This is a genomic window from Myxococcales bacterium, assembly GCA_016699535.1.
Classification (GTDB): domain Bacteria; phylum Myxococcota_A; class Polyangia; order Polyangiales.
Genome location: CP064980.1, coordinates 1712450 through 1827792 on the forward strand (window position 1 = coordinate 1712450; position 115343 = coordinate 1827792).

At 49.5% G+C, this 115343-nt stretch carries 101 protein-coding genes and 5 pseudogenes (2 of these 106 running past the window's edge); 52 read left to right on the forward strand and 54 right to left on the reverse strand.

All coding sequences use genetic code 11. The annotated features are described in order from the left end of the window. Positions 1–1585, forward strand: partial view of a DNA-directed RNA polymerase subunit beta' gene (gene rpoC, locus IPJ88_08175; GenBank protein QQR91671.1) — the end only. It extends 2600 nt beyond the left edge of the window; 1585 of the gene's 4185 nt are visible here — the last part of the coding sequence; the start codon falls outside the window, past its left edge; the stop codon is at positions 1583–1585. Between the two features lie 281 nt (positions 1586–1866). On the opposite strand, the gene upp is transcribed toward rpoC, so the two are convergent. Next, positions 1867–2511: a uracil phosphoribosyltransferase gene (upp, locus tag IPJ88_08180; protein ID QQR91672.1), complete on the reverse strand. Its 645-nt coding sequence runs from the start codon at positions 2509–2511 to the stop codon at positions 1867–1869. A 115-nt stretch (positions 2512–2626) separates the two neighbouring features. On the opposite strand from upp, the gene IPJ88_08185 reads away from it, so the two are divergent. From IPJ88_08185 to IPJ88_08200, 4 genes are all read left to right on the forward strand, one after another. Next, positions 2627–3073 carry a hotdog fold thioesterase gene (locus tag IPJ88_08185; GenBank protein QQR91673.1) on the forward strand — a complete coding sequence of 149 codons (447 nt, stop codon included), beginning with the start codon at positions 2627–2629 and terminating at the stop codon, positions 3071–3073. Positions 3074–3075: 2 nt separating this feature from the next. After that, positions 3076–5472 carry a UvrD-helicase domain-containing protein gene (locus IPJ88_08190; protein ID QQR91674.1) on the forward strand — a complete coding sequence of 799 codons (2397 nt, stop codon included), beginning with the start codon at positions 3076–3078 and terminating at the stop codon, positions 5470–5472. Between the two features lie 53 nt (positions 5473–5525). After that, on the forward strand, positions 5526–6137 hold the full coding sequence (locus IPJ88_08195; protein QQR91675.1) for a hypothetical protein: 612 nt from the start codon (positions 5526–5528) through the stop codon (positions 6135–6137). An 85-nt stretch (positions 6138–6222) separates the two neighbouring features. Beyond that, the gene (locus IPJ88_08200; protein QQR91676.1) at positions 6223–7224 is read left to right on the forward strand and encodes an NAD(P)-dependent alcohol dehydrogenase; all 1002 of its coding nucleotides are present in this window, start codon (positions 6223–6225) and stop codon (positions 7222–7224) included. 70 nt (positions 7225–7294) lie between these two features. Here the strand turns inward: IPJ88_08200 and IPJ88_08205 are convergent, their stop codons facing one another. Then, positions 7295–7555 (reverse strand): hypothetical protein, encoded by a 261-nt coding sequence (locus IPJ88_08205; GenBank protein ID QQR91677.1) that lies wholly within the window; start codon positions 7553–7555, stop codon positions 7295–7297. A 318-nt stretch (positions 7556–7873) separates the two neighbouring features. On the opposite strand from IPJ88_08205, the gene IPJ88_08210 reads away from it, so the two are divergent. From IPJ88_08210 to IPJ88_08225, 4 genes are read left to right on the forward strand one after another with little or no spacing between them, the layout of a single operon-like run. Next, positions 7874–8245: a helix-turn-helix transcriptional regulator gene (locus IPJ88_08210; GenBank protein ID QQR91678.1), complete on the forward strand. Its 372-nt coding sequence runs from the start codon at positions 7874–7876 to the stop codon at positions 8243–8245. Continuing rightward, positions 8242–8679 (forward strand): glyoxalase/bleomycin resistance/dioxygenase family protein, encoded by a 438-nt coding sequence (locus IPJ88_08215; GenBank protein ID QQR91679.1) that lies wholly within the window; start codon positions 8242–8244, stop codon positions 8677–8679. The genes IPJ88_08210 and IPJ88_08215 overlap by 4 nt, the downstream gene beginning before the upstream one ends. A gap of 55 nt (positions 8680–8734) precedes the next feature. Next, the gene (locus IPJ88_08220) at positions 8735–9700 is read left to right on the forward strand and encodes a permease (GenBank protein ID QQR91680.1); all 966 of its coding nucleotides are present in this window, start codon (positions 8735–8737) and stop codon (positions 9698–9700) included. A 13-nt stretch (positions 9701–9713) separates the two neighbouring features. Further along, a complete protein-coding gene (locus IPJ88_08225) occupies positions 9714–9953 on the forward strand; it encodes a thioredoxin family protein (protein QQR91681.1) in 240 nt (79 codons plus the stop codon). Positions 9954–10068: 115 nt separating this feature from the next. Here IPJ88_08225 and IPJ88_08230 read toward each other — a convergent pair whose 3' ends face one another. The 3 genes from IPJ88_08230 to IPJ88_08240 all read right to left on the reverse strand — a co-directional run bounded on the left by IPJ88_08230 (position 10069) and on the right by IPJ88_08240 (position 12849). Continuing rightward, positions 10069–10707, reverse strand: a complete 639-nt coding sequence (locus IPJ88_08230; protein ID QQR91682.1) for a peroxiredoxin — start codon at positions 10705–10707, stop codon at positions 10069–10071. 144 nt (positions 10708–10851) lie between these two features. Beyond that, positions 10852–11490 carry a hypothetical protein gene (locus tag IPJ88_08235; GenBank protein QQR91683.1) on the reverse strand — a complete coding sequence of 213 codons (639 nt, stop codon included), beginning with the start codon at positions 11488–11490 and terminating at the stop codon, positions 10852–10854. Between the two features lie 36 nt (positions 11491–11526). After that, on the reverse strand, positions 11527–12849 hold the full coding sequence (locus IPJ88_08240; protein ID QQR91997.1) for a replication-associated recombination protein A: 1323 nt from the start codon (positions 12847–12849) through the stop codon (positions 11527–11529). Positions 12850–12939: 90 nt separating this feature from the next. Here IPJ88_08240 and IPJ88_08245 point away from each other — a divergent pair, with 90 nt between their 5' ends. From IPJ88_08245 to IPJ88_08255, 3 genes are all read left to right on the forward strand, one after another. Then, positions 12940–14643, forward strand: coding sequence for a class I SAM-dependent methyltransferase (locus IPJ88_08245; protein ID QQR91684.1), 1704 nt, complete (start codon positions 12940–12942; stop codon positions 14641–14643). A gap of 264 nt (positions 14644–14907) precedes the next feature. After that, positions 14908–15861, forward strand: a complete 954-nt coding sequence (locus IPJ88_08250; protein QQR91685.1) for a hypothetical protein — start codon at positions 14908–14910, stop codon at positions 15859–15861. Positions 15862–15887: 26 nt separating this feature from the next. Further along, a complete protein-coding gene (locus tag IPJ88_08255) occupies positions 15888–18032 on the forward strand; it encodes a DEAD/DEAH box helicase family protein (protein QQR91686.1) in 2145 nt (714 codons plus the stop codon). Between the two features lie 16 nt (positions 18033–18048). Here IPJ88_08255 and IPJ88_08260 read toward each other — a convergent pair whose 3' ends face one another. Further along, entirely contained in the window at positions 18049–18363 is a 315-nt protein-coding gene (locus tag IPJ88_08260) for a YkgJ family cysteine cluster protein (protein ID QQR91687.1), read from the reverse strand. Positions 18364–18453: 90 nt separating this feature from the next. Between IPJ88_08260 and IPJ88_08265 the strand changes: the two genes are divergently transcribed. Beyond that, positions 18454–19320, forward strand: coding sequence for a hypothetical protein (locus tag IPJ88_08265; protein QQR91688.1), 867 nt, complete (start codon positions 18454–18456; stop codon positions 19318–19320). Here the strand turns inward: IPJ88_08265 and IPJ88_08270 are convergent. After that, on the reverse strand, positions 19296–20051 hold the full coding sequence (locus IPJ88_08270) for a 1-acyl-sn-glycerol-3-phosphate acyltransferase (GenBank protein QQR91689.1): 756 nt from the start codon (positions 20049–20051) through the stop codon (positions 19296–19298). The genes IPJ88_08265 and IPJ88_08270 overlap by 25 nt on opposite strands. A gap of 128 nt (positions 20052–20179) precedes the next feature. On the opposite strand from IPJ88_08270, the gene IPJ88_08275 reads away from it, so the two are divergent. Continuing rightward, the gene (locus IPJ88_08275; GenBank protein QQR91690.1) at positions 20180–21847 is read left to right on the forward strand and encodes a tetratricopeptide repeat protein; all 1668 of its coding nucleotides are present in this window, start codon (positions 20180–20182) and stop codon (positions 21845–21847) included. Between the two features lie 383 nt (positions 21848–22230). On the opposite strand, the gene IPJ88_08280 is transcribed toward IPJ88_08275, so the two are convergent. The 4 genes and pseudogenes from IPJ88_08280 to IPJ88_08295 form a co-directional block, all read right to left on the reverse strand. Next, a complete protein-coding gene (locus IPJ88_08280; protein QQR91691.1) occupies positions 22231–23529 on the reverse strand; it encodes a hypothetical protein in 1299 nt (432 codons plus the stop codon). 176 nt (positions 23530–23705) lie between these two features. Beyond that, positions 23706–24697, reverse strand: a pseudogene (floA, locus tag IPJ88_08285) (flotillin-like protein FloA). 33 nt (positions 24698–24730) lie between these two features. Next, positions 24731–25207, reverse strand: coding sequence for a hypothetical protein (locus tag IPJ88_08290; protein QQR91692.1), 477 nt, complete (start codon positions 25205–25207; stop codon positions 24731–24733). Positions 25208–25231: 24 nt separating this feature from the next. Further along, positions 25232–26716 carry a nodulation protein NfeD gene (locus IPJ88_08295; protein QQR91693.1) on the reverse strand — a complete coding sequence of 495 codons (1485 nt, stop codon included), beginning with the start codon at positions 26714–26716 and terminating at the stop codon, positions 25232–25234. Between the two features lie 220 nt (positions 26717–26936). On the opposite strand from IPJ88_08295, the gene IPJ88_08300 reads away from it, so the two are divergent. Together IPJ88_08300 and purU are read left to right on the forward strand one after the other, a co-directional pair. Next, positions 26937–27761, forward strand: coding sequence for a penicillin-insensitive murein endopeptidase (locus tag IPJ88_08300; GenBank protein QQR91694.1), 825 nt, complete (start codon positions 26937–26939; stop codon positions 27759–27761). Between the two features lie 31 nt (positions 27762–27792). Further along, complete coding sequence (purU, locus tag IPJ88_08305) at positions 27793–28653, forward strand: formyltetrahydrofolate deformylase (GenBank protein QQR91695.1); 861 nt, start codon at positions 27793–27795, stop codon at positions 28651–28653. A 262-nt stretch (positions 28654–28915) separates the two neighbouring features. On the opposite strand, the gene IPJ88_08310 is transcribed toward purU, so the two are convergent. Both IPJ88_08310 and IPJ88_08315 read right to left on the reverse strand, forming a co-directional pair. After that, a complete protein-coding gene (locus IPJ88_08310; GenBank protein ID QQR91696.1) occupies positions 28916–29359 on the reverse strand; it encodes a universal stress protein in 444 nt (147 codons plus the stop codon). An 84-nt stretch (positions 29360–29443) separates the two neighbouring features. Continuing rightward, positions 29444–30157 (reverse strand): protein-L-isoaspartate(D-aspartate) O-methyltransferase, encoded by a 714-nt coding sequence (locus tag IPJ88_08315; protein QQR91998.1) that lies wholly within the window; start codon positions 30155–30157, stop codon positions 29444–29446. Between the two features lie 205 nt (positions 30158–30362). On the opposite strand from IPJ88_08315, the gene IPJ88_08320 reads away from it, so the two are divergent. Beyond that, positions 30363–31922, forward strand: coding sequence for a dephospho-CoA kinase (locus IPJ88_08320; GenBank protein QQR91697.1), 1560 nt, complete (start codon positions 30363–30365; stop codon positions 31920–31922). Between the two features lie 96 nt (positions 31923–32018). Here IPJ88_08320 and IPJ88_08325 read toward each other — a convergent pair whose 3' ends face one another. From IPJ88_08325 to IPJ88_08340, 4 genes are all read right to left on the reverse strand, one after another. Further along, positions 32019–32957 (reverse strand): diguanylate cyclase, encoded by a 939-nt coding sequence (locus tag IPJ88_08325; protein ID QQR91698.1) that lies wholly within the window; start codon positions 32955–32957, stop codon positions 32019–32021. A gap of 181 nt (positions 32958–33138) precedes the next feature. After that, positions 33139–34599, reverse strand: coding sequence for a serine/threonine protein kinase (locus tag IPJ88_08330; protein QQR91699.1), 1461 nt, complete (start codon positions 34597–34599; stop codon positions 33139–33141). A gap of 160 nt (positions 34600–34759) precedes the next feature. Then, a complete protein-coding gene (locus IPJ88_08335; protein ID QQR91700.1) occupies positions 34760–35299 on the reverse strand; it encodes a hypothetical protein in 540 nt (179 codons plus the stop codon). Continuing rightward, positions 35296–36099, reverse strand: coding sequence for a tetratricopeptide repeat protein (locus IPJ88_08340; GenBank protein QQR91701.1), 804 nt, complete (start codon positions 36097–36099; stop codon positions 35296–35298). The genes IPJ88_08335 and IPJ88_08340 overlap by 4 nt, the downstream gene beginning before the upstream one ends. A 135-nt stretch (positions 36100–36234) precedes the next feature. On the opposite strand from IPJ88_08340, the gene IPJ88_08345 reads away from it, so the two are divergent. From IPJ88_08345 to IPJ88_08390, 10 genes are all read left to right on the forward strand, one after another. Then, positions 36235–36549, forward strand: coding sequence for a PqqD family protein (locus IPJ88_08345; protein QQR91702.1), 315 nt, complete (start codon positions 36235–36237; stop codon positions 36547–36549). Between the two features lie 18 nt (positions 36550–36567). After that, the gene (locus tag IPJ88_08350; GenBank protein ID QQR91703.1) at positions 36568–37815 is read left to right on the forward strand and encodes a radical SAM protein; all 1248 of its coding nucleotides are present in this window, start codon (positions 36568–36570) and stop codon (positions 37813–37815) included. A gap of 50 nt (positions 37816–37865) precedes the next feature. Next, positions 37866–38048, forward strand: a complete 183-nt coding sequence (locus tag IPJ88_08355; protein QQR91704.1) for a hypothetical protein — start codon at positions 37866–37868, stop codon at positions 38046–38048. A 15-nt stretch (positions 38049–38063) separates the two neighbouring features. Continuing rightward, positions 38064–38231 carry a hypothetical protein gene (locus tag IPJ88_08360; protein ID QQR91705.1) on the forward strand — a complete coding sequence of 56 codons (168 nt, stop codon included), beginning with the start codon at positions 38064–38066 and terminating at the stop codon, positions 38229–38231. 26 nt (positions 38232–38257) lie between these two features. Continuing rightward, the gene (locus tag IPJ88_08365; protein QQR91706.1) at positions 38258–38986 is read left to right on the forward strand and encodes a hypothetical protein; all 729 of its coding nucleotides are present in this window, start codon (positions 38258–38260) and stop codon (positions 38984–38986) included. After that, positions 38983–39465 (forward strand): S24/S26 family peptidase, encoded by a 483-nt coding sequence (locus IPJ88_08370; protein ID QQR91707.1) that lies wholly within the window; start codon positions 38983–38985, stop codon positions 39463–39465. Before IPJ88_08365 ends, IPJ88_08370 begins: the two co-directional genes overlap by 4 nt. A gap of 409 nt (positions 39466–39874) precedes the next feature. Then, positions 39875–41152: a hypothetical protein gene (locus tag IPJ88_08375; GenBank protein ID QQR91708.1), complete on the forward strand. Its 1278-nt coding sequence runs from the start codon at positions 39875–39877 to the stop codon at positions 41150–41152. Next, positions 41142–41543 (forward strand): prepilin-type N-terminal cleavage/methylation domain-containing protein, encoded by a 402-nt coding sequence (locus IPJ88_08380; GenBank protein QQR91709.1) that lies wholly within the window; start codon positions 41142–41144, stop codon positions 41541–41543. The genes IPJ88_08375 and IPJ88_08380 overlap by 11 nt, the downstream gene beginning before the upstream one ends. Before the next feature lie 59 nt (positions 41544–41602). Then, a complete protein-coding gene (locus tag IPJ88_08385) occupies positions 41603–42337 on the forward strand; it encodes a hypothetical protein (protein ID QQR91710.1) in 735 nt (244 codons plus the stop codon). 29 nt (positions 42338–42366) lie between these two features. Continuing rightward, positions 42367–43623, forward strand: coding sequence for a hypothetical protein (locus IPJ88_08390; GenBank protein QQR91711.1), 1257 nt, complete (start codon positions 42367–42369; stop codon positions 43621–43623). Positions 43624–43630: 7 nt separating this feature from the next. Here the strand turns inward: IPJ88_08390 and IPJ88_08395 are convergent, their stop codons facing one another. After that, positions 43631–44452 (reverse strand): DNA adenine methylase, encoded by an 822-nt coding sequence (locus tag IPJ88_08395; protein ID QQR91999.1) that lies wholly within the window; start codon positions 44450–44452, stop codon positions 43631–43633. A gap of 459 nt (positions 44453–44911) precedes the next feature. Here IPJ88_08395 and IPJ88_08400 point away from each other — a divergent pair, with 459 nt between their 5' ends. The 4 genes from IPJ88_08400 to IPJ88_08415 all read left to right on the forward strand — a co-directional run bounded on the left by IPJ88_08400 (position 44912) and on the right by IPJ88_08415 (position 49601). After that, positions 44912–45922, forward strand: coding sequence for a GGDEF domain-containing protein (locus IPJ88_08400; GenBank protein QQR91712.1), 1011 nt, complete (start codon positions 44912–44914; stop codon positions 45920–45922). A 56-nt stretch (positions 45923–45978) separates the two neighbouring features. Further along, positions 45979–46707 (forward strand): phosphoribosylformylglycinamidine synthase subunit PurQ, encoded by a 729-nt coding sequence (gene purQ / locus IPJ88_08405; protein QQR91713.1) that lies wholly within the window; start codon positions 45979–45981, stop codon positions 46705–46707. Next, complete coding sequence (gene purL / locus IPJ88_08410) at positions 46704–48989, forward strand: phosphoribosylformylglycinamidine synthase subunit PurL (protein ID QQR91714.1); 2286 nt, start codon at positions 46704–46706, stop codon at positions 48987–48989. Before purQ ends, purL begins: the two co-directional genes overlap by 4 nt. 78 nt (positions 48990–49067) lie before the next feature. Further along, a complete protein-coding gene (locus IPJ88_08415; protein ID QQR91715.1) occupies positions 49068–49601 on the forward strand; it encodes an outer membrane beta-barrel protein in 534 nt (177 codons plus the stop codon). 415 nt (positions 49602–50016) lie between these two features. Here IPJ88_08415 and IPJ88_08420 read toward each other — a convergent pair. The 5 genes and pseudogenes from IPJ88_08420 to IPJ88_08440 all read right to left on the reverse strand — a co-directional run bounded on the left by IPJ88_08420 (position 50017) and on the right by IPJ88_08440 (position 58486). Next, positions 50017–53131, reverse strand: a pseudogene (locus IPJ88_08420) (error-prone DNA polymerase). Beyond that, positions 53128–54357 (reverse strand): hypothetical protein, encoded by a 1230-nt coding sequence (locus IPJ88_08425; GenBank protein ID QQR91716.1) that lies wholly within the window; start codon positions 54355–54357, stop codon positions 53128–53130. The pseudogene IPJ88_08420 and the gene IPJ88_08425 overlap by 4 nt, the downstream one beginning before the upstream one ends. Positions 54358–54463: 106 nt before the next feature. After that, positions 54464–56557, reverse strand: coding sequence for a hypothetical protein (locus IPJ88_08430; protein QQR91717.1), 2094 nt, complete (start codon positions 56555–56557; stop codon positions 54464–54466). Between the two features lie 426 nt (positions 56558–56983). Next, positions 56984–57616: a recombinase A gene (locus IPJ88_08435; protein QQR91718.1), complete on the reverse strand. Its 633-nt coding sequence runs from the start codon at positions 57614–57616 to the stop codon at positions 56984–56986. A gap of 165 nt (positions 57617–57781) precedes the next feature. Then, the gene (locus IPJ88_08440) at positions 57782–58486 is read right to left on the reverse strand and encodes a hypothetical protein (protein QQR91719.1); all 705 of its coding nucleotides are present in this window, start codon (positions 58484–58486) and stop codon (positions 57782–57784) included. 218 nt (positions 58487–58704) lie between these two features. Here IPJ88_08440 and IPJ88_08445 point away from each other — a divergent pair, with 218 nt between their 5' ends. Together IPJ88_08445 and IPJ88_08450 are read left to right on the forward strand one after the other, a co-directional pair. After that, positions 58705–59181 carry a 1-acyl-sn-glycerol-3-phosphate acyltransferase gene (locus IPJ88_08445; protein QQR91720.1) on the forward strand — a complete coding sequence of 159 codons (477 nt, stop codon included), beginning with the start codon at positions 58705–58707 and terminating at the stop codon, positions 59179–59181. A gap of 184 nt (positions 59182–59365) precedes the next feature. Then, the gene (locus IPJ88_08450; protein ID QQR91721.1) at positions 59366–60238 is read left to right on the forward strand and encodes a CDP-alcohol phosphatidyltransferase family protein; all 873 of its coding nucleotides are present in this window, start codon (positions 59366–59368) and stop codon (positions 60236–60238) included. Between the two features lie 10 nt (positions 60239–60248). Here the strand turns inward: IPJ88_08450 and IPJ88_08455 are convergent, their stop codons facing one another. The 4 genes from IPJ88_08455 to IPJ88_08470 form a co-directional block, all read right to left on the reverse strand. Continuing rightward, positions 60249–60923: a hypothetical protein gene (locus tag IPJ88_08455; protein ID QQR91722.1), complete on the reverse strand. Its 675-nt coding sequence runs from the start codon at positions 60921–60923 to the stop codon at positions 60249–60251. A 132-nt stretch (positions 60924–61055) separates the two neighbouring features. Then, on the reverse strand, positions 61056–61859 hold the full coding sequence (locus IPJ88_08460) for an inositol monophosphatase (GenBank protein ID QQR91723.1): 804 nt from the start codon (positions 61857–61859) through the stop codon (positions 61056–61058). 73 nt (positions 61860–61932) lie between these two features. Next, positions 61933–63363 (reverse strand): hypothetical protein, encoded by a 1431-nt coding sequence (locus tag IPJ88_08465; GenBank protein QQR91724.1) that lies wholly within the window; start codon positions 63361–63363, stop codon positions 61933–61935. Between the two features lie 242 nt (positions 63364–63605). After that, entirely contained in the window at positions 63606–64235 is a 630-nt protein-coding gene (locus IPJ88_08470; protein QQR91725.1) for a hypothetical protein, read from the reverse strand. 342 nt (positions 64236–64577) lie between these two features. On the opposite strand from IPJ88_08470, the gene IPJ88_08475 reads away from it, so the two are divergent. Then, positions 64578–66857 carry a beta-propeller domain-containing protein gene (locus IPJ88_08475; GenBank protein ID QQR91726.1) on the forward strand — a complete coding sequence of 760 codons (2280 nt, stop codon included), beginning with the start codon at positions 64578–64580 and terminating at the stop codon, positions 66855–66857. A 64-nt stretch (positions 66858–66921) separates the two neighbouring features. Here the strand turns inward: IPJ88_08475 and IPJ88_08480 are convergent, their stop codons facing one another. The 4 genes from IPJ88_08480 to IPJ88_08495 are packed head-to-tail and all read right to left on the reverse strand — an operon-like array spanning position 66922 to position 69603. Next, positions 66922–68169: an MBL fold metallo-hydrolase gene (locus IPJ88_08480; GenBank protein QQR91727.1), complete on the reverse strand. Its 1248-nt coding sequence runs from the start codon at positions 68167–68169 to the stop codon at positions 66922–66924. Further along, entirely contained in the window at positions 68169–68957 is a 789-nt protein-coding gene (locus IPJ88_08485; protein QQR91728.1) for an SDR family NAD(P)-dependent oxidoreductase, read from the reverse strand. Before IPJ88_08485 ends, IPJ88_08480 begins: the two co-directional genes overlap by 1 nt. 60 nt (positions 68958–69017) lie before the next feature. Then, positions 69018–69482: a DUF3501 family protein gene (locus IPJ88_08490; protein QQR91729.1), complete on the reverse strand. Its 465-nt coding sequence runs from the start codon at positions 69480–69482 to the stop codon at positions 69018–69020. Then, complete coding sequence (locus IPJ88_08495; protein ID QQR91730.1) at positions 69403–69603, reverse strand: DUF3501 family protein; 201 nt, start codon at positions 69601–69603, stop codon at positions 69403–69405. Before IPJ88_08495 ends, IPJ88_08490 begins: the two co-directional genes overlap by 80 nt. Positions 69604–69899: 296 nt before the next feature. Between IPJ88_08495 and IPJ88_08500 the strand changes: the two genes are divergently transcribed. Beyond that, positions 69900–70124, forward strand: coding sequence for a hypothetical protein (locus IPJ88_08500; GenBank protein QQR91731.1), 225 nt, complete (start codon positions 69900–69902; stop codon positions 70122–70124). A gap of 206 nt (positions 70125–70330) precedes the next feature. On the opposite strand, the gene IPJ88_08505 is transcribed toward IPJ88_08500, so the two are convergent. From IPJ88_08505 to IPJ88_08535, 7 genes and pseudogenes are all read right to left on the reverse strand, one after another. Beyond that, positions 70331–71647, reverse strand: a complete 1317-nt coding sequence (locus IPJ88_08505) for a 4Fe-4S dicluster domain-containing protein (GenBank protein QQR91732.1) — start codon at positions 71645–71647, stop codon at positions 70331–70333. 150 nt (positions 71648–71797) lie between these two features. Continuing rightward, positions 71798–72217: a rubrerythrin gene (locus IPJ88_08510; protein QQR91733.1), complete on the reverse strand. Its 420-nt coding sequence runs from the start codon at positions 72215–72217 to the stop codon at positions 71798–71800. A gap of 193 nt (positions 72218–72410) precedes the next feature. Further along, on the reverse strand, positions 72411–73178 hold the full coding sequence (locus IPJ88_08515; protein QQR91734.1) for an ATP-binding cassette domain-containing protein: 768 nt from the start codon (positions 73176–73178) through the stop codon (positions 72411–72413). Continuing rightward, positions 73175–73951 carry an ABC transporter permease gene (locus IPJ88_08520; GenBank protein ID QQR91735.1) on the reverse strand — a complete coding sequence of 259 codons (777 nt, stop codon included), beginning with the start codon at positions 73949–73951 and terminating at the stop codon, positions 73175–73177. Before IPJ88_08520 ends, IPJ88_08515 begins: the two co-directional genes overlap by 4 nt. 125 nt (positions 73952–74076) lie before the next feature. Then, a pseudogene (locus tag IPJ88_08525) lies at positions 74077–74870 on the reverse strand (PhzF family phenazine biosynthesis protein). Between the two features lie 154 nt (positions 74871–75024). After that, positions 75025–76125 (reverse strand): alanine racemase, encoded by a 1101-nt coding sequence (gene alr, locus IPJ88_08530; GenBank protein ID QQR91736.1) that lies wholly within the window; start codon positions 76123–76125, stop codon positions 75025–75027. Beyond that, a complete protein-coding gene (locus IPJ88_08535; GenBank protein ID QQR91737.1) occupies positions 76118–76747 on the reverse strand; it encodes a PilZ domain-containing protein in 630 nt (209 codons plus the stop codon). Before IPJ88_08535 ends, alr begins: the two co-directional genes overlap by 8 nt. Positions 76748–76830: 83 nt before the next feature. On the opposite strand from IPJ88_08535, the gene IPJ88_08540 reads away from it, so the two are divergent. From IPJ88_08540 to IPJ88_08585, 10 genes and pseudogenes are all read left to right on the forward strand, one after another. Next, positions 76831–77061 (forward strand): hypothetical protein, encoded by a 231-nt coding sequence (locus IPJ88_08540; GenBank protein ID QQR91738.1) that lies wholly within the window; start codon positions 76831–76833, stop codon positions 77059–77061. Beyond that, a complete protein-coding gene (locus IPJ88_08545) occupies positions 77043–77453 on the forward strand; it encodes a hypothetical protein (GenBank protein ID QQR91739.1) in 411 nt (136 codons plus the stop codon). Before IPJ88_08540 ends, IPJ88_08545 begins: the two co-directional genes overlap by 19 nt. Before the next feature lie 588 nt (positions 77454–78041). Continuing rightward, on the forward strand, positions 78042–79184 hold the full coding sequence (locus IPJ88_08550; GenBank protein QQR92000.1) for a type IV pilus twitching motility protein PilT: 1143 nt from the start codon (positions 78042–78044) through the stop codon (positions 79182–79184). Further along, positions 79181–80215, forward strand: coding sequence for an NAD-dependent isocitrate dehydrogenase (locus IPJ88_08555; protein ID QQR91740.1), 1035 nt, complete (start codon positions 79181–79183; stop codon positions 80213–80215). The genes IPJ88_08550 and IPJ88_08555 overlap by 4 nt, the downstream gene beginning before the upstream one ends. Positions 80216–80466: 251 nt before the next feature. Continuing rightward, a complete protein-coding gene (gene glk / locus IPJ88_08560; protein QQR91741.1) occupies positions 80467–81456 on the forward strand; it encodes a glucokinase in 990 nt (329 codons plus the stop codon). A gap of 40 nt (positions 81457–81496) precedes the next feature. Then, positions 81497–83357, forward strand: a pseudogene (locus IPJ88_08565) (APC family permease). A gap of 96 nt (positions 83358–83453) precedes the next feature. Beyond that, complete coding sequence (locus tag IPJ88_08570; protein ID QQR91742.1) at positions 83454–84620, forward strand: chorismate mutase; 1167 nt, start codon at positions 83454–83456, stop codon at positions 84618–84620. Continuing rightward, positions 84617–86184 (forward strand): annotated as a pseudogene (locus IPJ88_08575) (deoxyribodipyrimidine photolyase). Before IPJ88_08570 ends, IPJ88_08575 begins: the two are co-directional and overlap by 4 nt. A 244-nt stretch (positions 86185–86428) precedes the next feature. Next, a complete protein-coding gene (gene hutU, locus IPJ88_08580; GenBank protein ID QQR92001.1) occupies positions 86429–88117 on the forward strand; it encodes a urocanate hydratase in 1689 nt (562 codons plus the stop codon). Beyond that, positions 88114–89346 carry an imidazolonepropionase gene (locus IPJ88_08585; protein ID QQR91743.1) on the forward strand — a complete coding sequence of 411 codons (1233 nt, stop codon included), beginning with the start codon at positions 88114–88116 and terminating at the stop codon, positions 89344–89346. The genes hutU and IPJ88_08585 overlap by 4 nt, the downstream gene beginning before the upstream one ends. Before the next feature lie 231 nt (positions 89347–89577). Here IPJ88_08585 and IPJ88_08590 read toward each other — a convergent pair whose 3' ends face one another. The 5 genes from IPJ88_08590 to IPJ88_08610 form a co-directional block, all read right to left on the reverse strand. After that, the gene (locus IPJ88_08590; GenBank protein QQR91744.1) at positions 89578–89889 is read right to left on the reverse strand and encodes a hypothetical protein; all 312 of its coding nucleotides are present in this window, start codon (positions 89887–89889) and stop codon (positions 89578–89580) included. Between the two features lie 8 nt (positions 89890–89897). Then, on the reverse strand, positions 89898–90830 hold the full coding sequence (locus IPJ88_08595) for a ParA family protein (protein ID QQR92002.1): 933 nt from the start codon (positions 90828–90830) through the stop codon (positions 89898–89900). Positions 90831–91251: 421 nt separating this feature from the next. Beyond that, positions 91252–92448, reverse strand: a complete 1197-nt coding sequence (locus IPJ88_08600; protein QQR91745.1) for a hypothetical protein — start codon at positions 92446–92448, stop codon at positions 91252–91254. Continuing rightward, positions 92448–93767 (reverse strand): OmpA family protein, encoded by a 1320-nt coding sequence (locus IPJ88_08605; GenBank protein ID QQR91746.1) that lies wholly within the window; start codon positions 93765–93767, stop codon positions 92448–92450. Before IPJ88_08605 ends, IPJ88_08600 begins: the two co-directional genes overlap by 1 nt. Before the next feature lie 106 nt (positions 93768–93873). Beyond that, complete coding sequence (locus IPJ88_08610; protein ID QQR91747.1) at positions 93874–94764, reverse strand: SDR family NAD(P)-dependent oxidoreductase; 891 nt, start codon at positions 94762–94764, stop codon at positions 93874–93876. A 245-nt stretch (positions 94765–95009) separates the two neighbouring features. On the opposite strand from IPJ88_08610, the gene IPJ88_08615 reads away from it, so the two are divergent. Continuing rightward, the gene (locus IPJ88_08615; GenBank protein ID QQR91748.1) at positions 95010–96527 is read left to right on the forward strand and encodes an ABC transporter permease/substrate-binding protein; all 1518 of its coding nucleotides are present in this window, start codon (positions 95010–95012) and stop codon (positions 96525–96527) included. A gap of 84 nt (positions 96528–96611) precedes the next feature. On the opposite strand, the gene IPJ88_08620 is transcribed toward IPJ88_08615, so the two are convergent. Then, positions 96612–98051, reverse strand: a complete 1440-nt coding sequence (locus IPJ88_08620) for a hypothetical protein (protein ID QQR91749.1) — start codon at positions 98049–98051, stop codon at positions 96612–96614. Beyond that, positions 98048–98860: a hypothetical protein gene (locus IPJ88_08625; protein ID QQR91750.1), complete on the reverse strand. Its 813-nt coding sequence runs from the start codon at positions 98858–98860 to the stop codon at positions 98048–98050. The genes IPJ88_08620 and IPJ88_08625 overlap by 4 nt, the downstream gene beginning before the upstream one ends. Before the next feature lie 263 nt (positions 98861–99123). Between IPJ88_08625 and IPJ88_08630 the strand changes: the two genes are divergently transcribed. Both IPJ88_08630 and IPJ88_08635 read left to right on the forward strand, forming a co-directional pair. Further along, complete coding sequence (locus IPJ88_08630) at positions 99124–100119, forward strand: hypothetical protein (protein QQR91751.1); 996 nt, start codon at positions 99124–99126, stop codon at positions 100117–100119. Positions 100120–100234: 115 nt separating this feature from the next. Beyond that, the gene (locus IPJ88_08635) at positions 100235–100891 is read left to right on the forward strand and encodes a hypothetical protein (GenBank protein ID QQR91752.1); all 657 of its coding nucleotides are present in this window, start codon (positions 100235–100237) and stop codon (positions 100889–100891) included. Between the two features lie 7 nt (positions 100892–100898). Here the strand turns inward: IPJ88_08635 and IPJ88_08640 are convergent, their stop codons facing one another. From IPJ88_08640 to IPJ88_08665, 6 genes are all read right to left on the reverse strand, one after another. After that, positions 100899–102806 carry a type IIA DNA topoisomerase subunit B gene (locus IPJ88_08640; GenBank protein ID QQR91753.1) on the reverse strand — a complete coding sequence of 636 codons (1908 nt, stop codon included), beginning with the start codon at positions 102804–102806 and terminating at the stop codon, positions 100899–100901. Then, positions 102806–105196, reverse strand: a complete 2391-nt coding sequence (locus tag IPJ88_08645; protein QQR91754.1) for a DNA topoisomerase IV subunit A — start codon at positions 105194–105196, stop codon at positions 102806–102808. Before IPJ88_08645 ends, IPJ88_08640 begins: the two co-directional genes overlap by 1 nt. 274 nt (positions 105197–105470) lie before the next feature. Then, complete coding sequence (locus IPJ88_08650; GenBank protein ID QQR91755.1) at positions 105471–105851, reverse strand: AgmX/PglI C-terminal domain-containing protein; 381 nt, start codon at positions 105849–105851, stop codon at positions 105471–105473. Further along, positions 105848–106429 (reverse strand): OmpA family protein, encoded by a 582-nt coding sequence (locus tag IPJ88_08655; GenBank protein QQR91756.1) that lies wholly within the window; start codon positions 106427–106429, stop codon positions 105848–105850. The genes IPJ88_08650 and IPJ88_08655 overlap by 4 nt, the downstream gene beginning before the upstream one ends. A gap of 111 nt (positions 106430–106540) precedes the next feature. Next, the gene (locus IPJ88_08660) at positions 106541–106795 is read right to left on the reverse strand and encodes a hypothetical protein (GenBank protein ID QQR91757.1); all 255 of its coding nucleotides are present in this window, start codon (positions 106793–106795) and stop codon (positions 106541–106543) included. A gap of 232 nt (positions 106796–107027) precedes the next feature. Further along, the gene (locus IPJ88_08665; protein ID QQR91758.1) at positions 107028–109649 is read right to left on the reverse strand and encodes a leucine--tRNA ligase; all 2622 of its coding nucleotides are present in this window, start codon (positions 109647–109649) and stop codon (positions 107028–107030) included. Between the two features lie 123 nt (positions 109650–109772). Here IPJ88_08665 and IPJ88_08670 point away from each other — a divergent pair, with 123 nt between their 5' ends. Together IPJ88_08670 and IPJ88_08675 are read left to right on the forward strand one after the other, a co-directional pair. Further along, entirely contained in the window at positions 109773–110675 is a 903-nt protein-coding gene (locus IPJ88_08670; protein QQR91759.1) for a LysM peptidoglycan-binding domain-containing protein, read from the forward strand. Further along, positions 110672–111199 (forward strand): M23 family metallopeptidase, encoded by a 528-nt coding sequence (locus IPJ88_08675; GenBank protein ID QQR91760.1) that lies wholly within the window; start codon positions 110672–110674, stop codon positions 111197–111199. Before IPJ88_08670 ends, IPJ88_08675 begins: the two co-directional genes overlap by 4 nt. Positions 111200–111227: 28 nt before the next feature. Here the strand turns inward: IPJ88_08675 and IPJ88_08680 are convergent, their stop codons facing one another. Both IPJ88_08680 and IPJ88_08685 read right to left on the reverse strand, forming a co-directional pair. Further along, the gene (locus tag IPJ88_08680; GenBank protein ID QQR91761.1) at positions 111228–111533 is read right to left on the reverse strand and encodes an EAL domain-containing protein; all 306 of its coding nucleotides are present in this window, start codon (positions 111531–111533) and stop codon (positions 111228–111230) included. Then, complete coding sequence (locus tag IPJ88_08685; protein QQR91762.1) at positions 111494–113041, reverse strand: diguanylate cyclase; 1548 nt, start codon at positions 113039–113041, stop codon at positions 111494–111496. Before IPJ88_08685 ends, IPJ88_08680 begins: the two co-directional genes overlap by 40 nt. A 283-nt stretch (positions 113042–113324) precedes the next feature. Between IPJ88_08685 and IPJ88_08690 the strand changes: the two genes are divergently transcribed. Together IPJ88_08690 and aepY are read left to right on the forward strand one after the other, a co-directional pair. Continuing rightward, on the forward strand, positions 113325–113789 hold the full coding sequence (locus tag IPJ88_08690) for a hypothetical protein (GenBank protein QQR91763.1): 465 nt from the start codon (positions 113325–113327) through the stop codon (positions 113787–113789). A gap of 9 nt (positions 113790–113798) precedes the next feature. After that, positions 113799–114929, forward strand: a complete 1131-nt coding sequence (gene aepY / locus IPJ88_08695) for a phosphonopyruvate decarboxylase (protein QQR91764.1) — start codon at positions 113799–113801, stop codon at positions 114927–114929. A gap of 80 nt (positions 114930–115009) precedes the next feature. On the opposite strand, the gene IPJ88_08700 is transcribed toward aepY, so the two are convergent. Further along, positions 115010–115343, reverse strand: partial view of a hypothetical protein gene (locus IPJ88_08700; protein QQR91765.1) — the 3' end only. 1718 nt of this gene lie beyond the right edge of the window; only the last 334 of its 2052 coding nucleotides appear in the window; the start codon falls outside the window, past its right edge; its stop codon occupies positions 115010–115012.

Sequence of the window (115343 nt, forward strand, 5' to 3'; positions counted from 1 at the left end):
GACTGTAACGCGTGTTGAAGACTCGGGTATTGATCGTGTCTTGATTCGTTCTGTGCTTACCTGTCAGTCACGTCGCGGTATCTGTGCGTTGTGTTACGGTCGTGACCTTGCGCGTGGTTACACGGTTAACATCGGTGAAGCTTGTGGTGTTATCGCTGCTCAGTCGATTGGCGAGCCTGGAACGCAGCTTACAATGCGTACCTTCCACATTGGTGGTGCTGCGGCGCGTGGTAAGATTGAGCAATCGGCAATCGAAACACGTTCTGAGGGTATCGTTCGCTTCGAGAACGCTTCTCTTGTTGAGAAGAAAGACAAGAGCGTTGTGGTCATGAACCGACACGGTATCGCTAAGGTTGTCGACGAGTCTGGTCGTGAAAGAGAGCGTTACCGCTTAACCTACGGTGCTGTTATCAAAGCCAAGGATGGCGAGAAAGTTGCCAAAGGCACCTTGCTGGCGGAGTGGGACCCTTACGCGATTCCGATTTTGACTGAAGAGGCTGGTATCATCCAGTACGGTGACATCATTGAAGGTGTGACCATGGAAGAAAAACTTGACGAAGTAACGGGGCTTTCGCGTCGTGTGGTGATCGAGTCGCGTGATGCCGCGGCCCGCCCACGCATCGTAATCCGACGTGCGGGAACCGAAGAGGACGACTCAGAGGAAAATATTCTGGCGCGTTATTTCTTGCCTGTTGGAGCAAACCTTATTCCTAGCGAAGGTGAGCAAATCGAGGCCGGTGAGATTGTGGCCAAGATTCCTCGTGAGACGACAAAGACCAAGGATATTACTGGTGGTTTGCCTCGTGTTGCTGAGTTGTTCGAAGCTCGTAAACCTAAAGATCACGCTATCGTTTCTGACATTGACGGAATGGTGAGCTTTGGTAAAGACACCAAGGGCAAGCGTAAAGTGATCATTACTACTGAGGTCGGCGACCCAGAGGAGTATTTGATTGCTAAAGGTAAGCATCTGACGGTCAAAGAAGGCGATCATGTTCAAGCTGGCGAGCCTCTTATGGATGGCCCGGCCAGTCCGCATGACATCTTGCGTGTTCAAGGCGAAAAGGCTTTGGCGGCATGGCTTGTTAACGAGATTCAGCAGGTTTACCGTCTGCAAGGCGTTACGATTAACGACAAGCACATCGAAGCGATTGTGCGTCAGATGTTGCGTCGCGTGAAAATCAAGGATGTTGGAGACACCAATTTCTTGGCGGATGAACAGGTTGAAAAGTCGGTGTTCGAAGTAGAAAACGAGCGCGTGATTGCTAAGGGTGGCAAGCCTGCTGTGGCAGAGCCTCTCCTCTTAGGAATTACCAAAGCGTCTCTGTCTACCGAATCGTTCATTAGCGCTTCATCCTTCCAGGAGACAACCAAGGTTCTTACAGAGGCAGCAGTCTCCGGTAAGATCGATGCCCTGCGGGGTCTCAAGGAAAACGTTATCATGGGTCGTTTGATTCCTGCTGGTACGGGGCTGGGAGCTTATGAGCGCATGGATGTTATGGTAGAAGACGCCATTTCAAGCGAGTTCGGTGGCTTCGGCTCTGAATCAAGCTTTGATACCCCTGCAGCGGCAGGTAGCAAGCTTTAGTGTAACCGGTCAGTCCTGGGTGTCAGCAAGGACTTTTTTCGAGGTTTTCGTATATTCGGCTTACCTCCTCGCTACTCGTCGGCAAGTACCAGTGTACGTGCCTCCTCGTCGCTGCGGGGGCGCTCGAATCTACGAAAACCTCGAAAAAAGACTTGTCTTCTAGCTTTGTCCTCGTGTTCGTGTACTTTTTTGTTAACTGCTGACTTTTGTCAACGAATGACTGGGTACGCTTTAGTCACTGCACTAGGCAGATTGCTTAGTCTTGTCGTCTCCCACCTGTACTAGTGGTTCTTGGTGCCGAAGAGGCGATCTCCGGCGTCACCTAGGCCAGGCACGATGTATCCGTGATCGTTAAGACGTTCATCCACAGCGGGTGTGTAGATGGGTACATCAGGGTGCTGCTCGTGAAAGTGACTAATGCCTTCAGGCGCTGCGAGTAAACACACGAACTTGATGGAACGCGGTTTTTCTTTCTTGATGCGGTCTACAGCGGCGACTGCTGAGTGTCCGGTGGCTAACATCGGATCAAGAAGCACAGCGTCCCGGTCTTCTAGGCTACCAGGAAGTCTAAAGTAGTATTCAACGGCTTCAAGCGTTTGAGGGTCACGGTAAAGGCCGATGTGACCGACTCGTGCCGAAGGAATAATTTGAAGCATACCGTCCAATAGACCAATACCTGCACGCATGATTGCAATGAGTACAAGCTTTTTTCCCTCGAGAACGGGTGCGTTTGTTTTGGTTAGTGGCGTGTGAACCTCGCGATCCGTCAGAGGCATATCCCGAGTGATTTCGTAACCCAAAAGCATGCTTATTTCTTGCAGCAACTGCCGAAAGGAACGCGTACTTGTTTCTCGGTCACGCATGATGGAAAGTTTATGCGTAATAAGAGGATGGTTGATCACGTGAAGTTGACGTTCTCTTGGCATCGCAAACCGCCGTTCTTTTGAGCTGGGTTTCTATTTTGGGGGAGATTGGATCAAAGGATAAGTCTGTGCAAGGGCTGGTGCAAGGCTCTTTAAAACATGGTAAAGCAAACTGCTTATGCTTAGCGTGGACCCAAAATACGAATTACTCGAAAAAGTCATGACGGAGATGATTCCTTTTAACAAAATGTTAGGCATCGAGGTTCGAAGCTTAAAAAAGGGCTATGCCGAACTAAAAATTCCTTTTCGTCCCGAGTTTGTTGGAGACTTCACCAAGCCTGCCTTGCACGGAGGTGTGCTTTCGGCTCTCATGGACGTAACCGGTGGGGCAGCAGTCTGGACCGTCTTAGGTGCAAACAGTCGGGTTGCTACCATTGATTTGCGCGTGGATTATCTAAAACCAGGCCAGTCGCTTGATGTCTTTGCGCGCGCCCAGGTCTTGCGAGTGGGTGGGCGAGTTGGGGTGGCGTCGGTCCAGGCTTTTCATGAGGAAAAACCAGAGGAAATTATCGCGGATGCACGTGGAGTGTATGTCCTTCGTCGCAATGTTGAAAATGCAAACTAGGTATGGCTGAAATCATGCAGCAACAAGGCAATAATAATACAAAGACATTTACTGTAGTCGAAGAAGAAGAGAAAGTCCTTAGGCGATTTAAAACTCATCTACAAGTACATCGCAATACTCGGCCTTCCAGTCCAATCGACTACGACAAAGAGCTAATTGACCTTCGTGATCAAATCAATAGTGCGCGTCTTGAAGACGTCCCGCCTCTTATCGAAGAGATGGAGCGTCTACAGCAAGTTGCTGCTCGTCGCGCACAGGTCACTGCGGGTCACGTCAATCCTGCATCACCATATTTTGCACGCATGATTCTAGAAGAGGACGATAAGAAGCGAGAAGTGCTTATCGGTCGGAGTACCTACCTTGATTCAAGGACAGGGATACGCATCGTCGACTGGCGCAATGCTCCGGTTAGTCGCATCTACTATCGTTATGATGAAGGAGATGATTACGAAGAAGATTTCGGTGGGCGTGTCGTGGAAGGTGATGTGCTTTTACGGCGTAGCCTTGCCATCAATAATGGTGTGCTAAGGCGCATTACGACTCCGAAGTCGACTTTTGTTAAAAGCGCTCATGGTGAGTGGCGCGAAGTTCCGCATGAATTTATTCAGCTTCACGGTGGTCAGGGCATCGCGCTCCGTCCGGAGAGTCATCATAAACCTGGTCAATTGGGTATCGGAGTTGATGGTGATGGTCGAGCCGATCGTTTCTTGCCAGAGATTACGGCACTTATTGATCCACAACAGTTCGAACTGATTACCCGCCCGGATGCAGGCGTCATTGTCATTCAAGGTGGAGCCGGTAGCGGCAAAACAACGATTGGCTTGCATCGCATGGCTTATTTGGCCTTTCAAGATCCGAACCGTTTTCGGGCGGATAAGATGCTTGTGGTCGTTTTTAACCGCGCGCTTGCGCGTTACATGTCAAAGGTTTTGCCGGCTTTGGGTATCGAAGGTGTTCCGGTCGTAACCTTTGGTTCATGGGCATCAAAACTTCGTTCAGCTCACCTTCCGTTGCTTCCCAAAGAATACAGTGATGAGACTCCCGCTGTCGTCACTCGACTAAAGAAGCATCCCATCATGCTTAGGCTTATTGACGGTTTCACCGAGCAGCTGGCTAACAATTTTGAGCGAGAGATCAATGAGCAGGTGTCAAAAGCTGCTGTCGATGAGTACGCATTGCCGATATGGCAGCGCTTCCCACGCATGCCGGTGGGTGCACGCCTAGACTATCTGCAAAAATGGCTTTTGAAGAAGGATTGTCCTTTGCAGCGTGCTGATCGACTGCATCTCAAGCAGCTTGTCGATCGTTATCGCGGTAAATCGTTCGACACACTAGAGGCCTGGTCGGATATTTTGGGCGATCAGCGGCGTATTCAATCACTTCTAGATGAAGATGATCCCCAAGCCTTTGAAAAAGGTGAGCTTAGCACTGCTCATCGATGGGTTGTTCGACACTGTGAGCTAGTCGCCCAAGAAGTAGAAGCCAAGGAACAAGAAATTAGGGACCGTAGTGATCGCGCTAATTTTTCAGATGACGATGAAAACGATCGTCAAACTGGCATTGATGGACAGATAGAGAACGACCACGCGCTGCTTGATCGTGAAGACGATGCCCTGTTTCTTCGTTTGATGCAGCGGCTGCAGGGACCGCTGCGACATCGCAAAGAAGAGCTGCGTTACGAGCATGTTCTGGTTGACGAAGCGCAGGACCTTAGTCCGGTTGAACTTGCCGTTGTGCATAACACGGTGAGCAAAAAGCAGAGCATGACCTTCGCTGGCGATGTTGCACAGCGTGTTTTCATGGACAACGGCTTTACGTCATGGAAGAAGGTTTTTTCCCAACTTGGACTCTCTCATGTCGAAGTTGAGCCTTTGAAACTTTCCTATCGTTCGACGCATGAAATTATGGAGTTCGCGCAACATGTATTGGGGCCCTTAGTCAATGAGGAGCCAGGACAAGCTACTAAAAGCGGCGCACCCGTGGAGTTGTTCAAGTTCTCCCATCCAGGAGATGCTGTTGGCTTTATCGGGGAGGCGATTCGTGAGGTTGTGCAGCGTGAGCCCTTAAGTTCTATTGCTGTCATCGCGCGTTATCCTGAGCAGGCCGATCTGTATTTTGACGGTCTGAAAAATTCGGAAGTACCAAATCTGCGTCGGGTGGCCGACCAGGACTTTTCCTTCCGACCGGGTGTCGATGTAACCGACGTTCACCAGGTGAAAGGTCTTGAGTTTGACTACGTTGTCTTACTGGAGGTTTCTGCAGCGGTTTACCCGCAAGAGGATGACGCTCGACATCTCTTGCACATCGCGGCGACACGTGCGGCTTATCAGTTGTGGGTCACCACGACCGGTGAGCCGTCCAGACTGCTTCCGGAAGCCTTGGTTGAACAGGCATTGTAGGAAATCGTCGTCGCAAAACTAGCCGCTCGTCGACAGATGGCTATAATCAAGCTGTGGTTTCCGATTTAGCTGGTCGCTGTGGTAGTTGCTCGTATTTTATACCTCTGCATACGGATGAGTCAGGTCGTAGCAGCGATAAGTGTCGTTTAACTCAAGGCGGAAAGACCCTACCGGAGACAGCCACTTGCTCGAGCTACAAGGCTTTCGGAAGCGCGTGGAACGTAAGCTCAAAGAAAAAGAGCGCCACGCACAGGCATGCAGCTATGCCAGCGGCGGTCAAACGCGTGCTGCCAAAGGAGATAGGAATTGATATGGACACGGAAGAATTTCGTGAGGTATTGCGTGATGTTTTGCGCGAAGAGCTAGGTCTTGATGATGTGGATCTTGCTGAGCGTTGGCGTGGTGGAAGTATTGTGCTCAAACCAGGCAAAGAAGGAGTGCAGGAAAAAGAAATCCCCTTGGATGCCTTGTTTCATAAAGTTGTGATGATTCGTGACAAGCTCCGGGTGCTTGAGTCCAAAATCAACGCGAACAAGAAGCTAACCGATGGTGAAAAAGTGCAGCTCCAACAATACGTCACAGGTTGTTACGGTTCGCTTACCACTTTCAATGTTCTTTTTCGCGATCGAGATTCAGGTTTTGTAGGCCAACGCACGAAAGAATAGCTTTGCGTCTTTGAAGGCCTTCTAGGCAGTATCAAGCAATCGTGCTAAATCTGCGCTTGTCCTGGATCCTTTAGGAGGCACTGTCATGATTAAGGCCTATGCAGCAAACGAAGCTAAGGGTGAGTTTAAGCCCTTTGAATATGAGCCCGGTGAACTTCGCCCTGAGCAAGTTGAAATTAAAGTGCATAGCTGTGGGCTCTGCCATTCAGATATTTCCATCGCGGATAACGAATGGGGCTTTAGTCAGTATCCTGTCGTTCCTGGGCATGAAGTTATTGGTGAAGTCATTGCACGTGGCGATCATGTCAAACACCTTGATATCGGAGCAATCGTTGGTTTGGGTTGGTTTAGTGGGAGCTGCATGCACTGTCTGCAATGCATGAGCGGTAACCACAATCTTTGCCCAAGTGCGGAAAGTACCATTTTAGGTCGACACGGGGGCTTTGCCGATCGAGTGCGTTGCAATGCCGAATGGGCTATTGAGCTTCCTACAGATCTTGACGCAGCAAAGGCAGGCCCTCTTTTTTGTGGTGGCATTACTGTGTTTAATCCGATTGTTGAGTTTGATGTTAAGCCTACCGATCGTGTTGCTGTTCTTGGCGTGGGCGGACTTGGTCATCTGGCTTTGCAGTTTTTGAATAAGTGGGGTTGCGAAGTGACTGCTTTTTCGTCTAATCCTGCCAAGGAAGCTGAAGCACTTAGCATGGGTGCTCATCACGTGATCAACAGCAAAGATAGCTCTGCTCTTGAAAAAGCTGCCGGTAGCTTCGACTTCATTCTTTCAACTGTTAACGTGGAACTTGACTGGCCTAGTTATCTTGGCACTCTTGCCCCCAAAGGACGGTTTCATACGGTGGGCGCTATCCCTACGCCGATGAGTATTCCAGCATTTTCTCTTATTGGTGCTCAGCGCAGTGTTTCAGGCTCTCCGCTTGGCGCACCTGCAACCACGACGAGAATGTTGGAGTTTTGTGCACGCCATGGCATCGCAGCGGTTACGGAACATTTTCCGATGGCGAAAATTAATGATGCTTTCGAGCATCTTAGGGCGGGCAAAGCCCGCTATCGCATCGTATTGGATGCGTAGCGAAGGCCATGACCCTAGACAGCTACCTCTTCACTTTGTGATTTTGGCTCGCTACTTTCTTAAGCGAACACTAGTTTGGCAGCTTGGCTTTTAGCGATTCAAATTTAGATTTTGCTTTAAGCATAGAAGCTTTAAGTTCGATGCGTTTATCATCAGCAATGTCTCTTACTTGTTGTTCGAGTTCGCTAGTGCGTTTTTTTAATTTTTCAAAACTATCCTGAAACTCTTTACTGCCAAGATGGGCCTTCAGCTGCAGTTCGTCTCGCATGCGTTGCAGATCGTCTTTGATCTTATCTAGTTCTACACGGGTTACAGGTCGGAAATCTTGCATAGCATTCTCCTTTATTTATGTGATTGCATTACGGCTCTGCACGGATAAGCAGTGTTTTTGCTTGTCCATACAGCTTGGTTGCTGCCTACTGCACCTAGTCGATTCGTGAGGGCCCATAGGGCCAAAGCCAACCAGGTCGAAATGGCAGTGTTACGATTAAGCCGTAACAACTTATGTATATTCTCTACCATTTATGTCTTCCAGGTTCAAATCCACGAGGCTGCTGACCAATTTGTGCGTCTCTTTTCCAGACAGTTCTTGTTAATTGGTTTTGAAATGAACGCTTGATTTTTATTTAATATCGATTATTCTGGAAATATGGATATAAATGAGTCGGTCATTGTTTTTGATGCGCTTTCGCAAGAAACACGCATGAAAGCCTTTCGTATGTTGGTCGAGGCCGGCGAGGAAGGATTGCCGGCAGGTCAGCTGAGTGAGGCATTGGGAACTCCGCAAAACACCATGTCTTTTCATCTGAGTCACATGGCCAATGCCGGTGTGATTCGTTCTCGAAGGCAGGGTCGTTCTATTATTTACTCGGCTAATTTTGCACTCATGCGCGACCTGATCTCATTTCTCGTCAAAGACTGCTGCAGTGTGAATTTTGCCAGTGTGCGTGAAGATCGAAAGAAGGGCTGCGAAGTTATTGAGCTAGCTGCGTGCTGTAATGGAAAAAAGGAGAAACGATGAAACGAATTCATATACACGTTGGGGTTGAAAACCTCGAGCAGGCCATCCAATTTTATAGCGCTCTGTTTGGCGTAAAACCAAGCAAAAGCAAAAGCGATTATGCAAAATGGATGCTAGAGGACCCAAAACTCAACTTTGCCATATCGACCCGGGCCAATGTTTTAGGCGTTGATCACTTAGGCATTCAAGCTGAAGACGCATCGGAACTTGAGGCGATGCGTGAACAGGCAGAACAGGCAGGTTTAGCGCTGCGACATGAAGGCGAGTCTGTATGCTGTTATGCTCGCTCGGAGAAAAGTTGGCTTACTGATCCGTCTGGTGTTGCATGGGAGACTTATCAGACCATGGAAGATGCAGAGCTTTTTTCTAGCGAAAGTCATGACAATAGCGCGTGTTGCATGCCGAAGACTAAAAAGCAATCGAGTTGCTGTTAGGGTTTTCGAAAAAGGCTTACGCTTCAAAGCGTAGATAGAAAGTACACTGATTTTAATGTTTAGCGTTTTTACAAAGCTCGCGGACTGGTTGGTCTACGGTTTGCTATCTCTGCCTCAGGATGTCAGCGGCACCGAATCGCTTCATTTTTTCATCGAAGACACCAGTAAGATATTCGTGATGTTGACCTTGCTTATGTTTTTTGTGGGCATCTTTCGCTCATGGATTTCTCCTGAAGCTGTACGAGGCTGGCTGCAGGGTAAGCCTAAAAGCCTGGCCTACCTTATGGCGGTGCTGCTCGGGGCCATTACGCCTTTTTGTTCCTGCTCTTCGATTCCATTGTTCATAGCCTTTGTAAGTGCGGGCATTCCGATTGGTGTGACCATGGCATTTTTAGTGACTTCACCAATGGTTAACGAAGTAGCGGTGATTCTATTTGGAGAAGCAATTGGTTGGCAGTTTACGGCGCTCTATGTGCTTTCCGGAATGGCTGTTGGCATCCTCGGCGGTGTGCTGGTTGATCTTTTCAAACTCGAGCGATGGGTAGAAGGTTTTGTTCTGCAAGTAGAAGCCCCCGATCAGAGCTTGCAAGAGAGCAAGCTAACTCTGCAGACTCGTCTTAGGCTGGCATGGCATGAAACAAGAGATATTCTCAAGCGCGTTTGGCTTTATGTTCTGCTTGGCGTTGGTCTTGGAGCTGTAATCCATGGTTATGTGCCGCAAGAGTGGTTTATCAAGCATGCAAGTGCTCAGCATATCTGGGCCGTGCCCCTTTCCGTGCTTGTTGCGATTCCCCTCTATTCCAATGTGACGGGCGCGGTGCCGGTTGCAGAGGTTCTCATTCAAAAAGGCTTGCCTGTCGGAACAACTCTGGCTTTTATCATGAGCACGGTGGCTATTTCGTTGCCTGAGCTGTTGATTTTGCGCAAAGTGCTCAAGCCGCAAATGCTGATCTTCTTTGTTGCGTATTTGAGTGTTGCTTTTATAGCCATTGGCTATCTGTTCAATGGTTTCTTTGGTTGATAGGAGAACTGCTATGAAAAAAATCGAAGTCTTCGGAACGGGTTGCAAAAAATGCGTGAGCACCGAAGAAAGTATTCGTCAAATGGCGACTAAGATGGATGTTCCTGTTGATATCCAGAAAGTAAATGACCCAGTCGCCATTGCTACTCGAGGTATTATCACAACGCCTGCCGTGATGATTGACGGTAAGCTTGTGCATAAAGGAGGCGTGCCTGAGGATAAAGACATCGCAAAATGGTTGTCTGAAGTCTAAAGCGCTTAAGAGAACACCCGACGAGCAGGCGAGAGTCGAATCAATTGAGTAGAAAGTGCGCTAAGCAAGCGGTCGCGCTGCGGATCGTGGGACCCGCAGCACGACTGTGTTTACATTAGCGATTTGGTTGAGGCGTAATTCGCAAGTAGGGTTTGATTTCAGTGTATCCTTTTGGAAACTTCTCTTTAAGAAGCTCAGGATCTTGCAACGAAGGTGCAATTACCACGTCGTCGCCATCTTTCCAGTCGACTGGGGTCGCGACCTGATAGGTGTCGGTGAGCTGCAACGAATCAATCACCCGCAACACTTCATAAAAGTTTCGCCCGGTGCTCGGCGGGTAAGTAATGATTGCGCGAATCTTCTTACTTGGGTCAATGAAGAAGACAGAACGTACGGTTAGCTTTGCGTTTGTGTCCGGGTGAATCATCCCGTACAACTTTGAGACTTCTTGCTTCTCATCGGCGATGATAGGATAGGAAAGCGTAATGTTTTGAGTCTCTTCGATGTCTTTGATCCAGCCTTTGTGTGAATCGACAGGATCGACACTTAGGGCAATGGTTTTTGTGTTGCGTTTTTTGAACTCATCTTGCAAGCGTCCTACTGAGCCAAGCTCTGTGGTGCACACAGGCGTGTAATCTGCCGGGTGCGAAAACAGGACGACCCAGTTATCGGCAGCCCAAGAATGAAAATTAATCGTGCCTTGTTGGCTTTGAGCCGAAAAGTCCGGCGCCGTATTTCCTAGTTGTAAACTCATATCGAACTCCTATTGTACATTTAAACGATGGGAAATGTGTGTTATTTGTACTACCTAATAGTGTACTTGTCCAGTCCGATATGTTCTTTCGATAAAATCCTTATGATTTCAAGCTAATAGAGTTAGAATACCGCCGCCAGGAAGTTAGTGGCGTCTGCGACGTCTGCTCTCGGCATAGCGTTTGAGCTCTCGGGGAACCCGCAGCATCCAGGTATGTACCACCGGGCGCAATACGCCGGCGATAATACCGGAGCCGAGATCGGCAAGAATCCCGTAAGAGAGTAGGCAATGCGTGGCATCGATGGGACGAAGAGTAAAATACCCAAAGCCAGCGCGCAGCACGCCTTTGATCGAGGGATCCACTTTGAAGCTTACTTCCTTTTTGCTTGAATCGTAGCTCAAGTTGGTAGCGTATCCTCCGCTGAACAAACCGTGTTCATGCTGGAAGTATAAGAGTTTTGTTTTACCACGCGTGCGCAATAGTTTTGCGCTTTTTAACGCAGGAAGCCATCTGACGTAGTGTTTGGGGTGATTGAGTATCTGCCACAGTTCATCGGCTGGGCGTGCAATGCGCTGCCAGCATGTTCCGCCAACCAGTTTGAGTTGAGCCTGCCTGCGCGTGTAGCTGCGACATACATTTTTTCCGAGTTTCAGTGCTTTGCGTTCTTTTGCGCTAAAGCCAGTCGATGGGCGTTTTGATTGCGCTTGTGCGTTTGAGGCTAGAGGTACAAAACATAGCATGGCAAAAGCGAGAGCCCATCGAAGCCGCGGCGTTAACGTCATGATCTAAGGCTAACATGCACGAGCCAAATTGCGCCCCTATTTGGGCTCTTTGTTCCTTAGCCGCTGAAGACTTTCCCGGATTTTTGCTTCGTAGCCATTCTCCGAAGGCTCGTAGAAATGCACTCCATTGAGTTTTTCTGGCAGATATTCCACTCCAGCTGCGTACCCGCCTTCATCATGTGGATAACGGTAGCCGCTGCCATAGCCAAGGTCTTTGAGCAAAGGCGTGGGCGCGTTGCGTAGATGCATTGGCACGGGCAGTGGGCCGTGTTCTTTGATGAGCTCGCGTGCGTGGCTGAAGGCTTGATAACAGCGGTTGGATTTAGGAGCGGTAGCGAGATACAAACAACATTGCGAAAGCGCAAAGATTCCTTCGGGCATGCCGACACGTTGCAGGATCGCATCCGAAGAAGTTGCCACCATCAGAGCCAAGGGATGTGCATTTCCAATATCTTCGCTGGCAAAAATAAGCATGCGTCGCATGATAAAAAGTGGGTCTTCCCCGGCTTCCAGCATGCGCATGAGCCAGTAAATCGATGCATCGGGATCGCTGCCGCGCATGCTTTTGATAAGCGCGCTTGTAAGGTTGTGATGTGATTCGCCCTGTTTGTCGTGGCCGTAGCGAATGCTTCCAAGCGTCTCGTCAATATGCGCTTCGGTGATGTCGCTTAGCTTCTTATCTTTGGCAAAGTGCGCTAAGGCTTCAAGATGTTGCAGTGCACGACGTGCATCGCCTGCAGCAGCTTTGGCAACACGCAAAAGGCAAGCTTTTGAAAAGCGCACAGCACTCTGGCTGAGGCTTAGTTTTGGATCGGAAAGCGCGCGTTCAAGAATGGCAAGTAAATCTTTCTCGCTAAGTGGATGCAAGAGGTGAACGGTGGAGCGTGATAAAAGAGCAGCGTTGATGGCAAAGGATGGGTTTTCGGTGGTTGCACCAATCAGAGAAACTGTGCCGCGTTCAACATGTGGCAGCAGTGCATCCTGCTGACCTTTGTTGAAACGGTGAATCTCGTCGATAAATAAAATCGTGCGCTTGGCGCGGTATTCCAGATCTTCTTGGGCTTTGCCAATGATTTCGCGCAGGCGTGGCACGCCTTGAGTGACGGCACTGAAATCGACAAATCCGGCATCGGTGTGGGTGGCTAAGGCGCGGGCGAGCGTGGTTTTCCCGCAACCCGGCGGGCCCCAGAGAATCACCGATCGCAGATTGCCTTTTTCGGCGGCTTGTCGAAAGGCGCGTTCTTTAGACAGCAAATGGTCCTGTCCGAGGATGTCATCAAAGGATTGCGGGCGCATGGCTTCAGCGAGGGGGATGCCCTGCTGCGTGTCCTGAGCTAGCTTTTGAAACAAAGTCGACATATCCATGGGCATAACGCTCCTTGAACTTTTTGACTATGGGGCCGAAAACGGCTTGCGAGAAGGCCCGGTTTGGGGTGAGAAGTTAGCTTTATGAATCAAGCGCAGCAGATGTGGCAGGCCTTTAGCGAAGACAAGATCGTATACCGCGATCATGACATAATTGTCATTAATAAGCCTGAAAACATGCCAATTTTGGCAGTTTCTGATGGTTTTCCTGCCGATGTTGCCACTCGCCTCAAATGGGCGTTGGCCGAACAAAGTTCAGCTGCCCTCGACGATATCTTCCTCGGGGTGCATCAACGGCTCGGTCAGGCAAGCTCGGGTCTGATGGTGTTTAGCTTGAGCAAAGAAGCGCAGACTTCGTTGAGTGAGCAGTTTGAAAAACGCACCGTTCAAGAACGCTATCGTGCTGTGGTGGCTCTAGAGGCCAACAAAAAGCCTTTCACTGGCCGTGTTGAGCAATGGCTGACTCGCGGCAAAGGGGGCGTGACGGTGGTCAAAGCGCATCGTTTTGCTTCTGCAAGAAAGGCGCTGTGCAAGATAAATTGCGTTAAACAATCGGCTCATCATGCTTTGCTCGACATCGAGATCGAGACTGAATATAGCGATCCACTTCGCGCCGTACTGGCTTCTTTGGGCATGCCGATTGTGGGCGATGCGCTTTGTGGGGCTGAAGCTGGGTGCCGACTTTTTTTGCAGGCAATGGAGCTTGCGTTTCAGCATCCGATAAGCGGCAAAGCGCTGCGTTTTGAACTAAAAGAGCCTGCCGATTTTGAAAGTTTCTTCGCCAAAAACACTGATACTCAGTTTCCGAAGACAGATGCAACAGAGCTTGTATTGCGTGCTGCAAATCGACGATGGGGGATTGTCAAATCACAGCAAAGCGAAAAAGCAACTGAGGTGTTTCGCTTGTTCAATCGCGATGGCGACGGTGATTCACGTTTTGCGCTTGATGTTTATAAAGACTGGTTGGTGGCTCACATCTACGATGTTCATGATGATAGCGAGATCAATGCGCTCCTAGATTGTTTTGATGCTCTGGGTTATCGAGGTGTTTACAAAAAGGTTCATGTTCAAAAAGCACATGAGCTTGCCGATGCGGTGAGCGCTGGCCTGACGCCCAAGCAAGCTTTGCGAGGCCACGATGCCCCGGAGCAGTTTAGTGTTTTGGAATATGGGCTGCCTTATACGGTGCGGCTTGGAGACGGCTTGGGAACGGGCCTTTATCTGGATCAACGACGTAGCCGGAAGCGCGTCTTTGAGCTTAGTAGGGACAAGCGTGTGCTCAACCTTTTTTCGCATGCCTGTGCTTTCGGGGTGGCAGCAGGTCATGGTGGCGCCACGGAGGTTTGGCACGTCGATGCTTCAAAGCGTTTGCTGGAGTGGGGCAGGGATAACGTGCGCTTGGCTGGGCTTGGCTTGGAGCAACAGCGTTTTGTCACAGACGATGTGTTCGTTTTTCTCAAGCGCCTTGTGCGTCGCAGCGAGCTGTTTGATGTCGTGATTTTAGATCCGCCTACCTATTCATCGGTGGGCAAACGTCGTTATTCGTCCAAGAAGGATTACATAAAGCTTGCTGAGCAGTGTTTTTCCGTTCTCGCTCCGGGAGGAACGCTTTTGGCATGCAGTAACTTCAGTGGTATGACTTTAAAGGAGATGTCAGCCAAATTGCGCAAAGCTGCTGGCGATGCACATCGAAAGATTAGTGGAATGAATCCTTTGCCAGACCCTTGTGATTTTCCTTGTGCTCCGCTTAAGGCTTCGCCTTATAAAGTTATTGAAGTGAGACTCTAGTGGCAGCCCTTAGTCAATTGGAACGTTGCATCATGATCCATAGAGGAAGCGGAATTCATAGACTTTTATAAGCCAGTGCGTTAAATGCTTGCGACTTAAGTTAATTTATGTAGACTAATGCGCATGCCACCCGGTGAATGTTTTTAAGGTGGCTTTCTAGACGATTCACAACACGAACCCCGCAGATTTAGACGGTTGTTAAAGATTCGAACCCGTCTATCGTGCCACAAAAGCTGGCACATCTTCCCGTGACTCAGTGCTCTTATGGTTGAAAGTCCTACAATTGATATTGATCAAGAACCCGATGACCCACAAAGCGATCCTGCTACTTTGGGTACGGTGATTGCTAAGTTTTCTGACCGTGCGATTCAGCGACAGGTCGGCGGAAACGCTTTTTTGCGTGGACGCTTGTACGCTCGGCGAGGCGGTGTAAGCGATCTTTCGTTTACCGAACAGCACGCCGAGTGCAAGGTCAAAGCGAAAGATCAACCGATTGAAGTCAGTGTGGATCTTAGTGACGAGAACCAAGTGAATTCGCGTTGCAGTTGCGCAGCCTGGAAGGGTCCGACGGGGCATTGCAAGCATGTTGCGGCACTTTTGGTTGCGTTGCGGGACAAAGTCAGGCCACCGAGACCTAAAGCTGTCGTCGCTGAACCTCAAACAAGCGAAAGCCAGTTGCGAAGTAACGGTAAGCGGCGGCGTTCTCGAAAGCGCAAACGTGGCAACGAGACAACTGCCTTGCCTGCAGGACCGATTGAACTGCTTAGTCCTGGGCAGTTGGGGCTGAGCCGGAGTCCAGGTGCGGGGGCGGATCGAGGAGGGCTTGAGACTTGGCTGCCTTCGGAGGCGATGAGCAGGCCTTGTCGTTTTGAATACCGTCTAGCGGTGAGGGCTGCTGCGATTTCGGTGACTCCAGTTCTTGAGGGGACACGCTCGGCGGTCCCGATTTCCGAGGCTTTGGCTAGTTTTAATGCGGTTTCAGCGTCGGACAGACCACTGCTTCGTTTGCTTGGGCGCCATACGTCGCGCGGTACGCCAGCGACGGCTGAATTGCGCGGCGAAGATGCCGCTGAGGTTTTCTCGGCGCTTCGGGGCCGGCGGGTGTTGCTTGAGCCAGCGTCGATGGAGCTACGTTTCGCCGACGATGTGCTTGTGCCTAAGATTGAGTTGGAGCCCAATGCGGGTCAGACCGTTTACCGCGAGTTGCGGCTTCTTTAGGAACAGAGCTGCCCGATCTTAGCCCAGTGGCCGATTTGGTTGACGCACCTGCTCGGTTTCAGCTGCGTGCCAGTGGCGACATCGTTGAAGCGGAAGTTCGCTTGCGAGTGGCTTACAATGATCTCGAGTTTGATGTGCCCGTCAATGGTTTTCCTGCGCCGTTGGCCATTCAGCACAGTGGTCGACGTCCACGTGTCTTGCGGCGTGATGTCGGTGCCGAGATGATGGCCGTGCAAAAAATACTCGATTTCGGAGCTGAACCAAACGAAGCCGATGATGCGCTCGTCCTCAAAGACGAAGATGCTATCGCGTTTTGGACCGAAGGTCTGGCTACACTTCCTGCGGACTGGGAACGTTTGGTTCCCAACGACTTGACCGATGTGACTGTGCGCAACGGCACTGTGGTACCGCAAATGCGAGTATCCAGTGGTGTCGATTGGCTTAGTCTGGACATGAGCTTTGCGGCTGATGGCGTCGCGGTAAGTGAAGCTGAGCTGCGTGCTTGTCTTGAGCATGGTCGACACTTGGTGAAGCTTGAAGACGGAAGCTATGCGCCAGTCAAAGTCGATGAAGTCGGACAGGTTCTCGAGCGCATGGCTGAAATCATTGCTTCGGATTCAGCCGGCACAAAAATTCCCCTTGCTCAGGCCGGGCGCGTTCAAGACTTGATGCGCTTGGTCAGCGAACAAAAAGTAACGCCTACAGCTAAAAAGCTTTTTGGAAAGCTGGAAGACATCGGTCAAATCGAGTCGGTACCTAAACCGCGTACAGTCAAAGCAAGCTTGCGTCCTTATCAGAAGGATGGATTCTCCTGGCTAGTGTTTCTTCATAATATGAACACGGGCGGCATTCTTGCCGATGACATGGGTCTTGGAAAAACCGTGCAAGCCATCACCTTGTTTGCTTGGCTCAAAGCTCAAGCTAAAGGTAAAATAAGCATTCTTGTGGTGGCTCCGACATCGGTCGTCCCCAACTGGAACAAGGAAATAAAAAAGTTTGCTCCGGGATTGAAATCAGTGATGTGGCAAGGTCCCGATCGTCACAAGCTTAAAAAAGAAGCCAAAGAAGCAGACATCGTAATTACCAGTTATGCTTTGCTAAGGCGTGATGAGGAGTTTTTGGAAGAACTCAAACTGGACTATGCCATTCTCGATGAGGCACAGCACATCAAAAACCCCATGAGTGCAACATCCCGTGCAGCGAAGAAGCTCCACAGTAAGCGTCGTTTGGCGATGACTGGCACCCCCATCGAAAATCGCCTTAGCGAGATTTGGTCTATCTTTGATTTTGTGTCACCTGGCTTGCTTGGTGACTTAAAAACCTTTGAAGAAAAATTCGCTAAGCCTATCGATCGCGGTGATGAAGAAGCCGCGCTGAAGCTTCGATCCGTGATTCATCCTTTTGTGATGCGTCGTACCAAGAGCGAAGTCGCCAAAGACCTTCCTGCGAAAATTGAACAGGAAATTGTGGTGCCTTTGGCTGAAGAGCAATCACGCTTGTACAAGCAAATCCTTGGCGAAATCCGCAAGAGCGTGCTTAGTGAAGTTGAAAAGAAGGGCGTAAACAAAGCTCAGATTCAGATCCTTGCAGCGCTAACGCGGTTGCGACAAGTTGCCTGTGACCCACGTTTGCTTAAACTTACGGGCGATTGGGAGCATGACGAAAGCGGCAAGTTGGCTGCGCTTCGTGAGATTGTGTCAAACGCAGTCTCGGGTGGTCATCGTGTGCTGGTCTTCAGTCAGTTTGTCGAAATGTTAAAGTTGATTCGCGCCGCACTCGATGAAGATGGTGTGAGCTACGAGTACTTGGATGGTTCAACCAAGGATCGACAAGAACGGGTTGAACGCTTCAACGAAGATGATTCGATTCCAGTGTTTTTGGTGTCTCTAAAGGCGGGTGGTACCGGTCTAAACCTGACTGGCGCCGATACGGTGGTGCATTTTGACCCCTGGTGGAATCCCGCGGTTGAAGATCAAGCCACGGATCGCGCACATCGCATTGGTCAAACTCGCGTTGTCAACGTCTATCGTCTGATTGCAAGCAACACAGTCGAAGAAAAGATTCTGGAACTTTCAGCTAAAAAACGGGAGTTGGTCTCCAACGTGCTAAGCACCGAAGGCAGTCCGATGAAGGGTCTAACGAAGGCCGATCTCGACGAGCTATTTAGCTGAAACCCATTGCCGTTGCTCAAGAGTCGATACCGAAATCGCGACGAAATTCGCGGCATTGCCAACTACCGGCTTGAAATTCTTGGCAGGTAGTGCCGCGTTTGTCATAGATCTGACAGGCGTTTTCGCAACTCGTGGTGCCTAAGTGCACGCAGCTGCCATCGGCTTTGCTTGCAAAAGCCATCAAGCCAAAGTGACCGGGCACTAAGTTTTTCAAAACATGTGTCTCGCCAGAAGCTTTCCAGCGCGCAATGTCCTGCTCGGGCACCAGAATTCGTCCATCGCTTCCGGTGCGGCAGCATGCTCCACATGTCAGACAATCGAAGGTCGTCATGGGAAAACTATAGGACCTTGCAGGAGAAAATCGAGCCTTTCGAAGAAACTTTCTCTCGTAGCGGTCGATACGGAACCAAAAAGGAAGCCCATGGATAAAAAGCTGAGTCTTTACCTCATGTTGCTTGCAGCATGTTCATATTGCAACTTGGACCGAGCCGCTTCAGCAGGCTCAATCGATGACAGCGATGCCAGTGTTTATGATGGTCCCAATTTTCAGGCTGCATTTGCAGGCGTTGATGCGGAGGTGGATGCCGCATTGCCATCTGCGCAGAGTTCCGCGCTGCTTTTGATAAATGAGGTGAACGCCAATATTTCGAGCGGTTGTGATCTTGTTGAGTTGAGAGTGATACGAAGCGGTGAGATCAAAGATTTTGTTTTTAAAGAACGAGGAAGTACCGCCTATGTTTTTGACAACCTTTTTGTAAAAAAAGGAGATTTCATTTTACTTCACTTCGATGCAAGCGATTCAAAGTGCAATCCAAACACCCTTGATTCTGAATACAATGACCCGATGCAATATCCGGAAGAACAAAATCCGATGAATCGGGATTCGGCATATGATATGTATCTCGATGATACAGGTCTGGTAGCCACAGACAATGTTCTTAGTCTCTACGATGCCTCCTTGGAGTTTATCGATGCGGTATTGATCTCCGATGCTCCAACGGGAAATGCTGCATCCGCAAGTGAAAAGCAAGCTGCTCTTGTTGCCAATGCCCATGAATGGCTCAGCGAAGATTTAGACATCCCCAATGAAGGCTTTGTTGATGAGAGTTTCAATCTGAATGCAGTGCATGACTCGAAACACAGTTCGGTAACGATGCAAGGGCCAAGCATTCAACGCAAACGTGACCTTGATGAAAATCATCGGGGAGATTGGTACGAAGCCACGGAGATGCCAGAGCAGACTTGGGGAATCGATAATCCAGGTCAAACCCCACTCACTTCTGAATGAATACTGCGTGCATGATGCACTAAGTTTTGAATTTCACCGTGCACTCGAGCTTTGATTTCTGTTGTCGGAGCAGTCATCTCAAGCGGAGTACCAACGTTGACGGTCACAGCGAGTTCTTTTTTCCTTCCAATACGCTTTAGGTAGCTCGCAAAGCTTCGATCTGTAAAAGCTATGCCTTCATCGTAGCAGATCCCTACTGGAAGAATGTGGACTCCAGAGAGTTTAGCCGCGCTGAGCGCACCTGTATGAAATGGCCGTACTTCATCTCCTTCAAAAGTGGTGCCTTCTGGAAAAATAATGACAGTGTTTCCCGCATCCAAGCGTTTCTTGATGGCTCGAATAGCTTTTGCGCCACTATGTCGATCTTCGCGGTTTACAAAAACTGTTCCCACACGTCTTGCGCAAAAACCAAAGAGGGGCCAAGCGATGACGCCATGGTGTGAAAGAAGCACTCCGCCGAAGACAGCTAAAAGTACCGGGATGTCCATCGCGGACCGGTGATTGGCTACGAGCAGAAACGAACCGCTGAGTGGTGTTTCAGGCAAAATAAAACGATAGCGAAAGGCAAACAGTTTTAGAATACCCCGTCCCCACAGGCGCAGGTACTGGTCGCGTAGGGCAAGGGTCTTTTTTGGAGAAAAAAACGCTCGAAGTTCAAAATAAAATAGACAAGCGAAGGTCCATGGTAGGGCCAGCGCAAGACGTGCTGCTAAACGAATAAAGGACCACATCCTACAAACTCTCCAATAGTGTCTATTTTCCGCTAAACTTAACTTTTTTTACCCTGAATCGAAAGAGTAAAAAGATAGTGGAAAAGGCCTGGTTTTTGCGTAGCCAACATGGCACATAGAACTCGCCCATGAAAGAACAAGAAAAACGCTTTTTGTGTGTTCATTGCGATCACTCATTTTTTAAGACTGATGATACCCAGCTTCGCTGCCCAAAGTGTATGCGCACTCACGGGATTGAGCCTCTTTCCGCGGACAAGCAGACAAAGAAGAAAGCGCCTTGGCTATGGCCTTCACTCGGACTTGTGGTGGTTGCCATAGCGACTGCAGTGTTTTTCTTTATCGCAAAGCCTTCGGATTCAAGCAACTGGGATAAGGGCAGCGTGCCTTTGGAGCCACTTGATACTGCCAAGCTTCATGCTTTTTTTGTCGACAAGGGAGTGCCTGATAAAGCATTTGTGGGCGCAATGGCGTCGAATGCTGCACTCAAAAAAGCGAGCCATGACATGCTAGGTAAAGTTTCTGAGCGGAAAGCCTTGGTGCAATCACTTCTCAAACAAGTTGGCTCATTGATTTCGGAGGGCAGGGTACGACGCTTCCCTTGGCAAGGTAGCAGAACACTAGCCATTTCTTCTGCAGCAGCCACAGCATCGCTCCTCAACGCCAACGAGAAAGAGCTTTCTCTTTATCCTTTGGAGTTAGCCGTGTTTGTTTCAGCGCTGCTTCGAGAAAAAGGACTGAGCGCCATGGTTGTTGCTTTCGCCGATGACGATCAAAAGCGCCCGCCGCTCGATCCCAGTGCAAAGGTGGGCTATTACGGGGTTGCGCTTCACTCCGATTCAAAGGATAGTGATTCGTTTAGCCTGTATGACCTCTATCTAGGCGAGCGCGTCACACGCGATAAGCAATCCTTTCATGTACTCAATGATGTTCAAGTCGAAGCGGCAATGCTTAGTCTAAAAGCTCTTCTAATTTTGCAGAACGAGGATGATCCCAAAGAGGCCTTAGTATTATCCGAAAAAGCCTTGGCTTTATATCCACGTTCGGCCTCTGTGCGCACGGTGCATGGCGTCATCGCGACTGCGGCAGGTTCGTTGGAGGGGCTTAAGGATATTCAAGCTGCACTCGAACTTGAACCATCGGCGCCTCGATACGATTTGCTTGCAGCGGTGCTGCTTGCTCACGGTCGTTTTGAAGAAGCGATGAAACAAGCAGCGCTGGCAACTGAAAAAGGTCCAAAGTTTGCTGGAGGTTTTGCAACGCTTGCAGCTTTGTATTTTCAGCAAGGTGAGAATGAGCACGGCCTAGCCAAATTGCAGGAAGCTGAGCAGATTGATCCCCAGTACCGAGCGCTACCGATGCTATGGGCGCGTTATTACATGCAACAAGGCAACATCGATGAGGCGATTTCAAAAGCTTACGAAGCCGTGCAGCACGATCCCGGCGACTGGCGTATGCGCCTGCAATATGCACAAGTCCTTAAGGCAGCGGGTCGTGAAGATGCAGCTTTAGCCCAAGCGCAGACTATTCTCGCAACGGCCAACGAAAAAACAAAAGACCTTCGCCGAGAACTTATTGAACGCATCGTGGGACCCATCACGCAGGGTGGTGCCAATTCGGATATGGATTCCGATCTTACCCTGGGTGCTAAAACGGGGCTTCAGGATCAAGTCGATAATACCGCAGGCACTTCGCTTTTAGATGACGATCTTAGTTTAGGAAGCTCATCGCCAAGCGATGAAGGTCCGTCCTTCGGGAAAAAGAGCAAGTCATCGCCTTACGGAGTGTCTTTACGCTAGAGTTGGCGTGTCCGGAGGAGTGGGCCCGGCGAAAGAGGGTTCTGATCCTGACCCTTCAAGACCATCAACTGCGGATGGATGATAACTTCTTTTCTCTCGTTATTTATTTCCATGCGCCACGTGCAGACGCTCAGGATCAGAACCCTCTTTCGCTGGGCCTTTAACTGCCGAGCAATTGCGAGCGTAGAAGGTTTGCTTTGTTAAACAAAGTATGTGGGTCTTGCGTGCGTGGAGCAGCGGAGCTGTGCCGGAGCGTCTGCACGTGGCGCATTAAGATATTTGAGGGAATAGCTAAGATGCTTGGTATCCGCAGTTTGTGGTCTTGAAGGGTCCGGCACAGCTCTGCTGCTCCACGCGGCCTTGTCAGAACAGTACAGCGCTGGCTAGCGAGAAAGTGTTTTTGTTTTGAGGGCTTCGCCTAGGATGATGCTTTGAATGAGCATTTTTTTGTTGCTAAAGGCGTGAGGAAGCTTTGCTCCGATTTGCGATCTGGGCTTTTTGAGTTTGATGTCCCAGGAAGCGTCGCGGTGATAGTGGGTGCTTAGATCGAGTAAGAGTTGCGAGCATTGTTTCTGTATCTGAGACGCGGCCGGCGGTTTTTGGCTCGCTGCGATCATGGCGCCTACCCAAAGACTGCGTGGATGATGCGTTTCTGGCTGGCGTTGGTGCATGAATGCTTTGGCAGCAAGTTTGCTTTCATGATCTTCAGCATGAAAATAAGCAAAGCCGGGGATGTCGATTAAGGCATGCCCACTGAGCGATTGCAGTCCGTTGCTTGTGCTTAGCTCAACGATGTGTGAGAGAAAATTTTCAAGATGCTCAAAAGGTATTTCAAGAAAGCCATCTTGCGATGGTAAAACGAGTGTTTCGCCATGTTTTTCGATGCATTGAGCTAGGAGTTCATTGTGCTCCTTTGTTAGCCCAAGTACTTGTAGAACTGTCAGGCTACTTCGCGCTCGAATAAGCAAGGGAGCGTGATCGAGTTTTGAGAGGTCAATTCCCCCATCATGAGTGTACCAAGCAAGTGGCACCGCCTCAGGATCTTTAGCAAGCAAACTGGCTGTGTAGACGGGCCCGAGGTACAGGGTTGCTACCGTATCTTCCACGATGTCTTCGAGCCATCCGCCAAAGAACGAGTGAACGGTGGGTCGATCAAAATGTTTGGGTGTTTTTGGTAGCTGGGCCCGGTACGGCAAGCTCAACATTCCATGTAGCTCTTGGCGCAGTCCTGGGATTCCCGAGAAAAAATCAAGCGCTGCGGCGTGGGCCACTGTCGGCCAGGTTGAGAGTTGATCGGTGGCTCTGCTTTTCGCGAGTTTTCGTTTCTGAAGCTGGCTTGAACTAGGCCAAGCCAACTCGTAGGTGACGGCGAAGGTTCTCAGAGGCTCGGTGACTGCATCATAAAGTAAATCCAAGACTGAGCCGCGCGAGGTTGCGACCTGTGTTTTCGCTGTGCTCATCGCCAATAGATTTTCGTTGATCGTCGAACTCAGAGACGGTCGCTCACTGCTAGTGGGCGGGAGATGGAGGGGCTCGTTCGAAGCTTGCTGGACTTGGGTTGCTGCGTTTTGTTCACTCTCCTCCATTTGCGCTAGGCGTCGTTTACGTGCCCAGCGTTCGATGAGTGGAAAGAAGATCAATGCTAAGAGCGTAAGAGCACGTTCGATATCCTCGAAGTGCATGGCTCATTTCTCCTGATTACTTGTACGTTTCAAAGTTCGCTTACTTGCCCCAAGTACTAAGTTCTCGCGGTTTGCGTAAGGGCGGGCGAGCGGACCTTGGCCTCGTTTGGCTAAGGCTTCCGCCATAATCAACCGCAGCAATAAAGCTTCATGGCTCATCGATGCTGAGGCGAGCTTCACGTGTTAGGCTCCTGATCACCACCGCCATCGGTAGCTTTGCCAATGGACTCCCGCATTCCGGTATCAGCTACAATGTTTTTCATCTGGTAGTAGTCCATGACCCCCAAATTGCCATTCTCAAATGCCTGTGCGATGGCTTTTGGGATTTGCGCTTCAGCTTCAACAAGACGCGCTCGCATTTCTTGAACGCGTGCTTTCATTTCTTGTTCGGCTGCCACCGCCAATGCGCGACGCGATTCAGCGTGCGCTTGAGCGATTTGCTTGTCGGCTTCTGCTTTTTCGGTCAGTAGCTTTGCACCGATATTGGCGCCCACATCGACATCAGCGATGTCAATCGACAGAATCTCAAAGGCAGTTCCGGTATCGAGGCCACGACCAAGTACGTTTTTACTAATACGATCGGGGTTTTCCATAACGACTGCATAGTTTTCCGAGGAACCAATGGTGGAGACAATGCCTTCGCCAACGCGTGCCATAACGGTTTCTTCAGTGGCACCACCGACAAGACGTTGAATGTTGGAGCGTACCGTAATACGGCTAGTGACTAGAAGTTGAATACCATCTTTGGCCACTGCTGCAATTTTGGGGTGTTGATCACGCGCGGATTGACACTCATCTGCACCGCTTCAAAAACATCTCGTCCAGCCAAATCAATGGCTGCCGCTTGTGAGAAACCAAGTTCAATCCCTGCTTTGTCGGCACTGATAAGAGCGTTGACAACGCGTCCCACGTTGCCACCCGCGAGGTAGTGCGATTCGAGCAAAGATAAATCAACATTAATGCCAGCTTTGATGGCGGTGATACGAGGATTAACAATGCCGCTCGGAGGAACGCGTCTCAGGCGCATCGCTACCAGAGTCATAAGGCCCACATAAGCGCCGCTGGACCAGGCTGCAATCCAAAGAGGAACAGGAATCAACCAAAGAAACACCAACAGTCCAACAAAACCCATCACTGCTAGAAACAAACCACCCAGTTCAAATTCCATTCTTTTGCTCCCTTACAGTACTCAGCGATGTCTTTAATCTTCGACTGCTTCTACCACGATGCGAGCACCTTGGGCAGAGATGACACGAATTTCTTGTCCTGCTTCAAGATAGACGCCATCGGTGATGATATCAAAACGCTCATCATCAAATTCGCCGCTACCAGAAGGATGTAATGGCGTTAGCGCCCGGCCCTGCTTTCCAATCAAGTACCCAAAATCCGTATTGGCCGCGGTGTTTCCTTTTTGTGGATTGTCTAAGATGAGTCTTTTCGCAGTTTTGCTCTTAGGGAAGAGCCAAAGTCCTAGGACACTTATCAGTAGACTGAGGCCGAGGCCTGCTAAGCCCCACACACTTCCCAAAGTTGTCCACGCGTACACAACACCGCCAGCCAGAACGACCAAGCCGATTGGCCCGACAATGCCGAGCCCTGGGATCAAAAAAAGCTCAACGGCCAACAATAAAAAGCCTAAACAAAAAAGTGCGATAGAAAAAATGAAATCAGAACTCATGCATCAACCTTTCGCACGGTAATCTTACTTCCTGTGACTTTGATCACTTTGATGTTGTTCAATGTCGAGAAAATCAGCTTCACTTACCACATCAAGCCGCTTGCCATCGATGGATGCCTTGCCGGCCGGCCGAAGCGTGGTGAGCGTTTTACCTTGTTTGCCGATCAAGCTTTCAGAGGCAGGAGTGGCAGCGGTAAACCCAGCACCAGCATCTTCGGTTGTGGCGAGCACCAAGCGCTTTGCAAAGCTGGTGCGTGGTAGCCAGCGAGCAATGAAAACGCCGGCAACGAGTGCGATTCCAGTCGACGTAAAAACGCGTAAGAAAGCACGAGTTAGAGTGCCTAGTCCCAAAGATACTTCAAGATCTATGCCCACCAAAGACAGCGCGAGACTTACAACGATTGCGAGAATGCCTAGGATACCGGTGATGCCAAAGCCGGGAATGACAAAAGCTTCAAGTGCTAACATTACCGTGCCGAAGGTAAAGAGAGCGAGTTCCTCCCAGCCTGCCAGGTGCACAATGAGATGACCGAAGAAGAAAAGCGATAGAGCGCCAAAGCCGATGAAAATAGGAATGCCAAAGTTCTGTGTGTACAGTGCAATGAACAAGGCAAGCATGCCAATCGACATAAGCAAGCCGCTAAGCATAGGACCAGTAAGCAGTCTTGCAATACGTTCAGCCCAGTTGATTCGCGTGCGAATGACTTTAGCTTTTTTTGCTCCGAAGATGTTGAGTGCTTTGTCGATGCTCTCGGCTTGAAGTTCGGCAATGCCTAGTTCAAGAGCGCGATCGGTATCAAGGGTAAGAAGTTTTCCTGATTGAACCACGTCTTTGATTTCGACTTCGGCATCGACCATGGCTTCTGCTAAATCGCCACGCCGGCCCTTGGCCTCAGCGGTAGCGCGCATTTCAGTGCGCATATACGAAGTCATTTTTTCTTCGACCGCTTTGGATTGCTCGGCGCCATCTCCTCGAATTGGTGTCGCAGCACCAATGGTGGCGCCTTTTGTAACCACAATGAGGTCACATGAAAGCGCAATCAGAGCGCCCGCGCTAATGGCCCGTGGGTTGATAAATGCAAGCGTCGGGACAGACGCCTTAAGCAAAGCATCGCGCATTTGTATTGCAGCATCCACCCGGCCACCTAATGTGTTGATGTCTAATATCAACAGGTCTGCGTCTTTGTGCTGTTTAAGTGCGCGCCGCAAAAAAGCGGCGATGCCAAGCTCGATGGTTTCATCGATGGGAACGACGACGACTTTGGGATGGGAGGGCAGGGTCAAGGTAAAATCTTTTTTCCCTGCTTGTTTGCTTGGCGCGGGTCGATAGATCTGTTTGGTGCTCGCTTGCTCTTGAGCCGTGGCAGATACGGTCGCGGTCAAGCATGCAATCAAGAATATGCTTCGCGCGATAGGCATGAAAAAGATGCTTCGCAGAAGCTGGGCAAAACTAACGTTCATGGCTCCGTTGTATGCGGCTGCTTCGGTAGGCGCAATTGCAAGATGCACGGCATGACAGAACTGTCATGTTTTTCTTTGAAAAACGCCAAGTTTGTCATTAAATAGAACAAAAAATCGACAGTTTTGTCTGCCAGAAAGTTGCCCCTAAAGCGATCTTTGTCGTAGGCCTAGAGAGTGAGACGGAATCCCAGAAAACAGCTCAAAAGCAATCGTTTTGTCTTGAATGCGGCGTCTGCTCCGATTGCGATATTCGACCGGTGGGGCTCCGATGTCTCCTAAGCGCCTTGCTGATTTTGGATTCTTTAGTTGCTGCGTTGCTTTGGTGAGTGTGTGCATGGCCTTTGCGAGTGTGGGCGCCTTCGCAAAGCACGACGGCGAACGCGAAAAAAGAAGTGTTTCCTTTGGCTTTCCTTGGCATGGCAAGCTTTCGCATGGCTGGAAGATTCGCCCGAGTAACTATCTGCGTTACACGGGGGAGTATGCCAAAGATGGAAACTTCTATGGCACATGGGAACTGGTTCAGCTTTTAGAACGCGCCGCCATACGGGTTGAGGCACGCGTGCCTGGAGCGAAGCTGTCGGTAGGTGAACTTTCAAAAGCATCGGGTGGACGTATTGCGGGTCATCGCTCCCATGAAAACGGCCGAGACGTTGATATCTCGTTTTATATGCAGAATGCACAGGGCGAAGTTTTTGAGCCATGGGCCTTTGCTAATTTTGGGCGCAATGGAAAAGGGCGAGGCGCCAATACAGCGTTGCGTTTTGATGATGCTCGCAACTGGGAATTGGTAGCGAAGCTCGTGGCCGATGGTGATGCGCGTGTTCAGCATATTTTTGTTTCTTCTGGAATTCAGGCACGACTGCTTGCAGAAGCGCGTCGTCGAGGAGCCCCTTCGGTGCTGATCGAGCGTGCAAAGAAAGTGATGATGCAACCTAGCCACGGTCATCCTCACCGTAATCATTTTCACGTGCGCATCTACTGCCCACCCTCCGATCGTAGTGTCTGCAAAGATAAGGCGCCGTATTGGTCTTGGTACCCTGGTAGTCCGCCTGCTGCATTTGCAAGCTCTCGCATTGCGACCTTGCATCGTTGAGTGAACTATCGCAGACTAACGAAGCAAATCGATGCAAAAAGGAACCACCGCGACTTTGTTAATTAGCTGTGCCGATCAACCCGGTTTGGTTGCTGCGGTCTCCGAGTTTGTCTTCAAACATGGTGGTAGCATCCTCTCAGCCGATCAGCACACCGATCAGCGTGAAGGGATGTTTCTGCAACGCGTGGAATGGGGCCTAGGTGGTTTTGCCCTCGATAGGGGGGCCATTGCACATGAGTTTTCCAAGGTGGCGTCTCGCTTTGGTATGCAGTGGAAGTTGCGTTTTTCAGATCAACGCTTGAAAGTTGCGGTGTTGGTTTCCAAGCAATCGCATTGTCTTTACGATTTGCTTGCGAGATGGAGGGCGGGAGAGCTTCACGCGGATATCAAAATCGTGCTTTCGAATCATCCCGATTTGGCCAATGTAGCGCGCTGTTTTGGTCTACCTTTTGAGCACTATCCGGTCGATGCAGAAAACAAAGCTGCTCAAGAGCAAAAACTGTTAGATGTGCTTAATGCGCATCAGATCGATCTGGTTGTGCTTGCACGTTACATGCAGATTTTATCGGATGATTTCGTGGCTCGCTTTCCAAAGCGAATCATCAACATTCATCACTCGTTTTTGCCAGCTTTTGCGGGAGCCAAACCTTATCATCGCGCGCATGCACGCGGGGTCAAGCTGATAGGGGCGACGGCTCACTATGTCACCGCTGATTTAGACGAAGGCCCTATCATCGCGCAAGATGTCACTCGGATTACTCATCGTGATGCGGTGGACGATTTGATCGCCAAAGGTAAAGATCTGGAAAAAATTGTTCTGTCACGTGCCGTGGGCTGGCATTTGGGTGCACGTGTTATTGTCTACGGCAACCGCACCGTTGTGTTTGCCTAGAGTGCTCTTCTTTCAGGGTCGTACAAAGCACCCAGCAGATCAAGCGCGGTAGCTCGGCTTGCAAACACAATTTTTCGCGAGATATTTCTAGGCGCGAGCGCGCCTACAGGGGTGAGAAGGATGGTACTTATGTACCTACCGAGTGGGCGCTAGCGTCGCGCGAGCCCGTTTGGCATACGAGCCCCGAAGCCGTAAGCCGCGGATAGGAAAATCTCGCGAAAAGTCCGCGCATACAAGATGCCTTGAAAGACGTATGCCGATTCTATTCGTGCGCAGAGACCGTAAGCACGGGGATATGCGAGCTGCGAATAATGCGCTCGGCGACACTACCGATAAGCAGACGTGGTAGACCGGAACGTCCTCGTGTTCCCATCACGATCAAATCTGCTTTGATCGATTGGGCCTCATCGAGGATGGCCTCGTGAGCGTTGCCCTCTTTGAGCTTTGATTTGATGGTGACTCCAGAGTCCTTATGTTTGCTTATTAAGTCGTTGACGGCCTGGTGAGACGATTCCATGACTTTGGCAACGATTTCAGGACCCAAGGTGACCGCACCTTCTGGAAGCGCGTAAACCGGCACGTTGTAAACGTGAATCACGTGCACTTCAGCGTCAAGCTCCTTTGCAAATCCGATAGCGTAGCTGAGTGCCTTGTCTGAGACTGCCGAAAAATCAACAGGACAGAGAATCGTTTTGATCTGGGTCATAATAGCCTCCTTAAAGCTGCGTTGCTTTGGCGCCCACGAAATGATTGTACCACAAAATACGTCATTCAAAGAGTATTGCTTTGTTCAGTCGCGAAGCTTTTCGGATTCTTGGATTTGGCCAGTCATCGGTACAAAACTTACGGGGATATGTTCTTTTTCGCTAAATCCCGTTTTGTCCCGTTCAATCACAACTAATTTTTGATGGCCGACGCCAACCGGGATGACGAGTCGGCCGCCTGTTTGAAGCTGTTCTTTTAATGCTGGAGGTACATAGGGCGGAGCAGCCGTTACAATGATGGCGTCAAAAGGTGCTTCTGAGGGCCACCCGGCGTAACCGTCTCCTTGAATTGCATGAACATCTGTGTAGCCTAAGACTTCCAATGTGGCTCGGGCACGCAAGGCAAGGCCTTCTACGATTTCGATCGTATAAACTTCCGCGCCCATGCTCGACAATATGGCTGCTTGATACGCAGAACCTGTGCCGACTTCCAGAACTTTATCGCCTGGTTCTATCTGCGCCAACGAAGTCATTAGCGCGACAATGTAGGGTTGGCTAATCGTTTGATCCCAGTCGATAGGAAGCGGTCCATCTGCATAGGCGAGATCTTGATAAGCTTCGGGTACAAACGCATGCCTGGGAACTTTTCGTAGTGCATCCAAGAGAGCTTTTTGGCTAATGCCGCGACTTTCGATCTGTTCTCGAACCATGGCATCGCGCTCGGCGTTGCGATCAGAAAACGCAGCAGTTGACGCGGCGGCATTGGGCCGAACAGAGGCATTGTGTTGACCACAGCTCATGCTTGCGATTGCTCCAAAGCAAAGAAAAACGAGAAACTTCACAGTACAGATAGTTTACCTTTTGCCTATCATGCAGGAAATGAAAAACGAAAGATAGGTGCCGAATTGAGGAAGCGTCGAAAAGGTCTTCCAGCGCTTCGCCTGCTGGCTTCAGCCTGGTTTTGTGGTCCATGACTTTATCCGGCTCTGGGTGTAAAGGTAGCTTGTGCAAGCACTAAGCCAGGCGCTCCAGCACTTGGGCATGAAGTTGATTGAGACCCATATTTCTTGGGTGTTTCTAGACGATTGCCTTGTCTATAAACTAAAGAAGCCGGTTTGCTTTGATTTTCTCGACTATTCAACGTTGGAAAAGCGAAAAGAAGCGTGTCTGGCGGAAATTGCACTTAACCAACGTCTAGCACCGGATGTTTACTTGGGTTTGAGTTATGTGACGAAAGAGCAGGATGGCCGGTATGTTTTCGACGGCGAGGGCGAGCTAGTTGACTATGCTGTGCGAATGAAACGTTTACCGGACACGCATCGCGCGGACATCCGGTTGACGAATGGGTCTTTGAGCATAGGCGATATTGTCAAAATCGCCAGTCACATTGCATCGTTTCATAGTCGTGCCCGTTGCGATGAGTACACGGCGCAGTTTGCAACTGTTGATGCGGTTCAAGCGAACGTTGAAGGCAATTTTGTACAAACAAAAGATACCCTTGAACGGTATCTCGACAAATCTCAAATAGATGAGCTGCACCATTGGCATAGTAGCTTTCTTCTTAGAAACTCGAGGCTTTTTCTTGAGAGAATTGCTGCAAAACGAGTTTGTGATGGCCATGGCGATCTGAGGCTCGAGCATATTTACTTAGACGCGCAAAAACACATTTCGATTCTCGACTGCATTGAGTTTAATGAACGTTTTCGTTTCGCCGATGTTTGCGCAGATATCGCCTTTGTTAGCATGGATCTGGCGTGGCATGGCCGTGTTGATCTAGCGGAGTATTTCCTTTCGGTGTACGCGCAACAAAGCAACGATTATGGTTTCTATCGTTTAATCGATTTTTACCAAAGCTATCGGGCACAGGTCCGGGGCAAAGTTGCGTCCATTGTGGCATCCGATGAGCACGCTGTTGCTCAGGCCCGGCAAAAAGCAATAGCTGAAGCGCGTCGCTACTACCTGGTGGCACTTTCCGCGACGAGGAAAGCGCTTAGTAAAAATTGCGTTGTTGCGATCGGTGGTATCATCGCAAGTGGTAAAAGTACCGTCGCTGATGCACTTAGCCAGCAAGTAGGACTTCCCGTTGTGCAAAGTGACCGGGTTAGGAAACATGTGCTTGGTGTAGCGCCAATGACGGCTGTTCCCCATGAAGCTTTCAAAGGCGCTTATGCAAAAGAGATGACGGACAACGTGTATGAGATGCTCTTTGCGCATGCCGACAAAGTGTTGCAAAGCGGTAGAGCGGTAGTTTTGGATGCTTCGTTTTCGTCTCGAAAATATCGCGCCAAAGCAAAAGTTTTGGCTGAAAAACATGGTGTGCCCTTTTACTTTTTGGAATGCAAAGCTTCGCGCGCTGTTTGCCTTGAGCGTTTGGAGCTGAGGGCTGAAGAAAAAAGTGTAAGCGACGGACGGGCGGAGATTTTCGACGCCTTTGTTAATCAGTGGGAAAGGGTTACTGAATTCGATTCTTCAGAATATTTTCCACTGGATACCACTGGTTCGCTGCAGAGTTGTGTTGATCATCTTCGAAAAGAACTGCCTCTTTGGCCAGTTGCCAAAGCCTAGAGAGTCCCGTCTAGAACGGGTCTCTTACGACCTCGTTCCGCTTTTGGGTGGACCGATCCTTGTGAGATAGCTTCCTGCTGATTGGGGCGTAGTCAATCAGCTAAGTGTTTCTCTGGTCGTACGCTCGGCGTTAAAATAAGCTACTTGGTCGCGACCATTTTCTTTGGCTTCATAAAGGGCTTGGTCTGCGGCCTCGAGCATGTCACTTGGCGCTTCAAACTCCTTTTTTGATAGCGTGGCAACTCCGATGCTTGTGGTGATCGCGATGCGTTTATCATCATGGTAGATTTCGAGATTGTGAATTTCTTCGCGCAATCGTTCTGCAAGGATACGAAGCCCTTCGGCGGGTGTGCTCCGAACAATAATCACAAATTCGTCACCGCCATAACGGGCAAGAACATCTTCGTTTCGCACGCTTGAGCGAATATGATCAACTAAGGTGCGTAGCGTATGATCTCCTGCAAGGTGACCGTAGGTATCGTTGACCTGTTTGAAATTATCCACATCGAGAATCAAAACGCTGAGGATGCTTTTGTGCCGGATAGCAAAGCCAAACTCTTTAGAAAATTGTTCCTGAAAATAGCGTTTGTTAAATGCACTGGTAAGTGGATCTTGCAGTGCAGATTCCAGCATCTTTTGTTGAAACTCTTCGTCGAGTTCATCGTGATAGGCAAAACGTAAAACGGTATCAGAGCCAAGTGCAATTTTTTCGCCCTCGTTGATTTCGAGTTGATCAACCCGATTCCCTTGGAAATACACACCATTGCGACTCTGCAAATCGATAATCTGCAGTTTGTCTTTCTCGAGTTGAACACGACAATGTTGCCTTGAGACACCCTCTCCATCAAGTCGGATGTCAGCTTTTGAGCTTCGACCAAGAACATAGCGCTTCTCTATGTCGATGCGGTACATCCGACCCACGTTGGGTCCGCTTATAACAGTAAGAAAGGCTCGGTCTCGCGAAGTTGAACCGCGAGGGGTAAAGTTACCCTTGACTGTTTTCGTTTCTTCTGCGTCGCTGGGCGTCTTGGCCATTGTTCAAATTATAAGCTTAGCACGGAAGTCAGGGAAATTTCTGCGCTTTTGTCCCAAATTTCTTCGACATTGTGCGTTCGTGTGGTGAAAAAAAGCTATTTCTTACCTAAATCTTGGTCGAACGCGTCAATGCCGAGTACGCCGTTACCGGATTTTTTGGAAGGAGACGTAGGCGTTGGGGCTACCTCTTTGCTAGCTGTTGCTCGTTTTCGTCGTCGTCGCTGGCTACTGCTTTCACTTCTAGAAGATGGTGCTGCCTTTGCTTCGTCGTTTGCCTGCTCTGCTTCAACTGCTTTTCCAGAAAGCGAATCCGTTTCGAGCATTTGAGTTTTTCGTCGAGCGGCTGCTTCGTCGTTTCCGTGTTGGCTGCGTTTGCAGCACTGTTTTCAGGTTGCGCGATTGAAGGGCTCGATGTTGGAACAGACTGTTGAGCAGGAGCAGCGCTTCCTTGGCTACCAAGACGAGCGCTTATGAAAGCAATGAAAGCAACCGCAACCATGAAGACAACCCACGGGGCATAGCGTTTGAATGGAGAGGATAAGGATATGGAGCGAGTGTGACTGGTTTCAAAATGTGTAAGCGCTGTTTCTGTGCGCTCTGGATCTCTGGTACTGTCTGGTTTGTTGGATTCTTGGCTTCGGCTTCGCTGCAAAGCGCGCCGTATGTTCTCTTGCATCAAAGAAAGGTGGACTGCACCTGCTTCTCTTACAAAATCTGAAAGACCTGAAGTTTCCGATCTTGAATAGCTGTCTCGTATAGCCTTTTCCAACGCCAATCCAAATTCGGCAGCAGTTTGCCAGCGATCTAGTTTGTCACGTTGCAAAGCTTTACTGACAACGTCGGAAATTTCTTTGGGCACATCCATCCGGAACTCGTGAAGTGGTCGAATATCTTGCCACAGAATACGCTCGAGAATGTTTAACGGATTGCTTTCCTTTTCGGTCTTGAATAGACGCTCCCCGCTTAGTGCTTCCCAAGTTACTATGCCTAAAGCAAAGATGTCGCTTCGCCGGTCAAGGTCTTCTCCCCGGGCTTGTTCTGGAGAGAAGTAGGCAAATTTTCCTTTGAACTGGCCAGTGCTGGTTTGGGTGTTGCGCATGGCAGCACGCGCTACGCCAAAGTCTGTGAGCTTAACTCTACCGTCAACTCCAACCAGAATGTTGTGAGGAGAAATATCACGATGAACGATACCTAGTGGGGTGCCTGTTGGTGTTTTTGCTTCATGCGCATCATGGAGACCTTTGGCGGCTTGCGATAAAATTTCGCAGAGCATGCCAATGGGACGTGGCCCGTTTTCAGCGCCACTAAGTGTCTTGTTGATGGAGCTTAGTGGGACACCCACGACGAGTTCCATCACAATAAAGAGTGTGCCGTCTTCAGCGCGTCCGAGGTCCAAAGTCGATACAACATGTGGACTCGAAATATCTGCCGCGATGCGAGCCTCGTCTAAAAACATGGTAACATTATCTTCGTTACCCGTCATGCCGCCGTGCATACGTTTTAGCGCGACGAGTTTTTGGAAACCTGCTTCGCCAACAATACGCGCAGCATACACCTCTGCCATGCCTCCTGATCCAATAGGAAAGAGTAACTCATAGCGACCAATTCGCTTTGGAGTTGTATTGCGTGCGGCAAGCCCCATTGTTTTAGTTTGCCAGTGCTTTGGCAATTTGGCCAGAACTTCGGTTTTTGCCTTCGCTGTCTTTCTTGCGGTGTGGGATGAGGTGAGTCTTGTCCCTGTCACCAAGTCAGGGATGCTGTGATCGAGAACAGGTCAGGGCCATTATTTAGAAAGGCCTTGGCTATTCGCAAAAATGAGTGCCAGCGTTGCGGCAGTAGCTGCTGGCTTCGCCTTCGAGGCAACCTTCAATGTCGCATTTATCCACGATCAAAGCTTCGCTGTCTTTGTCCGATGGTATTGAAGCGATGGTGGCTGACCAAAAGGTTCGTTCGCCAATATACAAAGGATTTTCAAGTACAAAGCGGCTTTCTGCCGCCAAATCGTCGCCCAAGGCAGTGCATGTGGGGTTTGCACAGAATTTAACCCTTAAGTTTACGTCGCCCTCAGGGGAGTCTGCCACCACGCTAACCTCGGAAACGGTACCGTTTGCTTCAAGTCGAACTCCTGCGGGGTCAGACCCTTCCCACTCCACACTAAAGGGGTTGTTTTCAGCCCATCTAAACTGGATTAGTGCATAAAGCTCTTCAGCGCCACTGGCCGAATATGGCGGGAGCGTAAGCTGAACTTCTAAGATAGCATTTTGCTCGGCGCTACATCCGGCCAGGGCCCATAGGGATAGCGCGATGGCGATGCTCTTGTTTAGTGCAGAGGAGAATTTCATAGCTTAACTCTCGTGTCCGACATTGGCGAGAGGCGTTCGTCAGCTGGTGAAAGCAAAAAATAGCCACCAATCGCAGCTCCAATAACAACCACCCCGATGATGGTCCAAAACAGAGGACTTTCGAGCACCGAGCTGCTTTCAGTGTCTGCATTTAGAGCTTGATCGGGTTGCAAAAAGTGGTTCTGTGCAGGTGGTATGACGTCGAGAGTAGCCTTTTCGGTTGCCAAGGGTGGGGTGTCCACGTCGACGGATTGTTGTTGCCCGTCATCGAGGTTGCCTTGCCAACGAAAAAGTTTATGGTTTTCGCGTTCGACATAAACAGCGTGCTGACCGGAATCGATCTCAAGGATGAGGGGCCGGGCTCCGGTATCAGGGATAAGCTTTCCATCAATCGTGATTTGGTACTTCACATCCGAGCTAAGTTTGTTCAAAACAAGCACTGCTATGCGTTGCTTTTCTTCCTGCAACGATCGCTCAGCACTTTGTTTCATGGCGGCAGACAAACTGCTCCCATGCTTACTAAGGAGCAAAGAGAAACTGTCTTTGGCTTCCTTGTGGCGGCCAAGTGCGCGTAAGGAAATTCCAAGATTGTAGAGAGCTGCTGGGACTTTTGAAAGCTCATAAGCTCGTTCAAAGTTTTTGACGGCATCGGCCCAGCGTCCGGATTGGACTGCGGCGTTTCCTGCTAGATACAGCGCACGGGCCTCTTCCAGATCGGCATTTGATTCGTTTTGCGCGCTTGCAAGACTGGGACAAAGTAGAAGCCCACCGACTACAAAGAATAGTATTCTCACGCTCATAGCGGCCGAGAATATCATATTTCGGCGAATAAGAAGTGCTTTGCTGCACCCATGAACGCGGTATGGGTGAGAAAGCCATATTTTGCCTTTTTTCTTTATTTCGCCAGCACGGGTAGTCTGTGATAATTTTTCTTTATGTCTTTAGACGATTCAATCTTTGTGGCTCGAAAAGAGTTTATTAGTCGAGACGTTGGTGGGGAATTGGTTGTTGTACCCATTAACGAGGCCGTGGCTGAATTGGCCTCAGTCTTTGTACTGAGTGATGTGGCGAAAGAAATCTGGAATTGTTTGCAAGAAGCAAGCTGCCCCAGCCAGATTGTCACTAAACTTGAGCGTCTTTATGATGCAAGCACTGAGCAAATTCAAACGGATGTGGAAAGCTTTTTAAAAGATGCGATGCAAGCCGGTCTTATAGAGTGTCTTGATGATGTTTATGAAGAGGACCTCTAGCAAGATGCAAAACAAAAGATGATAGGCACTCGTTCCTACAGTGACTTTAGTCGCGGCATCGGTTTGCGTGCTTTGGAAAAACGCATCCCTATCAGTGGTACGATTGAGGTAAGCCATCGTTGTCCTCTCGATTGTAAGCATTGCTACAACAACTTGCCGATGTCGGATGAAGCCCGCGCTCGGGAGCTCAGTTACGACGAGTACTGCCGCATTCTCGATGAACTCGCGGATGCTGGCTGCATGTGGCTCTTGTTTACTGGAGGCGAAGTATTCGCCCGGCGTGATTTTCTCGATATCTATACCTACGCCAAGCAAAAAGGCTTTTTTATAACGATTTTTACAAATGGCACGCTTGTGACTCAAAAGGTGGTCGACCACCTTAAGAAATGGCCGCCGTTTAGCATCGAAATTACTTTATACGGCCATAGTAAGGAGACCTATGAGGCGCTTACTTCTATTCCCGGCTCCTTTGAAAAATGCATTCGGGGCATTCACCTGCTGCAAGAAAATGCTTTGCCATTAAAACTAAAAACAGTGGCGGTGCAGAGCAATGAACATGAAGTGGAGTCGATGCAGCGCTTCGCTCGAGAGCAACTGGGCTTGGAATTTAAGCTTGATGGGATGATCAATCCACGTACCAATGGTTTCAAAGGACCCTTGCTTCAGCGTTTGGATGCTGAGCAGTTGGTAGCCGCTGAATTTGCCGATACGGCCCAAGCTCAGAAATGGAAGGATTTTAGCAAATCCATGCTCGGTCCAGCTAATCCTCCGGAAAAAGAAAAAGACATCTACAGTTGTGGCGGAGGCTTGCGAGCCTTTGCGATTGATCCCTATGGCAAACTCAGCATTTGCGTGCTTTCTCAAAAGGAGCACTTTGATTTGAGAGAGGGAAGCTTTAAAGAAGGCTGGGAGAGCTTCTTAAAGGCTGTGCGCAGCAAGCAGCAAAGTCGAACGACAAAATGCACGCATTGCCAAATTAAAGCTGTCTGTGGAATGTGCCCCGCCAATGGCGAGCTTGAGCATGATGACCCCGAAGAGCCTGTTGAATTCATGTGTAGGGTTGCTCATTTGCGAAGCTTGGTGGTCGGCCTTGAAGTTCCCTCTCATGGAAGCTGCGAATATTGTTCGGATGGAGAACATTTTCAGGACATTTTGGCTGCAGCAGGACGCATTGTTCGTGGCGAAAGCAAAAAAAGGCTGCCGTTAGCTTCAGGGGAAAGTACCATTGCTTCATGTGGTTCTGGAGCATGTGGAAGTTGTGCGTAAGGGTTGGGACGTTGTTTTGCTACCCGTGGGTGTCGGGTTAGGAGCGTGTCATGGCAGAAGAGATAGACAAAGATGAGGGGACTCGTTCTCGTAAAGCATATGAGAAACCAACTATCGAAAAAGTTCCGCTAAAACCAGAAGAAGCTGTGTTGGGGTTCTGTAAGTCCTCCGGCATTGGAGGCCCTGTAGGTTTAGATTGTCAATTGGCCGGCTGTTCCTCGTTGGGATCCTAAGCTAAACTTATGTGGATGGATGCACATACCGCTTCGCTGGATGAGCAAGGGATTCGAACCGTATTGGGGATCGGTGGATTTTCCATCGAGATTGTTGGTAGCGAGACGCTTCCGGCAACGCTCACCGGGGCAAGCGAACGATTTCGCTTGCCTGGCTTTAGCGGCAGCGTGGATCTGCACTGAAACTTAGCTGGGCCGACAATCGCTCCTTGCAGGATCAACCTGCCGTTTTTGATTCGGGCGCAACTTGGCGCCTTATTGAAAAAAACGAAAATGGACTTGTTTTTGCTTTGTACTCTCCTTTGTTTGGGGACGTGCCCTACAAAGTTGTGCGATTCGATCACGCCATGCAAAAAGGTGAAATTACCTTTCACCGTGACTTCTTTTTCAATACCCGCAGGCCTGTCGTTCCTTTGGAGTATCCTCTTGATGAGCTTATTTTGGTGCGAAAGCTTGCCATGTTGGGCGGCGTCGAGCTGCATGCTTGCGGCGTTGAAATCCAAAACAACGCTGCGCTCTTTATCGGACATTCTGGCGCAGGAAAAAGCACCATAGGCAATCTTTTAAAGACGCATACATCTGCTTCTATTTTGAGTGACGACCGGATCGTGGCACGTGAATTTGCTGGATGTCTGCAAGCATTTGGAACGCCATGGCATGGGACGGCCAAGCTTGCCCAGGCCAAGTCTTCAAAGATAGCTGCTTTGTTTCTTCTGAGACAAGCCTCATCCAATTGCATTCGAAGGCTTGGTCCTGCTCAAGCAGTGGCTCGTTTGGCGGCCTGTAGTTTTATGCCTGTTTATGATCGCTCTAGTATGGCCAACTGCCTTGGCTTTTTGGAGCACTTGAGTCTATCGCTTCCAGTGTACGAGCTTGGTTTTTATCCGGATGAAAAAGTAGTGGGTTATGTGCTGAAGCATGCTTTTCCTTCGACATGAGGAATCTGCCCGACCACAGCGGAGCGAACTCAGCGCGCTTTTGGAGTGTTGTTGAGGGAGCAGTAAAGGAAGTTTCGGCATTTCGTTTTGAAGTTGAGGGTGCAAGCATGCTGCCGGTTCTTTGGCCGAAAGATCATGTGACAGTAAGGGTGTGTTCTTGGCCGCATGTAAAGCCTGGGGATATTGTCTTTGGGCGCAGCAAACGGGGTGCAACCTTGCACCGTGTCCTCTGTGTTCAAGGCATACGAAATGCCCAAACAAAGGCTTTTGATTTTAGTTTCGTGACCCAGGGTGATGCTGCGGATCAAACCGAGTGCATGCCAGTAGAGCAATGCGTAGGTGTTGTTGAAAAAGCGTATCGTAATGGCAAAGCCATTTCACTGAATTCGCGAAACGGGTTTAAACGAATAGCTCTGCTTGGCCTTTACCAAAACAATCGTCTCATGCGAGCCATAACAGCCCGCGTTGGGCTTGCGTAAGTGGACCGGTAGTCCTGCGCAGAGCGGACTTTTCCCGAGGTTTTACAAACGAGCTCGCGCTGCCCAAGGGCTCGCTCGACATCTCCGACTTACCGCGTCGCTCCTCGTCGGAAAGTACTGATGTACGTTCCTCCTCGTCGCTCCGGGGCGCTCGGAGATACGAAAACCTCGGAAAAAGAGTGCTCGATTGCCTTGGTTCTTGGGCGCTTCCTGAGTATCTGAGCCTTGATAAAACCTAGACAAAAATGCTTCCGCAAGAATTTTGTTAGACAAAAATTGCTGCTGTTCTTGCTTTCAATGTCATCAATTGCCTACATTTGTATAATTTTATGTTGGTTTCGTAATTTTTATAGACAGCATATCTTTGTTGTGACATAGTATAATTACAGGACCAAAGAAAGAGGAAGACGTGCGCGATTCCGTGACGCCAACAACAGAAAGCAAAACTGCTGCACTCCAAAGAAAAGAGCAGTTGGTGGATCTTTCTGCGAGTGACGGTCATCGCACGATACCTGTACGCAAAAAGGGACAGCCACCCAAGCTTAAGCTTGTGGAGAATGCCGCAAAGGAAGTTGGCGAAGAGCAACAAGACCACAGTGATGATTTTCTCTCCAATATGCTCGAAGCAGGAGCGCTTCCAAGTGTTGTGCCGTTGGCTGTCGATGCGGATGGTGAAAACAGTGAAGAGAAATCTAAACATGTCGGAAGAAATTGGCCGAGCTTGGGACCACTCCTGAGGACAGAAATTAATTTTAAAACCCTTTCATCATGGGTTCCTGCGCTAAAAACTCTCGGTAGTCTCATTCCGCAAAAGCCTGTGGTTCAGGAAAGCAGTTCGTTGCTTATAGAAGGTCAAGAGCTTGCAAGCAAATTGACGAAACTCAAGCAGTTTGCAGATGTTCTTTCAGGACTTTGGGCGGTTACGGACGACAACAAGCAGATTCAAGACGTGCTCGCTAGTGCGTCTAGCGAGTTGGCCAATTTTTCCTTCGACCAAGACGATACTCAGATCGAACAAACCTTTGGACATGTCACTTCGTTGCCAGAAGACGCCGAGTTTAAAATCGCGCGCGTTCTAAATTGCATGCAGCTATCGCAACTGACTGAAGCGATGGATGATGGTGTGCTTGAGTATCCAGAGGTGCTTCGTTTACGTCAGCTGGCCAGTGCAGCAGCACCCGCTACGCAAACGAATGAGTCATCAGCCATGATCGAGAATATGGCGGTGACCAGTGCAAGCCTTGAGTGGCAACGCAAGCAAGAACGCAGACAAAAAAGCAAGGGAGTAAATCGTTTTTCAGAGGCGACAAAGGCAAAAGCATTTAGTGTCATGCGTGCGGCTCTCACTATCGGAGTCATCTTGTCTTTGGGATACGGAACATACACGGCTTGGGATTTTTATCAGGTCGAGCGTGCTGATGTCTCGCATCTTAAGCCCTTAGACATTTATGAGATTTCGCCAGTGCTTACGTCGGGCGGTTTTGCAGGTAGGCCAGATCAGCGGGCTTTTGTCGGGCAGCTCGACTTCACTAAATGGAGCGCTCTTGAGAAAAAAGACAAAGAAGAGCTTTTACTGCGTATTTGGCATGCCCTTGAAGGGAACAAAGGTTTTCGGTCGGTGGCTCTTTTTGGCAACCAGTCGATGGTAGCCCATCTAAGCGACGGGAAGGTGCGTTTTGTACGATAAAAAGCACACAAAACACCAAGCGGGCTTTACGCTCGTCGAACTGATGACGACAGTTCTAATCCTTGGAATCTTGGCGACTTCAGCGTCCGCTAACTTTAGCCGTTTTAAAACCAAGGCGAGACGCTCAGAGCTAACGCTGAGCTTTGGTGCAGTCAAGCGCCAGCAAGAAGCCTATCATGCAGCCTACAATCGTTACGCTGCTGATTTTGATGAACTTGGTTTTGCGATTCGAGGCGGCAGTCGTCTATCAGCTGCATCCATAACGGGCGGCAGGTACGCCTACACCATGGATCAACCTTGGGGTGAGGACTCTTATTACTGTGTTGCTACCGGCAACATTGATGATGATGAATTTCCAGACGTCGCCGTTTTAGAAGTGGGACGACAGTAGGCAGGGCAAAAGGAAGAAAAGGGGCAAATATGGACGAAAGAAGTAAAAGGAAAAAGAGGTTGCAGAAGTGGTTATTGTCAGGAAGCCTTCTGCTCTCGCTAGGATTTTTGGTTGTGGTTGCGCAGGCGCAAAGTGGTGTTGCGAGCATCTATTTCTTGTTCAATGATTTAGATAACTACGCAAACGATCCGTTTGCTGATGCCGAACAGGCTTCTGAGGGCTCATCGGATGGCAATCAGCAGGGGAACGAAGAGTCGAGTAACAACAACTCGAACAACAACAGTTCCAGTAACAACAACAGTAACTCGAACAACAACAGTTCCAGTAACAATAACAGTAACTCGAACAATAATAGTTCCAGTAACAACAACAGCAACTCGAACAACAATAGCTCAAGCAATCAGAGTTCAAGCAACAACAACTCGAACAACAATAGCTCAAGCAATCAGAGTTCAAGCAACAATAGCTCGAACAATAATAGCTCAAGCAATCAGAGTTCAAGCAACAATAGCTCAAGCAATCAGAGTTCGAACAACAATAGCTCAAGCAACCAGAGTTCAAGCAACAACAGCTCGAACAACAATAGCTCAAGCAATCAGAGTTCAAGCAACAACAGCTCGAACAACAATAGCTCAAGCAATCAGAGTTCAAGCAACAACAGCTCGAACAACAATAGCTCAAGCAATGCAAGTTCGAGCAACAATAGCTCAAGCAATCAGAGCTCAAGCAACAACAGCTCGAACGATAATGGCAGTAGCGATCAGGGCTCAAGCAAGAAGAAGAAGAAGAAGTAGTAGTGGAGAAAATGTGGTAACTAGTAACCATGCAGACCTTGGTTGAAGATGTGTTGTGGTTGCTTGGTCCTGCGGGCCTGATCGTCATTCACGTACTCGTGTTTGGCGCTTGGGTTCGCAGGATTATTCCTTTAGTGCTGCTGCTTGATGTGGTTGCGTTTGTTCTGTTTGCAACATCGCTCTTTTCGCTTCATCAGTTCGACCTTTGGATGGCTGAGGATGCCTGGGTTGAATGGGGCACCTTTTTTTCCTTTTTTGCGGTCCTACCCTTGGTCGCATGGCAACTGTACAAAGAACATCAGCAAGAACGCTCGCGCGACTTTTTATCCCAGCTTGCGTTGATTGCGCTCTCGTTGTTTTGCGTGTTTATTGCCGGTGAAGAGATTTCCTGGGGGCAGCGCTTGTTCGCGCTAAAGCCGCCTGACTACTTTCTAGCGCACAATTTTCAGCAGGAGCTCAATCTTCACAATCTTGTCGCTGAAGAGAAAACGCTCGGTCAAAAAATTGATACTCGGTACTTTGTGGCTGCACTGGCAGTACTTTACGGCGTATTGATTCCGCTATTGCGGCTAAGCATCGAACGCTTCTGGAAACCCATCGGCTTTCTTAGTGCTGTAGCACCTTCGCTCTTTTTGCTTCCTTATTTTGCTTGTGTTGCTTTAATGGAACTGATCTATCCCTTGCAAATGGGTGGTGAAGCTGCAGAGTTCGGCCTCGGCCTTCTCTTTTTGTGCTCGGCGATTTTAATTCAGTATGGCGAGGATGATGTCATTGATGGTTTCAAAGATGTCATAGCGATCGTGACTCCCTTTGTGGCCTCGTTGTTGCTTGCTATCGTCACGCCGCCCTTGCTTGAAGCGACGCTTTGGGCTGAAGACGAGCAGAAAGAAAAGCGAACCTTAGCGGAGTTGGAACTGCTAAAGCGAGATTTCCTAGGCGAGCATGAGGGACAAGAACTGCTTCGCGGAGGCTTCATTCATAAGCGTATTTTTACTGGTATCGAGGAAGGCTGGCTGCGCTGGCCAAAGCAAAGCGCTTTTGTGTCTGGTGGACACACTAAAGGCCAGAGCAAGGCCGCGGTTGAAGCGCGCCGTAATTTTTACATTGACCCATGGAACAACCCCTACTGGTATCTTTACCACCGCAAACTGCGTGTCTTGGTTATCTATTCCTTTGGTGCCAACCGCAAGCGCGATACCCAGCTCGAACATCATCCCCTTGATGTCGTTCGCCATGGCATGCATGGCGATGATCTCGCCGTAGCTGTTCGTCTTTCCTGGAAGTAGTGCCTTTTTAGTAGTTGCGAACCACGACTTCGGCCACTGGGCCGCGAGCACTCGCTTTTGAGTTGACTGCGCGGGGGGCAAATATCTTTTCAATCCGATAGCCTTGATAGAGTTTGCGAATAAATGGGACATCGGAGTTGGAGAGCATGAGTTTACAGCCGCGGTAGTCCAATACTTCAAACACTTCGCGTAGGGCTTTTTGATCTTGTTGAGCAAAGCCTTCCTCTGCGTAGCCGGTAAAGTTAGCGGTTTTGGATACTGGTTCATAGGGTGGGTCGAAATAGATGAAGTCGCCAGGGTTGGCCGTTTCGATCAATGCTCTGAAATCCGACTGGACGATGGTTGCGTTTGCCAACCGTGTGCTTGCTGCCCAGAGTTTCTCTTCGTTGGCAATGTTAGGATTTGCGTAGCGGCCCATGGGTACGTTGAATTGTCCTTTGCGATTGACGCGATGTAGGCCGTTGAAACAGGTTCTGTTTAAATAGATAAACATGGCAGCTCGCTCGTCATCGTTAATGTTAATAGCGTGATTGTAACGTTCTCGGATTCGGTAGTAATGCTCTTGGCTGTGTCGTTTTGCATGGCGTCGCAAGTGACGAATCACACTTTCAACGTTATCCCGCACGGCAGTGTAAGTTGTGATAAGAGCAGGGTTCAGATCGCATAAAAGCGCACGCTCAGGAGTGCGATTAAAGAATAGAGCTCCTCCCCCCACGAAGGGTTCGACGTGCCGCATACGCTCGACTCCCTTCGGAAGGCGGGAATTAAGCTGATTTAAAAGGCGTCCTTTTCCTCCAACCCACTTTAAAATGGGACTGCAGGGCTGCAGTGCGCCTAAATCGTGTTGTTTTTTCTGAAAATCTTGAGCGAGGTGGGCTGATGTAGTCACGAAAACTACATTAGAACACGATGTAAGTAGTACACAAAAAAACGCCAAACTTTGTGCTCAGGGTCAGTTTGTCTAGGAAAAAACATGCCGTCTTGGGAGCTAAAAACAATTCCAATTGGGCTTTGGTCTGAATGGAGGTATCGGCTTGCCATTGAGGAGGGAATGCTGCGTCCTTAATAGCGATGCATGCAATTTGAGCTATGAAATTACATAGGAAATTTACAAGATCGTGTTCTTAGGATCTCGCTTTTGGCTAAGGCGTACTTTGTGGGTTATGTGCGATTCCTCACTACCAAACGACATGAATATGTAGAAATCTTGATTTTTCTCCTTGTTTTTTGCCACCGGTAGTTAAAATCCACCCGCATGCAGAAGGACGCGCTCGTAGCTATAAGAGATATGACCCAAGCGATTGGTGGGGCGAGGTGTTTGGAGGCTGGTCTCAAGGCACTGACGGATGGCGCGTTGCTTTTAACCGGAGCAGATCACGCTTCGGTGCGTTTATGCGACGAACATGGAGAGCTCAAAGCCAACGCCCGCTCTGGCATCGGTGCGGATCAGGAAGCGCCTGTTTTTCGCAAAGGTGAAGGGCTGATTGGATGGGTTGCTCAAACCGGCAAGATTGCGCGCGTGGCGGATGGCCGGCGGGATAAACGCTTTTTAGTGGGTGGTGAGCCCAACTTTCCAGTGTGCTCAGTCATGTCTGTGCCGATTCTTTCCAACGGTGAAGTATTGGGCGTGGTCTCTTTGTCAGCTTCGAAGCCGGATGCTTTTGGTGCTGAGGATGAGGCTATTGGCGAGCTGCTTGCTAACTGCGCCCTTCAAGCAGTGCGCATGTCCGAGCTTGAACAGTTGGCTATCACCGATCCGCATACGAGGGCCTACAATCGGCATTTCTTAGGCCCATGCCTCAATCGAGAAATGCAGCGCTCTCGACGTTTGAACTCGCCGCTTAGCATTCTGTTTATGGACCTGGACCATTTTAAGCAGATTAATGATGAGCATGGCCACGCAGTGGGAGATGCTGTGCTGAGGGCTTTTGTGCGAGCTGTTCGAGAATGCGTGCGCGAGGTGGATGTCTTGATACGCCGAGGGGGCGAGGAATTCGTGCTTTCGATGCCCAATACGGACACCGAGGGTGCTTATTATGTCGCAGAACGCATCCGTTTGTGCGTCAGGCAGCAGCCTTTACGAGTGCATGACGCGACCTTGCTGGTTCAGACCGTATCCATTGGTGTGGCGACTTGGGATGGACATGAAAACGCCGAATCATTGGAACACCGGGCCGATGCTGCGATGTACGAGGCGAAGCGTCAGGGGCGAAACCGTGTGGTTGTGGCGGCTCACCGGCCTTCGGGGATTCACGATCTTCATATCGGCGCTCCGATGGTAAAGGCGATACGCGAATAACGCCTTTGACAGCATTCAAGTGGCCCTGCTATCCCTCGGGCCATGATGGTGCCTAAATGACGATCGGTGTCGTAGTATTCCCTGGCTCAAACGCGGATTGGGATGCGCTTCATGTCGTGCGAGACGTCTTAGCGTGTGATGCTCGTTATGTGTTTCATACTGAAACGCAATTGGATGCCTATCGAGCGTTAATCATTCCTGGCGGATTTTCGTATGGCGATTATTTACGTTGTGGGGCGATTGCTCGTTTTAGTCCGATCGGCGAATCGATTGTTCAAGCCGCAGAACGCGGTGTTCCGATATTGGGCATCTGCAATGGTTTTCAAGTTCTTACCGAACTGCATTTGCTGCCCGGAGCACTCGTGCGAAATAAACAGCTCCGTTTTATCTGTCGCGATGTGCATCTACGTGTGGAGTGCGAGGGTGTTTTTACCGAAGGGTTAAAAGACAAAGTTTTGCGTATGCCAGTAGCGCACGCAGAAGGACGCTACCACTGCGATGAGCAAACGCTTGCCATGTTAAGAGCAGATGATCGCATTGCTTTGCGTTATAGCGACCTCGACGGAAAGTTCGGTGAGCATAGCAATATCAACGGCTCGATAGAGGGCATTGCTGGAATCTACAACGAATCACGGAATGTACTTGGTTTGATGCCGCATCCAGAACGGGCAGCGGAGCGAGTGCTTGGCTCTGATGATGGTCTATCATTGTTTAACGCCATGAAGCGGCACCTTGATAGTGCTCCTGCCGCGCCAGCGCGCGCTCGAGAAGGGAGAGGCCAATGAGTAAACCGATATCATGGCCAAATGATCCCAAAACAATTGATCTCGCGCTCGCCAAAAGCTTTGGCCTGAATGAGGCAGAGTGGTTGCTTGTCTTGGATAAACTGGGTCGTGTTCCAGGCTATGCTGAGCTTGGCGTGATCAGTGTGATGTGGTCAGAGCATTGCTCCTATAAATCATCACGCGTGCATCTACGTAGGCTGCCGAGTGAAGGTCCACAAGTGGTGCAAGGCCCGGGCGAGAATGCTGGGGCGGTCGATATTGGTGATGGTTACTGTGCAGTGTTTAAAATGGAATCGCACAATCACCCATCGTTCATCGAACCCTATCAAGGAGCTGCGACGGGGGTAGGCGGGATTTTACGTGATGTCTTTACGATGGGCGCACGTCCGATTGCCCTTTTAAATTCCTTACGCTTTGGCGAGCCAAAACATCAACGCACCGCAGAGTTGGTATCTGGCGTTGTGGCTGGCATCGGCGGCTACGGCAATTGCATGGGTGTGCCGACAGTGGGCGGCGAAGTTCAGTTCGATGCAAGCTACAATGGGAACATCTTGGTTAATGCTTTTGCACTTGGTATCGCCAAGAGCGACGAGCTATTTTTTGGCACTGCCAGCGGTGTGGGCAATCCAGTGTTCTATGTAGGGTCGCGTACTGGTCGTGATGGTATTCATGGAGCGACCATGGCATCAGCTCAGTTTGAAGAGGATGCGGATACCAAGTTGCCTACTGTTCAAGTTGGTGATCCTTTTATGGAAAAGCTTTTGCTTGAAGCTTGCCTTGAAATCTTTAAAACAGATTGTCTTGCAGGTGTGCAGGATATGGGCGCAGCGGGATTGACGTCGTCTTCGGTTGAAATGGCGGCGCGAGCGGGGACGGGCTTGGAACTTGATCTGGATAGTGTCCCGCGCCGGACTCAAGCGCTTAGCCCTTATGAGATTCTGCTTTCGGAGTCTCAAGAACGCATGCTCATGGTGGCCAAGAAGGGCAGAGAGCAAGAAATTATTTCGGTCTGCAAGAAGTGGGGACTTGATGTTGCCGAGATTGGCAGGGTGACAAATACTGGGCGCTTTGTGTGCAAAGCTACACCGGGCTTTGATCCGTGGACCGAGCCTGATAAAACCCGTGACCCTCAAGTCGTGGTTGATTTGCCTCTTTCGGTGCTGACAGACGATGCCCCTTGCTACGACAGGCCTCAGAAAGTGGTTAAAGGGGACTTTGCTTCGCTCAACCTTGAGCTTCCGCAAGATTGCGAAGAATTGCTGCTTCGCTTACTTCGGCATCCTAACATTGGAAGCAGACGCTCGATTTATAGCCAGTACGACCATGTGGTACGTGATGGAACGATTGTGAGACCCGGTGAGGGCGATGCTGCGGTCGTCCGAGTCTTTCGTGAAGAGAACGGCAGGAGTTTGCCGGAAAAATATCTCGCGATGTCTGCTGATTGCAACGGTCGTTTTGTCAGACTCGATCCCTACATGGGAGCTGCCATGGCGGTTGCTGAATGTGCCAGGAACGTTGCTTGCGTGGGCGCCAAGCCGCTTGGCCTTACCGACTGTCTTAACTTTGGCAATCCAGAGATCCCAGAGACGATGGCAAGTTTTTCCAAGTCCATTGATGGAATTGCTGATGCCTGCAAAGCTTTGGACATTGCCGTGGTTTCGGGCAATGTAAGCCTTTATAATGAGACCGATGGTCAAGCCATTTTGCCCACGCCAACGGTTGCCGTGGTTGGACAAATCGACTCGGTCGATGAAATACGGCCCATGGGATTTTCCCGCGCTGGGGATGAGATTGCTCAGCTAGGCCATTGGCCGGAAGGTAATCTTGGTGGTTCAGAATGCGCCTATCAGCTTACTGGTGAGCTATGTGGTCCAGCCCAGAGTATTGACCTCGCGGCGGAGAAAGCACTGCAGGATGTTCTATTGGCGTCGGCTAAGGAAGGGCTGTTAAGCAGTGCGCATGATATCAGTGATGGTGGATTGGCAGTGAGCCTGGCGGAGAGCTGCATGCTCAATGGTTTTGGCGCAAAGGTTACTCTCCCAGAAGCTAGTTCGGCAAAACTTCTTTTTAGTGAAGAGCCTACGCGGGTTGTTGTGAGTTACGAGCCTGAAAACCGTGTGAAGCTAGAGACTCTATGTCAGCGCTATGGGCTGCCTTTTGTGTTTTTGGGCACAGTCGCTACGGAGCATTTGTCGGTATCCCCTTATTTGAAAGTGGCAGTGAAAGCGCTAAAAAATAGTTTTGATGCTGCCCTAGACGAAATTTTACCGCAATCTGAATAGATGTTGGGATTCTCGGTGTTTCTTGCCAAATAGCTATTGGACGGTGTAGGAAAGCTGCAAATCAGGTATGAGGGAAAGATGATGCGAAAAATAAGCTTTCAGTTCTTGGTATTGGCGGTGTTTGTTGCGGCGTTTGCGCCTTTTCCGGCAAGCGCTAATTTTGAATGGCGCCGTGATAAATTTGTAGCAGGTGCTGGTTTTGGTTTTACCTCGGGACCGAGCTCTCTGTCGTTGAACGGTGAACTGAGCTATTTCTTTACGGATAACCTCAGCATTACACCGCGCTTTTCCCTGGGACTCGACAATGATTTTACCTTGTTTCTTATCATGGCCGACCTTCGTTATACCTTTGATATACGTGATCATACCCTGCAAAATCTAAAACCCTTTGTTGGCTTTGGTGCGGGTATATCCTTTATCAATGTTGACTATGGTAACCGAGGCGATGATTCCGATGCAGCCTTTACTTTTGAGATTCCCTTTGGTTTCGACTACTACTTTGATGATCGCTTTGCGTTAGGCACACAGATGGAGATGGTTATTCCCATTGATCTTTTCAATGACAACTTCATCTTTCAATGGCTAGTCATCACCGGCCGCTACGCTTTTTAGAAAATACTGCTTAGCAGCTGCATGGAGCAGAAGGGCTGCGCTGGAGCCTTCAAGACCATTAGCTGCGTGTGCATTAGAGCGCATTTTTCCCCGTCACATCTTCGTGCGCCACATGCAGACGCTCCTGCGCAGCCCTTCTACTCCATGCTCGCAAGACTGATTGCCTTGTCCTAACAAGTTAGCTCGTGATGGCGAGGGCTTTGTGATTTGTGGTTGTAAACCCGGGTGGATTTCTCATTGATATTAGTGTGTCATATAGAATAATGCTTGGCAGTGGCAGGCTCCCAAGGTGGGTTCTGCGGATGAGCGTCTGCACGTGGCGCATACATGTACACATCGGGAGAATTCAAGCTCTAGGCCTTCCGCAGCTAGTTGTCTTGAAGGGTCAGGAGCAGAACCCCCCTTGGGAGCCTATCTAGGCTAGATGGGGCATTTGTTTTTTAGTGGAAGTCGTGGCTTTGGATGTTTTGGGGGAGAGGTTGAGGTCGAGTTTGGGAAGCCAGAGCTTTTTTACGACGAGATGAATGCTGCCTTGTTGTTTTTGGAGCATGCCGCTCGCCCCAATAAAAGCTTGTGTCTTTGCAATCTGTTTGTATTGCTCAAACACTCTTTGCCAGAGCACAAGGTTTACAAAGCCTGTTTCATCTTCAAGTGTCATGAAGACTACGCCTCCTGCGGTGCTAGGCCGTTGCCTGCAGATTACCAATCCAGCATAGTCCAAATAACTGCCGTCGTGTGCTTGTTTGAGTTTTTCCGCATCAGGTAGTCCGACGTTTTTTAGTTGGGAGCGCAAGGCCTCAAGTGGGTGTCCTCGTGTACTATGACAGCTGCGTTCGTAGTCCCATAGAATATGTTCGAGTTGATTTAGCTTAGTAAAGCTGACATCTTCTCCTTCTTGGCTTGATAAGTTCAGCGAGTCGTGTCGTTCTTGGATCTTTTTGCGAACTTGCCATAAAAGCTCTCGTCGTTGTGAGTTGAAGGTATCGAGGGCGCCAGCTTCTACAAGTTTGCTCAGTTCTTCTTCGTTGTAGAGTGAACGTTGAATGAAGTCATCTAGGTCAATGAAGTCCGCTTTTCCCCGTTTGCTTAGCATGTGCTTCAGGTGCTCGGAGTTGACCCCTTTGATGTAACGCAAGCCCATGCGTACTGCCATGTTGCTATTGTAAACTTCGAGAGTGCAGTCCCACTGACTACGCGCAACGCAAATGGGTAGCATCCCTACCTTATGGCGTTTAGCGTCATCCACAATACTGGCAGGTGAGTAAAAGCCGAGCGGTTGGGCGTTCAGAAGCGCTGCGCAAAATACTTCCGGGTAGTGGCAGCGCAGCCAGGCGCTTGCATAGGCGATCAAAGCAAAGCTTGCTGCATGGCTTTCAGGAAAACCATATTCACCAAAGCCTCGAATCTGTTCAAACACTCGTTCGGCAAACTCTGCAGCAATGCCTTTTTTCTTCATGCGTTCGACTAAGCGCTCACGATGGTGCTCGATTTGGCCTCGTTTGCGCCAGGCGGCCATATCACGACGAAGTTGGTCTGCCTCGCCCGGACTGTAATCTGCAGCGACCATGGCAAGTTTCATCACTTGCTCTTGAAACAAAGGCACACCAAGTGTCTTCTGTAGAACCGGTTTGAGTGATTCATGAGGATAACTTACTTCTTCTTCACCGTTACGGCGCCTTAGATAAGGATGAACCATCCCGCCTGTAATGGGGCCAGGGCGTACAATGCTTATTTCAACGACTAAGTCATAAAAGTTTTGAGGTCGCAAACGAGGCAACATGGACATTTGAGCACGACTCTCAATTTGAAAGACCCCAAGCGTGTCGCCCGTTTGCATCATCTGAAAGGTTTTCTGATCTTGATCGGGAATAGTGCCTAATGTGAGCTTTTTTTCATAATGAGCATTCAAAAGATCAAAAGCCATGTGCAAGTGGGTCAATGCACCCAAGCCAAGCAAATCAACTTTAAACAAACCAAGAGCTTCAACAGAATCTTTATCCCATTGAATCACTGTGCGTTCTTCCATGCTGGCATTTTCGATGGGCACGATGGTTGCGATAGCTTCATGTCCAAGGATAAATCCTCCAGGATGAATGGAAAGATGCCGAGGAAGATTTAGTATTTCTTTTGAAAGTTGAATAAGCAAAGAGACTGCTTTGCTGTTCATGTCTAAGCCTGTAGTGCTGCAAGCTTCTTCAAAAGAACTGTCATAGTGGCTTAGCATTTTCGAGACACGGTTAAGTGTTTGCTCTGGAAACCCTAATGCTTTGCCCACATCACGAAATGCTGATTTGGGGCGGTAACGAATCAGATTGGCTACCATAGCTGCACGGTCTCGACCGTACTTTTGGTAAACATGTTGGATGACCTCTTCACGACGTTGGTGCTCGATGTCCAAGTCAATATCGGGAGGTTCTGCGCGTTCTTTTGAAATAAATCGCTCAAAGAGTAAATCCATGCGCACAGGGTCAATTGCAGTGATGCCAAGGCAGTAGCAGACAATGGAGTTGGCGGCTGATCCGCGTCCTTGGCAGAGAATATTTTGCGAGCGGCAGTACTGTACGATTTCCCACATGCTGAGAAAGTAACCGCAATAATCAAGTTCGATGATGATGCGAAGTTCTTTTTCAATTTGCGATAAGACGGCATTAGGAACATTCTTATCGTAAAGTTCGGAGGCGCCTTTAAAGCAAAGTTCTTTTAAGTAATCAGCAGAGCTCTTTCCTGTCGGCAGTTTTTTAGATGGATAACGGTAGCGACTTCACTGAGCGAAAATGACATTGGGATGCGAGCTCTAAGCTGCGTCTTAGTGCATAGGACTGATCGATGAAAAGCTTAGAAAAAGCAGCGGGTGAGTGTAGGCTGTGTTCTGCATTGGGACGGAGTTGATTGCCGGCATGCTTCAGGCGAATGCCAAGGCGAATGCAAGTTAGAATATCTTGTAAGGCTTTACGCTGTTTGCTGTGATAGAGGACTTCATTGCTGGCTACGCTGGGTAGTGCATAAGCTTCTGCTCTGTCTCGCAGTAGCCGTTCAAGTTTGATTTCATGATCGTTGCAATGCCGTGCTAATAAAAGATAAAGATCTTCGTCAAAGGCTTGTTTAAGTGCTGCTGCAATCTCATTGGGAGCTTGATTTTTTGCAAGTGAACTGTTTTTTCCGCCCCACAATGCAATGATTCCTGGAGCATGTTCGTATACCTCGGGCCAAGAGACTTTGGAGGAGCCCTTGATACAGCGTCTTCGCCCTAGAGTAATAAGACGGCACAAGTTGGCGTAGCCTTGCCGGTTTTTACAAAGCAAAACGATGCTTGATCCATCATCGACGCTTATTTCAGAACCGATGATAAGATGGATGCCTAGGGTTTTAGCCTTTTGATGCGCTTCTACCACCCCATAGACGCCATCGCGATCGCACAAGGCTAGGTGCTTGAGTCCTAGCGCATGCGCCGTGCTGATGAGCTCCTCGGGGCTGCTGGCGCCTTCCAAAAAAGAAAAATGGCTTTTGCACCAAAGCGGAGCGTAGTTCATTGCAGCTCTCCCTGCAAAAACCAAGAGCGGCGTAAATGGTCATAAAAAAACCACTGCCAATGGCCTACGGAGTTACAGATGAAATAGTAATCGCGCTTTATGCCAGTTCCCCACCATCCTCCATGTAAGCGATAGGGTCCGTAGTTCTTAACGGCGCCAAGCGTTGCGATGTTAAATTCCTGTGCTTCTGGATAGAAACGACGCAGCATTTGCTTGCTTGTCGTTGCGGTAGGTTTTGCAGATTTAAGTGTATCTAAGGGCTTCCAGAAAAAACGCGCTTCAGGAAGGTGGGTGTTTTGAAGGGTAGCGAAGCTTAGGCTATGCGCTCCAAACTGTGTTCGAATGCGCGCTAAGGCTCGGTTAGCCGCATCAAGATCACGCCTTGGTTTTTGTTCAAAAAGATTGGATTGTGTGAAATACAAACGCGTTCCATGAGCGCTGAGGCGAATGTCAGTGACTTTGTCAGGAAGGTTAATGCTTTGAAGCTTGAGATAGATAAGTTGCAAAAACTGTTCTTGATCCAGACAGGGCCGTGCTGGACGTACCCTATGGCGAATATGTTGTTGGTTCTCGCAGTGAAATTCCAAGTCCAACGCCTCGATGCCTTCTTGTTTAGTGCGAGCTTCATTAAGCAAAGAAAATAGTGCGCCTTTGATGACAAATAAAAGTCGCTCACTGTTGTCATCTGCTTCTAGAAGTTCGGTGCGTGCTTCTAAAGTTTCGGAAAGAAAGGCCGCTTGCAAAGGTAAGTTTAAATGGCCTGTAGCCCAGTCATGGAGTTTACATGCATGACGGCTAAAACGTAGACCAAGGCTTTCTCTCGGTAAGGCAATAAATGCTGAAAGTGTATCAACGCCAAGCTTGTTAAGAAGCCGTAACTCCTTTTCAGAGAAGGCAAGGCAGTTAAGTTTTACCTTTCTTAAGTAATTTTGCTCTTCTTCAGCGTTTTCAAAATAACGCATCTGACCGTTTAAGCTTTTACAAATTGCATACGATGCAAAACGACTGAAGCCTACTGCAAGACTGCAAGACTTAAAGTGTTGATGCACCTGTTCAGCCCAAGACCGGGTACTTTGGTAGATTGCTTCAAGTCCTTGTGCATTGAGCCAAAAGATTTGCCTCTCGTGTGCATGCGCTTCAACCTCCGGACTAAAGTGCTGCAAAAGCAACAGCGCATTTGCTTTACGTTCTGCTAAATAGATACAGGCCAACTGCTCAGTCTTCATGGCACTGAACAAAGTATCAGTTATTTGTCTATAAGAGTATAGTTTTCAAATGGTTGATATTATGTGTTTTTTTATTTTTATAGTTTAAAACGGCAGGATACTCGATTCAGCCACCGACCTTATCAAGGTAGAGCTCGATCGCTTGGATAATAGAGGTCTGATCACTAGAACGTGTGCCTTGTTTAACAAATTTCGCCAGAATTTCTATAAAAGTTCCCTGATCGGTAACCCAGTAACGGTAGTAGATGCGTACTGCGCCGTCTCTAGAGTTTATTTTGAGTTGATACCATCCGAGGCCCTGCGGGCTTCGAAAGAACTGTCCTTCAATTTCTCCCCGAGAGAGCCGAAGAATGAAGTTGTCAACCTTGTCTTGCGCTTGAGTGTAGCGACTCAGGTTGTTGGCTTGTTTTTCTACCACGCCATTGATCCTGCCTATGGCAGAGGAGAGATAGCGGTCAGAAAAACCTGGTACGGGAGAAAAAATGACCTCATCGACATTTTTCAGAGGTCTGCCTCGTCCCATGGCATGAGCGACCTCGATCTTGCCAAAAAGAATGTCACCGAGTTTCGTTCGGGCAGCATTTTGAATCTCATCAAAAGTAATGCTTTCATCAATCCAGCCCATATTTTTTGCGTAGTGCAGTACTTCTGCGGAGGATTGCGCTACATCATAGGCTGCAAAAAGCACATCGACGATCGTAAGGACAGCAGTCAGATCTCTGTTCAGGCGGAGCCGACTTGCTTCGGTGGGCGGAACCAAACTGTGCTCTAAGCCAACGTAGGCTAAGGTTTGCGCGAGATTCGCAAGGTGGGCAAGCTTGAAATACTGATACACACCAACGCCGGTCGCAACAAGGCAAGTGCCTACCGCTACGAAACTTGTTGGTCCCAAAGCAAGGCTTACGCCAAGGCAAGCAAGGGTGGTGGCTATGGCCACTCCGGGTACCGCAAACTCTTGTGCCTTGGCTTGTGCAAGTAAAGTATCGTGAATTCCTTGAAAGCCAATGGGTTGACCGCTTTCATCATAGCCACCGTACATGGCCATCAGGCCGCTTTGCTCCATCACCAAGGCATATTCCCAGTCTTCAGTCTCTTCATTTTGCCCGCTCATGATAGCCGCGGCTTGAGCGTTGTTTGCTTTGAGAATAGGGATCACCTTATCAAGTGCATGCATGAACCATTGGATGCGCACTTGCTGTGGTTGTTCTAAGTAATTGTCTTGTTCAGTCGCAATCTCTGCCCAGCGCCCAAGAGGCAACGCCACCTCTTGGAGCACTGTGTTTCCGAAACTTTGAACAGGCACTTCTTGAGTGATGTGAATGCGAAGGTGCGAATACATGCCTTGTGCTTCAATTTCATCATCAAGCAAGGTGTGGTAAACTGCAAGCATCGTGGCTGCGAGTTGGCTTGCATGCACGTATTTTCCGCCAAGGTCTTTAGTGAGTTTGATGTCATCGGCCATGCCGGAAGCAAGCTCTCTAAGCCACCAAGATGTTTCTTGAAGATGATCCAAGGTGCTCAGCGCTATTTTACCGCGTTTGGCGTTGATGTCTTGTAGTTTAGGGAGCAGTGAGGTGTACAGTTCGGTGCAGCGCTGAAGAAGGGCTGAACTCAAATCGACGGTGCTTGAATCGTTTTGAAAAGCAGCTACGCATTCTTCGAGTTTGGCTGCTGTGCGTTTTTCTTTTTCAACGCTTTTGGCAATGGATCCGATAAACTCATCTTGGGCTTGAAGATTGGTGTACTGCTTGCTCATTTGTCCGGCAACACTTTGAAAATAGCTTGTGATGCCCTTGAAATTGGCATAAGCGATATCGCTCTCGAGCTTAGCAATGGCTTTTTGTTCTTGCTCGAGCAGTGGTAAAGCAAAAAACTCGGCTACCAAGCGTTTGTAGTTTTCTGTGTTTTTTGTTGCGGCGAAGGGCCAGCCCTGAGGTGTTGCTGCTTCGGTCACCGGGTGCATGGTTTCGGGGCTTAGGTTTTGCTCTTTGCTTACTTGGTTTCTTTGATAAAGCAGAGTGCTATCTTCGTCACTAATGCACTGATGCGTTAGCTGATCACAGATGGAGACTGGGCCTTGATCAGCAGCACTGATCCCATCGCAATCAGCCGGGATGTCGCAACCGCTATACGTTTGATTTGAACCATCGGTGCCAAGATCATCACTGGGGGATACAAGGCATGGTAAAACAGAACACACTCAGCGTTGTGTAAAGCGAGATGGTTACTAGTCGTGCAAATGGAGATTGCATATTCTGTTCTTTTGCAAGGTTTGTGCCAACCAGCTTTCTCCAATGAAACTCACATTCATCAATGCGTCATGCATGCCTTGGGCTCGCAGTGGCAAAGAAAGCGGGCACTTTTGACCCAGGTTTGATCCGGATAAAAAGCAGCTCATTTTAAGTGACATAACTGCTTGGGGTTGCGGACTTTTGTTGTCGTGACATTTTTTGAAGCTATATGTGCTCCTGAAGCAAAATCGACACAGCTGTGAATTGAGAACAACACTAGTATTTCACTGCTCCTGGGTGATCTTGGTGTGTTGGATTACGTCATAGGCGCGCCTAGGGGGAAGCTACCTAGGAGATGCAGTTAGCATTCGGTGAAATTGTCTCGGGAGCTTCGATTAAAGCAATCCTTCTGGGGCACTTAGCAAGATTTGGTGTTTGTCGCCTGGAGCATGCCGTTTGTCTTTAAGCACCTCAAGTTCGCAAAGAAAAGCATCTTCACCACAATGCAGGTACCGTGTGTGTGCACGAAGTGAAATGAGCGAACCAAGGGATGCTATATCTGGCGTTTTTTGTGTGATAAACACGACAGCAGTGGCATGTTTTTGGGCCAAAGACGCAAGCCTGCTTTGCATGGCTAAACTAAGCTCTTGGTGGCTGCCAAGGTCAAGCACCAGTAATGAAAAGGCTCCTGAGCGCAGAAGTCGTTCCGTGGCAATTCCTAAAGCTTGATGAGAAGGAAGGGCGATCACTGGTAATGCTTCCAGATCAATTCCATTGGCTTGTGTATCAGGCGGGAAAAAAATGCTGTTCTCGGTACTCAGCCAAGCGACAGGCTCATTTTTGTTTTGAGCCTGCAAGATCAAGTCAAAACACAGACTAAGCGCGCTGCTACATTCTGCTCCGCTCAGTTCAACAAGCCGGCCTTCAAGTTGCTCTAGTTTCCAATGAGAAGTTTCCTCATTAGCTTGTCGTTCAAAAAACGAAGCCTTTTTAAAATGAGCAAGGTCAAATGGAGCAGAAGAAGCCATGGCTATCATAGACAGCTTCCACGTTAAATTCTTTGAGTCAAGTAAGCGAAAATTTACTCAAAGCTTTCGAAGAAGTCCCAAACGGCGTGACCGTTATAACGGGTGGTAGAGTGTCCCAGGCCTTGGGCAACACATTGCACAAGAGGATGATCTTCAGAGCAAGTGTTAAGATCCAATGTCATCCTTGCTGATTAAAGCAGCATGGACAATAGCTGAAACAAAACCACTTGTAGGCTGAACGCCATCACCACAGTTTCGTATTCCAAAATCTGCAACCTCTATGCCGTGTGAGTCAAATTGGATGACCAGAGGAGCCTCTACGCTTTTTGAGACTTGATACCATCCTTCTTGAGTATCCCATTCCCAAGACGTACTCGAGTTTGATTGACTGTTTAGCGTATATGAAGGATTGGCTGCAGCTGTTTGGATATCAACACTATAGTTGGTGTCGATTGTTTTTGTCTTACGCGCTTTGTTACCTAAGTAATAAACGATTTGTTCGAAATGACGCGTTCCATGAAACGACCATTGTTCTTGATTTAGTTTTTCTAGCGAGCCGTGCAGCTCGAAGCTATCGCCATTGCCAAGCACTGTGCTGACAGAGATCTCCAAAGAGAGGTTGTCTTTTTCAATCAGTGTGGCAGCAAAACCCTTTCTCCCCATACCATTTGTATAGTTGCCGCTTATCGACAGAGATGAGTCTTCAGTCACAATCGTATCGCTAAGGATATAGTCTGAGAAGAATATACTGTTGGGGCATGAGCTAGTTTCGGCCTCACTATTTTGCTGTTCTTGGGTTAGTGACGCATCATCTTGGACTGAAACGCTGCAGGCACCGATGAAGAATAATCCTAGGAAAAAAAGTCGCATCGATGAGCAATTTAGCATGCAAATTGAACTAAGTAATCCTATTATTCATTCAATGAATTCAATCTATTACAAGCTGAGTTCGTTTTGGGTTTCTTGGGTTTTGCTTTTTTTACGTTGAGTGTCTTGGGGTGTTTTATTTCATGAGATTTCTTGCGCGGTGGATACTTTGGTTGTTTGGGTGGAAACAAGTAGGTGAGCCCCCTAAGCTTGATAAGTTTGTGATAATTGCGGCACCGCACACCAGTAACTGGGATTTTGTGTGGATGATGCTGTTTGTGTTTAGCGCGGGTATTCGTATTCGTTTCTTTAATGAAAAAGAACTGTTTGTTGGACCGATGGGATGGGTCTTTCGAAAGATGGGTGGCGTGGAGGTGGACCGGAAGCGTCCTGAAAATCTCGTGTCTGATCTTGCACGACGTTTCAAAACAGAAAAAAGTTTAATGTTGGCGATACCTCCGGAAGGCAGTCGCGAACGCAAGAGCTATTGGAAATCTGGCTTCTATCGTATCGCCTGTGAAGCGAAGGTTCCGATTGTACTTTGTGCCTTTAACCTATCAGCTGAAAAGGGGTATCTTTGGTCCGCTCCTGGAGCCAAGCGGCGTTCTTGCGCAGGATATGGATGTCATAAGGGACTTTTATCAAGCGAAGGTGGCGAAGTATCCCGATCGCTTTACGCCGCCGCGTCTGCGCGATGAAGAATCAAAAGATTCTGTAAAAGCATAAGCAATTCATCATTTTTTGCCTCTTTGAAGGGCTTGCTCTTCGCTTGAGGTTGCGGTGATTGCTCGTGGGTTGCTAGCATGCCGGGCATCCGGTTTTTATGACTTCGGCAACTTCTCATTCCAGTGATCCAGTGCTCAAACTCCCCCACTTTCTGAGTTGAAAAAAGATCCGGTTGTCGAAGATCCCGTCAATCTCTACATGCATAGGCCGCTGGCTTATGCGTTTGTTAAGAGCATCTTTCATACCTCGATGACGCCCAACCAAGTCACCGTGCTTGCTATCATAGTAGGCGTGAGCGCAGGGATGTGCTGGCTGTATGGCAGCTCTGTTGCCATGGTGCTTGGTGGGGTGCTGCTTTGGGCCTCGGCTATTCTCGATGGCGCCGATGGTATTTTAGCGCGCGCAAAAAAGCTGGACTCTCCTTTTGGTCGCGCGCTTGATGGTGCCGCCGACGGCATTGTCGCAATATTTACGGTGCTTCCAGGTTTTGCGCACATTTATATTCAAGATCATAGCAAGTGGTGGATGCTTGTGCTCGCGGTGCCAGCCATACTTTCCGCACTTATGCATCTGTATACTTATGACTTTTATAAAGAGTCTTTTCTCTTTTTTACTCGCCCCGGTAACAACAAAGACGGTCAAAACCTGCCTGACGTTGAAAAACGTGTCGAAAAAATCGAAGAAGAAGGCGGCCCAATATTGACCCGCTGGGCGATGCGCTATGCCTTGCTTGGCATGATGCAAAGCCAGCATCGTATCATCGAGCTTTTTAATCCCGCAGCCATTCGTGAGGGTAAAGCGTTTGAGCGCACGGAGAGTACAGCCGCACGTTATCGAGAAATAAACGCTTTGCCTATGCGTTTATGGACGGTGGTCTCTTTAGCTCCGCACAGTTACATCATGGCCATTTGCGGTATGTTTGATCGCTTGGATATTTATCTCTGGATTCGCCTGGTCTTTATGAACATGGTCTATGCGATAGCTGCGGTCGTGCAACGTCGCGCAACCTTGAAAACATTGCAGGACTGATGCGACACCTTTAGAGCACGTCCCCTTGGGTTGCCGGACAAGCGAATAGAACATTGATCCGCCGGTTAATTTCGTTGGTAAATTCTACATCCTCGTCGGCACCTGTCGTTACTAGACCTGGAACGTTTCCACGAATTGCAGTGCACACCATGGAACGTAAATACAAGCTCAGATGCTCATCTATATCGTTTACTTGGCAAGACGAGGTTAGCTGGTCCCAATCTTTCAATGCTGTTTGAAATGCCAGGTAGCACATATCGTCGCTTGTCTCATTTTTAGACAGGCACTCTTCGTATTGTTTGGCGCTTTTGCGCGGAGGAGCAAAACGGCAGTCCAAAACCTGACGTACGAGTGATGCCTGAGACCCATTATCGCTTTTTTCGTACAACAGGGTTGGATCCAAGAGCACAGTGTCTTCATGGCACCAGTTTTGATCGACGGAGCAGGCAATTTCAGTAGCTAATGCGCCGTAGTTGATTCCGTTTCCGCCCAGTAGCAAGGTATGAGCACACTCATCGATCGTTGTTCGATAACTTGTTATGTCCGGCTGAGCGAGCGAAGGCGTATCGCATGTGAGGAAAGGATCTTCCGCTGTTTGCATGTCTGCGGAGTTTTGAAGGTCTGAGGGGCTGCTCATGGAACAGGCCACCGAATAAAGAGCCAACAGGCTAATAATGCGTTTCATATGAGGGTAAGCAGCAAGAGTTGTGCCAAAAATATACCAGTAATTTCAGTAAGAGATCCGTTTCAAGCTGGGGATTGAAGCACCCTTAGGCTCCTTGCTACCAAGATAAGTGGGGACTGCGAGGTATATGACTTAGTGTGTATCGGATTTTCGAGCTTGTGTGAGTAGATTCAGGGATAAGGGATGCAGTGTAGGATTGCTTGCTAAGAGTCTGCTGCTTTTAAGCGATGCCGTGTGTCCTTCGTAGTCGGTGACGATGCCGCCTGCTTCTTTAACTAGCAATAAACCGGCAGCAAAATCCCAGGGCTTTAATTTTTGTTCCCAGTACAAATCAAAGGTGCCATCTGCAGTAAATGCGAGATCAAGCGCTGCTGAGCCGCAGCGCCGCATGCCCTGTCCTGTTTTCAAAAAAGCAGCAAACTCTTTGAGGTTATCCTCACTGCTTTCACGTCGATCGTAAGGAAAACCTGTAGCGCACAAAGCTTCGCTAAGCTCGGTGCATTTTGAAACAGCGCAAGCCTGCTCGTTTCGATAGCTACCCTTATCTTTTTGAGCGCTCCAGGTGATGCCCAGGGCGGGTGCATGAACAACTCCCACAACAGGGTCTCCCTTGTAGCAAAGGGCAATTGAGATGCAAAAGAAAGGATGACCGTGGGCAAAGTTCGTTGTGCCATCAATGGGATCAATAACCCAGGCTGCGCCACTGATGTCACCTTTTTCAACTTCCTCGCCGAGGATTTCGATGCTGGGAAACTCTTTTCTTAATGCATCGCTAATGAAGCGTTCGGCCTTTAGATCGTATTCGGTCACCAAATCAGTCGGGCCCTTTTTTTCAATATGGGCATGGTGGCGGAAGCCCTCTAGGACCAAGGCCCCAGCTTGTTTGGCCGTTTCAATGGCAACGGTTAAAGCGCGTGTTTCAGAATGGCTTGTCATCCAGCAGGCATCTAGCGAATGCCTGCTGGATTGGCAAGTCGATCTCTTTAAAAACCAGGGCTGCTTACCTTATCTATGGATAGGTGCAGGCGCTTCCAGTCCAGGTGCCGCCCATAACCTCGGTGCAGCGGCTGGGTTCATCAAAGATGTAGTTGTAGACCTTTAGCTCATCGATGATGAAGGTAGCCGAATCCTTTCCAAAGACCATGTCTTGAAGGGTGTGGGCTGAGAAGATCACTTCACTGTCTGGGTTAGTGAAAGTAGCCGCTAATACACCGTCAACATAGATCAGCAACGGTCCACCTTCTCCGGGATTCGTTGACGTTCCTTCGTAGTGATAAAGCACATGGTGCCATTGACCTGCGGTGAAGCTAAAGGTTTGGCAATCTGAATAGACGTCATCGCCATCGCAACAGGTAGTAATCGCAGTTCCGCTTGCGCCGTGGTACGATTCACATCCGCCGCTGTTGGTACTGGAGGTGTTGTGAACGCGATAGTCAATAAGATCGGCTCCGTTGACGATGCTGTCTTCGTAGACCCATAGGCCAATCGTGTATTGATCGGATGTGCCAAAGAGAAGATCGGTGTCGTAAATCGTTGCAGCCACTGATCCTGTTCCTGCAAACTGCATACCCATGCTAGAAACGCCCGTGACGTAGTTAACCGTGGTGGCGTCCATATCGTATGCACTACCGTAACCACCTTCGTTAACCGCGGTGCTGTTATCGAAGCTGTAGTAGAGCATGGGCTCAGGAGCAGGGAGCGTGCAGCCACCGCCGCCGCCATCCCAGGTTCCCCCGATGAGCTGGGTGCACTGCTCTTCGTCGGTGTAAACCCGGTTGTGTATTTCAAGCTCATCAACGTAGTAGTTGGTTGTGGCTCCGCCAATGGTGAGGTCGTTCTGAGTTCCCGCAAAAACCAATGCCCCGTCAATATTTGGAATGCTTGTTTGCAAGATTCCATCCATGTAGATTTCGATATCCGCGCCGTCGCCATAGGTTGTTGATGTCCCGGCGTAGCGTAGGATCAGATGGTGCCAGGCTCCTTCAGGCATGAATGTGCTGCTAACGCTTGAACAGTCGCTCAGGACCTTGGTGCCGCTGCCATCGACGCCACTGCAACACGTGGTTAGGCTGGCGCTCGCGCCATGGTAGCTTTCACATCCGGCAGTCGAGGAGCGGAAGTCGATCAGGAATTTGCCTGGGTTTGTGCCAGTGATGACTTGATCTTCGCGGAACCAAAGCGCAATGGTGTAAGCCTCAGCCCGGCTCATCACATCGCTCGTGTTGGCTAAATCAACTTTGCTATCTGTTTCGTTGGGATCCATTTTCAGGGCTTGCCCCTTCATGCCGCCCACATAGCTTACGGTTGTTTCAGTGCCATCGTAGTTGCTTGGATTGTCAACGTTGCTTTGATTGCTCGCATCGCCGTCGAAAGGATAATAAAGGACTAGACCGGTCGAAACCGTCCAGTTGTACTCCACGAAAGTCTCGACGTTACCCAAAACATCGCTAGCACGTACTGCAAAAGTGTGTGCACCGTCACTCAGGCTGTCGTAGCTGAATGGTGAAGTGCATGCTGCAGGGGTTGCGCTATCGAGGGAGCATTCAAAAGTCGCATTGACATCGTCCGCACTGAACTCAAAACTTCCATCCCGCCATAGGTCAACGGAGGCAGGATGAGCGCTAATTGTCGTAGTGGGTGGTGTGACGTCTATGGTCCAAGCATAAGAAGCTGGGCTTGGATCTATATTGCCTGCGGCATCGATGGCGGTGATCTCGATGGTGTACGCGCCACTGCCTGAAAGATTGATGTTTCGTGGTGAAGCGCAAGGAAGCTGTTGATCGAGCAGGTGAAGGTTGCGCTCGCGTCATCGGAGCTAAACTCGAAATGAGCGATCTGCTGATTGCTTGGATTCGAAGGTGATGCCGTAATCGTGGTTTCAGGTGCGGCGGTATCGACCGTCCAAGAGTACTCTGCTGGTGTGGCCTCGACGTTATCTGAACTGTCAGTGGCCTTTATTTTTAAGGTATGAGCACCATCACTAAGTCCACTTAGCTCAAGCGGGCTTGTGCACGCGCTAAAGGCGGCATCGTCAAGCGAACACTCAAAACTTACGTTGCTTTCATTTGCGGAAAACTCAAAGCTTGCGCTCGTTTCATTTGTAATGCTGTTCGGCTTGGAGCTGATGGTTGTTACAGGTGCTGTTGTATCCATCGTTGCAATGGCATCAGCGCTCGCATCATTCAATAGGTCCGAGTCAGTTGTGCCAGCATCAAAATTCGGATCGATGCCTCCATTGCCCCCGCTCGAACCACAAGCTTGTGTTAGAAAAATCAATGTGCATACAACAAGACTTGTTCTAAAAAACGACATGCATCCCCCTCCAAAAAAAGAAGCTACCAACCACAGCCACCCAGTATAACAGTAAGTTCGTTGTAGTTGTAAAATTCCTGCTGTAAGAAAATGAAGGGGGATGTCTGCTGCATGCTTGTCCGAGCATGCTCGCGTGAGTCGAGCTGACCTACGGGTCGCAACTTTATAAATCTGGCACAGTTTGGCACGGCGGTCCCACTCGATAGGGCATGAATTCACTATTCTTTTTAGCTATACCGGGTGGCACAGATTTCGCACAAAGCGCATAGTAGATAAGGCGTTTATCGCTTGTCGAGCGGGTGCTGGCGCTGGTGTCGCACGAGCTTGTATGGAGGCGGGTTTATGTATCGAAGAATAGTTGTGGCCTTGATGACCGTGGGAATGTTGGCTTGCGGGACGTCGAAAGAGCCTGTTGGGGCCAGCAAAGCAAAACTAAGTCAGTTTAACAGCTGTGATGACTTACTCGGCCATTTGCAAAAGGTGGCTATCACCGACATGGAAAAGACACTGGACCAGTATCTGGACTATGAAAACGGTATTTATGCTCGGGGTTATGCAACGGCCGATGTGGGCGTTGCTGAAGGTGCGGCAAATGATGCGGTCGCGCCAAGTGCGCCGTCTGCATCGGCTAGCGAGGCCAGTCCAGATTTTTCAAAGACCAATACGCAGGAGCGTGATGTCGATGAAGCCGATATTGTAAAAACCGATGGGCATTTTGTGTACGTGCTTTCCGGGGGCTTTTTGACAGTGATCAAGAGTTTGCATGATGCCGATGCTCTTTCAGAAATTTCACGTGTTGCGATCGAGGGTAGTCCGATTGAAATGTTTGTGGCCGGACTTGACGCTAGCCGAAGCGATGCTGAGGCACCAAGTAAAGCGATTGTGTTTAGCACTGTGTATGGTGACGGTGTTCCAGAGCCTTTAAAACGTGAGCAAAGCACCGACAGCAATGGTGGTGTAGCTATGCCAGCAACGGACTGTGCTGCTCCTGAAGGAGGTTTTGGTGGCTGCGGCTATTACGGAACGCCGGCTACGAAGATTACCGTGATCGATCTTAGCGTGCGCGCGGAACCTGTTGTACAAATTGAACTGTTCACAGAAGCAAGCTATTTGACAAGCCGCATGGTCAAGCAAACTGCTCATGCTGTACTCTCGGCCTACATTAGTGGCCCGGCTTTGCAATTGTGGCCTGAACTTGAAGTGGATCTCTATGCCGACGGTGAGATTAGCAACTATGAACGACGTCTGCTTCGCGAAGAGATTGCACGTCTCAAAGAAGCGAATCGAAAAGTCATTCTTGAAGCAACTTTGGAGGATTGGTTGCCAAAGGCCTATCGCATTACACACAATGGCGATTCAGAGACTACCGAAGAAGGTTTGATTGCAGCTTGCGATTCCTTTTCGCATCCTGCAGTGCTCGACGGTCGCGGCGTGATTGATGTGGTGAGTCTTGCTCTGAGTGAGAATGATACTGCAATCAATCACAATGCCATCATTAGTCACGGTGGCGTGGTGTATGCTTCAACGGATGCTTTGTATCTTGCTACCCATCCTTGGTATTCAAACTGGGATTGGTGGGGCTGGGGATCAGGCGATTGGACCAAAGAGCAAAGCTTGCTTCACAAGTTCGATATCAAGACGGACCCAAACAAAGCGAGCTATGTCGCTAGCGGTGTGGTCGATGGGCATGTTTTGAACCAGTTTTCGATGGACGAGGAAGATGGCTATTTGCGTATTGCAACGACCACGAGTCCACGCTGGAGCATGGACGGCTTAGAGAGTGAAAGTGCGAACCATCTGTTTGTCCTTCATGAGGATGCTACGAAAAACGAGCTAAGCCAGATTAGCGAAGTACGAGGCATGGCTCCCGGTGAGCAGATTTATTCTGCGCGCTTCGAGGGGAATCTCGGTTTTATCGTGACCTATCGGCAAATCGATCCGCTCTTTGTGTTCGACTTGAGCGATCCGACGGCCCCAGTCAATAAAGCCGAGCTTAAGATCCCTGGCTTTTCCTCTTATATGCATCCCTTGTTTGCTGAGGACGGAACGCTTACGCATCTACTCACGATTGGCCAAGGTCTGGCAGCGGACTTGCCTTTGCCTATTTGCGGCAAGACAAAACTTGGCGAGCTCGAAGAATCGCGTCCAGAAGGTCTTGCCCTGAACTTGTTTGATGTGAGCGACATTCAAAACCCCTGTCTGATTCATAGTGAATACGTGGGTGGCTATTCTGAAGCTGCTTACAATCACAAAGCTTTCAGCTACTTCGCGCAGTATGGTTTGTTGGCGATTCCTGTAAGCCAATGGGGCGTATGGGGTGATTCAGGTTATTGGGAACAGTCTTTCAATGGTTTGAAAGTCTATCGTGTGAACACCGAAGAAGGTATTTCGCATCTTGCGGATATTGACCATACGGCTTTTTACGAGGGCTCAAATCAAGACTATTGGAACTACAGCTGGTGGACGCAAGTAGAGCGCTCGCTCACCATTGACGATCAACTGTACTCCATCAGTGGCCGCGCTGTGGTCGCGACAGCGATTGCAGACCTTGGCACTGAGCCTTTAGAGCCTACGTCGCATGTGCTTCTGCCAGATCCTGAGCCTGTGTATTGGTGGTACTAACGCTTTTTAATCTCCTCCTTTTAAAAAGCGCAAGCTCTGCTCTAGTTGCTACTAGGGCAGGGCTTCAGGCTATGTAGCGTGTGGGAGTCTTTGGGTTGTTGCTAGTCGGTATGTTGTCAGTGACGCGAAGTTTGCCTTTCGTAAGGAGGTATTCAACATGAGCACCGGCTTCCTCGATGGCCAGTAAACGTCCGTAATGCTCGCTCTGTCCAAAAAGAGCCTGGCTGATTTCATCGATTGTTTTGCTTTCAGAGCAAATTTCTAAGACTTGTGCTAGGCGTTTGTTGTGAAAGGCGCGAATTTCATCGATGCGTTTACTCAAGTCCAAAATTGGAGCTTCATGCCCGCCAAGGGCAAGACGAACGCCCTCGAGTTTTTGAACCTTATCGAGAGAAGCAAAGTAATGATCCAGTCCTGCATATTCAGTGATGCTTTGCGGAAACTGATGCGGCGTAATGCGGTCTAAAATATGATCGCTTGTAAGCAAAATGTCGCCCACTTGCAGGCAAATAAGTCCCGGGCAGTGTCCAGGCACATGAATCACTCCGAAGTCGCTTGCAATTGCATCGCCATCACAAAGCGAGACATCGACACGCTGTGAATCAAACCATTGTTTAGAGGCTTCGTACATGGAGAGCAATTCAATACGTCTTGCATCTTCGATGCCGGATTGTATCAAATAACCATCAAGTGCCTTGATCACTTCACTGACTCGCTGCTTGAAATGTGTAATGACCCGGGCATCGAGCTTGTGAACACATATCTTTGCGTTACAGCGCTTGCTCAAATGTTGCAGACCCCCGAAATGATCGATGTGGGCATGGCTTACGACAAGGTGGCTAAGCATGTCGAAGCGAATGTCTTCGTCAAAGATTTCTCTTAGCACAGCAAAGGCTAGGTCAAGATCACGGACGGATGCTTCAGATCCGGAGCCGACGTCGAAAAGCATGCGTGTCGGCCCATCGATGATAAGCATGACGTTGTTGATAAGAGTTGGAAAACTTTCAATACGCAGTTGGTATAGTTTTGCCCCTGGTTTTGGAAAAAAACGCCTAACTCCTATGCATCCGTATTTTTGGATGTAGGCATTTTGCTGTGAAGAGTCTTGAATGGCTAACTTGAGTTGGCTCAAGCGCGCGGTAAAACCAAGTTCTGGACGTGTGCTGAGCAGTGCTTCAAGTTCGTTGATGCTTTCGGTTGGTTGCAGATGAGGGCCGTGACTTGATCGCAGTTTATCCGAGAGAAATGCTGCTTCTGCATGATAAAAAAGAGTGTCTGTCTGCTGAAGCAGACGTGAAGAGATTCGTTTCATCAATCGCTCCGTCTTTTCTTGATAAAGCGGTCATACCAAGACAAGGGCAGGATGGTAAGTAAGCGCATGGCCCAGACCATGGGCGTGGGAAACGCCACTAGAGCTTTCTTGCTTGCGATGCCCTTGATGATAATGCGGCTGGCTTGGCCTGCATCCATGACAAAAGGCATTTTGAACGTGTTGCCTTCGGTCATGGGTGTTTGGATGAAGCCAGGTCGGACCTCAGTGATAAAGACGCTGCTGCCGCGCAAATCCACTCGCAGTGATTCAAGGAAGCGACTCAAAAAAGCTTTGGACGCGCTGTAAGATGCTGCAAGTGGTAAGCCCTTGTATTGAGCTAAGCTTGAGATGCCAACGATGTGGCCTTGTTTTCGAGCAGTCATGCGGGGCAATAGTGCGACAATGCTTGCTGTCGCGCCTCGGACATTGACATCAATCGTGGCGCTCACTTTGTCCCATTGCAACTGTGCTGGCGAACAGCGCTCGCTTATTCCAGCATTTGCAATCAGTAAATCAATGCCGCCGAGTTCTTCATCGACTTGCTGGAGTATTTTTGCAACCTGTTCTGCTTTGGAGACATCAAGAGTCAATACTTTGGCTTGGCCGCCTTCCTCGTGAATCTGCTTTTGAAGTTGTTGCAGTGCTTGAAGGTTTCTAGCAGCGAGAACAACGAAGATGCCACTGCGGGCAAGATCAAGTGCGAGTGCTTTTCCGATGCCGCTTGATGCGCCGGTAATCAGGGCTTTTCGGTAAGGGAGGGTACTTGAGCGATGTGACAGATTTGGCATGAAAAATGCTTAGAAAAAGACAGTTTTGTCTTTTTTGTGGTTAAAAAGATGACATTTTTGTCATTCCTGAAGCAAGTCGTGACTGAGGGCTTTCTTGGAGTCGTCGCTTAAGATAGCAGTTTGTGCGTAGTTTGGGTGAGTGACTCGCAACGCAACCTTTGTTTCAGCAGCCGCTAATGCAGATCTGCTTTGCGGATCGAGACCAAAGCGTAAGTAGTTTACAGCAGGAAGTCTGTCGTCTTCTTCTCCATCTTGTTGTTTGAACGCTGCTTTGTAGCTCCTTTCTCCAATATCAAGATACACCGAACCAGGGAGTGTTCTAAACCGACTGAGCATCAGAGCGCGTTCATCTTTATCCTCGTATTCAATGTAGAGTGTAGCCTTTAGCTCATTCGGTCCAGGAACAAGATCGTTGTAGGTGTCAATTTCATGCCGGATGGCATCTTCATTGCGAATGTGCTCGACGCGTAGCATTTCTTGGATTTGAAAAAGCATGGTTTGTCGGTTTTCCCAAACCAAACTCATGTGATTTCCTATCAAAAAGTCTTCGGTTTTTCTTCAGCTCGATGACAGAGGAACGCATGTGCTCTCGTGCGTTTTCATAGCTTTCAAGATCCAAGATGTCAGAACGTTCGATCTTTTTCATAGTACCCTTTCAAGATAGGTCATTTTGTCGCGGCAGTACGATTTTGCAAAGCCGAAACAAACACAAAGGCTTTGATACTTACAGCGTTTTTTTTGATGTAGGATATGCACTTTTTTGATAGCGACGTTTTATGGCCAAATGGCCGAAAAATTTAAGAACGAAGGCACGTTGACTCTTTCATTTTCTTGCCTCAAGTTGTTATCTAATCAGTAGCACAACGCGTCCTTAGCTTCTTAGCGATGCCGTGTAAAATGCGCGATCGCTTGATGTACAAGTTGTAAAGCAACCTGCTTGACTTGAAAACACACGCTGATTTTGGAGGCCTTATGTGGTGGGAATGTAGCGAATGCGGCAAGCGCGTCGAGGGCAATCGGCCAGAGCGCACTTGCAATGAATGTGGTCTTGGTGGCGTATACATGCCAGTTCATGGCTTTGCTAGCCATGCTCCCGATGCTTTAGGTTTCGCGGAAAGTTGGTTTGATTCGGGCGTAGCCCACAACCAACAATGGAAGCAACCCTAACAGCGCACCGTGCTTCGTCGTCTCTGAAGGGCATTCGAAGTTACGCCGAGCTCAAGGGGAGTTACGATCGCTAAGCGATCATTTCATGCTGCTTGGAAATAACTTGGAGCTTCTCCGATGAACTCAGTTGTGCTTAGGATCCTACAGAAAGCGACGGTAGAATAAGGGCATCGATCAGGTTTTCTAGTAGACGGTTTTTCAGAATCTCAGTTGTGAGGGTCGGGCAAGCCGTAGGCGTAGTTGAGTAGTTCAACAGGATGATGGATTTTGGTGCCAAGTTCTTTTTCGAGCCGTAGTGCTGAAAGCGGGCAGTCTGTAGCAACAAAGTTTGGGCTCGCAATTTGGCCGAGCTCTCTGATGAGTTTTTGTGCGTATTGTAAGCCAAGCTCGTAGTACTGGGCTTTCATTCCCCATGTGCCGTCGACGGCAGAGCATTGCTCAACGGAAATGAACTCTGTGAGCTCGATGGCTTCAAGAACTTGCATCGCAGGGCTTCCGATTTTTTGGGCCCGCAAGTGGCAGGAGGCATGATAGGCCACGGTGCCCAGCGTGTGTTTGAACTCTTTGTTTAATGTTTTTTCACGTAAGCGCAGTCGTAAAAATTCCATAAGATCAAGCGTATGTGTTGCGACTAGGGTTGCTTCGGGACTGTGATCGAGGAGTTCGGGGTACTCCTTTTTTAGCATGTAGCTACAGGTTGGACCTGGAACGACGATCTGTACGCCTTGCTTTGCCCATGGCAAGAAAGCCTCAACGTTTTTTGTTGCCTTGGCAATTGCGGCTTTGGTATCTCCGCCGTCAAGGTTCGGCATGCCGCAGCACTGCTGCTCCAGTGGTACAACGACTTCATAACCATTGTGTTCAAGCACCTGTGTGGCTGCTATGGCAGCTGCTGTCATATTGTAACTCGCGGTGCAGGTTGCAAAAAGTGCAACGCGTTTCTCCGATGATCTTGTTACTTGTGGGCTTCGTTTTTTGTACCAAGTGAAAAAGCTTTCATTGGCAAAAGGCGGCAAATTAAACTGAGCACTGATGCCTGTGGTTTTTTCTTGGATCTTACGTAAAAGCCGGTTTTTACTTACGAGGTTAGCTACCGGTGCAGTAAGTCCACTTCCAATTTTCCCGATGGCTTGGGGTTCTCCAAGCACGGTGTCTTGAACGCTCACTCCTTCGCGTTTAGCGCGAACAGCCTTATGCCTTAGCATCAATCGCGGGAAATCGAGTTGGAACGCATGTTGATCGTCAGGCGTGTAGGGGCATTTGAAATAACAAAGTTTGCATTGATAGCACAGGTCGTTTACTGCCTTGTAATCATCTGCCGTAAAGGCTTCGATTTCGCCTTTGTTTTGATCAACATAACCGTCGACACGTTCGAAGAGTTCAGGGAACGCCGGGCAGTAGTGCACGCACATGCGACATCCATGGCATACGCTGAAAACGCGCTCGAGCTCCTGGCCAAGATCGATTGGATCCCAATAGCGTTCATCGTTTGGATTAAAAGTTGGGGATGATTTAGGTCGCATGGTAATTCTCGTTCACGGCATTTTGGTTGCAAGAACTTTTTTAGAGCTCGTCCCGGGCGGAGCTATCGCCTTTTGTCTGCGGCGGGGGGCACAGGAAGCTTGGAGCAACTTATCGCATTGCACCAAGCGTCTCTGATGTGCTTGCTTGATCTATTTCATGCTATCGAGTGCTTTTTGAAAACGCCCGGCATGTGATTTTTCCGCTTTGGCCAGTGTTTCAAACCACTCAGCAATATCATCGAAACCTTCTTCGCGTGCAGCCTTAGCCATGGATGGATACATTTCTGTGTATTCGTGGGTTTCTCCTGCTACGGCTGCCGCAAGGTTTTTTTCAGTGCTGCCTATCGGTTTGCCGGTAGCAGGATCCCCCACTTGCTTGAGAAAGTCGAGATGACCGTGAGCGTGCCCGGTTTCGCCGTCGGCTGTGTCACGAAACAAACCTGCGATGTCTGGATAGCCTTCAATGTCTGCCATCTTTGAAAAATAAAGGTAGCGGCGATTTGCTTGAGATTCTCCAGCAAACGCGTCTTTTAGATTTTGTTCAGTTTTAGAGCCTTTTAGTTGAGCCATGATTCTCCTCGTTGCTTGATGTCGGTAGGTTACCCTAAAGGACGCTAATTTTTAAGAGACCGTTATGGACCGGCGGCCCGAGTCAGCGAAGAGAGGCTTTTGCAGCAAGCTTTGCTGACTTCTTGCGAAAAAACTGAGCTAGTGTTCGTTTGAATAAGGTTCGAGCCAGTTGGCTTGTCTTCGTTTCCACGAGCTATGTTGCAGTGGTCCCTTTAATACCAGCGGCTTCAAGATAGGTACGTACCACTTCGTGCTTGCTTTCAAGCAAATCTTGTGGACTTCCACTGATTTCGATGGTGCCGTGGTGCAAAACGTTGACCCGATCGGCGATACGGAGCACGGACTCGATGTCGTGGCTAATGACAAGCGAAGTGATTTTGAAACGGTCTTGCATTTCCAAAACAAGGTCGTCGACTTTGCGTGAAGCGATGGGATCGAGCCCCGAAGTTGGCTCATCGTAGATAAGTATTTCGGGTTTCATGATAAGTGCACGAGCAATGGCGGCTCGTTTGGCCATGCCGCCTGAAATTTCCGCGGGTAGTTTATTTGCAGCATTGGCAATGTTGAGCTCTTCAAGACTGTGCATAACCATGGTGTGAATTTCTTTTTTGCCCAGCTCTTTTTTGTGTTCACGCAATGGGAAAGCGACGTTGTCGAATACGGACATGGAGTCGAACAGCGCTGACATTTGAAAAACCATGCCAAACTTGTGACGGTGTTTCATAAGAGCATGTTCGCTTAGATGCGCGATATCGGTGCCGTCAAGGACAATGCTGCCTTTATCGGGTTCTTCTAAGCGGATGACTTGCCGCATGAGTACTGATTTTCCTGAACCGGACTGGCCAATAACCATGTTGGTTTGACCGCGAAGGACATCAAAACTTAGTCCTTTGAGAATGCTTTGGCTGCCATAGGACTTTTCAAGGTCTTTGACTTGGATGGCTAGCTCGGCCGAACTCATAGACCAGCGTCTCCGGTAATAAGGCGAGTGATAAAGTAATCGAGAATGAGAACGCCTACCGCGCTGTGTACGACTGCACGTGTTGTGGCTTGCCCAACACCAGCTGCGCCACCTTTTGCGTAAAACCCGTGTCGACAAGAAATAAAGGTCAGGGCAAGTCCAAACACGCTGGCTTTAAGTAGGCCTTGCATAATGTCACGCGTGTCGACAAACCAAGTGATTTTATCGATAAACATACCGGAATCTAGAGCGAGCACGTTGACACATACAAACCAGGCACCAAAGGCGCCAACGATGTTAAAGAGCATGGTGAGAAGAGGCACCATTGTAATCTCAGCGAGCACTCTAGGGACGATGAGATACTGCACTGGGTTGACTGCCATGGTTGTAAGCGCATCAATTTGGTTAGTGACGCGCATCGAGGCAATCTCGGTGCACATGGCGCTGCCTGCGCGCGAAGAGATCATCAGTGCTGCAAAGACTGGCGCAAGCTCTCGGCTAAGAGCCAAGCCGACCACGGCGCCGGTTTGGTTTTCAGCGCCAAATTGCCGGATGCCATAGACGAACTGAATACCAAACACCATGCCAACAAACGCAGCCGTAAGTCCGACTATGAAAATGGACTGAACGCCAACAAATTCCATGGCGCTAAGGAGTTGCGAGACACGATAAGGTGGTCTTATGGCTGCCTGAACAGTTTGCCAAAACAATCGAGTGAAGATTCCAATCTCGGTTAGAACTTTTAAGGGTAATTTAGATAGATAATTTAGCATGGTCCAAAAGCAGCTTGTGGGGGACTGTAACGTCTAAAACGCAACATGAAAATGGTAGTGCGCTTAGAGATGCCTGGTCAGATCCAACCACGATTTGCTTTTACACCTTGCTTGGGAAAAGCGCTCTAAGCGAGCAAATCAATGTTCATGATAGTTACCGCATCGCCACCAAGTATCGTGCGAGGACCCTTCCATTGAACGTGCACGAAGCCACCACGTCGTGAGGCCTGATAGCCCAATAACTCTGTTTTCCCTAAGCGTTCGCACCAAAAGGTGCGAGTGTGCAATGCGACGATCCGGTGACCGGATCTTCAGGAACGCCGAATTTAGGCAAGAAAAACCGAGAGACAAAGTCGTAGGGTTTTTCCGGGAATGCTCGTGCTGTGATGACCACGCCGCGTGTCGGTAGCTGCTCGATGATATGCGTGTCAGGATCAACATTGAGCACTTCGTGTTCGGATGCCAACACGACAAGATAGTCTAGTTCGCTTTTGAGTACTTGCTGTGGCGCTACTTGCAGAGCGTCAAGCAATCCTTCGGGTGCGCCCATCGTGATGGCGGGTTTGCTTGGAAAATCCATCTCAATACGACCGTTTTTCCAAGTACAAAAAAGATCGCCGCTTTGAGTGTCGAATGCGATTTGCTGTTTATATGGGACGGTAGCTGTTTCCCAAAGAACATGGGCAGCGGCGAGGGTGGCGTGACCACAAAGCCCAATCTCTTGGTGGGGGGTGAACCAGCGCAGGCGCCAATTGTTTGGTTGTGGCCAAACAAACGCAGATTCCGAGAGGTTCATCTCAGAGGCAACGTTTTGCATCCATTGATCGTCTGGGGCCGAATCAAGCACACAGATGGCAGCAGGATTGCCGCGGAACGGTGTTTTGGTAAATGCGTCCACTTGTGTGATTCGAACGGGCACGACTTCCTCGATGGCAGCCAGCTAGGCTGTGGATAAATTATGGGCCACTTGCGCTGGTCGTCGAGCCTAGCATGCAAACCGGTGGTTGGGAGACGGGCCTTGTAAAAAGCTATAAGCACAAAAAATACAGTAAAATCGGAAGAAAGGTCTAGAATTATGAAATTTTATACATCCTTGGAACTCTTGACAAAAGTTGAACAAGGATTTCATAGGGGATGGTGTCCGCGAGCTGTGCGACTTCTTCAACACCAAGAAAGGCGTCTTTCTGCTGCCCAAAGATAACAACTTCATCTCCAATACTCGCTTCAGGGCATGAGCTAAGGTCCACATTGAGTAAATCCATGGATACCGCTCCCACGATGGGACATCGTTTGCCTTGAATGAGCACTTGTCCGCGGTTCGATAGGCGTCGTGGCACTCCATCGCCATAACCGATGCCAATGGTAGCAATGCGGCTGGATGTGTTAGTGACGAAGCTTTGATTGTAGCCGACTGCAGAGCCTTTAGGGACTGTCCGTATCGATACGATGCTGCTTACAAGACGCATGGCTGGATGCAGGCCATCGCCAATGCCGTACAGAGATATTCCTGGCCGGACCAAATCGAAATGAGAATTGTTGTATTTCAACAATGTTTCACTGTTGGCGACATGGCAGAGACTTGGCTCGTATCCATGTTTACGAAGGAGCGCTTTGCATTTGATGAAGGAAGCAATTTGTCGCTCCGTTTCTCGTGTGTCGGTCCAAGGCGACGACATATGCGTCATCAATCCTTCTACTTGAAGATTTTTTAGAGTTTTTAATTTTTCAATAAAAGTTTCGAGTTCTTCTGCGCGTACACCAAGTCGAGCCATGCCCGTATCGACCTTAAGGTGAATCTTCGTTTTTTGCTGGCTAAGCAAATCAAAACATTGAGCATCGTCCATACGGTAGACCACCGGAGTGAGTTCGTAATCGATCACAGTTTGGTGTGTCTTGCCATAAATCCCATTGAGAACAATAATAGGAGTACGGATTCCGTGCTCACGTAGCAGCAGGCCTTCTTCAACAAGAGCCACGCAAAAACCATCGCAAGCCCCTTTTTCAAGCCATGTTGCAACCTCAAGGATGCCATGGCCATAGGCGTTGGCTTTGATTACGGCATAGACTTTCGCGGGATCCGTTTTGCTCTTGATGTTTTGGTAGTTTCGCAAAATGCTTTTGAGATCAACTTCGATCCAAGTATCTCTTGCGCTAGTGCTCTGTTCTCTAGTCATTTTGGATGGTTTCTTCGAGCTGATGGATAAGACTTTCTTTATTGGCGATTTGAATGACTGCACCTGCCCGGTCACGACGTTGTTTCCCATCTGGCTCTAAAATTTGCATGACTCGTCCTTCGCCTACAATGGGGATTTGCTTCACTCTAAAAACGAGTACCAAGCGGAATGTTACGGGGGTGTCGATGTCCGGGGGGGGATCTCCGATACGCACGAACAGCAGGCCGTGAGAAAGCTGATCTTGAATAAGTTGTTTGACATGTTCTTTGTTGGGGCAGTCAACGATGATTTGGCCATCTTTGCGAAGACTCAAAGGAACAACACGTTCGACGACTTCGGCGGGGTGCAGAAAGCGTATGCCCATACCTTGATCGTCGATTTTGCGGAGTTCAAGATGCACTGCTTTATGCCTTACAACAAGGCCTTCCACATAAAAACAACCCGTGGGCCATTCAAGCCGCATGTGAATTTGGGTCCCAATGGCAAGCAGCTTTCGCGCGACAATAAAGACGCCGCCTGTGGAGATATCTTTAGTGAAGCTATGGGTGTCTAAGTCGTCGATTCCGTAACGAACTTGGAGCCGTTTTGCGGCCCGGGATGCTTGTCGCTGGTTGATTCCCATCGGATTAGTATAGTCTAAGGCATCTTTATGTTACAGCAAGTGGAGCGCTTTTGCAGTAGTTCGCAGCTGGGTGTTCGGGAGGCATGATGAAGCTTAATGCTATTTTATGGATTGTGGGTCCGGCAATCGTTGTGCTTGCCGTGCTTCGTATTTTTTTCGTTGATTTAGGTATTATTGGGCACAACGGAATGGCCCCAACTCTTATTGCAGGAGATCAGGTTGCCGTATGGCGCAACGCGAAGCTTGAGCGTGGTGATGTGGCTATGTGTTTGCATCCTAGGAAACCCGGAGAATTGTGGTTGGGCGCATATTAGCTAAGCCGGGTGATACCATTAGCTACGATCGCGAACAGATTCGGGTCAACACCTCAAGGCCGGAGCTTGATTTTCGTGAAAAATTCAAATTTGTGGATTACGTACGGAATCGCACCTATGAAGTGCTTCAGGCAACAGAACAGTTAAATCAAGCTAAATACGAGATTTTTGATCCACCTGATCGCAACATTCGATTGCGGGGCAAACAGATACGCACAGGATTTTTCTTGCTAGGAGACAACCGTACGAGAACCCATGGGGACGACAGCCGTGCCTTTGGGGAGGTTGACCCTTTGGGTTGCAAAGGGCGGGTTTTCATGCGCCTTCAAGCCTCCAAGCAAACCCCACCGGAGCTAAAAAACAGCTGGCTTGACTTCATTTCCGGCGGATAACTTACCCGATTGAGTGAGATTGGGTAAACTTAGTGCATGCGGAAAATCGATCAGTACGCCCAACAAATGCTGCGCTATAACGCAAGTTCGCTGGAACTTAGCTCTGGTGAGCCAGCGCGTTTTTATTTTGGCAACCAACATAAAGACGCCAACAAGAACTTGGATCATGCTCAGCTTGTGGCATTGGTGAAGGAACTCGCTTCGCCCCAGCTTGCTAGCGAACTCAAGGCTGCAGGCAAGGCTAGTGTGCCGATTACTGTCTCTGGTGGACCGCCACTTGAATTAAGTATCGAAATAAAAGGGCCCACGAATTGGACCCTTCGCTTAAAAAAAGCACTGGATGTTTCGATAAGTTTAGACCCACCACGCAAGATATCGTTGGTTGATACACCCGTGCGGGTAGCGACTGGCTTGTCGCTGCAGGATGAGCAACTGCAGATCAATGTAGGCATTGATGATCCTCAGCAGCAAGCTGATCCTCATATGGTTGAAGAGGAAAGCCTGGATGTCGCGGAAGAGGCAGCTTCTGCCAAGTTACGGCACAAGGAGGAATCACACGTTGAAACCAACAGCGCTGAGTATGGTACCATGGCTTCGCTGGCTCCAGGTGTATCGGTGGCGCCGCTACAGCCTGGTGAGCCCGCCATCAATCGCTTCCTGCGAAAAATGATCAAGCTTGGTGCAAGTGACTTGCATCTGTCAGCAGAGGTGGCTCCGATGGTTCGTTTGCATGGTGCCATGAAGCGATTGGAAGAGCGTGCCTTCATGACTCACGACGAGTTGCATAAAATGCTTATCGAAATCATGCCGGAACGAAACCGCAAAGAATTTGAAGAAATTCATGATACTGATTTCGCTCATTCCATTGAAGACGTTGCTCGGTTTCGCGTGAATGCTTTTATGGATCGTAAAGGAGCGGGAACGGTCATACGACAAATCCCTTTTGAGATTCTTTCGCCCGAAAAGCTAGGGATTCCAAAGCAAGTGCTTGATTTGTGCTGGCTATCTAAAGGTCTTGTGCTGGTCACGGGGCCAACTGGCAGTGGAAAGTCGACGACTCTAGCTACGTTGATCGATTACATTAACCAAAACCGAGAAGATCATATCATAACGATCGAAGATCCGATTGAGTTTGTACATCCAAATAAAAAATGCTTGGTCAATCAACGCGAAATTGTCACCCATACAAACTCTTTTAAACGGGCTCTGCGTGCAGCGCTGCGTGAAGATCCGGATATCGTTCTTGTCGGTGAGATGCGTGACCTTGAAACCATCTCGATTGCGATTGAGACGGCTGAAACAGGCCATTTGGTATTCGGTACTTTGCATACCACAACTGCAGCGGGGACGGTTGATCGCATTATTGACCAGTTCCCTCCTGAGCAGCAGGCCCAGATTCGCGTGATGCTTTCCGAATCATTGCGCGGCGTTATCGCTCAAATGCTTTGTAAAAAAGAAGGTGGCGGCCGTGTCGCGACGTATGAGATTCTAATTACAACATCGGCTATCTCTAACCTGATTCGCGAGGGAAAAACGTTTCAGATTCCGAGTGCGATGCAGACTGGGCGCAAACTTGGAATGCGACTTATGAATGATCATTTGCTTGAGCTTGTCTTGGCGAAAGAAGTTGCAGCCGAAGAAGCGTATATTAAGTCCAATGATAAGCATGGGTTTAAGTTACTTCTCAGTCAGAACAATGTCCCATTGAAACTTGCAGGAAAAGAATTATGAGCAAAGTCTATCAAGTCGTTCTTATACCGGGTGACGGTATCGGTCCCGAAGTCTCTTCTGCTGTGAAGTTAGTTTTTGAAGCAGCAGGGGTGCCGATACAATGGATAGAAGCTTATGCTGGTTTGGCAGCATTAGAGCGGGGACAGAATGTTTTGCCTGAAGAAACGCTTGAGGCCGTTCGAGAAATAGGTGTTGCGCTGAAAGGCCCTTGCACAACACCCATCGGTAAAGGTTTTACTTCGGTCAATGTGCAGCTCAGAAGAAAACTGGATCTTTACGCTGCAGTTAGACCGGTTCGCAGTCTTCCTGGTGTAAAGACGCGCTTTGAAAATGTCGATCTTGTTGTACTTCGGGAAAACACCGAAGGCCTTTATAGCGGCATCGAAAATGAGATTACGGAAGGCGTGGTTACGAGTCTTAAAGTTGCTACTGAAAAAGCATGCACGCGTTTTGCGCGTTGGGGCTTTGCTTATGCGCGGAAGTACGGTCGAAAACGTATTACCGTGTTTCATAAGGCAAATATTATGAAGCTAAGCGATGGCTTGTTTCTTGAATGTGCTCAGCGTGTCCGAAACCAAGAAGGCTTCGATGATATCGAGTACGAGGAAGTCATTATCGATGCAGGGTGCATGCGCTTAGTGCAAGACCCTTCTCAATCTGATGTTTTGTTATTGGAAAACCTCTACGGTGACGTGGTGAGTGACCTGTGCGCGGGTCTAGTGGGGGGCTTAGGCGTGGTCCCTGGAGCGAACATTGGCGATAGCTTTGCTGTGTTTGAGGCTGTTCATGGCTCAGCGCCAACCATAGCGGGACAAGGCATCGCGAATCCGCTGGCTTTTGTCATGTCGTCCGTTATGATGCTTAACTACATGGCCGAAAAGCATGGCGATGAGGGCTTGAAGCTCTGTTCTTCGCGCATCAAGGCTGCCTACGATCGCGCCTTGTCAAATGGAAAGAAAACGCGCGATCTTGGCGGTCAGCTTGGCACACTTGAATTCGCCAGGGAAGTAGCAGCGCATCTCGATATATAGATGCTCTCATGAGCGAAGTCAGCACTAATTAGCTCGCTAAACTGACCGGATGGCGCGATGCGTCATGGAACACAATTTCGATAAAGCAACTGTTGTTTCGGAGGTATTTTCACAAGGGCTCCCTGCTTGGAAGTTGAAGCTTCACAATCGAGTCGGTTAGGGTTGGTTTTTTATCGGCTTTGCATTATGCCCTTGCGACATTCCCTACAAATGAGAGGCGTGAGCGTCGTGTTAGCTCGCACAATGACATCATGAGAGTATTGGCAGGAGACATCGGTGGCACTAAAACATTAGTTGCTGTTTTTGAGACACAAGATGGCAAGCACCAGAGCTTAGAGAAGCTTCGAGTGCAGCGCTTCGCCAGCGCTGAGCATCCAGGGCTCGAATCGATTCTTGAAAACTTTCTTTCTAGCGAGACAATCGGCTTCGATGCTGCTGCGTTTGCAGTAGCTGGTCCTGTGCATGACGAAGTATGCAAGGCGACAAATCTGCCTTGGATTGTCGATGGTAATCTCATCGCAAAGAAGTTTGGAATACCGCGTGTTCACCTGCGTAACGACTTTGGAGCAGTAGCCTTTGGGGTTCAGCATCTTAAATCCGATGAGGTTGAGGTCATTCAGTCGGGGGTTTCCGATCCTCATGGTATGCGAGCTGTAATTGGCGCGGGTACGGGTTTAGGACAAGCTCTTTTGGCTCCTTGCGATGGCAAGTGGAACGTCATTGAGAACGAGGGTGGTCATACTGATTTTGCCCCCCGTAACGAGCTCGAAATAGGATTGCTGCGCTTTATGCTGAAAAGGCACAAGCGTGTTTCCTGGGAACGTCTGGTTTCGGGTCCAGGACTTTTGGCTTTATATGACTATCTTGTCGAAGCCGGCGAAATAGACAGTCATCCAGCTGTCGAGGCGGCAAAAGGCCATGCCGACCCTTCGGAAATCATGGGTAAGGCCGCTCTTGAGCGAAATGATCCGGCTTGTCGTCGGGTGGTTGACTTGTTTTTGGAACTGTATGGAGCCGAAGCTGGCAATCTTGCGCTGAAATGCCTTCCCACAGGCGGCCTGTTTATTGCTGGTGGTATTGCCCCGAAACTACTACCTATTTTGAAAGGACCTTTTCTTCCCGCATTCATGAACAAAGGTCGGATGAGTCCATTACTGGAAGATGTGCCGATCTATGTAGTAAAAAAGCCCGATATCGGATTGTGGGGGGCTGCGGCAATAGCGCTTGAGCCTAATGCATAAACAAAAGGCCTAACGCTCGGCATGCCAGCATGGGAGTGCAATGAATTTAGAAGCTCACAGTAGTGGGGACGCTGCCAGGGAATCGTTTGATTTTGCGGGTTGGGGTACTGCCGAGCGTATTGTTGATTTGGATGACTCAACGGTTGCGGTAACCAAACTTGATTCCGGACCGAGACACAAACTTGGAGAACTTAAGGCGACCGCTATCTGCGGCAACGACATCACCTCGAGCACTTTGTACGTATCGGCATTATGTGCGCTTCAAGCGGGCCCCTTTGCGCCGATTGCGCTTGCTGTCGTGGCTGCAGTGCTTTTTTGTTCCGAAAGATTTACGCAGAGGTTGGCTCGGCGCTTCCACTAAACGGTGGCGCATACAACGTACTTTAAACACCACTAGCAAAGGCAAGGCCTCTATCGCGGCATGCTTAACCTTGCTTTCTTATGTTGCAACAGCCGTGATTAGTGCGAATGAAGCCATGCATTATCTGCACAGTTTGTGGCAGGGCTTGCATGTGTTTTGGGCTACCGTAAGTTTGCTTGGTTTTTTCGCACTGCTCAACTTGCTTGGCATCACCGAATCGGCAGTAGTCGCTGTTATCATTTTCATTACGCACATGGTGACGCTTACAGGGCTTGTCGTGCTGAGTACGATGACTGTTTCTCACGATTTGTCTGTCTTTACCGCGAATTGGGGCCAGGCTTCGTTTGAAGGTTTGCCGCGAGCTTTGTTTTTTGGCTTTTCGGCCGCAATGCTGGGCATCAGCGGCTTTGAAAGCAGTGCTAACTTTATCGAAGAACAAAAGCCCGGTGTTTTTCCTAAGACCTTGCGCAACATGTGGATCGCGGTAGCCATCTTCAATCCACTGATAAGCTTGCTTTCTCTTGGCCTGGTTCCCTTGGGGGAAATGTCGGCGCATCGCGAGAACTTGCTTGCTCATATGGGAGATCTCGCAGCAGGAGACTGGCTGCGTTTTTGGGTAAGTGTTGATGCAGTGCTGGTCCTATCGGGCGCTGTGTTAACAAGCTACGTTGGCGTGACTGGTCTAGTGAGACGCATGGCGCTCGATCGCTTTTTGCCGCAGGTATTTCTGCATGAAAATCGCCTTCGTAAAACCAATCACTGGATTATCGTCGCTTTCTTTCTATTGTGCTGCTCCATTTTGACAGTGACCGAAGGTGACATCGCGGTGCTTGCAGGTGTTTATACGCTTTCGTTTTTGGGAGTCATGGGCCTATTTGCGGTTGGAAATATTCTTCTCAAATGGAAGCGCAATCGCTTGCCGCGTGCTGAACGGGCTGGCTGGATGGCGCTCGTGATCGCGATTATCGCGGTGGGCGCGGGTTTGATTGGACAAGTCATGATGAACCCCGCTTATATTCGCGTGTTTGCCATTTATGCTGGAATCGCGGGAATAGTCGTTGCGATCATGTTTTTACGTTTTCAGATCCTCAAGGTCGTTCTGTTTGCTTCGCGGTCCTTTGTGGAAAGAATTTTGGCTTTTAATGAAATCATCAGTAAATCTGTTCGAAGGAAAATCGAAGAGATCAATAGCCAAACCGTTGTGTTTTTTACGCGAGGAGACAACGCGGCAAACTTGAATCGCGCTGCGCTTTACGTCAAAGCAAACGAGCAAACAAACCGTCTTAAGGTTGTGCACGTCTATAAAAACGACTCGGAAATTCCTAGCAATCTTGCCGAAGATTTGGCGATGATTGATAGCTTGTATCCTGACCTGAGAGTCGATTTTGTGGCGGTCCGTAGCCCAGAATTTGGCCCCGAGCTGATTGAAAAGCTTTCCAGAAGGCTCCGTGTCCCGAAGAATTACATGTTTATTGGCTGCCCTGGTGACCGATTCCCGCATAATATTGCCGATCTGGGCGGTGTTCGCCTTATTCTTTAGTTTGGTGCTTTTGGTGTTGGGCATGAGGCTTTTGCCGAGATGTGCCTGGCTTGCACTTCGCCGGCGGGTTGCGTAGAGCACTAGGAGGAGGTTGTGTTGCCTAAAAAATTATCCGATCTTCGAGTGGCTCTCGATGAACTTGATCAAAAACTTCTTGAAACGCTTGCTAAAAGGGAGCTCATCAGTGTTGACGTCGCGAGAATAAAGAGTGGTGGAAAGCAACCGCTTCGTGATCGAGTTCGTGAACAAGAAATCGTTGACAGGCTCATCGAAAAAGGGAAACGAGAGGGCTTGGATGCGTCATTTGTTAAACGCGTCTACAACGAGATACTTGATCACTCTGTTCGACTGCAGCAAAGCCTCTTGGTCAACAATCCAAGTTCATCAACGGGGCGCGATGGATCGCGGGCTGTTGTTGCTTTTCGAGGAGGCGAAGCTTCCTATACTTATCTAGCAGCAGTGCGCCATTTTGGGGTGAGGGGAAACGACGTTTCGTACGAAGGTTTTAAAACCGCGCAAGAAGTCGTATCGGCCGTGCAGTCTGGTGACGCAGACTATGCTGTGCTTCCTATGGAGAATACAGCAGCTGGCGCATTTAGCGATGCCTATGAGGTTTTAGAAAAAACGGATTTGAAGATTGTAGGAGAAGAACTGCAAAGACTCGATCACTGTCTTATCACCTTAGAAAATATCCCTCTTCATCGTATTCGCCGGATTTATTCGCCGCCTCAGGCGTTCGAGCATTGTCGAAGCTTTTTGTCGACAATGAACGATTGTCGTCTTGAAGCGTATCCGGACACCGCCCTTGCGGTAAGAAGAGTGCGTGACGATGAAGATCTTTCTCAGGCCGCGATTGCTGGTGAAGAGGCAGCAAAACTATACGGTCTTCCGATTTTGAAACGAGATATTTCTGATCGCAAAGAACTGTTTACACGTATGGTAATCGTCGCAAAAGACGAAGTGCGTGTTGAGACAAATGTTCCTTGCAAGACTTCGGTTATTTTTTCAACGGATCACGAAGAGGGAGCTCTTTCGAAGTGTTTGGGTGTCTTGGCCAAGTATGGCTGTAATCTCACTAAAATAGAATCACGACCACGACCTGAAACTCCTTGGGAGTATCTCTTCTACCTTGATTTTGAAGGTGGCAAAGACAAGCATTCCGTTGATGATGCGTTGCAAGCAATGAAAAAATATACGAAAAAATTAAAAAAGCTTGGCAGCTATCCGTCGCAGAGCCGTATTGATGCTGAAGCTGTCCGATGAGTCAAAGCAAGGTCATTGAAGTTCCAGAACACCGTGTCTATCCAGCAAACGATAGAGTGATTAATGAAAATGGTAAGTACATTCTTTATTGGATGACCGCTTACCGTCGACCTTTTCATAACTTTTCTTTGCAGCGTGCAGTTGAGTATGCGGAACGACTGGCTAAACCATTGGTCGTACTAGAGCCGTTGGTCGTTAGTTATCCTTGGGCATCAGATCGTTTTCATCGTTTTATCTTGGATGGCATGCATGACAATGCCATCTATTTCAAAGAGAAGAAGGCGTTTTATTATCCCTATGTCGAAAAAGAACAAGGCGCGTGCAAAGGTTTGGTGCAGAGTCTTGCGGAACATGCCTGCGTTGTCATCGGAGATGATTTCCCCTGTTTTTTCCTACCTAAAGTAAATAGCTCGTTTGCTCTGAAAAGCCCGGTGCTTTTTGAGCAAGTGGATTCCAACGGATTGTTTCCCATGCGTCTGACTTCCAGGTGCTTCACTACTGCATATTCGTTTCGAGCCTATTTGCAAAAGAACCTAAAAGCTCATCTTGAAGCATTTCCGTTGTGGGAGAGTGTCGATAGGCTGGGCAACAAAGATGAAGTTGATATTCCCAAGATGATATTTGAGCGCTGGCCGCGTGCCTCGATTTCAGAATTAGAGGCTGGCTATCGTCTCGAGACCGCTCTTGCGATTGATCATAGGGTCGGTAGCGTCGAGACGCAGGGTGGTTTTACGGAAGCTTTGGCACGCGTGCACCGTTTCCTCGATCATCGTTTATCAAGCTACGGGCAAGCTCGAAATCATCCGGATGAAAATGGCGGTAGCGGTTTGTCGCCGTGGCTCCATTTCGGTCATGTGTCAGTGCACACGGTTTTCAGTGAAATCGCCGATGATGCGGGGTGGTCTACCGATATGTTGGCTGCTTCCGGAGGAGGCAAGCGGCACGGTTGGTGGGGATTTGATGAGAGCGTGGAGAGTTTTCTTGATGAACTTATCACCTGGCGTGAAATCGGCTTTAATATGTGTCTAAATGAGCCCAATTATGCAGAGTATGATTCTTTGCCATCCTGGGCACGCCAGACTCTAAAAAAGCACGAGCAAGACAAACGGAAGTACGTTTATTCATTTGAAGAGTTTGAAAAAGCGCAAACTCACGACCCGATTTGGAACGCTGCTCAAAACGAACTTGTGCAAGAAGGTAAGCTTCATAACTATCTTCGAATGCTTTGGGGGAAAAAAATTCTGGAGTGGACGGCTTCTCCACGTGATGCGCTAAAGATCATGATCGAGTTGAATAACAAATATGCTTTGGATGGGCGTGATCCTAACTCATACAGTGGTATCTTTTGGGTGTTGGGGCGCTACGATCGAGCCTGGGGTCCAGAGCGACCCATTTTTGGAAAAATCCGATACATGAGTTCAGAGTCGACCAAGCGTAATTGCGAATGAGCGACTACTTAAATCGCTTTGCGAATCAAAAACAGCTTTTTGATGCCGGGGTGCGCCGAGGTGCAGGGCCTCCATGCTCAGACAGTCCTCGCTTCGCTGCGGAACTGCGCGTGTAGGCCCTGCACCTCGGCGCATCAAGACTTCAAAGCTCGAGATATATGGCGAGTGGCACTTTGTACTTGGTTTTGATCGCAGAAGTGTTGCAGAGAAGGGGAGCAGGGCCTTCATGCTCAGACAGTTCTCGCTTCGCTGCGGAACTGCGCGTGTAGGCCCTAGCTCCCTTTTGCAAGCTCAGCTTCGGAGATAGCCATGAAATATAGCCGCTTTGAAGATATGCCCATGCTTATGTTAGATAGGGGCATGAGTCAGATTCAGTCCGATGTAAAGTCTAGTCGTGTGATTCGAGCGCCGAGGGGCAGTGAGCTTAGTTGCAAGGCCTGGCCGCAAGAGGCGGCGTTGCGCATGCTTATGAATAACTTGGATCCGGAGGTCGCTGAACGACCTGCCGATCTTATTGTCTACGGTGGTACCGGAAAAGCAGCGCGTTCGTGGGAGGCTTACGACGTCATCGTACGGGAACTGCGAGCGCTTGAGAGTGATGAAACTTTGCTTGTGCAATCGGGCAAAGCAGTCGGTAAGTTTAAAACCCATCCAGATGCACCGCGTGTTCTTCTTGCAAACAGTTTACTTGTGCCTGCTTGGGCAAACTGGGATGAGTTTCGAGCACTCGAAGCCCTCGGCCTTACGATGTTCGGTCAAATGACGGCGGGCTCATGGATTTACATTGGCACTCAAGGAATTTTGCAGGGTACCTATGAGACCTTTGTGGCCGCGGCAAAAGAGCACTTTCAGGGATCTTGGCAGGGGCGCTGGATCCTTTCCGCGGGGCTTGGCGGTATGGGAGGAGCACAGCCTCTTGCAGCGACGATGGCAGGGGCAAGCTTTTTAGGTGTCGAAGTCGATGAAACGCGTGTTAAACGTAGACTGGATACGGCTTATGTTGATCGCGCTACCAAGTCTTTAGACGAAGCGCTCCGGTGGATAGAAGAGGCGACGAAGAACAAGCAAGCTCTTTCTGTGGCGCTCATTGCCAACGCTGCAGACGTGTACCCCGAGTTGCTCAAGCGCGGCGTGTTGCCTGATTTTGTGACGGAGCAAACTTCCGCACACGATCCTTTGAACGGTTATGTTCCTCCAGGCTATAGCGTAGAGGAAGCTGCTGTACTGCGGAAAAAAGACCCTGAGGATTATGTTTCACGAGCACGAGTCGGTATGGCCAAGGAAGTCAACGCCATGTTGGACATGCAAAAACAAGGCGTCTTCGCGTGTGATTACGGTAACAATATCCGCGCTGAAGCCATGAAAGCTGGTGCCGATAGGGCTTTTGACATCATTGGTTTTGTTCCGGCCTATGTCAGACCGCTGTTTTGTGAAGGCAAGGGTCCATTTCGCTGGGCAGCGTTGTCGGGTGATCCGCAGGATATCGCAGTCACCGATGAAGCCGTCAAAGAACTCATGCCAGAGGATACGATGCTACATCGTTGGCTCGATATGGCCAAAGAACGCATTCACTTTCAAGGGCTACCCTCGCGGATTTGCTGGCTGGGCTATGGCGATAGGCATCGCATTGGCTTGCGATTCAACGAGCTTGTTAAACAAGGCAAACTCAAGGCCCCGATTGTAATTGGCAGAGACCATCTCGACTGCGGTTCAGTGGCTTCCCCGAACCGCGAAACGGAAGCGATGAAAGACGGCTCTGATGCGATTGCCGATTGGCCTATCCTCAATGCACTCATCAACACCTGTTGCGGTGCAAGCTGGGTCAGCGTTCATCATGGTGGCGGGGTTGGCATGGGCTACTCGATTCATGCTGGCATGGTGGTTGTTGCCGATGGTAGTGATGATGCCGCGCGCCGTCTTGAGCGTGTCCTTACAAGCGATCCTGGCATGGGAGTGATACGACATGCGGATGCTGGTTATGACATCGCAATCCGTACCGCCCGTGAAAAAGGTGTTCATGTGCCTCATTTGCTAGCAGACAAGCCATGAGATCAGAGCTTGATTTTCTTATTGTCAACGCGCGCGTTGTTAGCTGTACTGCGCCTTCTGGAGCTGCAAGAAATGATCTTGGCATCATTGATAAGGGAGCCGTAGGCATCAAGGCCGGTGTGATTGCTTTTGTGGGCACACATCACGAAGCCCTGAGCCTGCGAACGAAACAAAAGCTCGATGTAAAGGGGCGGGTGGTGCTTCCTGGTCTAATCGATCCGCATACGCATGCTGTGTTTGAAGGTAGCCGTATCGATGAGTTTGCTCGGCGTAAATCGGGTGAAGATTACCTCAGCATTTCGAAAAGCGGCGGCGGGATACAATCGACTGTTCGTGCAACGCGGCAAGCGAGTCCGGAGTTGCTCCTGAAAAGTGCGAAGCGCCGGCTGAGCGCTATGCTGCGGCATGGTGTAACCACAGTTGAAGTTAAAAGCGGCTATGGCTTGGATGTGCCTAGTGAACTAAAACTTCTTGCCGTCGCAAAAAAACTTTCAGGAGCTCCACAAACATTGGCGACTTTCCTCGGCGCACACGTGATTCCGGAGGAGTACTGCGACGAGCCTGAGGTTTATGTTGATCTTATCTGTGAGACCCTGATCCCCAAGATTGCAAAAGAGAAGTTAGCTAGTAGCTGCGATGTTTATCTTGACGATGGTGCGTACAGTTACGAGCAGGCTGAACGCATATGGCAGAGTGCGGTGGCACATGGTTTAAAAGCAAAGGGGCATGTTGGTCAGTTTAGTGACCAGCGAGGCGCAGAGTTGCTTGCACGGTTCAGCGCGCTTAGCGCGGATCATTTAGAGCATGTGTCCGATGATGATTTAGCGGCCATGGGTAAAGCTGGCGTGGTGGCTGTTCTTCTTCCAGGTGCATGGCTCACGCTTGGGCAACAGCCGCCCGATGTTGAACGCATGCGTTACTATGGTGTGAAGCTCGCGATTGGCAGCGATTGCAACCCTGGAACCAGTCCCTGCACGGACTTGCCTTTGTGTGCTGCAATCGCGGTGAGGCAATGCGCGATGAGTCTCGAAGAAGCAATTTTGGCCATGACAGAAGTGGCATCAAAAGCCGTTGGAATTGCCACAATTGGCAAGATTTGCATAGGAAACCAGGCAGATCTGGCAATTTACGATTCCGATGATCCCCGCCTCCTCGCCTACGCTTTGGGTGATGTCAAGGCACGCTATGTCTTCATAAACGGTCAACTTGTAAACACTAATGATGGATAGGGTCAGCCAGCTTACCAGCCCGCCCCCCGCGAGCAAAGCGAGCCCGCAGGGGAGGGAGCCGACGCGCAAAGCGCGTTCGGGAGGGGATTCGCGTGAATCCCCTCTTTGGAGCGCTGCTACGCAGCGGTACAAACAGTTAAAGCGAGCAGACGCAGAATGTGCGTTCGGGAGGGGATTCGCGTGAATCTCCTTTTTGGAGCGCTGCTCCGCAGCGGTACAAACAGAAAAACTCTAGTAACTCCTAGGGAGCTTTGCGGTGTCGACTTGGTCGAGGGCATAGCGGATGAGGGCGCTGCGACTCATCTTTCGATGTCCTTGTGTTTTGAGTTCGTCGACTTTTTCATCGAGTTTCTGTAAATCCTCTTTGTATAGAGAAATGCAGATGATGTCGTAGTGATCAGCTTTGAGAGCTTGGTTTCGCGCTTTGGGCTTACGCTTTTTCGCTGGAATGCTCTCTTGTTTGTAAAATGATTTTCCAAGTACCTCTTGAACCTCGTTGGCGTCAAAAAGGTCGGATACGGAACTGTTATTTGTTTTGCTCATGACTACCCCTATACCGTTGGAACTAGAAAACCCGTGACAGTGACTTGTGGCATGGCTGCCGTAGCGACAGAAGCTGCTACATAGTGATGATTGACGTGCTGTGGATTCTGCAAATCAAAGATATGCTGAACCAAGGAAAGATAGTCAGTTACACCTGAGCTATCGGGAGCATATTCAAAAATCGTTTGCTTAACGCTTGGAGCTTCTCGCAATCGAGTGTTGACACGAATGGGAGGTAGACACCGTTCTTTGAAATGTTTGGTAAGTGCGTCAACAGAATCTCGGCAAATACGATTTCGTACATCAAAGAAGGTGGGAAGTACGCCTAGCAAATCAAGTTCATGCCCAAAGGCTTGGCGCACGCTCTTGATTGTTCGAAGCACTTGCTTAACACCCACAAGGGCAAGGTAATCGCAGGAAACGGGTACCACCACGCTGTCGGCGTACATTAGTGCGTTTTGGTTCATCAAGGAAAGCGCCGGCGCACAGTCCAAGACTATTGTATCGTAGTCCGACACCCCTTGAGAGAGACGCTCGCGCATGATGCGGTGACGATTCGGTTGGTTGGCCAGGTAAAGCTCAGCTGCTGCCAACATTTCGTTGGAGGTAACGACGTCGAGATTTTTTCTGACCGGAATGGCTACATCTGCTGGAGAAACGCCCTGAACCAGACAGTGATAGAGATTGCGCTCACCATGAATACCGAGGGCTGCTCCCACGTTCCCTTGGCCGTCAGCGTCAATCAAAAGAACATTCTGACCGCGTTCAGCTAGACCGGCAGCAAGGTTGACCGCAGTGGTTGTCTTAGCTGTTCCGCCTTTATGGTTGAAGACTGCGATGCGTTGAGAGCGGCGTTTGATGGTAGGTGCTGCAACATGATTGGTCGCAATAGCTCGACAGGTTGTCGAACAGAAATGCCGGCTTTTTCCTTGATCGACCATGACTTGAAAGGCGTGCTCCATCACAAACGGACGAGCGCAGGTTTCACAAGTGTGGTGTTGCTGCGCGCCAACCGCTTGCTGTTGGCAGCTTTGCGAGCAGAAATGAACAAATGATCCGTCTTGAGTTTCTGGCACTTGATACCGAAAGCGCACATCAAGGCTGAGCCGCATACAGAGCAGCTGGTTTTTGCACTATCCATTGTTTCCTCCCGATACTTCTCTTTGGATTGCCTGGTTGGAGCCAGCTGCGCTTCGCCTGCAGCTCTATGGTCCAATCAAGCAACCCCAATTATAAGCTTGCATGGCATAGTGCCCGGCACGCTTTTTAATAAGTACTTGCTAAGCACTTAGCGAGCCTGGATCGGCAGGTCAAAAAAACTGCAAAAAATATTGCTTTGTCTGGCGGAGCTTTGGCGGACTCTTATGGGCTTGGAAAGATGGCTCGGTGCGTAGCAATAGCCGCGCCATTGATGTTGATGTGACGAACCACGATGCTCGTTGACGATGCAGGTTCAACATCTGTATATTTGACAGTATCGACCAAGGCGGGGAAATTATAGATTAGGCCGTTGGCGAGCTGATCAGCCGGGGCACTCGTCGTTAAGTTGTCTGTGGCTGTGATGAGACTTCGAGAGCTTGCCAAGAACAAGGGGGTATCTCCAAGCACTTGATAGCTTCCGTTGTTGGTTGCTGAGGGACCATCAAGTACAACAATCACGCGTCCGCTTTGTACAAACTCGTCCATGGCGTTGGCCCATTGGGCGCTATAGCCGAACAGGGTAGCATTGGTTGCATTCCCCTGAGCATAAACAAGGAATACATCGTAATCGAGTAAGTTGAGCACAACAGCTGCCGAATCGTCTGTTACGGTTTTGCTCCAACCGGGACTTGATGCGTGTGGATGGCTATTGATGGCGGCGTCAGTTCCCGTAATTGATGAAGTGAGCGCGTCGCCCCGGAAAGCAAGCACTTTGAGCGGAGAGGAAAAGAAACTTGCATTTAGAAACACCGCATTTCCTACAAGACTCGCAGCGGATTTCTGATCGTCAGTTCCAGTGTAGCCAACGTAGTTCATGCCTATAACGACCACGTGACCGGGTCTGACGTCGGCACAGATACCAGTCTCACAAATTCCGCTTTGGCAGACGTTGCCGCAGCTTCCACAGTTTTTGGGGTCGCTGTCACGGTCTACACAGCTACTGGCACAATTAAAGAGCGGGGGAGTACAGCTAACGTTGCAACTTTCGTTTTCACACACAGGCGTTCCGCCACTACAGACCGTGCCGCCTTCGCCGATGCATCCGCCGCAGGTGTTTGAATCGTTCGGATCCACGCAACTTCCGTCGCTGCATTGCACTTGGCCGATGGGGCAGCCGGGTAAGCTCGCATCGGTGCCACTATCGCTGCCGATGCTTCCGTCGCCGGCATCTCCGGTGTTTGAATCGCCGAGTCCACCATCGTTGGGTATGCTTCCGTCGCCAGGTAGATTCCCGTCATTGAGAACGCATCGGCCGCCGCTCTTTGTGTAGCCGTCAGCGCAGTTGGCGCCTACTAAGGGCTCCCCGCAGCCGACAAGACCAATGCATACCCATAAAACTATCGGGACGATGTGCCGCATTACCAATCTCCTGAGGTATCGGTTTCTTTAGCGTTTGTATTCGCTTCGACTGCCTTCTTTTTCTTTATCCCTTGTACGACAACAAACTCAACACGCCGGTTGCGTTGGTGTGCTTCTGGTGTCGTGCCTTTATCTCTTAAACGTTCTGAACCATAGCCTTCGGCTTCGATGATGTTGGCAGGAATGCCGCGGTGTACAAGCGCTTCCATCACATTCTTTGCTCGGCGTTCGCTCAACTCTTGGTTGAAGTCATCGGCGCCTTGAGCATCAGCGTGCCCTTCAATGCGCAATTCAGTCCATTCGGGATGCTGTTTCCAAAGGTGAACGATGGCATCAAGCACAGGCTTTGCACGGCTTTTTACTCGCGAGCGATTCAAATCGAACAAGACACGTTCTTCAAGGATGACACGGTCTTCAACTAACTCGACAAGCCCTTCATCTGGGCAGCCGTCATGATCGTCTACGCCATTGATTGTTTCTCTGTCGTTGGGACACTGATCGTCTTCGTCGTTGATTCCGTCCTGATCGTTATCGGGATCGGGGCAACCGTCCTCGTCTAAGAAGTTGTCATAGTCTTCAGGACGATTTGGGCAGGAGTCGTTCTTGTCGAGAATCTTATCTTGGTCGTTGTCGTCGTCGGGGCAACCGTCTTCATCTTCAAAACGGTCGAGATCTTCGGGCGTATCTGGACATTTGTCCGCGTCGTCTGGAACACCATCTTTATCTCGATCCGGCGGTGCTTGCTCGACAACTTGCTCTACTACTTCGCTCTCTGCATCAAACAAAGTGATTTCAAGACCAGCCAGCAAGAGCCGCGCATCCCGTGAATCCAGGCTTTCTTGAGAATCGATGATCTGAACATAGCGAAGGGCGGGTCCCATGCGCAGGCTGCCAACTTTGAACGACCAGCCAAGACCGGCTTCAAGATCGGGCCTCAGCACATCGCCGGTTAGGCCGCCGCCGCCACCCACTTCAATCCATGGTCCAACGGCACGGTGCACCTGCTCCGCCGATGAAAAAGGACGGATGCGTACATTCAAGTTGAGCATCGCCCAAGTTCCGGCGCCCGGGTTTCGTAAATTGGTGTTTGGATCGCCGTCCAGAAGTATTCCAGTACGCAATTTTAAGCCCGGCACAAGCCAATGCGTTAATGGCTTGTACACACCTACGCCTATTGAGCCACCTGGTCCGAACCAGTCTTTTTGTGGACTCGACATGGGTAGCGCCGCCATGAGATCCCCTTTTAGCAGCCACGGCTCATCAGCCCGGGCGGAGGTAGAAAGGCAGAGCAAAGAAAGCACAAAAACGGAAGTACGCATGATTGACATAAGTTTTTAGGACGCTTTGCTTTTGGGATAGGCCAAACAACAAGTGAGGGCATTTTCACATTCAGAATGAGAAAACACAACCAAATTGCAGTGTTTTTTAGCGAGAAGGGCCCCATTTATGGATGGAGGGCAGGGCACAATAGAGCAGTTGGTGGTAGATGCCTCGGGGCAGGACCCGTCGTAAGAGGGCAAAAAGATGGGCATCGATCGTGGCAGGCACCCGTAGTGGTGGTCTGCGCTGCTCAATGGTTTTCGCGATCTTGGCGGCGACCTTCTCGGGCGTTGCAAGCGCAAAATCCATGGCTTTGGCTATAAAAGGACCCATAAATTGATAGTGCCGGTGGTAGGCGTCGAGTTCGCTGTTCTCTGAAATATGACTGGCGTGGGTGCGGCGCGTGTTCTGAAACGAGCCGGAGTGAATAAAACCCGGCTGAATCAGAGTGACAAAAACATTCCAAGGTTTTACTTCATACCATAGCGCTTCGGAGGCGCCTTCAAGCGCAAACTTCGAAGCGCTGTAGGTGGCCATGGTAGGCATGGCCATCATGCCGCCCACGGAAGAAACGTTGATAATGCGTCCATGGCGTTTGTCACGCATCGTTGGAAGAACTAAGCGAGTCATCTCCATGGGTGCACAGAAGTTTACGCCGAGTTGTGCAAGACGTTCTTCTTCGGTGACATGCTCGACTACCGAGCGATAGGCTAGGCCTGCGTTGTTGACCAAAACCGTAATGCCGCCAAGTTTGCTTTCGGCTTCTCGCACGATAGCTCGGCGTTGAATGTTGTCCAAAATATCCAACGGCCTCAGCCACACTCGCTCGCTTTGCTGTATTCCCTGCTCTTCAAAGCGCGGTAAAGAGGATTCGCGTGCGGTTAGAATCAGCTTATGTTCAGTGGTCGAGAGCAGTAACTTACTTAGGGCAAGTCCGAGACCGCTACTTGCGCCGGTGACCAAAACAACTTCGTGTTTGGGTTTCGTTTGAACCAAGGGACGATAGTAGCTCAATTTAGTAACCCTGCAAAATGCCTTGTTTTTCGGGCAACATTCTAGGAAAACGAAGCTAAACGGTTAGGCCGCTTTAAGGCGCTAAGCATGGCGATGAATTGTAAGAACAAGGTTTTTGTGCTCTAAGTTCTTAGGCCTAGCGGTTATAAGCAAGCTCCGAATCTTTGCAGACTGCGCTAAAGGCACGAAATACATACTGCTTAACCTCTACCGCTCCTGTTACTGAGATGGACAATCTTTTTAGTCAACTGCCGTCCTATTTGTCGGGTCATTTATCGTTAACGCTCACAGCCCTTTTAGCAGGAAGCTGTCTTAGTTTGCCCTTGGGTATCCTTGCAACGCGGGCCAAGTGGATGGAGCGGCTGTTTATCGGTGTAGCAAGTGAAGTGCAGACAACGCCGAGTTTAGCGTTGCTTGCCTTGATGGTTCCTTTACTGGCCTTTTTTGCACTGCCCAACATTGGTTTTCTGCCGGCGGTGATTGCACTGACGCTCTACAGTATTCTTCCTATTTTGCTAGGCACGGTTACTGCTATCAATGGCCTCGATCCTGCTGTGCTTGAGGCTGCGCGAGCTGTTGGTATGAGCGAATGGCAAAGCTTGCGTTGGGTGCAATTGCCCTTGGCTCTGCCAGTCATCATTGCTGGCATTCGTACATCTGCGGTATGGGTTGTTGGTACCGCTACTCTTGGAACACTTGTTGGAGCAACCAGCCTTGGCAATTATATTTTGTCGGGCCTTCAAACACAAAACTACAAGTCGGTGTTGCTCGGGGTGGGTGTGGCCTGGACACTCGTTCACGTGCTTGATGGCATTGTGCGAATTTTTGAAAAGGCAGTAAGCAAGCGAAGCCGTAGTTTGCTTGCTGTGGGTGTTATCGCAATCGTTGGACTATATGGTTACACTGTTTCGATCATTGATGTAGCGAGTGCTGAAAATGGTGTTCGCGAAATTAAGATCGGTACAAAAATGTTTACCGAACAACACATTCTTGGCCAGATTTTAACACAGCAAATTGAAAACCAGAGCGACTATAAAGTGCGAACACTTGAGTCCTTGGGCACGACCGTGATTTTTAATGCGCTACGCTCGGGATCAATCGATGCTTATGTATCGTACACAGGTACAATTTGGGCCAACCATATGAAACGCAGCGACCGACCCCAAGACCGCGTGTCTTTGCGAAAAGAAGTCAAAGCGTATTTAAAGGACGAGCAGGGCATTGTGTTGCTGTGTCCGTTGGGCTTTGAAAACAGTTATGGGCTTGCCCTGCGAAAAGATCAGGCTCTGCGCTTGGGGCTGCAAACCATCAGTGAGCTTTCCACGCTTTCTGAAAGCCTGAGTGTATCTGGTGATCATGAGTTTTTCGCACGACCGGAGTGGGAACGGCTTAGAGAGGTCTACGGACTTCAGTTTAAGCAGATTCGCGGTATGGATAGCTCTCTTATGTATAAGGCGGCGGCGAATGGTTCTGTGGATGTGATTGCTGCGTTTACAACGGACGGACGGATTGATGCATTTGATCTTGTGCTACTGCGAGACGATCGGCAAGCCTTTTTGCCTTACGATGCGATCATCATGGTAAACCATGCCCTAACGGATGAAGCTCCCGGCGTGGTTGAATTGCTCATAGGGCTGTGCGGATCAATGAATAGCGAGCAAATGCGAAGGTTGAATCTCAGTGTCGATGACGGTGAACTTGAACCTGAAGAGGCAGCCAAAGCCTTTCTCGATGATATGCAATAAGGGAGCTAAAACTGTCTGAGCATGGCGGTTCATCTCCTCAATGCATGCTGAGGACAAAGTAAAAGAATCGTCATTCCAAGTGTCTCAATACTTGTGAATCATACGGTGCACGACTGGGCTTTCCGGGTTTGGAATCACTGTCTCATAAAGAATGTGTGGGTTTTTATCGCTATCCAAAGCAAGGCGAATTCCTCCGGTGGGTCGCGTTGCATCCACAGGAAAACCTTCCCAGTCTCCGGGCCCGTTGCGTTTTGAAAAATAAGCCATGGTGTTCAAGCGGCACGATGCATAAGCAGCGTACAATGTGCCTGCAGAGTCCATACCAAGCTGCATGCCGTACTGGGCACCAATGCCGCACCAGTCATCCACTTGCTCGTAGTACCAGTTGCTGTCGCCAGCAGGTCGCCAAGTATAGACAATCTGATCGTGGGTGGGATCGCTAAAGATCACATGAATGGTACCCGCTTCGTCGACAAGCATGTCAAACGCACCGGAGGCAGTGTACTCTTCGTCACCAAAAACAACGTATTCGGCATTGCTCCACGTCCCACTCGTGCGTGTTCTTAGAAGTAATGAACCGTAGCCTTCGGGGGCTTCGTCGTTGTACATAACGTAGACGGTCCCTGCTTGCACAGCGATGCGGGTTTGTGAACTGTCGGAGACTGTCAATCCCCCTGCCAAAAGCACGGGGCTAGCCCAATCGTATCCGGGTCCAGGGGTTTTAGCCGTTCCAGTCAGGTAATAGAGTTGTTCATTTCCCCACGGATAATTCACAGATGGCGCATAAAAATAAGCGAGATGGAATTTGCCATCGGTATCTTGAGCCAGCGAAAGACCCATGCCCATATTCTCGTATTCTGCACCCGAAAACATAACTTCATCTGTCCAGCTTTCCGTGCCGGTGCGATAACTGTGGTGGAGTATTGGTACAATCGGGTTCCAGACCGCATTATCGCCGTTTCTCGCGTAAAATGCGTGCGATACGTCACTCGGATCAACAATAAACTGAATCCTTCCAATGCTTCCCGCGGCGACTTGAAGCAAGGTTCGTTTGTATTCAGTTCCTTCGAGTCTTACATACGAAAGCGCGTACTCTCCGGTGTTTAACGAGGTGCCAATTGGCTGGGTGAAGGTCTCGGTGCTTATATAGTGGATGTTATCGAGTGAATCCAAGTCTATTTCTGCAGAAAAGGTGTTTGGTATAAAAAAGATATCAGCGCCCCCTTCAGCGGTAATTCCTTCATTTGGAAAAGTCTCACAGCAACCTGTGCTGCACTGCACGTGATTTGCGGCGCATTGAGCAATGACGCAAGTGCCGCTGCTGCATTCGAAGGAACTTACTCCACTCGATTCGGGGCAGCTCACGCAACTATTGTCACAGAGGAGCTGTCCTTGGCTACAGCTGGGTGTTGGAACAAAGTCAGTGTCGGTTCCAGCGTCCGATGAGCCGCCGTCTGAGCCGCAGGCTGATATTACACACAGAGCAAAGACAAAAAACAGTTTATTTTTAAAGCTGTGAGTCATTTTTGAATGCATCCCGCTGCGTCGGTGACTGCATCGGAACGGAAAGTAACGCGGTTGTTGTCTGTGTTTGATGCACTGCGACTGATTCGAATGGAGTACTTTTTGTTGGTGCTACAAAGATGAAAACCTTCTGTGACGCTGTCAGGATCTTTCTTACAAGTGCCGGTGCTGCATAAGGTATCACCTTGAAAAAGCACCATATCAAATCCGTCGCTGACGTAGATTTTTCGAGCGGAGGTGGACCCTTCGATTCTTACGTAGAAATCTGGGTTTTGTGTATCAATGCAGGCTGGAGTATCGATAAGAGCGTATCCGGTAAGATCAAACTCCCACTCACCGACCGCTGCCAGCAACAAACGTGTCGAACAAGCCTCCCCAGGTGGCGAAGTCTGGCAGATGCCGCCAATGCAACTTAATCCTGCTTCGCATGCGTTTCCACAACTTCCGCAGTTGTGCGAGTCCACGCTTAGCAAGGCACACGAGGTCTCGCAGGTGGTGTAGCCCGTTGCACACTGGCACGAACCGGACATACAACTGGCGCCGCCACCACAAGGCGAGTTGCAGCTTCCACAATGCTGGTTACTGCTCTTAAGATCGATACAGCTGTCGCCGCCACAGGTTGAGCAGAAGGGGTCGATTGGATCAATCGGTAAAGTACCACTGTCTTGAAGTGCTGTCCCTGTATCGGAATTGTTCGTTCCGCCATCCTGGCTGGCACGTGGATCGGTCACGACATCGCCGCATGCGTTGATCGAAACAACTGCGCTGACAAACATAAAAACAGAAAGAATAACGCGACATCTAAGCATGGTTGAATAAGCCTTAGGTGCGCTTCTTTTTATAGCGAAAGAACACACACCTCGAGTTAAAGTGTGAAGTTAAAGTGCTTTTTTGGCAAGCTTTTTTCAGCTTTACGGCCGGAGCAACCGAATACATTATTTTCTAAATGTAATCATTTGCATACACAAACAGAATCGTGTGTAAACTCTGCGGAAAATGCGGATCTTTTCTTAGCCGATCCAAGCAACTTAGGCTAGACTTTCTAAGAATGTCCGTCGCGGGTAGCGCATCAATGCTTAATCGTTTTTATCTGTATTTTCCTCTATGTTTTTTTCTGCTGTCTGCGGCGTGTGGCGGTTCTTCGGGCACGAAGAGCGATGCGGGAAATGACGTGTATGATCCTTGTGCCTTTGGAGGGTGTACGGATGCATCGTTTGATGCTCCCATATCGACAGGGAGCTGTAGCGGAATGACCAACGACCTTGATTGCAACTCGAGTGGTTTGGGCTGTCTTTGGTGTGAGAGCACGGGCAGTTGTCAGAGCGAGAGTAGCTTTGAGTGCGTTGACTGTGGTTTGCGTTCGGATCCTGTGGTTTGTGGTGGCGATGGGGTGTGCAGATGGTGCTCTCCGATTGCTTCGTGCTCTTCTCGTAGTCAAAGCGATGGCTGCTCTTGCGCGGCCAATGAAAACGACTGCATCGCGCTCGGTTCTGCTTGCAGTTGGTGTTCCAGTGTTAACGTTTGTTTGGGCGGGGTCGCGGGCTGTGATGGCTTTGGGTTGGCCTTTGTGAGTTCAGCGACCTATACCCCTGCAGAGCTAGGGAGCGTTTCGGCTGCGGATACAAAATGCAAAGAGCTTGCGGCCAACGGAACCGACAGGGTCAAAGCTGCGGCTTCGGAATTTGTAGCGTGGATGAGTGATAGCCAAAGCAATGCGCGTGATCGCATTGGAAGTCATCATATTCCCATATGGACTCCTGATCTCGGCGGCATAGTTGCCATGGGAAGTTCTGATTTTTCAGACGGCTCGCTTCTTAGGCCGATCAACCGAAATGAAAGTGGTAACAAGCTATCGGCGGGTCAATTTGCTTGGACGGGTTCGGATGAATTTGGACGAGCCATTCCTGGGGAACTTTGCAGTGACTGGCAAGCTGGAGGCTTCGTTCAGGTCGGACGCGTTGGGGAGGTCGACGAACGTTCTGAAAAATGGAGCTACGGAAGCGATGCCAAAATCTGTGACGATGCATGGCATATCTATTGCGTTACCAAAAAGACGGAGGGCAATTAAGTGCGATTCAAAGACTGCCGCGTTTCTGGAGGGCTTTGCCTTCTTTTTACTTGCTAGCGTTTCAACTGTCGCGGCCTGTTCGGACAGTGCAGGTGATGCTCAGGACGGTGGAGGGATGGATGGCTCTGATGTTTTCAATCCGACGGTTGACGGAGGTATCGTTGTTTTAACCGATGGGGCCGTCGTGGATCCGGAAGTGCTGTCCTCCGGTGGCAACATTTATGTTTCCGTTGCCATTCCAAATCCAGCGTTTGTTGTCGATGCGACTAACGGCGGGCTGACCGATTGGAATATTTGGAAAAACCCTTCGCAGAGCAGTGCGATCACAGTATACAACACATGGACTGACACCTATCCTTTAGCTGGGCGGATTGTTTCGGACGGCCAAAATATTCAAGGAGGGTACTACGATCAGATTACGCTACCGGCATCGACAAAAGAGCTGATAGCGGATGTGCGATTGAAAATCACTTCCACGAGCACCAACACGAGCCGCAACGACAAATTTGTCGTGGATCTTAGCGATAATACTCAAGCAACTACTTCTGCGAACACAGTAACTCTGATTGAAAAATCTCAACTCGATGCATCAAACAGCGCTCAGGAGTATCGTGGACGAGTTACTCTCGATACTCCTTTAGCAAGTGCGACAAACAGGCAGCTTAGGTTGTATGTTTTAGGTGGAACTTTAGCCGCTGGCAATATCACAGTTGTTATCTACTGGGTCAGGTTGACCGCCAGACTCTGTAATGAGTCTCTAGGCGAGTGTTAGAATCGTTCTAGACGTCGAGTTCTTCGGCGTTGGCTTGGCTGGCTTGTTCCATGATGAAGGCAAAGCGTGGGGCAGGGTCTTTGCCCATGAGCTCATTCAATACCCGGTCGGTTTCGACTTCTCCGTCAACCGTGACCTGAAGCGCGCGTCTATGTTTCGGATCGAGTGTTGTGGATTTGAGTTCAGCGGCTGACATCTCGCCCAAGCCCTTGAAACGGCTCACTTCGGGTTTGACGTTTTTCGGCAGTTTTTTCAGGGTGCTGTCTTTTTCCTTGTCGTCTAATGGCCAGTAGGTCTCTTTACCGGCATCGATTCGATACAAAGGAGGCTGCGCCAAAAACACGTGACCTGCGCGGACCAAGCCGGGGAGAAGGCGATAGAAAAAAGTAAGCAGTAGGGTTGCGATATGATGACCATCGCTATCGGCATCCATCAGCAAAAAGATTTTACCGTAACGCAACTTGCTGATGTCGAAATCTTTTCCAATACCGCAGCCGAGGGCTGAGACAATGTCTTGAAGCTCTCGGTTTCCCATCACGGCCGCCGCTGTGGCTCGCTCGGCGTTGAGTACTTTGCCGCGTAATGGCAAAATCGCTTGGGTGCGTCGGTCACGCCCTTGCTTAGCATTGCCGCCAGCGCTGTCACCTTCGACTAAAAAGAGTTCGCTTTCTTGTGGATTGGTGCTTGAGCAATCCGAAAGTTTGCCGGGTAGATTAAGGCGGTGACTGATGGCTGTTTTGCGTGTGACTTGCTGGACTGCTGCGCGAGAGGCTTCCCGTGCTCGGGCGGCGAGTACCATGCGCGCAACGATAGCGTCGGCCATGGTCGCATTTTCCAGGAGCCATTGCTCAAGTCCGCTTCGCACCGTGTTCTCGACTAGGGCGGTGACTTCAGGGTTGTTCAAACGATCTTTAGTTTGGCCTTGAAACTGTGGCTCGGCCACGAACACACTGAGCACTCCGGTAAGACCTTCGCGAATATCCTCGGCGCTGAGGGTCACGCCACGGGGATTGATTTTCTTAGCAGAGAGGTAAGCCCGAACGGCTTTGACCACGCCTTGTTTGAAGCCGCCTTCATGACTTCCACCTGAGCCGGTGCGAATGCCGTTGGCGTAGCTGCGCAAGGCTTCATCGGTCGACTCAGTCCATTGCATCGCAAGCTCAAGGCGCAGCGGGTCATTTTTCTCAAGGGTGAAGGGCTGTGGATGAACCACTGCTTTATTGCTCTCGGATACAATCTTTGCCAAGAAATCAACGATGCCATTGGGATGCTGAAATTCATGTTTCTCACCAGAGGCTAAGCTATGGAATGATACTTTTAGGCCCTTGTGCAAATAGGCTTTGGCTTCCAAGTGCTCACGGATTTTGCCTTCATCGAATTTTGCGCTCTTGCCGAAGATTTCGGCGTCGGGCCGAAACTCAATGGTGGTGCCGTGCTTGCGACTTTTACCAATCTTTTTTAGCTTACTTTTGACTTTGCCTCGGCTGTAATCCTGCGTGTACTCAAAGCCATCACGGTAGATTGTGGCAGTCATGTCTTCGGAAAGCGCATTGACTACCGAGGCGCCTACGCCATGCAAGCCGCCGGCGACTTGGTAGTTCTTGTCTTCAAATTTTCCGCCTGCATGCAGCGTGCATATAATGATTTCAAGCGCAGAGCGTTTGAACTTGGGATGCTTGTCGACAGGAATACCGCGTCCATTGTCGCTCACCGTGGCGCCCTTGAGGTCGTTGTGCAAGCTAACTTCAATGCTGCTTGCATGTCCGTTAATAGCTTCATCGACGCAGTTGTCCACGATTTCCCAGAGCAGATGATGGTAGCCGCGTGCATCGACCCCGCCAATGTACATGGCAGGTCGCTTACGAACTGGCTCAAGACCTTCAAGAACCTCAATGTCTTTGGCTGTATAGGCCATTAGGCATCCTCCCCATCGAACTCAGGTACATCAGGGACCGGCCAGACGGTGCCTGCAAGCTTGCCACGTTTGAACAGTGCGAAGCCTTTGCCTGCACGTGAAACGATGTCGTATTTACCCGTTGATATTTTAAACTGTTTGCCCGAGTCGTGTACGGCGATGAGCGCGTCCCGGTCATCTTCCAGTAGCTGTGCGCCTGCGACTTGATCATCTTTGGCGAGTTTGATCAGCATGACGCCTTTACCAGGTCCACCGAGAATCGGCGTATCTTCGACTTCGCACAGAAGCGCGCGTCCATTGAAAGTGGCGCACACGAGCGCTTCATCGCCATGCGCTACGTCCATAAAAATCACTTCATCGCCTGGCTTGAGCCTGCAGTAGCGTCGCCCAGAACGGGTGGACGGATCACGATGTCCACGCAGCGAAAAGCGCATGGTCATACCCAAGCGTGTGACAGCGATGCCGAAGGGCGCTTCAGGTTCGCTACCTTCAGTGGCTTCAGGGACTTCAAGAACACGTGAATCAAAGGAGCGCATGCTTACAATGCGTTCGCCGTCTTTGAGTTTGAAGAGTTTTTGAATCGGATCACCATAACCTGTGGTGGCAGGAATGTCGGCGATGCGCGCCACGTAGCACACTCCAAGATTCGAGAAAAACGCCAAGCTTGCTTTTGTGGATCCAGCCTCAACGGCGAGCACACGATCGCCATCACGAACTCGAGTTGAGCTAAGGTCTTTGATCTTCTGTTGGCGTTTGATGCGTCCCTGATAGCTAAGAAGCACGGTTGCATCTTCATCCACAATAAAGGCTTCGGCATCAAAGCTTGGCTCATCTTCGGCGCTAATGATGCGCGTCAGGCGTTTTGAAGCATAACTTTCGCGCAGACCTTTGAGCTCGTCTTTAATCAGAGACCAACGCTCTTTGGGGCTTTTAAGCAGACGGGCGAGCTTTTTGGCAGCTTGTCGTTTTTCGTCAAGCTCTTTCTGAATCAAAAGGATTTCAAGTTGGGCCAAGCGATAAAGTTTAAGCTCCAATATAGCTTCGACCTGCTCTTCATCGAGCTTGAAACGCTTCATTAGTTTTTCGGCGGCATCCGCTTTGCCTTTGGATTTACGAATGATGCGCAATACCTCATCAAGGGCATCAAACACTTTGGCAAAGCCTTCTAAAATATGAATACGTGTGTTGAGCTGTTCGAGCTCAAATTCGGTGCGGCGCGTAACGACCAGCATGCGAAAATCAAGAAAATGCTGAAGCATGCCAATCAAATCGAGGCGCATGGGTGCAGCAATTTCAGGATGGTCGGTGGGCACCAAGCAAGTAAGATGGACTTGAACATTGCTGCTAAGCGGCGTGTGCTTGTGCAGATAGGCCATGACCAACTCTGGGTCGGCATCTTTTTTCAGCTCTAGCACGATACGTGTTTCATCGGTGCTTTCGTCACGCACATCGAGCAAAAAGGGTAGTTTACGGGCAATTATAATCTCAGCAATCTTGCTCACCACGCTGCTGCGCTCGGTAGCGTAAGGAATGCTATCGATGATGATGTTGGTTGCGCCGCGTTTAATGTTTTCGGTTTTCCAGGTACTGCGGAGTTTGAAAGAGCCGTGCCCTTCGGTATAGACCTGCCGTAGCTCTTGTTTGGAGGCGGTGAGTTCGCCACCCGTGGGGAAATCGGGTCCTTTGATGTGCTTCATCACCTTGACCACGCTGAGCTTGGGATCGTCGATCAAGGCCAAGCATGCATCGATGACTTCGACGGGATTGTGAGGCGGGATCGAGGTTGCCATGCCAACAGCGATACCCGATGAACCGTTAATAAGAAGGTTGGGGAAGCGGGTGGGAAGAACAATCGGTTCGGTGCGCGTGTTGTCGTAGTTGACGCGAATCGGCACGGTGCGTTTGCCAAACTCAAGCAAGAGCTCATCAGCAAGATGGGTGAGACGCGCTTCGGTGTAGCGCATGGCGGCTGCAGAGTCGCCATCGGGTGAGCCAAAGTTACCGCGTCCATCAACAAGCGGCATGCGCATGGAAAAACTTTGTGCCAAGCGAACCAAGGCATCGTAGATCGCACTATCGCCATGCGGATGGTACTTACCCATGACTTCACCGACAATGAGCGCGCATTTGCGGTGTTTGGTGTCGGCACGCAAACGAAGATCCTGGTGCATGGCGTACATGATCCGTCGTTGAACGGGCTTTAGTCCGTCGCGAACATCGGGCAGCGCGCGTGCCGTAATCACACTCAGCGCGTAGTTCAGATAGCGGCGCTGGGCTTCTTCGCGCAAGGAGGCTTCGATGATACCGCCACCGAGATTGCCCATGTCTAGATCAAGCTGTTTTTTCTTTTTACGAGTTTTTGTTTCGCCTGAGCGTGGTGATTTGGCCATAGCTTTTCCGTCTGCCTAACAAGTGGATCTGTCAGGCGCAACATTCTGTTTGCATTTACCGTTTGCGGTGATGCTGCCGCTTGGCCTTGAAGCTCTGGCTTGCACACAGCTGCAGGGTGAAAGCCTTCGCCACACAGTTTGGAGTAGCTTTGGGCAGCATGCCATTCTTAGCAAGAAAAGTGCCATTTAAATGCCAAAACTGGCATGAAAAGTGTATATTTCATGCCAGTTTTGTCTTTTTGGCCTAAAGCCAACAGCTTTTATGCGAGGTGCATTAGCCTTCTGAGGAGGCAAAAGACCACTTGAAAGTGGCAATGCCTGGGTTTTCATCCGCTGGCTCCAGCATCAAGTCACCAATAGCGCCAAGAACGCAATTTTGAAGTACTTCCGGTGCTGAGGTTTGCTCTTCGACGATCGTGGCTTCTTGGAAGGCACCTGTTTCGGTGGCGACCTTGAAGTTCACGACGACATCGCCTGAAAGGCTTTTGTCGTTGGCAAGAGCTACGTTGTAACACGACTCGATTTGTTGCTGCCGAGTTGCGAGCACTTCTTGGGTATCCTCTCGGTACTTATCTGGACTGCGCAAAGCAAAGCTGCCGCTGCATGCGACAAGTCCAAAGCTTAGTGCTGCGAGTGTGATAGAAATCTTGGTCATTTGGCCTCCTTGGAAGCTGTGGTGGTTTTCGTTTCGACGGCTTTTTTCTCGCCTGTCTTTGGATCGACTTCGTATTTGGTCGTGGTGATGTCTTGTTTCGTAATAATGAACTCAACACGACGGTTGGCTTCTTTGCCAGTTTCGGTGCTGTTGTCTGCAATGGGCTGGGTCTCCCCGAAGCCTTTGGGGTTAAGCATCTCGGCAGGGATTCCGCCTTTTTCAACGAGATAGCTCTTTACGGCTTCAGCGCGTGCTGCTGAAAGCTTCATGTTGTAGTCATCTGCGCCTTCAGAGCTTGCATGCCCCTCAATGCGAAGTGCTTTGATATGGGGATTGTCTTTGATGGTTTGGGCGATTTCCGCGAGCAAACTATCTGATTCCGGACGGATCACAGCTTTGTCGTATTCAAACTGAATCTTTTCGTGAATCACGATTTTGTTGTCCGTGACCTCCACGCGGGGAGGTTTGGATGGAAGGTCGCCGCGTACAGCGATAGGGGTGCTACCTTCAAAGGCCACCGGTCCGCTAGCACATGCAAATAGTGTTAGTGCAAGCGTGAGAGTTAATAATAAGCGCATAGATTCACTCCTGTTTTTTCGATAGTCGAGCGGAGGCTAAATGCCCGCTCAAACCTAACTAGTTGGTTCTTCTAACATTCCTTCTGTAAGGCTGCAAAGGGTCCTGTAAAGCTACTGGCAGCTTGGAAGGTCGATATTGCTTGCAAAAGGGCTGCTTTCAGTTCCCAGATCGTCGGTCACTTTGAGCTCAATGGTGTAGCTTCCTGAAATAACACTGAAAATGTCGACCGTTTGAAAACTTACGGTTGGGGCGTTGCTATCGTCAAAAATTGCAGTCCAGGCGGAGTTGTCGTCAAACGAAGGATTATCAAGCAAATTAGTCGAGTTTCCATTTTTGGTTAACTCAACATCGTCAAGCCAGATCACGTTTCCAGCTTGCGCGTACTGAGCGAAGAGAAATGCAAGTCGTACGTTGGAGGAGGCTGTAAATCCAGATCGGGTGGTAAAGTTTAACTCATAACTCTGCCATCGTTTTGTAAGGCTGCTTAAATCATGGGCATGCTAAAATTACCGTACCAGACTGCGGGTGAAGAAAAAGACACCATACACAACCTTCTCTCTAACTATAGTGGCACGCGGTAGCTTGTCGAGTGACAGCTTAGTTTTTAACAACGAATGTAAGTATACGGTCAGGAACGTATACTGTCTTTATAAGATCTTTGCCTTGAAGTTGGGCAGATATCTTTGCATCGCGTTTTGCCGCAGCAACGACTTCGTCTTTTTTAGTTCCCGGTGCAATTGAAATCCGCCCGCGTACTTTGCCGTTGATCTGCACGGGAATCTCAAAGCTAGCTTGTTCCAGAGCTGTGCTATCGAGCGATGGCCAAGCCTGGCTGCTGATCAGACCCTCGCCGCCCAGTAGGGCATGCAGCTCTTCACACATGTGTGGTGCAAAGGGAGCAAGCAAGCGCAATAGGGTGTGAATGCCTTCGTTGAGCACAGCGTAATCGTCATCGTGGGCTGCTTCAAAAGCGCTTAGTGCGTTGAGCAATTCCATTTGCGCTGCAATCGCTGTGTTGAGGCGAAGTTTCTCTCCGAGGTCGCGGCTTACTTTTTCAATGCATTGGTGAATGTTGCGCCTGAGCTCTTTTGCTTTGTCGCTTGATGCTTGTTTTGCCGGCGTGAAGCTAGGGCTCAAGCGATCACGGTGGGTGCGGACCAGCCGCCAAAGCCTTTGCAAAAAGCGATGCATGCCTTCGACGCCCGCTTCGTTCCAATCGACCTGGCCTTCGGGCGGCGCAGCAAAAAGAACAAAGAGCCTCGCGGTGTCGGCGCCGTAGCTTTGGATGAGCTCATCCGGGTCAACCAAGTTGTTCTTGGATTTGCTCATTTTGATGACCGGACCTACTTGCACCGCTTGACCATCGCTTTTTAAGACACGTGCGCCATCTCTAATCTCGGTGTCTTTAGGATAGAAATAGGTTTTTTGTGTTGGGTTTGCTTCGTTTTGTCGGAAGTAAACCTCATGGCAAACCATGCCTTGCGTGAGCAGGCGATGCGTTGGTTCTCGAGGACATTCCTTGGACAGGTAGCCAAGGTCGATCATCATTTTATGCCAGAAGCGAGCGTACATCAGATGCATGACGGCATGTTCATCGCCACCAATGTACAGATCAACCGGCAGCCAGTGCTTTGCTTGCTCAAGGTCGACAGGGCCCTTTTCATACTGAGGGCTCATGTAGCGGTAGAAATACCAACTCGATTCGACAAAGGTATCAAAGGTGTCGGTTTCACGTTTGGCAGGGCCGCCGCACCGTGGACAGTTCGTATGTAAAAAGCCCTCATGCTTGGCCAAGGGCGAGCCCCCATCGCCACTGATGGTGACATCCAGTGGAAGTTCAACGGGCAAGCTATTTATATCCACTGGAACGATTCCGTCTTTTGCGCAATGCACGACAGGAATGGGCGTGCCCCAATAACGTTGGCGAGAAACAAGCCAATCACGCAAGCGAAAGTTTACGGTCTTTTTGCCGAGTTTTTTGCTTTGTAGTTGGGCGATGATTTTTTCTTTGGCGCTTTCGTTATCAACGCCGCAAAGTTCTGCACTGTTAATTAGTACGCCACTTTCGGTAAAAGCGACTTTCATGCTGTTAGGGTCGATGTTTTGATCGGCGCGCTCTGCGATGACAACTTTGATAGCAAGATCATAAACACGCGCAAACTCAAAATCACGTTCGTCGTGCGCAGGCACGGCCATGACGGCGCCTGTGCCGTAGTCCATCAGAACAAAGTTTGCGATCCAAATGGGAATCTTCTCGCCAGTAAGTGGATGCAGGCAATACTCGCCGGTGAACATGCCTTCTTTTTTTGTGTCATCGACGGAGCGTTCGCTTTTGTGGTCTTGACGTAGGCGTTGGATGAAGGCTTCGATGTTTGCTTTGTCTTTGCTCCTTTGGGCAAAGGCGGTGGCTAAGGGATGCTCGGCAGCTATCGAAAGGAAAGTCACCCCATATAAAGTGTCGGGTCGGGTGGTAAATACCGAAATGGCTTTGGTATCGCCGCTTGGCGTTTCAAGGGGGAACTGGACTTCGGCTCCAACGCTTCGGCCAATCCAGTTGCGTTGAGCGTTTAGGACTTTATCGGGCCATCTGCCCTCAAGACCATCCAAGTCATCGAGTAGTTCTTGGGCGTACGCTGTGGTGCGTATGAACCATTGCGCTAGCTCTTTTTGGACGACTTCGTTCGAACAACGCCAGCAACGGCCTTCTTCGACTTGCTCGTTGGCCAGGACGGTCTGACAACTTTCGCACCAGTTTGCTAATGCGGTGTCACGGTAGGCGAGACCTTTTTCAAGCATGCGCAAGAACATGGCTTGTTCATGTTTGTAGTAAGTGGGTTCGCAAGTCGCGAACTCGCGGCTCCAATCATAACTAAGACCAAGGCGCTTTAATTGAACGCGCATCTGGTCGATGTTTTGACGTGTCCATTCGTTGGGGTGTCTGCCATGCGCAATGGCGGCGTTTTCAGCAGGCATGCCAAAGGCATCCCAGCCCATGGGGTGGAGCACATTTTTACCTTGCATGTGCAAATGGCGAGCGACAGCATCGCCAATGGCGTAGTTGCGCACGTGTCCCATATGAATCTTGCCTGACGGATAGGGCAGCATCTCCAGGATGTAAGCATGCGGACCTTCACTTGCATTGGCGGCGAAGAGCTTTTGCTCTGCCCAAGTTTTTTGCCACTTGTTTTCGATTTTTTCGGCTTCGTAACGCTCTTGCATAATTTTTTTGATTGCAGGGGCATAGTGGATAGCACGGGCCGTATTTGCTCGCATTGAGAAAGAAATAGCTGCTCATTCTCCACGAGACAGAGCAGAGCTCTAATGCTAGGGTGCGCAGCGTTTATGGCTCAGAGAATCAAAATGCTCGGGCGAAGCCTGTGTTGTGCTTTGTTGCTTTTCAGTGCTTCGGAATGCTCCTCTGGGACCAAAGATCGCCAGGCGGATGCTTCCGTTAAAGATGTTCAAGAGGATGTTGTGTCTTCTGTTCAGCACGAGGTGCAAGAAGGGCAGACGCTTTGGGACATCGCTCGGGCTTATGATTTACGAGTGGCCGATATTCTCAAAGCCAACAACATTCGCCCAGCTGAATCGCATTTGGTGCGCGTGGGGCAAAAGTTAACGGTTCCTGGCGTACGAAAAAAGGTCGAGGTTGAAACCGCCGAGGATCGAAAAGCAAAGAGAGAGGCCGCTCGGGCTGCACTTCCCGATCTCAAAGATGGCGCCTATCATTTTCTTGCTTCGGGGGAGTCTCTCTGGAGTGTAGCGCGGCTTTACGATGTGCCGCTGGATACCATTCTAGCCCGAAATAAGCTCAGCGATGATGCTGCAAACGCCTTGAAGCCCGGTGAGCCAATTATCGTTCCAGGAATTAAAGAAAGCGACATTAAGCAGACCGAAAGCCAAGTGCGCGAAGGTTTTTTTCATACCCTGGAAAGTGGGCAAAAACATTGGGATTTGGCTGGAAGCTTTGGTGTGGCGGTCTCAGAAATCATGGCGGCTAACAGTCTTAAAGAAGCACAAGTTAAAGCACTTCGCGAGGGAGATCAGATTTGGATCCCCGGCGTGACGCGAGACAAAAAGGGTATCGTGAGCAGGCGTACAACGCAGCGCGAACGAGGAGCCACTCAGCAAGCTAAAGGCCTTGGGCTTGGGACACGGCAAGCCGCCAGTCAAATTCTACGTGGTGCGATAAAAGCGAGTTGGGGCGCGCGGCCGGGGGCGTGGGCACGCTACCAGGTACTTTGAAATGGCCGGTAAGCAAGGGCTGGTTTGTGCGGGGCTTTGGATCGGGCGAAGGCGGATACCATCAAGCGGTCGATATCATGGGCAAGATAGGCTGGAATGTGAGAGCAGCGGCTCCTGGGATTGTTGCTTATTCCGGCAAAGAGGTTCGTGGTTATGGGAATATGGTGCTGGTGGTGCATCCAGGAGGCTGGGCGACGATGTATGCTCATAACTCGGTTAACTTTGTGGTGGCGGGTGAAAAAGTCGCTCGTGGTGCGGTGCTAGCTGAAGTTGGAAGCACAGGTATCAGTCGCGGACCACATGTGCATTTCGAGCTCATCTATAAAGGTCAAAACTGCGATCCCCTTTCGTTGTTTCGTCCTGAGGTACGTCATCGCAACGGTAAACATTCTCAGACGAAGAAAAGCGTCTGGAAGACCCCTGGCAAAAAACCAAAGACTATCCGTTGCAATAGTCGCAAAAGACACCCTCGTTCGCGATGGGTTACTCAAGAAAATCCTGAAGAGGGCGAATCTTCTCCGTAGCTTAGAGCTGGCGGAGCTGCAAAGAGCCTTAGGTTTTTGGATACTCTCCAAATTCGACTGTGCTACGCGTGGAGATCCAGTCTTCAAGCACGTTCAAGGGCACAGCTTCGCTTGCGTAAAACCCCTGGTATGTTTTGCATCCAAGCTGCTGCAATGTATTAAACTGTGCTTCATCTTCAACGCCTTTTGCATTAACATCGAGACCGAGTGTCTTACCAATGCTTAGAAACACACCTAGGATTGTTTCATCGACTGTCTTTGTAGGGTTATCACTGATAAATCGGCGTGCAATTTTTATCCCTTGAATAGGTAGCTCCGCCAGATCCGAAACCAAGACTGGATGGGTACCAAAGTCATCAATGATAATTTGATACCGAGTTTAGTGAGTTCGCTTAGTGTTCTAGCGACATCTTCACGATTCCCCAACAATACGTCCTCTTTGATTTCAAACTGAAGCCATGCAGGACTGACGCCTTCCTTTGCGCAGATGCTCTTTACCGAGTTCACAAAAGCTTTATCCTCCAATTGAAGCTGTGAGATGTTAATCGAAAGCTTTTTGAATAGACCTTGCTCTTCCCATCGACGTAGGACCTTGCAGGTTTCGGTCAACACCCAACTGCCTAAACTAATAATCAAGCGTTGGTCTTCTAAAATGCTAATAAACTCCGAAGGGGCAAGTAAGCCATGTTCAGGGTGCTTCCAACGTACTAAGGCTTCAACACCAATGAGTTCTTTTTGTACGAAGCGGAATTCAGGTTGATAATGTATCGCAAAGGCCTTTTCTTGTATCGCGGTGCGCAATTCTCGCTCGGATTGCTTTCGGTAGCGTTGGGCGAACAAAAGGGTGTCGTCAAAGATCTGGTACTGGTTGCGGCCTTTTTCCTTTGCTCGGTACATGGCTTCGTCTGCGCGCTTTATCAATCGTTCCGCAGTGGATTCTCCCATGAGTGTCATAGTGATACCGATACTGGCTTTGATGTCGAGCTCACTGTCGGAGATGACTGTCGGCTGTGCAAAACTTGCTAACAAGCGGTTCGCTACCTTTGTTATCTCTTCGTGCGATTCGACGCTTTCCAAGAGTATGGCAAATTCATCTCCGCCGAGGCGTGCCACGATGTCCGCTTCGCGAACGCATTGTTCCAAACGGGCTGCAATGTTTGCAAGCAAATGATCGCCCATGGTATGGCCAAAAGTGTCGTTGACCTCTTTGAAACGATCAAGGTCGACAAACATGAGCACAAGCCATCCCGGTTGTCGGCGTGAGCGTTTTACGGCTCGACCAAGTTGTTCGCTAAAGGCATTGCGATTCAGAAGGCCTGTTAGAGGATCGTAGTGTGCAAGCTCAACCAATCGTTCTTTTGTATGATGTCGTTCCAAGGCATAACGCAGCGAGCGGGCAAGTAAGCGCTCCGTTATCTCATCTTTCAGCAGATAGTCCTCGGCTCCAGCATTGACGGCGTTCACTGCTATGATTTCATCTGCCAAAGACGAGCATGCGACGATTGGTACGGAATGGGCGGTTTTATGGAGCGCTTCGACGGACTCTATTCCTTGCGCGTCAGGGAGACCAAGGTCCGTTATAATAATCTCATAAGCTTTCTGCTGCAGTAAATGAAGAGCATCCGATAGCGTGATGACATGGGTGATTTCAGCATTGTGAAAGGTTTTTTTTAACAGACTCTGGACGAAAACAGCGTCGTCTTCGTTATCTTCGATCACAAGGACCGATGATAATTTTCCGTCATCGATAATCTTAAATGAATCGGTTAGGGTGTCGGCAGATAGCTGCGCAATGTCTGCGCTTCTGTTAGGGTCTGCCGTTGTAAAATCTTGTCGGTGCACCGTTCTCCTCTGGTTACTACAACAAGCAGAATTTATGTCATTGAATAGTTAGGCAACTCATTTGGCCAACATTTTCAACAAAGCAGCTTTTCATTTTTTACTAAAATATCAGATAATGGTGTCACTTTTCGATCTCTTAGTAAAGCATATCATCCCAAAGCGGCTACATTTCTGTGGATCGGAGACGTGTGCGTCTAAGTACGCGCTACGTTTTTTTTTGTGATTTTCTGAGCCTAGTGGCCATATCCCTCTTCCGGAAATCTTGTGCTAGGCTCCGCGCCACATGACAGTACAAAGTGAACAGTCTGAACCTAAGTGGGGTGCTCCGGAAGAGCCCCCCCGAAAGCCACGGATGCGACGCGGTTGGCTAATCGCGCTTGGTGTTGGCATAGCATTGTTTTGTTTGGTCTCGGGTGCTTGCATGCTCTCTTGTGGTTTGCTTTTTAAAAAAGGCAAGGTTGAGGGTGCCAAACAAATGACAGCAGTCTTGCAGAGTGCCGCGGTGCGAGACCCTCGAGCTGCCGAGTATGAGAAAGAACTTGCCAGGCTCAATATGCTTATTGACAACAATGACGTTGAGCTTATGGCGATTGGAGCGATTTCAAGTCGCTTGCAAAGTGCACAAAAGGATGGCCAAATTGATCCGGTGGAACTCGAGCAAATTATGCTCGTCGTAAAGCGTATTAACCGTAACCATGGGGAGCTTGGTGAGGACAACCCGTCCCGTTCCAAGCCCCAGATTCCATAGAGGTATGCTGTGATTGAAGCGAAAGATTTCTTTGATGCACTTGTGCGAGAAAATGTGGATTTTTTTGCAGGTGTGCCGGACTCCTTACTCAAGTCTTTTTGCGCCTATATTACCGCCAATACGGATGCCAAGCATCATGTGATTACCGCCAACGAGGGAAGCGCTGTTGCACTCGCTGCAGGCTATCATTTGGCTACAGGACGGATTGGTCTGGTCTACATGCAAAACTCAGGCTTAGGCAATGCGGTTAATCCGCTAACCTCGCTGGCTGATGCTGAGGTCTATGGCGTTCCCATGTTGCTTGTCATTGGTTGGCGCGGCGAGCCCGATAAGAAAGATGAGCCCCAACATGTAAAGATGGGCAAGGTCACTTCTGATTTGTTGTCGTCTATAAATATTCCGCATGCGGTCGTCCCCACCGATTGGTCGGAGGCCAAGCCGCTTTTGAAATTCGCGATTGAGCAGGCTACTTCCAAACAAGGTCCTTTTGCGCTTGTTGTACCTAAAGGCACCTTTGAGACCTATTCGCTAAAAACAGATGAAAGTGATTCGTATCCGCTTAGTCGCGAAGATGCACTTGGAATTATTTTGGATCATATCGATCCTAAATCTTTTTTTGTTTCAACGACTGGTATGCCTTCGCGAGAGCTCTACGAGTGTCGTGAACAACGGGAAGAGGAGCATGCGACAGACTTTTTAACGGTGGGTTCGATGGGCCATGCTTCACAAATAGCATTGGGTGTTGCCTTGCAACAAAGTGAGCGCCCGGTGGTATGCATTGATGGTGATGGTGCTGCGATTATGCATCTCGGAGGACTCAGTACGATTGGTAGCCTGAAGCCAGGCAACTTCACTCATGTTGTTCTTAATAATGGCGCTCATGATAGTGTGGGTGGGCAGCCAACGGTGGGTTTTGAAATCGATTTTGCGGCGATTGCGCGGGGCTGTGCTTATCCCACCGTGCTTCGAGCAGACGATGAGAACACTCTTGCTGAAGCTTTGAATGCCATGGCTGAGTTACCTGGTCCTCGGTTTTTAGAAGTGAGGGTGCACAAAGGAGCTCGAAGTGATTTGGGTAGACCCAAGCAAAGCCCACAGGAGCTCAAGGAATCCATCATGGAGTTTTTAGCAAAGAGCTAAACAAGCGCTAGAGCATTTCCAGAGCGCCTGATGCTGCGTTGCTCCTCCTTGCCGCAGCACCACTCCGATCGGAACGTGCTCTAGTCGTTGTAGTAGAGATTGCCTTCAAAAGCGACGTAACCATCTGCTGCAAAGGGAGCTACTTCGTCAATCCTAAAAAGAGGCATGGCCGGGATGTCGAGCCTGCCAACGCCCTCAACGACCTTCTTTACGGTGTCTGCTAGAAACAGATCGAGGATTTTATCCAGGTCCCGCCCCGAAGGGAAGGCTGGTGGGGCTCCAATTGGGTCGCCAATAATTTCAAACGAATAAAGTTTAATTTTGAAACTTCGCCCCTCACCTTCAAGAGCGATTTCGGTTCGTACGGCCAACGAGACCTCAAAAAGAAGTGGATCATCACCATCTTGTCTTGCA

Coding starts and splice junctions, on each gene's coding strand:
- IPJ88_08460 (QQR91723.1), bottom strand. CDS start 61,859: ATGACAAGCCATTCTGAAACACGCGCTTTAACCGTTGCCATTGAAACG.
- alr (QQR91736.1), bottom strand. CDS start 76,125: ATGACTAGAGAACAGAGCACTAGCGCAAGAGATACTTGGATCGAAGTT.
- IPJ88_08290 (QQR91692.1), bottom strand. CDS start 25,207: ATGAGTTCTGATTTCATTTTTTCTATCGCACTTTTTTGTTTAGGCTTT.
- IPJ88_08370 (QQR91707.1), top strand. CDS start 38,983: ATGAGGAATCTGCCCGACCACAGCGGAGCGAACTCAGCGCGCTTTTGG.
- IPJ88_08625 (QQR91750.1), bottom strand. CDS start 98,860: ATGCTTAGATGTCGCGTTATTCTTTCTGTTTTTATGTTTGTCAGCGCA.
- IPJ88_08390 (QQR91711.1), top strand. CDS start 42,367: ATGCAGACCTTGGTTGAAGATGTGTTGTGGTTGCTTGGTCCTGCGGGC.
- IPJ88_08550 (QQR92000.1), top strand. CDS start 78,042: ATGGCTTCGCTGGCTCCAGGTGTATCGGTGGCGCCGCTACAGCCTGGT.
- IPJ88_08620 (QQR91749.1), bottom strand. CDS start 98,051: ATGACTCACAGCTTTAAAAATAAACTGTTTTTTGTCTTTGCTCTGTGT.
- IPJ88_08360 (QQR91705.1), top strand. CDS start 38,064: ATGGATGCACATACCGCTTCGCTGGATGAGCAAGGGATTCGAACCGTA.
- IPJ88_08640 (QQR91753.1), bottom strand. CDS start 102,806: ATGGCCTATACAGCCAAAGACATTGAGGTTCTTGAAGGTCTTGAGCCA.
- IPJ88_08300 (QQR91694.1), top strand. CDS start 26,937: ATGTCTCCTAAGCGCCTTGCTGATTTTGGATTCTTTAGTTGCTGCGTT.
- IPJ88_08215 (QQR91679.1), top strand. CDS start 8,242: ATGAAACGAATTCATATACACGTTGGGGTTGAAAACCTCGAGCAGGCC.
- IPJ88_08670 (QQR91759.1), top strand. CDS start 109,773: ATGGCTCAGAGAATCAAAATGCTCGGGCGAAGCCTGTGTTGTGCTTTG.
- IPJ88_08210 (QQR91678.1), top strand. CDS start 7,874: ATGGATATAAATGAGTCGGTCATTGTTTTTGATGCGCTTTCGCAAGAA.
- IPJ88_08520 (QQR91735.1), bottom strand. CDS start 73,951: ATGCTAAATTATCTATCTAAATTACCCTTAAAAGTTCTAACCGAGATT.
- IPJ88_08655 (QQR91756.1), bottom strand. CDS start 106,429: ATGCGCTTATTATTAACTCTCACGCTTGCACTAACACTATTTGCATGT.
- IPJ88_08315 (QQR91998.1), bottom strand. CDS start 30,157: ATGAGCTGTGGTCAACACAATGCCTCTGTTCGGCCCAATGCCGCCGCG.
- purQ (QQR91713.1), top strand. CDS start 45,979: ATGACGATCGGTGTCGTAGTATTCCCTGGCTCAAACGCGGATTGGGAT.
- IPJ88_08310 (QQR91696.1), bottom strand. CDS start 29,359: ATGACCCAGATCAAAACGATTCTCTGTCCTGTTGATTTTTCGGCAGTC.
- IPJ88_08510 (QQR91733.1), bottom strand. CDS start 72,217: ATGGCTCAACTAAAAGGCTCTAAAACTGAACAAAATCTAAAAGACGCG.
- IPJ88_08555 (QQR91740.1), top strand. CDS start 79,181: ATGAGCAAAGTCTATCAAGTCGTTCTTATACCGGGTGACGGTATCGGT.
- IPJ88_08335 (QQR91700.1), bottom strand. CDS start 35,299: ATGAAATTCTCCTCTGCACTAAACAAGAGCATCGCCATCGCGCTATCC.
- IPJ88_08435 (QQR91718.1), bottom strand. CDS start 57,616: ATGGCTTCTTCTGCTCCATTTGACCTTGCTCATTTTAAAAAGGCTTCG.
- glk (QQR91741.1), top strand. CDS start 80,467: ATGAGAGTATTGGCAGGAGACATCGGTGGCACTAAAACATTAGTTGCT.
- IPJ88_08455 (QQR91722.1), bottom strand. CDS start 60,923: ATGAAACGCATTATTAGCCTGTTGGCTCTTTATTCGGTGGCCTGTTCC.
- IPJ88_08415 (QQR91715.1), top strand. CDS start 49,068: ATGATGCGAAAAATAAGCTTTCAGTTCTTGGTATTGGCGGTGTTTGTT.
- IPJ88_08230 (QQR91682.1), bottom strand. CDS start 10,707: ATGAGTTTACAACTAGGAAATACGGCGCCGGACTTTTCGGCTCAAAGC.
- IPJ88_08275 (QQR91690.1), top strand. CDS start 20,180: ATGAAAGAACAAGAAAAACGCTTTTTGTGTGTTCATTGCGATCACTCA.
- IPJ88_08400 (QQR91712.1), top strand. CDS start 44,912: ATGACCCAAGCGATTGGTGGGGCGAGGTGTTTGGAGGCTGGTCTCAAG.
- IPJ88_08645 (QQR91754.1), bottom strand. CDS start 105,196: ATGGCCAAATCACCACGCTCAGGCGAAACAAAAACTCGTAAAAAGAAA.
- IPJ88_08690 (QQR91763.1), top strand. CDS start 113,325: ATGACAGTACAAAGTGAACAGTCTGAACCTAAGTGGGGTGCTCCGGAA.
- IPJ88_08615 (QQR91748.1), top strand. CDS start 95,010: ATGGACAATCTTTTTAGTCAACTGCCGTCCTATTTGTCGGGTCATTTA.
- IPJ88_08440 (QQR91719.1), bottom strand. CDS start 58,486: ATGCGACTTTTTTTCCTAGGATTATTCTTCATCGGTGCCTGCAGCGTT.
- IPJ88_08345 (QQR91702.1), top strand. CDS start 36,235: ATGTCTTTAGACGATTCAATCTTTGTGGCTCGAAAAGAGTTTATTAGT.
- IPJ88_08485 (QQR91728.1), bottom strand. CDS start 68,957: ATGCCAAATCTGTCACATCGCTCAAGTACCCTCCCTTACCGAAAAGCC.
- IPJ88_08535 (QQR91737.1), bottom strand. CDS start 76,747: ATGGGAATCAACCAGCGACAAGCATCCCGGGCCGCAAAACGGCTCCAA.
- IPJ88_08665 (QQR91758.1), bottom strand. CDS start 109,649: ATGCAAGAGCGTTACGAAGCCGAAAAAATCGAAAACAAGTGGCAAAAA.
- IPJ88_08245 (QQR91684.1), top strand. CDS start 12,940: ATGAATCAAGCGCAGCAGATGTGGCAGGCCTTTAGCGAAGACAAGATC.
- IPJ88_08425 (QQR91716.1), bottom strand. CDS start 54,357: ATGAAGACTGAGCAGTTGGCCTGTATCTATTTAGCAGAACGTAAAGCA.
- IPJ88_08490 (QQR91729.1), bottom strand. CDS start 69,482: ATGAGTTTGGTTTGGGAAAACCGACAAACCATGCTTTTTCAAATCCAA.
- purL (QQR91714.1), top strand. CDS start 46,704: ATGAGTAAACCGATATCATGGCCAAATGATCCCAAAACAATTGATCTC.
- IPJ88_08325 (QQR91698.1), bottom strand. CDS start 32,957: ATGGCCAAGACGCCCAGCGACGCAGAAGAAACGAAAACAGTCAAGGGT.
- IPJ88_08480 (QQR91727.1), bottom strand. CDS start 68,169: ATGAAACGAATCTCTTCACGTCTGCTTCAGCAGACAGACACTCTTTTT.
- IPJ88_08205 (QQR91677.1), bottom strand. CDS start 7,555: ATGCAAGATTTCCGACCTGTAACCCGTGTAGAACTAGATAAGATCAAA.
- IPJ88_08200 (QQR91676.1), top strand. CDS start 6,223: ATGATTAAGGCCTATGCAGCAAACGAAGCTAAGGGTGAGTTTAAGCCC.
- IPJ88_08495 (QQR91730.1), bottom strand. CDS start 69,603: ATGAAAAAGATCGAACGTTCTGACATCTTGGATCTTGAAAGCTATGAA.
- IPJ88_08515 (QQR91734.1), bottom strand. CDS start 73,178: ATGAGTTCGGCCGAGCTAGCCATCCAAGTCAAAGACCTTGAAAAGTCC.
- IPJ88_08330 (QQR91699.1), bottom strand. CDS start 34,599: ATGGGGCTTGCCGCACGCAATACAACTCCAAAGCGAATTGGTCGCTAT.
- IPJ88_08185 (QQR91673.1), top strand. CDS start 2,627: ATGCTTAGCGTGGACCCAAAATACGAATTACTCGAAAAAGTCATGACG.
- IPJ88_08635 (QQR91752.1), top strand. CDS start 100,235: ATGGATGGCTCTGATGTTTTCAATCCGACGGTTGACGGAGGTATCGTT.
- IPJ88_08350 (QQR91703.1), top strand. CDS start 36,568: ATGATAGGCACTCGTTCCTACAGTGACTTTAGTCGCGGCATCGGTTTG.
- IPJ88_08355 (QQR91704.1), top strand. CDS start 37,866: ATGGCAGAAGAGATAGACAAAGATGAGGGGACTCGTTCTCGTAAAGCA.
- IPJ88_08220 (QQR91680.1), top strand. CDS start 8,735: ATGTTTAGCGTTTTTACAAAGCTCGCGGACTGGTTGGTCTACGGTTTG.
- IPJ88_08595 (QQR92002.1), bottom strand. CDS start 90,830: ATGGTCGATCAAGGAAAAAGCCGGCATTTCTGTTCGACAACCTGTCGA.
- IPJ88_08585 (QQR91743.1), top strand. CDS start 88,114: ATGAGATCAGAGCTTGATTTTCTTATTGTCAACGCGCGCGTTGTTAGC.
- IPJ88_08280 (QQR91691.1), bottom strand. CDS start 23,529: ATGCACTTCGAGGATATCGAACGTGCTCTTACGCTCTTAGCATTGATC.
- IPJ88_08250 (QQR91685.1), top strand. CDS start 14,908: ATGGTTGAAAGTCCTACAATTGATATTGATCAAGAACCCGATGACCCA.
- hutU (QQR92001.1), top strand. CDS start 86,429: ATGAGTCAGATTCAGTCCGATGTAAAGTCTAGTCGTGTGATTCGAGCG.
- IPJ88_08630 (QQR91751.1), top strand. CDS start 99,124: ATGCTTAATCGTTTTTATCTGTATTTTCCTCTATGTTTTTTTCTGCTG.
- IPJ88_08475 (QQR91726.1), top strand. CDS start 64,578: ATGTATCGAAGAATAGTTGTGGCCTTGATGACCGTGGGAATGTTGGCT.
- IPJ88_08650 (QQR91755.1), bottom strand. CDS start 105,851: ATGACCAAGATTTCTATCACACTCGCAGCACTAAGCTTTGGACTTGTC.
- IPJ88_08270 (QQR91689.1), bottom strand. CDS start 20,051: ATGTGGTCCTTTATTCGTTTAGCAGCACGTCTTGCGCTGGCCCTACCA.
- IPJ88_08240 (QQR91997.1), bottom strand. CDS start 12,849: ATGTCGACTTTGTTTCAAAAGCTAGCTCAGGACACGCAGCAGGGCATC.
- upp (QQR91672.1), bottom strand. CDS start 2,511: ATGCCAAGAGAACGTCAACTTCACGTGATCAACCATCCTCTTATTACG.
- IPJ88_08470 (QQR91725.1), bottom strand. CDS start 64,235: ATGTCGTTTTTTAGAACAAGTCTTGTTGTATGCACATTGATTTTTCTA.
- IPJ88_08340 (QQR91701.1), bottom strand. CDS start 36,099: ATGAGCGTGAGAATACTATTCTTTGTAGTCGGTGGGCTTCTACTTTGT.
- IPJ88_08590 (QQR91744.1), bottom strand. CDS start 89,889: ATGAGCAAAACAAATAACAGTTCCGTATCCGACCTTTTTGACGCCAAC.
- IPJ88_08540 (QQR91738.1), top strand. CDS start 76,831: ATGATGAAGCTTAATGCTATTTTATGGATTGTGGGTCCGGCAATCGTT.
- IPJ88_08235 (QQR91683.1), bottom strand. CDS start 11,490: ATGACGTTAACGCCGCGGCTTCGATGGGCTCTCGCTTTTGCCATGCTA.
- purU (QQR91695.1), top strand. CDS start 27,793: ATGCAAAAAGGAACCACCGCGACTTTGTTAATTAGCTGTGCCGATCAA.
- IPJ88_08605 (QQR91746.1), bottom strand. CDS start 93,767: ATGCGTACTTCCGTTTTTGTGCTTTCTTTGCTCTGCCTTTCTACCTCC.
- IPJ88_08225 (QQR91681.1), top strand. CDS start 9,714: ATGAAAAAAATCGAAGTCTTCGGAACGGGTTGCAAAAAATGCGTGAGC.
- IPJ88_08265 (QQR91688.1), top strand. CDS start 18,454: ATGGATAAAAAGCTGAGTCTTTACCTCATGTTGCTTGCAGCATGTTCA.
- IPJ88_08600 (QQR91745.1), bottom strand. CDS start 92,448: ATGCGGCACATCGTCCCGATAGTTTTATGGGTATGCATTGGTCTTGTC.
- IPJ88_08505 (QQR91732.1), bottom strand. CDS start 71,647: ATGCGACCTAAATCATCCCCAACTTTTAATCCAAACGATGAACGCTAT.
- IPJ88_08190 (QQR91674.1), top strand. CDS start 3,076: ATGGCTGAAATCATGCAGCAACAAGGCAATAATAATACAAAGACATTT.
- IPJ88_08260 (QQR91687.1), bottom strand. CDS start 18,363: ATGACGACCTTCGATTGTCTGACATGTGGAGCATGCTGCCGCACCGGA.